Source organism: Agaribacillus sp. DX54 (assembly GCF_056858335.1).
This window is the reverse complement of the sequence record NZ_JBXEQE010000021.1, coordinates 1-115,343: the sequence shown is the minus strand read 5'-3', so window position 1 is coordinate 115,343 and position 115,343 is coordinate 1. Positions and strand designations below refer to the sequence as shown.

Sequence of the window (115,343 nt, the reverse complement as noted above, 5' to 3'; positions counted from 1 at the left end):
ATATACTGGCCATTGATTTTTTAATAGTCATACTATGACTTATATTTATATTATGAACTATGACTTCAAAAATGAAATTAAAGTATCCCTCTGATAAGAAACAAAGCGGCAAAGGCGATGATGGCATAAAGCTCCGGGAAAACAGCCAGGATCAGGGTACGGCCGAAAACGTCATTGCCGGCACCGATGCTGTCAATGCCATTGGCGCACACGCGGCCTTGATAAAGGCCTGAAATAAGGCCTGCCAGCCCAAGCCCAAGTCCACCTCCCAGTATACCTGCACCTTGTAGCAGGGTTATCTCCGGGCTGATCAGGTCCTGAAGGATAAAAAATCCGGCAAATCCGTAAAGTCCCTGTGTACCCGGTAAGGCACTCAATACGATACAAGATCCAAAGGCTTCAGGCTTCTTTTTTAGCACGCCGACGGTCGTCATTGCACCTATGGCGGTACCCATTGCACTGCCACATCCGGGTAACCCGATCAACAGACCCATACCGATAAACGCCAGGGTCAGAGGTAATGTCTCAAATTCCATATTTTATCAATTTTATTTTCATTCAATCGGTTAATTTTCTAAAAGGTTTATATTCAACGCCCCCTCCCTCAAACTGAGCGTTGTTGTAAAACTCAACAAACGTGAGACGCAGCGGGTGTACAAAGGCACCCAATACGGCAAGTACCAGGTTAAGGCCATGTCCAAAGAGAAGAAAAACAATACCCAGCAACACCCCCCACCAGCCATTTTCCATGATCTGCATGCCAATCTGGTTAACCACTGAACCAAGTACTGAAGAAGCCACACCCAATGCAAAAAGGCGGACATAAGACAAGACATCTCCCAATATACCGGTGAAAATGAAAAACAAGGGGAGTATGCCACTGCCTATTCTCTTAAGCAAAGGTAAGGTGACATTATGAGAAACCAGTACCAGCGCCAATCCTGTAAAAAGGGCAATTTTGGCAGCAGGCACGTATGGTTTAAATACTTCCACATTTTGCATATTGGCAAGAAATAACACCAGCACACCGAGTATAATCAACAACTTTCCTAGCTGTGGCATGGCTGCAAGAGCGGATTGGTACATTGCTTTATTGACAATAGAAGATATTACGCCTGTCAGTATTTGAATCACACCGATCATTAACGAAACATTAAAGGCGTTAAACACAAAGCGCTGATCATCAGGTATGTACACAAAACGGGACAAATAACTGAATAGCGGCACATTTTCGCTGCCTTCAAGGGGTATCCCAAATATGCTCCCTGACTTCACTATACCCATTATCATGGTAAAAACACCCAGGATCAAACCCAGCAGGGCAATGTTCCGGGTATGCTTGAAAAATGTAAACCAACCTGCCAAAGAAATCCCTGCCACGATGAGTCCATAACCGGCATCACCCAGGCAATAGGCAAAAAAGATAGGATAAAACACAGCAATCAGCGGTGTCAGATCCAGTTCATAATAATGTGGCAGTTGAAAAATCCGGGTAATGGGCTCAAAGAGGCGTGTATATCCATCATTTTTGAACATAACCGGTACAATATCATAAGGCTTGGGCTCCTCGGTGATATGCACGATTCCATGTTTCTGCAAGGTGCTGGTCACTTTATGCTCAGTTGCCTTGGGGTACCAACCTTTCAGGTGGATGATCTGACCCTTTTCATCCCCGGCATAGCTAAGGAGGGTTGTTTGATATTCAAGGCGGTTGTTGACCTCCTGTTTTTCTTTTTCTAAATTCTCTAAATAATCACCAAATGAGCTGATTTCTTGTAAAAATTCTTCATTCTTTCTTTCCAGCTTATCAAGGGCGGTGTCAATCTCCGATACTGTCCTTTCAGGCCGTGGTACCTGGTTAAATGGTAACGTGGCTGGCTGATCGCCAAGGGTGACGAAGTATACTTTTTTTCCGTCGGTACTGATTAATTGACTGACCGTATCTTTAAAATCAAAATCATAAAAATCATTGGACAGAGCGGTGTAAAAGGCAAAGTGAATTCCTTGTTGCTCGAGCAGTTGCACTTTTGATTTATCAAAATCACCCCAGGGCAGTGTTTTGAGCCTCTCCTTCCGCAGCCCTTCTGTTTTTTGGGAATTCAGCGCTATTTCCCTTTGCAGGGATATTATCCGGGAAGTAGCTTCTCCGGGTGTTTGATCTGAAACTATGTCATTGGGCTTACCGGGGTTTTCTTTCCCATTGGCCTCCTGCACAATTTGCATGGCCTTATTAATCTGTACCAGATATTCCTGATGTTCCTTTATATTGTCATCATAGGCATTTTTGTCTGTCTCCAGGTGAATTACGCCCAGTTGCTGCAACAGTGAGGTTGTCTCTTCCTTGTCTTTGTAGAAGGTAAGTACCGATATTTTCTTCATCTTCTGCTTCATACCGGTATTTGTTTTAGATCATTTTTCTTTTTTACGATTTTCTGGCCTGCCTTGGTAATGTTTTCTTTGTCTTCGAGGAAGCGTTTGATCTTCCTGATGGCTTCCTCGTAGGCAGGGATCTGTACCTTTTCATAGAGGTTTACCTTTTGAGTGGTTTTTTTACGGGCCTCATGGAGTATGTTTATTTGTTTTTCAGCTATGGAGATGAGCAACTGGGTATGGATAACTTCCTGCAAGGCTTCTACCCCGGCCGGCAGCCAGGCGTGTCGGTTGAACCAGTTAATGGAATTTATCCGGAAATTGACTTCCTTCAAATACGGGATTTTTACACCTACAATATTTTTTTTGACAACATCCAATGAATCGACCCGCAAAATATCCGGAAATTCTACCCAGAATCTACCAAAATCCGGTTGCAGGGCCCTGGCAGACTTCAACTTTTCTTTAAGGTTATTCAGCTCTTTTTGAACAATTCTTACCTCGTGGCGCAACGCAGTTTCTTTCCGTTTCAATATAGGCAATGCATTTACACGGATATTCAACTGCCGTTTTATATCCTGCAGGGCGTTTTTGTTATATTGATATTTAAGCGCCATTAGTTTTTTACCTGTTATTGACCGAATATATCCACAATTCCCGGATTACTATACCTCTGAATTAACCATTTCCACCTTACTTGGCTGCTTTTCTTTTGGCCAATATTTATCTATTAACTTATCCTTAATTCCCAGCTCATATTTTTCAAAATACTTTTCCATGAGCTCCCAGCCAATGTCCAGCATTTCATCGATGGAAATATTGACATCTATGGCCAGCAGCCTTTCGGAGTATTCCAATGCAAATGGAAGGCAACGTTTATCATATTCATTCAGGTCAAAACCATTTTCCTGTTTGGTCTTTGCTTCCTTGGCATCGGCATAAAGTCTTACGAGGGTATTCATTACCTGAGGGTGATCTTCCCGGGTTTTGATGCCTATAACATTTTGCTTGAGCCTAGACAGGCTACGGAAAGGATCCACAATCACTTTGCCGATATCTGTATCCTGTTTGAGAAACAACTGACCTTCGGTGATGTAGCCTGTATTGTCAGGTATGGCGTGGGTGATGTCTCCCTCGTTGAGGGTCGTTACCGCAATGATGGTGATTGAGCCACCGTGGGCAAACTGCACCGCTTTCTCATAGATATTGGCGAGGTCACTGTAGAGGGAGCCCGGCATAGCGTCTTTGGAGGGGATTTGATCCATTTTATTGGCCACAATTGCCAGGGCGTCCGCATACAAAGTCATATCCGTCAATAAAACCAGTACTTTTTGCTTCTTTTCAAAGGCGAAATGTTCGGCAGCGGTACAGGCCATGTGTGGGATTAATAACCTTTCCAAGGGCGGGTTTTCGGAGGTATTGATAAAACAAATGATTTTATCCAGCACACCGGCCTGCGTGAATGTATTTTTAAAATAAAGGTAGTCGTCATTAGACAGGCCCATGCCGCCCAGCACTATTTTATCCACTTCGGCACGCATAGCTACTTCTGCCAGCACATTGTTGTAGGGTTGGTCAGGGTCGGCAAAAAATGGGATTTTTTGACCGGTTACCAAAGTATTGTTCAGGTCGATGCCTGCGATGCCGGTAGCTATTAATGATGAAGGTTTTGAACGTTGCACAGGGTTCACGGCCGGGCCGCCAATATCCTGACTTTCCCCATCGGGTTCAGGTCCGCCGTCGATCGGGTGGCCATAGGCGTCGAAGAACCTGCCTGAGAGCAACTCACCCACCTTCAGTTGCGGAGGATGCCCTGAAAAAACCACTTCAGCTTCTGTGGCTATTCCTTCGGTTCCGGGAAATACTTGCAGCGTAACTATATCATCCACCACTTTTATCACCTGCGCTGGCCTGCCATCTACCCAGGCCAACTCTTCATACATCACATTTTCGGCTCTCAACAAGCACGTCGCCTTGGTAATGGCCGAGAGACTGGTATATATTCTTTGAAAAGCCTTTGTTTTCATGCTATAGCATCACTTTTGTTCGTGGAAACATTCTCTTCTAATAACCGGTTTAATTCCTCTTCATATTGCTTGAACTCCCTGGAATCAAAACGGGAGTAATTCATTTGCTTGGCGAGGTTAATAAGTTGTTTGAAATAGTCTGACACCTGCTGAAATTCCTCAAATCCAAATTCCATATCACATATATCAATAATTTTATTGATCATGTATTTCTGACGTTCCATTGGCACGTTCATGTCTATGTCATCGAATGAGTCCTGCTGAATGATAACAAAGTCTATCAACTCACTTCGCCAGAAATCCATATGATAACTCACCGGTACGGCATCGTCACCCAGAATATTAATTTGCTCCCGCGCTTCGAGGCCTTTGCGTACCAGGTTTTTGGTTTTTTTCACCAGATCCACCCAGCCATCCTGGATATGGGCGTTGGTATATTCCTGAAACTCGACATAATCCAGGTATTTGGAATAGGAGTCGAGCGGGTCGATGGCCGGATAGCGTTTGGCGTCAGCCCTTTTCTGTGAGAGGGCGTAAAAGCAACGCGCTACTTTACTGGTGGACTCTGTCACCGGCTCCTTAAAGTTACCCCCGGCGGGTGATATGGTTCCGAGAAATGTGATTGAGCCCGATTTGTCATTGTTAAGTCGCACAAAGCCTGCACGGCTGTAAAAATTGGCTATTGTTGCAGGCAGCTCCACAGGAAACGCATCCTGTCCGGGTAACTCTTCCAGCCGGTTGGACATTTCACGCAGGGCCTGTGCCCATCGTGAGGTAGAGTCAGCCAGCATAAGTACCTTCAGTCCCATGTTTCTGTAATACTCCGCCAGCGTCATTCCTACATATACGGATGCTTCGCGCGCTGCTACGGGCATATTGGATGTATTGCAAATGATGGTAGTTCTTTCCTGCAGCTTTCTTCCCGTACGGGGATCGGTAAGTTCGGGAAACTCGGTAAATATCTCGACTACCTCGTTGGCCCTTTCACCACACGCTACAATAAAAATAATATCTGCTTCGCCGTTTTTGGCGATGGCTTGTTGCAACACTGTTTTTCCTGTGCCAAAAGGCCCCGGAATGTATCCGGTACCGCCCTCGGCAATAGGGTTAAAGGTATCGATTACCCTCATCCCTGTTTGTAAAATGTTATAAGGCCTGATTTTTTGCTTGTAAGCTTTAATGGCTGCTTTTACCGGCCATTTCTGCGTCATGGTAACATGGATTTCCTCCCCCTCACCCGATACCAGTGTTGCTATTTTATCCCTGATTTTATAGTCACCCGCTTCAGCTACCCATTTTATGGTATAGTGCCCTGCGAGGTAAAAAGGAACCATAATTTTATGTTCGATCCAATTTTCTTTCACCTGGCCAAGCCAGTCGCCCGCAGTCACCTCATCCCGCACCCGGCCCAGGGGCGTGAAGCTATAATATACATCGTCGTCCAGCGGATCGGTTATCTCTCCTGTGTTAAGAAAAAGGCCACCCATTTTTTGAAGGTCATTCTGCAGCCCATCATAGTTCTTGGATAAAATACCCGGCCCCAACTCCACCTCCAGCATTCGCCCGGTAAATTCCACCTGCGCTCCGATTTTGATACTCCGTGTCGACTCAAAAACCTGTGCTGAGGCCGTATGGCCATTGACCCTGATTACTTCGGCCCTTAGCCGTATACCCTGGTTAATAATAAAACAAATCTCATTTTGCCCTACCGGGCCATTGGCCTCGATGGTGACCAAATTGGATATGATGCTCGAAATAATGCCTGTTGTCATACCTGAAATCTTTAAATTAGCTCCCTAAACGCCCCTACCTGCTTATTTAACCTTTCAAAATGCGTTTTTGTATCAGCTTGCTCTAATAAATCTCGCCTTTGTAGTATAAAAAGTTTCAATACATAACCATAAACATGCCGGTTGCTAAAAAATTCCTTGTTATAATGGTCAATAAATTCCCATTTTATCTGATCGACGGTTTGCTCTATGAGCCATGGTTTTTTTGAATGAATTGCTTCCCTAAGTGAAACTATAAAGGGGTAGGCTTGGGAAAGAACAGACATCCCCGAACCCTCATTGGCCAGCTTTTCGCTGATTTCCGTCTCTTCCAATACCGACACAGAACCATGGAAGTTATAGAGAGAGCGGTTAAAAGCTGCCACCATGCTTTTTAAGTGTTTTTCAAAAAAATAATAGTCTTTAATAAAGGCCTCCGGTACCTGCGATACTTCCCGAATAAAACTTTCTACCAGGTGGGTTTCTGTTTCGACCATCTCCATCTCTGAAAACCTTTCCTGAAAAGTCATCAAAAAGTCAGCCATGTAATCAGGAAAATTGTATCGCTCCTGTACGTAATCCTCAATAATCACCGGACTAAAAACGGCGGGTCTTTGAAAAGGCAAAGGAACTATTCCATGATGTTTTTTGAAGATAGCATTTAGCAAATTCCGGTTATCATGAGGGTAGATCAGGTATTTGAAGATCTGTTTATCCTCATTGGTGAGGTTTCTTTCTATGGTTTCTACTATTTCATCGAAGTTGATATTTGCGGTTTCAATCTCAAGGGAAAGATCCGGCAAGGTAGCTATGAGGTAATAATACTTCATGGCTTTTCGACAAACAATAATGTCCGGGTCTTTTCTTTCAGGTAGCTGCTAAAAAGCTCGATGAAATCATCTTCGCTAAAGGTAATGACGTAGGAGTCTGATTTTCTTGCTATTCTGAAGCCATCTGAAAACCGGTCACTGAAATTAACAGTCAGGTTGTCGATATGATGGGCAATACCACGCTCAAGTGCTCCGTCCACCTTCTCCTTTATTTTTGCCGGTAAGCGCAGTTCCAGTTCGCCTTCTGATTTCCAGTATCCGGCAATTTCTATGATCAATGACTTTAAGAACTCCTGATCACCAAACGATTCCCTGATGTTATGGTCTATTATTTTCTCTCTTAGCAAATGATTAATTTCATGCTTGAGATCACTTACTAATTGTTTGCCTTTCAGCTTTATCTCGCTTTCAGCACTTCTGGTTTCCCTTTCTATTGTTTTTTTGGCTGTGTTGATAAGTTCGTCAGCCTTAGCCCTGGCCTCGTCGATGATTTGTGCTGCCTGTTTTTCAGCTTCCTTTAGTATCTCTTTTGACTGCTCATCCGCTTTGCTAAGCCCTTCCTGATATATTTTTTCAGTGAGTTTATCCAAATTTGTTAGTTGTTCCATCTTAGATGTATGTTTAGAATTATTTAATCACCAGAAGGGGGATATCGCTATGAAATATCATCTTTTTGGTCAGGCTTTCATGGAATAACTCTTCTATGAAATTGTAGGATTTTGGTAAAATACATATCATATCAATTCCATTATTGTGGCAATACTGCATAATCCCTTCCTCGACATTTGTATGGTGTGTATAGCTAAAAGTATGCGGTATGCTTTCGAGTTGCTTCTTCAGGTCCAATCTGACATTGGCCTTTTCTTCGCTTAAGGAACGCTCATCAAGATTGATACTGATTATATCGACATTGGCCTTCAGGCGTTCGGCGGTGGCCACAATGTTTGCCAGAATATCTGTACTGATTGTAATCCTGTAATCATAAGCCAGGCCAATGCGGTCGATATCCTCCAAACTGGTATTATCAGGTATTACTAACACCGGGATTTTCACATTTTCAACGATTTTCTCTGTCTTGCTCCCCCATAGTTCACCAAATCCCTTGGCGCCTTTAGTAGCCATAATGATCATGTCTGCGTTGGCTTTTCCGGCCATCGCAATGATATTATCAGTGGAAATACCTAATTCTTTTCTGAAGGTGTGATTGACATCCGCCAATTCAGGGTATACCCTTTTCAGGTTATTAAAGGCTTTCTCTACGGATTTTTCTTTTTCTTCCAGCGATGCGGTTTTGTCATCATCGACAGACGGTCTGTGATAGACATGATAGATGATAAGTTCCATAGAAGAGCCCTTTACAAAACAGATGGCTTGTTGTAAAGCTTTCTTGGATCTGTCTGAAAAATCGGTAGGAAACAGGATGGTCTGAATTGCCATTTTTTAGTCCTTATACAATTAAAACTATGGTGATAATAAACCCCTGTAATAGTAATACTATTTTATGTAAAATCAAACAATCTGATTTAACATCAGCGGCCGATTTTTTGCTTTTTTATTTTATCAATGCATAAAGCATATTTTATCTTACCCCGACCCGTTCGTGAATCGAGGCAAAACCTATTCGGGCCGACCGTTTTTTGGAGTTAATCGTTGTTTCAGGTGGCTTTTGTTTTAGGTTCCGGGTTGTGAGGTTACGGATTTCCGGTTTGCGGAGTTTGGGGGTTGCAGACCCGGTTTTAAAGTATGGCACAAGCGTCTCTTGGCTATTGCACAACTCAAACATATGCTTGTTTGTTTATTTTATAAGCGAAAACCTCCGTGTCTCTTTGTGTCTTGGTGCCTCCGTGGTGAAAAATGGTGAACCACAAAGTCACCAAGACACAAAGAGACACAAAGAAATTTGTCGAAAACGTTATGCAACATCCACGTCTCGCTCGTGCCTTTTAACGACATTGGAAAGCACAACCGAGACGCTTGCCCTATCCGATGGCCTTAATGATCAGAGGATGAGACGATTTCATAATCGCCGAATCAAGGGTGAATACCATAAAATAATTGTCAATTTTCAACTGTCAATTGTCCATTGCCAATTACACCTAGTTATCAAAAAAAATATACTTATCTATTTGCATTGGCCTAAGTAAGCTCTTACATTAAGCATCGTGATTATTGGGTCTTTTGATTCTGGATACTAATCCGTCGATATGTTCAAATAAATGAGGTTTTATTGGGTTCCACATTGGATCGAGTAAAAAATCGACTCCTTCACGTCTTGCCAGTTTCGCGGCCGGCACAAAGTCACTATCGCCTGACACCAGGATAATTTGATCTACCTGTTTTTTAATGTCATTGCTGCAATGTCCAGTCCAATTTTAATATCAACTCTTTTTTGATTAAAGTCAAATTGAACATCACCTTCCCTGAGGTCATCAATCATCATTTTTTTTTTAAAAAACGCTTTGGTTTTAGAGGGGGTTATCATCCAACGCTTTTTATCTTCCAGAACTCCTAACCGGAGCGCTATTTTTCTTTTCTTTTTTAATTCCTCAAAGAAATCCAACTGAAATCTATGCTGTTCTGTTCTTGAAAAATCGATGGATTTACCGGTAACAGGATTGTGTTGCTTCTTGTCATAAGGCAGGCAATCATAGTAGTATATTCGATATAAATCAAAGGCTTCGCCCTTAGCCTGAGTTAGATGTCTCAGACACATCCCCCATAAGTCATTAGCTGTCCTTATGGGATCCAAACTTCTTATTTTGTTGATGTATCGATATCTTTTTAAAAAGAATCCCCCATCTACTAAGATTGCTGTTTTTTTCATTTAAAGTCTTTTAAAGATAAAATAACTGCTGTCTGGTCCTAGCTTTGCTACAGGCTTGTTGAAACCAGTCTGTAAATGGGGGAATAAAAAAAGCTCAAGGTTTGGCATCCTCGCTATAAAATATTGTAAAAAAAATGAAGATATGTTGCCAAGAGCATAATGTTAAAACAAATGCACATGTTTGATTTTGTATTTACAAACTTTTTTATACTTTTTTTAATTATTTGTTTTCATTATTGAAAGCTGGTCGAAATTAATCAATTATTATAGAATTAGCTATGAAAGAAAAACACTTTATAATGATTTTAAATGCTTGTTTTATCCCTCTGAAAGGTTTGGTACCTTTTTCAAACCTCAAGCATTACCTTTTTGATCCTACAAAAAAATCTTTATTTTATTTAAATTTTTCTACTCTGAAACTTCCGGGATGTTTTCCTTGCTTAACAGAGTTGTAATGATTTAGTGTAGTCATGATGAAAATGAGAGAAGTAAAGCCATGCTCCGATACGATAAATGATGAGGCCAGTCTCCGGATATCAATTAAAAATGGTAACAAAGAAGCTTTTGCCCGGCTGTATACAGACTACATAGATTTGTTATCAAATGATGGCCTCCGGTTTAGCACTGACCGTGAAATGGTACAGGATGGTATACACGATATGTTCACAGACCTTTGGCGTAACCGGGCTCATCTCAGTGACATTGACAACATTTCCGGATACCTGCTAAAAGCGTTGTACAACGACCAGGGATGCTTACGCCGTTGGTTATCAGGCTTGGGAAGCCAACTCTCTAAACTCAAGAAAAACCCGGATTTCTTTCGCCTTTGCGGATGATTTTTTTACTTTCTTTCCCTTTGATAGCCCCCAGTTGCTTGTCAAGCCATACGATAGCGCCGGTGGGGCATCGTTGAATGGGTACCTGGGTGCGATGGTTTTCGGAATAGTCGATGACCGGTAAATTGTTTTCCATGGTTATAAGATTGCCAGGGGCATCCATGGCACATTTTCCACAAGCGGTACAGGCGACCTGGCACTCTTCCAGAATTTCGTCTCCTGCTTCGAGGTTTTTGCAGGCCACCCAAAGCTGGCGGCTCACGGGTTGCAAGGAAAACAGGTCTTTGGGGCAGGCCTCCACGCAATCGCCACAGGCGGTACATTTATCTTCGTCTACCACCGGAAGTGAAAAGGGATCCATAGTAATGGCATCAAAATCACAGGAAGCTTCACAATCACCATGGCCCAGGCAGCCCCAGAAACACCCTTTGCCTCCACCTGAAACCAGGGACGCTGCCTGACAGGTTCCGAGGCCCTGATATTTGGCGCGGTTGCGGGCTACATTGGTACCACCGGCACAGGCGAGGCGGGCTACCAGCTTTTCTTCGGCCCCAACAGCTACACCCAGATAATCGGCGATAGCCACACACCCCTCCTCAGAACTAACCGTACACTTCCCTGGCAAGGCTTTTCCGGCAACCAAGGCTTCTGCAAACGGACGGCAGCCCGGATAACCGCAGGCACCGCAATTAGCATGGGGCAGCAAATCTTCCACCACATCAATACGCGGGTCTTCGTAGACGTAGAGTTTTTTGTTAGCCAGGATCAGCATAACGGCTAAAACAAAGGTGAGCCCACCCAAAGACGAAACAGCAATGATGATTGACATGTTTAAAGGTTTAATGCTTCATTCACAAATAGTAGTTGTTACCTGAATATACTGTATCTAATGTATTAATAGATGATTTCAGCCCATTTTTTCCCGGCGATCAATTCGGCCTTCCGCGTTTCCCATTTTTCCCTCGATCCTAATATGCCTGAAAATGCCTTATCCAGCATATCTTTGATTTTTCCATATCCGGCCACATAAATGTACGTATTGGCCTGAGATAACATCTTGATGATCTCTTTGGCCCGCCCCTCAATGGCCTCATCGAGTGCAATCGGGTCGGCCCAGTGAGGACGGGGGCTTAATGCGTGAAATGCTTCAAATGTCGCTTCATCGTAATAGTTGGTTAAGTCGCCGTCCTTGTCATTCATATACAATAACTCAAGCCCGCTCCTTGCCCCATAAAATAACCGGATTTGGCCTTTCCAGTCTTTGACATTGTTATAAATATTTTTTACAAATGCACGGAAAGGTGCTATGCCCGTTCCCATTCCGATCAAAATCAGGTTGGAACTTTTATCTTCGGGCACTGTAAATGGCAAATCAAAAGGTCCGGTAATGGTTACCGGATCACCGGCTTTTCGATCGCACAGGTAATTGGAACCTACCCCCTGATAAAGTTCACCGCTGAAATCATCTACGTAAGAACACCTTTTGACCAAAAGGGTGATAAGCGTTTTTCCATTTTCCTTGCCAGGCAGGTCCGCCACGCTATACAGCCGGTGATGAAAAGTGTTGCCAAATTCACTCGTAACCTTTACCAATACACCGAAACTTTGATCAGGTTGGCATTCAAAGTCGGGCTGTTTTACTTCTAGCAATATTTCCCTTATCTCTTCAGTATTTTCAGGAGTGAGGCGTTTTGTTTTTTTAACCGTCGCCTGGTATTGCTTTTCGATCTTAAAATCTGCTAAATGCGTCATAGCTTATGTGATTATGTTTTCATGCATGTTTTTTTGTTGAAATTTACCTGATTCTTTTTTGCAGACATTCGTGCAACCGCAATTCGAGCAACTCGTTCTGTCTGCCAGCACGTCTTCATCGGATAGGTGATCCGAAAATGTTTTTCGCCAGAAAGACTGCACTGCCATCCACATGACCATTAATGTGACGATCACGCCAATACCGATAATGTATGATTCAATCATTTTTCTTGTTTAAAGCTATTAACTACCCAGCCCTGAGAATCCCATAAAGGACAATGACAGGATACCGGCAATCAGAAGTGTGAGCGTTGTACCTTTCACCACACCGGGCACATCAGCAAAATCAAGCTGCTCGCGCAGGCCGGCAATAAGTATCAAAGCCAGGGTAAACCCGGCCCCGGCCCCCAGGGCATAAACAAAACTTTCAATAAATCCATACCCCTTGTTGGTCTGAAACAATGCCAAACCCAATATAGCGCAATTGGTGGTGATCAGGGGTAGAAATATTCCCAGCGTCCGGAACAAGGCAGGGCTCATTTTCCTGATAAACATTTCAACCAACTGAACGGTAGAGGCAATCACCACGATATAACTGATCAATTGCAGAAAAGGGGCATCGATAGCTACCAAAAGGGCATGGATACCATAAGCGCACATGGAACTGATTAACATTACAAATGTCACCGCGCCCCCCATTTTCGAGGCCGTTTCTATTTTGCCTGATACACCCAGAAAAGGACAAATGCCCAAAAAATAGGCCAATACAAAATTGTTAATCAGGCTTGCATTGATGAAAATATACCAAAGTGACTCCGTATTCATGTTTTAGACCCTTTTTTTTGTATTATATTGAAAATGAGCAACCAGGCCGCCAGTGTGAAAAAGCCACCAGCCGGTAATATCATGACAATCCATTCCTGGAATGCCTCCGGGAACAATGAAAATCCGAAAATTGTGCCATTCCCCAGCACTTCCCTTACGGCACCGAGGCAAAAAAGGGCAAAAATGAATCCCACCCCCATGCCCAGTGCATCTAGCATGGATCTGCCGATGTTATTTTTTGAAGCAAAAGACTCAGCCCTGCTTAGAATCAGGCAATTCACGACAATAAGTGAAATAAAAGCGCCCAGACTTTTGTGTAATTCCACGCTGATGGCCTGAATGGCATAGTCCGTAATGGTGACAAAGGTGGCGATGATCAATATGTAAGAGGCTATCCGCACCTGTTTCGGAATAAAATTGCGCAGGGAAGAGACCAGTAGGTTAGACATCAGCAAAACAAAGGCCGTCGCCAGGCCCATCGCCAGGGCATTTTCGGCGGTGTTGGAAACCGCCAGCACGGGGCACATACCGAGCACCTGCACAAATACAGGATTATCACGCCACAAACCTTTGATAAATTCGTCTGTAGAAGGGCTTTCTTTCAACGACGAAAAGAAATCCGTATCTTTTTTGTCCCGAACTAAGTTACTCATTTTTATACCTTTTCATTCTTCACTATTCAACATCAGTTTTTCTTTATTTTTGTAAATAACCGGCGCCCAATAGTCAGTGCTCTCGCCAATGATATTCCCTATGGCCCTGGATGAAATGGTGGCACCGGTAATCCCTTCTACTTCCCAGGCATTTTCTTTAGCCCCTTTTTTGACAGGAATAACCCTGTTTTTAACCGCACTCCGGTCATCGTTCAGAGACAGATCCAGGGCTTCGAAGTTTGCCAGGAAGTTTGGGTCTTTTTCAATTTTATCACCCAGTCCCGGTGTTTCTTTACTTTCCAGCACATAGAATCCAATAATTTTTTGAGATTCCGGATCATAACCATATAATATTCTTAAAATATCTGCGTAACCCTGCCCGCTGGCCTCTACCGCCACTCCTACAAGTCGGTCATTTTCATCATAACCGGCATAAATCATCGGTGTTGTATTTTCTTCGCTGGCCTCCACAAAATTACCGTCGGGGTCAAGCTGAAAGGCGCTCGATTTCACAATCCCGGGGATTACCCTGAAGATGGCCTTTTCCAGGGCTTCTGCTTTCAATTGCTCTATTCTTCCAAAAGTTCCTTCATAAGTCAGTACAATCATCAGGGCACAAAGAATTCCGATGCCTACCATGGCTCTGAGCATGCTGAAACTATTTGCAGAAGTGTTAGCCGGGTTTTGCTGTGTTTTGTTCAAGTTCATTTGCTGCGCTTTGAAGTTCCGTATACCCTGTGTTTTATGATAGTATCAATGTGCGGGGAAATGGCATTGGCCAATAAAATGGCGTACATCACCCCCTCTGGCAATCCTCCCCAAAGGCGAATCACCACGACCAGGATGCCAATAATAGATCCATAAATCACGACACCCAACGGGGTGATAGGAGAAGCCACCATATCTGTTGCCATAAAAACCGCGCCCAGCATGAGGCCCCCTGAAAAAAGCATAAAAGCAGGTGAAGGATAATGGTTGCTATCGATCAAATGAAAAATCGCACTCAACAAAACCACACTGCCTAAAACAGCCACTGGTATCCGCCAGTTCAGCATTTTCCTGGCGGCGAGGTAAATTCCTCCCAGCAATATAAGTATAGCACATGTTTCACCTGTCGAACCGCTGACCTGCCCCAACGCCAAATCCGGGATATTGGTAGTTACCTGGTCAAACTTGAAAGCTGCCAGCGGTGTGGCTCCGGAAGTGCCGTCAACAGCGGGCGCCATCAATGGAAAAGTCAGCACCGAAGCGGCAATCGTGGAAAAGCGGTTGTCGAGAAATGCGGGATACCAGGTCGTAATGGCTACGGGAAATGCGGCTTGCAATACGGCCCGGCCTACTAACGCAGGGTTAAAGACATTGTATCCAAGTCCGCCAAAGATAAATTTTCCCAGGGCTATGGAGATCACGCCTCCGCAAAAGGTCATCCATAAAGGAAAAACAGGCGGAAGGGTAAGCCCGAGCAACAAGCCGGTTATGACCGCCGACCAGTCGGAAACGGTACTTTCTTTTTTAGAGAGTTTACATAAAAAGTGTTCTGTTAACACACATGAACAAACCGACATTACCAACACCAACAGGGCACTGATTCCAAAAGCATAAACTGCAAACAAGGCTACCGGAACCAGGGACCATACGACATGCTGCATAATCACATCCGTGCTCAGACCTTTGGTGATATGGGGTGATGTACTGATATTTAGGATTCTATTTGTCACTTTCGGCAGTTTGTTTAGTTGTTTGGCGTTTTCGTATCACGGATTTTGATAATCTGAAATATTGAACCAGGGGAATGTTGGAAGGACATACATAGGAGCAAGCCCCACACTCAAAACAATCCATCAGGTGATAGTCGGTCATTTGCTCATAAGCTTCAAATTTGGCCAGAATGCCAAGCCTGGAAGGGTTTAATGAGATGGGACAGGCATCCACACAGGCCCCGCATTTGATACAGGGATAAATTTTTTGTGGTCTTTTGACTTCCTTTTCGGTAAAAACGACAATTCCCGAGGTGCCTTTCACGACGGAAATATCCAGGTTTGAGACAGCCACGCCCATCATAGGTCCCCCCATATACACTTCGCTGATTTGTCCGTCTGCTCCTACCTGCTCCAGCACATACCGGAGGGGGGTTCCGACAGGGATCAAATAATTTCCTTTCTTTTTTACACCGGGGCCGGTGATGGTCACCACACGCTCCTGAATACCCCGCCCATGCGGTAAAAGTCGCCCTATTTCAGCGGTAGTGGCAACATTAACGACTACCACATTTACTTCGATGGGCAATCCTCCGGAAGGAACCTCCCGGCCCAGCAAAGCTGTGATCAGCATTTTTTCAGCGCCCTGGGGGTACTTTACAGGAACCACCTCAACGGAAACGGGCGCACCGTCAGGAATCCTGCTTGCCAGATGATCAGCCGCATCCTGTTTATTGGCTTCAATGCCAATAATGGCACGCCCGGCACCCGTAGCCTTCAGCAGGTATCTGATTCCCGTAAAAATATCATCGGCCTGTTCGAGCATGACACGATGATCGGTGGTTAAATAGGGCTCACATTCAATGCCATTGATCATCAAAACATCACAATGCTTCCCTTCCGGAATCTCGAGTTTTACGTGTGTGGGAAATGCCGCTCCACCGAGGCCCACAATTCCCGCATCTTGAATCGCCTGCAATATCTCCTCTTTCGAGGCTGTTTCTTCAATGGGTGTACCTTCGAGCACTTCCTGGCTTGAAAATGGAAATGCTTGCAGGTAAATGCCAGGCACCATTTTGCCTGAAATCGCAGGAACGTTGGCTATTTTTCGAACAGTACCCGAAACAGGCGCATGGACGGGTACGGACATATACCCATTGGCTTTCGCCAGTAGTTGTCCGCGAACCACCTCCTGCCCTTCCCTGACGACAATCTCCGAAGGGTTCCCTATGTGCTGAACCATCGGAAGAATAATCACCGGAGCGAAAGGAAACTGGCGAATGGGTAAACCATTTGTTTCATCTTTATGCTCCGGCGGATGAACGCCATGCCTGAAGGTATTCTTTCGAAAATTCAACACTTTCTTTAATTCATTGGCTTAATTGTACTTTTCTCCCCTTTTAATCCATTTATCGATGTCCTTTTCACTACGGTCTGCCGGTAAACCGGGATGGATCACCCTGGCCGTGCATTTTTCCGCAGCCTTCACCAAATCCTGGTAAGGACCTGCTTTCGGATCCTTGATATACGCTTTTTTATCATTGTTATAGGCAAACATAGCCGGATTGAGTTTGATGCATTCATCACACGAAGTGCATTCCTCGGTTTCCAACCAGGGGGCCATATAGTCACCATTGGATTGAACGGCTTCTTCAGTAGCTGTGGCGATCGCTGTTGCCTGGGCAGCAGGAGCTCCCATGGCCAGATCAACAATGCCTGCCCCATCACCTCCGGCAAGCTTCAACAGTCCCTGCGCAATGTTTCCTACAACTTCTGTCCGAACTTTCTGCTCAATATCTACCGCTTCCACCTTGTCCGTCTCAATACCTGCCAATGCGCGGAGCATAATCCAGAAATCGCGTCTTTCCTCACATGAATGAACCATTTCTTTGGCTACCAGAACCCGGCTGAGGTGCTGCTTTCTGTCTACCGCCCAGATAAAGGGGAATTTACCTTCACGTTCACCCGCATCCATTTCCAGAAACGCAGTCAAAGGAACCATGTTCTCATTCCAGGTATCCCTGGGGGCTCTGCGAAAATGCTTCCGGAATCTTCCTTCGGTAATGGCAAAGTCAGCAAAAGTCATAGCCACTTCCATGGACTTTTCCCGGCCATTTTCCAGGTATTTTAACTGATAATTCGGCCAGATGCGGTCCATCGCAGGGTTGCCGCTCAGATCAAAAGCATCTTCGGCCTTTACACCATGATCAGGGTTGTACTTGAAAACAGGATAAGCCCTGGACTCAACGGCCAGTTTTGCCTGATGCACGCCCAAATCGTCTCCTACCCCATGCTCGGGCTGACAGGTAGTGTAAAGGTTAAACAACGCCGGACGCCTGGTCATTAACCCGTCGATAAAGCCTTCAATCATTTGACTGGTATTGGCCAGGGTTGCCTGTAAAACGTAAGTATTTCTATGAGCCATGGCAATTAAGCCGATTTCTTTACGCGGTTCGGGTTTGCCTTTCCAAACTTTTCCATACTGTGCCATGTCTGAAACCTGGCCCACAAAGCCAGAAGTACAGGCCTGGCCACCGGTGTTGGAGTAAACCTGGGTATCCACCACAATTACTTTGATGGGTTTACCGGAAGCCATCATACGGGATAAATTTTGCAACCCAATATCATACATAGCCCCGTCACCACCCAGGGCCACAACAGGCGGGCAAAGCAACCATTCCTCATCAGTGAACTGGTTCCAGTTAAAATAGGTAAAGAACTCGTCATGCTCGCTGGGATCGTATGATCCGTTCAACTCCAGCACTGCTTTTCTGATAAGTTTGAAACCATCGGCCATTTTTGCCATGTGGCCCTCGAATATACCCATGGCCATAGAGGTGGAATCCTGGAAAAGGTGATTGGCCCAGGGAAATGGATAGGGGTTGAACGGATAGGTACTCCCCCATACCGAAGTACAGCCTGTAGCATTGGTCATTCCCATGGGAGCCCGCCCATTGCCGGTGGTACCGTCAGTATATTTCCACTTCAGTTTCTTCAATCCGGCCAGTAGTTGCGTTACCGCTTTCAGCCATTCCTGGTCTATCGGCTCAATGCCTTTTTCTGACTCGTACCGGCTGGTAATTCCGGACATGGTCAGGTCACTGTCATGCATTTCCGAAATGATTTTCGACATCATATCCGTATCACTGACATTGACGGTATTCATGAGCCTGAGCTGGATGTGTTTTTCCAACTTTTCGGTTAGCTCATCCAGATAAGCCACATGTTTTTCAATACGGGGCTGCATCAGGGATTCCACAGTAGCGACAAATAAATGTATCACCGACTTTTCCGAGCACCCCAGGCAAGCGCCGTCACCACTCGCAAAACTAAGGTAGGTATCCTTGTTCAGCAGGATGGTCTCCAGGGGCCCGATTTTTTCTTCCAGATCATCGATACGATTGAATTTTGGCGGAGTGTTGGGCAAGTCTGTCCACAGATCCCAGTCTTTTCGTAACCGCGCTACTGAGTCCTTCGTCTGAATGATGGGCCTGAGCGCGTCATCATCACAGACTTTCACACATTCCATACAACCTTTGCAGGTGTTGGGATTAACGGTGATGCTAAATAAGCCCCCACTATTCGGCTGGTCTTTTTCATGCAGATCAAAATAGGGCCGTGTAAGTGCAAATTCAAAATCACCCAATTCATCGCGGAACCATTCAAACTCCCTGGAAAAACCAGGTCCTTCATGGCTTTCTTCTACCATCTGATCAATGGCATCGTTGATCAGGTTATTAACGGTGGCTCCATTCCGCGACTCACTGAACAAGGTGCGGATTTTACCTTCCATTTGCCGAACAGCTTTTGGCAGAAATTCCACCTTGCCATGGTTTTTCTTTACCCGTTTTACGACGGTATCCAGCACATCCGACAAATCACTTACCAACCCGGGGATGGCTGTATCGGGACATGCGGTATAACAATCGCCACAAGCCGTACAATTGTTAGGGATCCACTCGGGATGTTCAAAACGAATACCGGTCATATCCCTGAAAAGTGATGTAACGGCGGGCATTACACTTAGTCCGATGAAGGGGTCGGTAAGGTTATCATTACCCATGCCCTGCGCATAGAAATTACCGGTTTGCTCCCAGAATCGATGAATATCACTCAGATTCGACTCGCTTTTGGGAATGCTTTTAAGCATCGTAGGTATAGGCAGGGCTTCACCATTGCTTTTTTCAGCAGATCCGGCACCCGGCACCTTGTCGGTAATTTCGTGAACTTCATCAAAACCGCGCCTCACCACACGCATGTTATCATCCACCACGCGCTGGCCTTTTGAGCCAAATTTGTGTTGCAACTGATCTTCAATAGCTTTCAGCAATTCCACTTCTGAGAGGCCAGTATTTTTCATAATCGGAGAAGCGGCAAAGAATGCCCCCTGAAATGCTATACCCTGCATCCTCAGTTGCAATTCCGGGTCGGTGGCTTCTTCTCTGGCTATTTTAAAACCGTCGATATAGTAAACATGAATATCGTTATCGATGATTAGTTTTCGGTAGTGTTTGGGAATGTCCGCCCATACTTCTTCCGGTTTCGACTTTTCATTCTGGATGATGAAACAGCCCCCTTTTTTCAACCCTGCCAAAGCATTGGTGTGCTTGAATACATTCGGGTCGGGTGAAAGCACCACGTCGACGAAGTAGTACTCGCAGTTTACGCGAATGGGTTCAGGGGCAGCGGCAAGGTAGTAGGTCGTCGGTTGTCCTTTTTTCTCCGAACCGTATTTCGGATTTGCCTTGATGTCATACCCCAGCAATTCAAACAAGGTCATGGCCATGTTTTTACCGGTGGTGATCGCTCCCCAGCCTCCTATGGAATGAAAGCGTACGGTGATGGCATCTTTGGGCATCAGGTTGGGATTTTCCGATCCCCGGATGGCCAGGTCTTTCACATGAGGATACGCTTCCTCGATGGTTTGTTGATAGACTTTCTGCTTCGGTGTAAATGGTGTTTCCCTGATGAAATCAATTGATAAATAGAACTGTTTCTTCTGTTTCCCGTCCGGCACCATGTTTTCAATGGCACCGATGATGCCTTCAGCCTGCAGGTCACGGCTCCCCATGCCAAATGAGCCGGAATATAACGCGGGCATATCTTTTAATTCATAACTGACAAGACCGGAGTATGGCTTGTTTTTCCTGGCAGCTCCGTTTTCCAGGCATTTGGTCAAAACAGCGCGGATTTCTCTTACGATTGGAAGATCGGCGGCTAGTGGCTGGTCGAGTCTTTCCAGCACAGTCACCCCTTTTTTTCCTTTCAGCAATCGCCCTATATAATCCGCAGGGAAAGGCCTGAACATCACCAGATCCACTACACCGACTTTGATTTTGCGTGTATCCCGGATATAGTCTACCACAGCTTCAGCACTTGGCACAACACTTCCCTGTCCCAGGATCAGGTAGTCGGCATCTTCGGCCCGGTAAGACATGACCCTTTCGTATTTGCGTCCCGTGAGTTGATAATATTGCTCAAAGGCAAAGTCTGTCAGTTCCCGGATATGATCAAAAAAGAAAGGCCGTTGCGCTGCTACGCTTTGCATATAGGAATCCTGGTTCTGGACGATTCCGGCCATCACAGGGTTATCCACATCCCATAGTTCCGGTATACGCCGTCGCTTTTCACCGTAGATGATTTTTTGGGCTGCGGTCGGTGTATCAATGATATCATCGGGCCGGCCCAGGTACTCCTTAATGAGCGCGCGTTCGGGGATAAGCAATGATTCAATCAAATGGGTCGTTAAAAACCCATCCTGGGCAACAACACCGGGAGTCAGCGCCAGCTCGGCAATTCTGTGGGCCATCACGTTTAAATCCGCTACGTGCTGGGCGTTCTTGGCAAAGAGTTGAAAAAAACCCGTATCATCTATGGCATGGTAGTCATCATGTCCGGCATGCACGTTTAAGGTGGATTTGGTCATGGCCCTCGCACCTATATTCAGGACATAGGTCAGTCTTTTTCCTACGGCTGCATAAAGGGATTCGTGCATGTAGGCAATACCCTGTCCGGATGAAAAGTTGGCAGCACGCTGGCCTGTCATAGCAAGACCGGCTGTTACAGCGGCTGCGGCATGCTCACCCTCCGGTTCAATAAAGATCAGGGGCTTGTCTGAAATGTTTAAATGCCCCCTTGCAGCTTCTTCGGCCCAATATTCGCCCATCTGCGTCGAAGGGGTTATGGGATAAGCTCCTGCTGCATCTGACGATTCCCGTTCACACATAATGGCAGCAGTGTTTCCATCCAATGCCATACGTATACCCGGATATTTGACGTTAATATTTTTTTTGCTCATATGCGTCGTTTTTATTTCACCACCATTTCCCGGGTCTTTGTAGCCAGCCTTATATATTCTTTCACCGTATCCATATCCATCCAGACATCTTCCTGCTCACTTGTACTGTACAGTGGGGCCAGATTAAGACTGTTAAATTTCGGATCAATCTCCCGGCACCGGTCCAAAAGGAGTTCCAGCGACATAGAAGCATGAATATCCATGCCATGTTTCAAAAGGAAGCCGGTCAAATATTTATTGACAGACTTGAAGGCATTCCTGCACACCATATAAGGAACGACATCCTCTTCGGGTCTGGACAATTCCTCCTGGGCCGTAAGAAAGAGCTGATCAGCCTGGTTTAACGTGGTTTGAGCTTTTTTATCATGCATGATCTGAAATTTTAATGCGTAGAAAAATTGTTGACACAACACTGTCTGTTTCCTTTCACAAACTATCCACATATGCTGACAGATTTTATGAGCATTGTCACTTTTAGAAATGATCTTTATCAATTATTTTAAAGTGCATTGGTAAAAGTCAATAAATCTATCTTTTTTTCGACTTTTTTCTACCTTTATTACAATTGCCTTTTGCTGATGATTTCTCCGGACAGGCACAGATGACGATCACTAATATCACAGGATAAAAGGAGGTGGCTTGTGTCCTTCCGGGGCGTTCACAGGTACAAATGGCATGTGGATATCGCCCCATGCAAAACTGTCCCATAATTTTCAACTGGCCGGGCAAAACCTTAAAAGATGGGTAACCCGATAGAGTTCCTGTATAAGTTGGAAATGGTTTTATCCCGTTATTTGATTCTTACCAACCTGTCAAAAATAGCTTCTTTATGAATTTTACTGAAAGGGATCATCCGTTCCCCGACCCTGAGCCTGTTTCCCTCGATGGCCTTCACATGGCCAAGGTGAACAATAAAGGATTTGTGTATTCTGAAAAAGGTGGTGGCTTTAAGCCATGCTATGACTGATTACTTTTTTTTTGCAGGTTTTAAACCCTGGTTAGCGTGAGTTCGTCGCGGTCATCATCATCGTCGTCATACTCCAGAAGATTCATCACCTGCCCGGTTAGTGAAACGAATATCCATGGATCATCGTCTAATTCTTCCAACTCATCATTGGGATCTATTTGGTTGGCGTCGTCATCGTCAATATTCAATGTAAGTCTTTTACCGTCTGAACTCAGAGACCAACTGGCAGTGATGCTCTGCGAACCGTTGCTGATTACCAGGTCATTGTTATCAAGGAATTCCAAGGTAAAGTCATCCAGATCATCTGTTTCATCATCTCCGTCATCAATAAACCTTGTAACCTCCCATACCCCGATAAAATCATCTGAGTTCACTGCTATTCCATCATCAGGTGCAGGGGAACCGTCATCGTCATCAGAGCAGGAGGCCAGTAGCGCTAAAACAAAAATGTTAAGGATCCATAGTTTTTTCATAGTTTGAAAATTGATAGTTATACAATGGCTTTTGGTAGTATCACTATCGGAACGAAACTAATGGTAAAATGTTGTCATGGATTTGGGAGATGAATACCCAACCCTCAATCAAGGTAGTTATATGCCTTGAGGGTAAGAAAATCCACAAAGTTTTCGGTGCGCACGAGGTAGTCGAATATTTCGGTAGCTTCTTCGAACTTTCCGATGTTATATCTTTCCTCGCCCAACAGGCCTTTAATATTTTCAAGTTCTTCACTTAACAACTGTGTATAAAGACCGGTGTCAACCTCCCGCCCATCATCTAACTTAACACCTTGGTTATGAACCCACTGCCATATTTGCGCACGGGAAATTTCAGCGGTGGCGGCATCCTCCATCAAATTGTACAAAGCTGCTGCCCCCACGCCCATCAACCACGACTCGATATACAATAATCCAACGTTAATGTTTGTTCTCAGGCCTTTTTCCGTAATTTTGCCGTCTTCAATCGTGAAGTTCAATAAATCAGCAGCGGTAACCTGGACATCCTGGCGTAAATTGCTTTTTTGATGCCGGCCATCCCTTATAAAGCTGTCGAACTGTTCCATTGCCACAGAAACGAGGTCCGGATGGGCCACCCAGGTACCGTCATAACCATTGCTGGCCTCCAGTTTCTTATCTGATCTTACTTTTTCAAAAGCATTCCTGTTAATCTCTTCATCTTTACGGCTTGGTATAAATGCAGACATACCGCCGATAGCATGGGCTCCCCGTTTATGGCAGGTTTTGACCAGCAACTGCGCATAGGCACGCATAAAGGGCACGGTCATAGTAACCTGGGCACGGTCCGGCAGCAGGTACTCCGGATGATTGCGAAACTTTTTGACTACGCTAAAGATATAATCCCACCTTCCGGCATTCAGCCCTGCCATGTGTTCTTTCAGCTCGTAAATAATTTCTTCCATTTCAAAGGCTGCCAGAATGGTTTCTATCAACACGGTGACTTTGATAGTACCCTGAGGAATCCCCAGTTGTGTCTGCGATTCTTTGAATACATCATTCCACAGCCTTGCCTCCGGATGGCTTTCGAGCTTAGGCAAATAAAAATAAGGGCCCGAACCATTTTCCAGCAGTTTTTTAGCATTTCTGAAAAAAAACAAACCAAAATCGAAAATCGATGCTGAAAAAGGAACTCCATCGATTAACACATGTTTTTCTTCCAGATGCCAGCCTCTGGCCCTTACCTTCAGCACGGCAATCTCATCCTTAAGTTTGTATTCCTTTCCGTTGGGCGCGGTAAAATCAACCTGTCTTCTGATAGCATCGTAAAGGTTAATCTGACCTTCAATAGTATTCTCCCAGGTTGGCGCATTGGCATCTTCAAAATCAGCCATAAATACCTTTGCACCTGAGTTAAGGGCGTTTATAACCATTTTTCGATCTACCGGTCCTGTGATTTCTGTTCTGCGATCCTGCAGGTCAGCCGGGATAGTATTCACCTGCCAGTCCCCGTTCCGGATGGAAGCGGTATCAGGCAGAAAGCCAGGCATTTCTCCCTGGTCTATGTTTTGCTGCCGCAACTCTCTGTCTTTCAGGAGCTTTAGTCTTGTGTTGTTAAACTTTCTGTGTAAGTGGGCAATGAAGCTTAGTGCGTCATCACTTAGTACTTGTTCATAGCCGGGTTTTATCTCACCCTTAATTTCTATTCCGGGAATGCTCATATGTATTTGGTTTTAAATGCCTTATGAAATTTAAAAGCAATTTCATATTTCATTAAATGTAATAATTAAATCTGATAATTACTCAACATAGCTTACCTCCCAACTGTTGAGTTCAGGCAAAAAAAAAGGCCACCTGGCTTCCTTTTTGGCTAAAATCAAGATTTTTGCCCGCCAGCAGGGCATTCATTTTTTTAATTTTTCCGGAGACATCCCATTCTACAGCCACCTCAGGATCGGTTTCTTTGGTGGTGTATCTGGTAATGATCTCTTTCAGCACTGGCATAGCTACTGCCTCATTGCGATAGGGGCTGTTTCCACATGTCCAGTACAACATATCCCAAAAACAATGAGTAATTGACAGTTGACAATGGACAATTTTTTAATGAGGAAGAAGTAGATGGTGGTGGGGAATTGAAGGTTTCTTTGTCTTGTGTCGCGCGCCTATGCACTCCATACAATTAAAATTCCCAAAAAATCATCCCTAAACCATTTAAATAAGCGATCAACCACAGAATAGCCCCACCAAACCCATTGTCCATTGTCAACTGTCAATTATCAATTACAACCGATTTTGCCAAATAGAATTGAGCTGGAAAAACCTGGCAGAATTCAACCCCACCGATCCATCATTCGCATATAATTTCACCTGATTAAAGGCTTGATCGGGGAAGTAAATGGCGGTCATCGCCACTTGGCCATCATCTGTGAAAAGTTCAACAGAGGATACATCAAACAGTAAATGAAGCTTTATACCATACTGTTTTGATAATCTCGGTGCATATTGTTTATCGGCAAACGTGTCTGAGAAATCAACAGCACCCCCTGATGACCGGTCGATGTAGAACCTGTCACCTGCGGGGTCATACCCCACGCGTAATTGCTGGCCCAGTCTATTTGACAGCATTATACCAAAATCCCTTGCCATGCTTAAGTCTGCGAATTCCAACAAAACCTCAGATCTGGAAATATCAAACGGGAGGTGAACGTCCAAATCACCTTTGATGGCCTTTTCTTTAATTTCAAAAGATCGGTTTCTTAATTCTCTGAGTTCCTCCACGGGTTGGGTTATCAACCTAATCCCAATAGGTAATTGTACCAGGCTAAGTGTTCTGGGGATAGTCATGGCACTGCGCCAGGGTTCAGTAGGCACCACCCCGGCATATTTCCAGTTACTCATCCAACCTATAAATATTCTCCTTCCATCGTCTTCGGGAATATCGGACCAGGTGACCCCGGCATAGTTATCCCTTCCATAATCAAGCCAAAGGACTTCATCCGGGGGTAGGCTGTTGACAAATCTTTTACCATCGAAATCTCCAATAAAATACTGCGTGCCTGATCCTCCGTTGGGAGCGCCGTCGCCCAGGCTTACAATCATGACCCATTTGGTTTCGCCGGTATTTTCAACTTCCAGGGGAAACAGGTCGGGGCATTCCCAGACTCCGCCGTGACTTCCATGGTACCTGCCAAATTCACTCACCAACTGCCATTCTTTGAGATTTTCCGAATTATATATTTTTACATGATCCAATACGGCAAAAACCATTACCCATTTCTGAGACGCTTCATGCCAAATCACTTTCGGATCCCTGAAATCTTTAATACCCGGATTGTCGATTACGGGATTACCTTCATACTTGATCCAGGTTCGTCCTTTATCATTGCTGTAAGCGATTGCCTGAGTTTGGAAATTGAGGGCGCCTTTTTCACGCATAACATCATTGTGGTACGTAAAGATGGCCACCAGTGGGGGGTTTTGATCCGTTCCAAACCCCGAGCTGTTTTTCCAATCCACCACCGCACTGCCCGAAAAAATATACCCCAGGCTATCAGGGTATAATGCGATCGGCAACTGTTGCCAGTGTACCAGGTCCGTGCTAACGGCATGTCCCCAGTGCATAGGGCCCCATACAGCACTGTCCGGATAGTGTTGAAAAAATAAATGATATTCTCCTTCATAATAGACCATACCGTTAGGGTCGTTCATCCACATGCTGTCAGGGGAAAAATGAAACTGTGGCCTGTGCTGCTCCCGGTAAAAGGGCGATGTAGCAACGTCATTGAAGTCGGCGGCCTGTGTTTTGGGCTTTGGATTACTACACCCGTAAATCAGGAATACAAGGATCACAATCAGGATTACAAGTTTCATAGGCTCGCACACTAATTTCCCACGATGGCATCTACTGGTCATTCTCCAGGTCTCCATGGTGGTAATTTACATTGAAGGAACAAATAATCAAAACGGATCATTGCAACTTAGGTTCGATTATTTTGGAGTAGCCCCGGTGAAAACCGCTGTGTCTCTTTGTGTCTTTGCGTCTCCGTGGTGAACAAGGGTTAACCACAAAGGCACTAAGACACAAAGAGACACAAAGAAATTGGGCAGTGGTGTTGTGCAACAGCCACATTCGCTTGTACCCACGGTAGTCTTAAGAGGTATAATCGGGGCGCTTGCGCTGTCAGTGGTTGTGTGAAAGGTTTATAGGCAGAAGCCGGGTCGCGGCTTTATCGATCTTTAAGGTTCTCCCATTGTTTCTTTAGTGTTTCATATCTGGCAAAAGCGTCCCGGCCCAACTTTTGGGGCGACCCGGAAATCATTTCATACAGGTATTTCACATGTTCATGCAACATGGGGCGGTCATATCTTTCAGGGCCTTTTTTTAACATGGCAAGACTAGTAGTAAGCCGCTTTTTCCCAGATGCATTTCCGGTTGCTTTGATATTTTGTTCCAGGCTCCTGATTTTCTTTTTAATAGCAAGTAACAACATGGCGGTCTCCAAGGCTAGTTTTTCCTGTTCTTGAAGATCCTTTACCGAGGTACCGCTGGCTTCCAACTCGGGGTTGATCCGGTACTGAAATAATTGCGCTTGTGATTGATTCCGGTAAGTGATTTTCACAGTGTACGCTGCCGGGGCTACCTTAGGGCCTTGAAAGTCTTTTTCTTCGTCTGCCAGGTAGTAGCGTAAATCCCAATGGGTTTTTCTGATACCCCATAAGCCCGGGGGGCAGTCCGAAGTTTTTTCGGTCTTTGAGTGGATGAGGTTTCCATTTCTGAAAAACTCAAAATGAACAGCGGTGTCTTTTTGTTGCGCAGGTAAAGTAAAATATATAAACTGGACATCTCCAAAAACTTCGCGGGGTTTAAAGAGCCTAAGGCCCTGATCTTTAATGTTGAAAGAATGCAATGGAGAAATGTCATCTAAAATCCAAAAGGACCGTCCCAGGGTGGAAATAGCCAGGCCTTTGCGGTGTACCCGTATATCCGTAACCGGGGTAACCGGCAGGTTTCGTTGAAATGGGTTCCAGGTTTTACCATCATTCAATGAAACATATAGTCCAAACTCTGTTCCGGCATAGAGAAGCCCTTCCCTGTCCGGATCTTCACGCACTACGCGTGTGGGTTGGTCTGCGGGAATGCCGTTTGTACCATCGGTTAGTTTTACCCAGGACTTCCCGTAGTCATCGGTGCTATACAAATAAGGCCGGTCATCCCCGAGGTAATCCCGATATACTGCGTAATAGGCCTTGGCGGGATTATGCGGCGACACTTCAATGGTAGAAACCCTGCCACCCGAAGGCATATCGGGTGTCACATTTTCCCAGTTTTTTCCGCCGTCTTCGGTGACAAAAAAAAGACCATCATTAGAACCGGTCCAGATCAAACCCTGTTGTAATGGGGATTCCCTGATGGCATACAACACGGCATAGTATTCTTCGCCTGAAATATCTTCATCGATAGGGCCACCACTTCTCACACGGTACCTGGGGTCGTTGGCTGTCAGGTCGGGGGAAATCTTCTGCCAGTTAATGCCGCCATCAACTGTTTTGTGCAGGTATTGCGAGCCATAATAAACCGTATTGGGATCATGCGGAGACACTTCCATAGGGGTGACACGCTGAAAACGGTAGGTGATATCATCCGGGTGGTTACCGTATAAGCTTTCCGCCCCTATATAGTAATGCTGCTCAATGCCGGTGATGCGGTTATAAACCGAAAAGCGGCCTTTGCAATTGGCGTAAACGGTGTTGGGATCACCGGGTTTGGGGATGACCGGCCCTGTTTCGCACCCTCCCACACTTTCCCAAAGGGGAATTTGATCAAGCCCATGATGATCGTTACTATTCAACACGTTTGAATAGGGCAACCTGGCAGGTACCCTGATCGTGGTATTGTCCTGCTGGCCCGAGTAAAGGTAAAAAGGATACTGATCATCGACATGGCATGAGTAAAGTTCTGCGGTAGGCTGATTGAAAACCGTTGACCAGTTCCGGCCACCATCCCTTGAGACAGCGGCGCCGCCATCGTTGCCTTCAATCATCAACTGCGTATTTTCAGGATTTATCCACAGGTCGTGATGGTCTGCATGGGTGATAGGTTCACGGGTCCAGTTTTTTCCACCGTCATGGGAAGTCCAAAAATCCTTGGTTCCTGCCCAGAGGTGATCCGCGTTTCCGGGATTGGCAGTCAGATTGGTAAAATAAAAGGGGCGATACATGATGCTTTTGTGTACCTCTTCCGGCAGTTCGACCCTGGTCCAGTTTTCCGCATAATCATCAGAACGGTACAGGCCTTCCTCACCGGCTGAGGCCTGAATTTGGGCCCACACCCGTTCGGGTTTGTCGGCACTGACGGCAAAGTCAATTTTACCAGTCAATCCAACCGGCAGCCCTTTTGTTTTCCTTTCCCATCGATCACCACCGTCTGCAGACTTGAATATACCGTCTTCTGCCCCACCGCTGATAATCGTCCAGGGCTTCCGCTCTGCACGCCACATGGCTGCGTAAACAATATCAGGCCGGCCGGGGGCAAACTCCAGGTCTACCGCACCGACCGAATCAGACAAAAACAGTACTTGCTCCCAGCTTTCACCGCCGTCCTTGGTGCGATACACCCCGCGTTCTTTTGATTTTCCGAATGGCTGACCTACAACCGCGGCAAAAACTATGTCAGGATTTTCGGGATGTATCTCCATAGCCCCGATCTGGCCGGCTTGTTTCAGTCCGATAAAAGACCATGTCTTTCCTGCGTTTTCTGATTTGTATACCCCCTTTCCGACAATAACATTGCTTCTGATACCATCGGATCCGGTGCCGACATATATGATCCTGGGATCTTTTTGATAAACCGCAATTGCACCCACGGAAGGCGTGGCAAAATAGCCGTCTGATATATTCGCCCAATGAAATCCGTAATCGGTGGTTTTCCAAAGCCCGCCTCCTGTAGCCCCCATATAGAAAGTTCCCGGGTCATTGACCACACCACAAACAGCGGTTACCCTGCCGCCACGTGAAGGGCCGACGTTTCTGAATTCAAATGGGCCCGCATTTTGCGCATAGGTATCCAAACATAAAAGGAGCAGACCGGCACGTAATACATTTTTCATCTTCTGTTATTGCATTGTTTTTTATCAAAAAGCGCTCCGGAACTCACGATTCTAAAATCCATTATCATTGTACGAATCATCTGTATACGGAGCCCTGGTTATCCTCTGCATTAAGCCATTCCTTCGCCTTTTTCAGAAGCAGGCTTTTGTAGGCTGCAAAATTTTCCCTGGTGACGGGAATATACACATTCACAGGCGCCGGGTTTCCTTCCAGAATCTGACCATTGGGCCTGATGGTGTGGCCAATGTCCCACATAAAGGTAGTCAGGTACTGATTTGAAGCAGGAAATTTAAGCTTTTCAGTCCATTCCCAAGTATTGCTGTATCCTCCGGTGGGCATGCCTATGGTATGGGCTAAACTATTGTCATGGACAATGGACGAAAACTGGTCGAGGTGCGAGCCCCCCCATGGACCGAATAAACAGACCAATTTACCTTTAAAATGCACTTCAGCAGGGTGTATAACGCCATCTGAATACTTTGGTGCGTGAGCGCATTTGAAGGGTACGTCATTGCTGTAATCCTGTCCGGCGGCCAACGCGTTGAGCACATCGGTATGCAACCAATCCATCACCCAGCGACCATCGTCATCATTTTCACGAGCACCGTGATCGTTGATGTTTTTTTCCAGAAATGAACGGGTCATTTTTGCGATAAAATCATCGGTGATATCGCTCAATTTCAGGTTTCCAAAGGTGGTTTTATAGGGCTTTGAAGAAAGCCTCCGCAGCATCACTGCGCCCCTGCTGCCTCCCCTGCTTTCTGTCAGGTCAACAATTACGTCATGCTCCAAAAGGTTGTGCTCCTGTGCATAAGCCATCAGCGCCTCCATATCCTTCCGGATAGACCCTCGAAACCCGTACCACCAAAGTAAAATGGTTTTATTTTCAGGATCTGTCGGCACATAAAGATGGTAACAAACCTTTTCCAGTGCCTTTTTATAACCGGGATATTTATCCCTTTCGGAAGATTGCCATTGTATTTCTTCCTCTTCCAGATAAGGCAGGGAAACGGTATACACCCTGCCTTTTTTCGGCTGGAGTGTGACTTCAAACTTTTCTTTATAAAATCCGGAAGGCAAAAACCTTTCATCTTTTACTGAAAGGTTATATCCTACCCTTATCCAAAGGTTGTTGACAGTCGAATACCTCTGATAAGGTGCTATCGACGCAAAATACGCGTCAAAAGGTATTCCGTTTATCGCTATCAGCTTATCCCCTATGCCGGGCACATTTTTGCCGGCGTACTGACGGATATCCGTGCCCACATCGGAAACAAACATAAAATAATCCCCTTCTTTTTTATAATCCGGATGAAATCTTATCGGGGCTACCCCGCGATTCCGCTCCAGTTTTAACCCGTTTTCAAGGGGCTGGATGCTTAAATGCCGGTTTTTTCTGATGTTACTAAACTTCACCAAGGCAAAATACAAGGCCTCATCACTGGTGGCATCGATGATTTCATCCTTCATTTTCATTAAATTCTTGCTCAGGTCCAGCCCAAACGAAGCGACCTTATAGGGTGACACCGACTCCCTGTCTATGGTTTTTTCATACAGATAGTTAAAAAGGGCTTCGCGGTCGGCCTTCGTGCCATGATTCTGGGCCCATGAAGTGTGACCGAAGGCCAGCACCATGAGGATTAACAGTGATTTAAGCGGGTTTATCATAAACTTTTTCATCTGATTCGGGTTTCCATGCTTTTTCTAATTTTGAAATGACCGTAGTAGCTACCATATCTCCCATGCAGTTTACAGTAGTATTACCCATGTCGATCAATCGATAAATCCCTCCCACAATGGCTACAATTTCCAGTGGGAGATGAAAGGCCTCGGCAAATAACATAGCTACGACCAGACCTCCGCCAGGTATACCACCTGAGCCCTCTGACAGCAGTAAGCCCACCAGCACCACCTGTATCATTTGGGGTAAGGTAAAATCAATTCCTACTGCCTGGGCAGTGAATATTAAAATGCCTGCCAGCATAATCGAAGTGCCATCTTTGTTAAATTGTGCCCCCAATGGCAGGGTAAATGAGAATATCTTTTTTGGAAGCCGGAGATCTTTTTCTGCGATATCCAGTGACACGGCCAGACTGGCCAGGCTGCTGCAGGTAGCCACTGTAGTAGCATAAAGGGCGGAAGTTTTATTTAAAAACCACAAGGGGGAAACGCGCCCTATGAACCAAAGAATCATCATATAAAAAAGCACCATGATTAACTGGGCCAAATAAACACTGCCAATAAAAACCGTTAGTGCACCCACAATTTCGGAACCGTACTCACCAAAAGTGGCCGCCATCAATGCGCCAAGACCTAACGGGGAAGCCCTTAGAATCAATTCTACCAGGTGACGCATTAACTCCGCAATTCTTTCAAATCCGGACTGGAACCATTCCTTCTTTTGTTCCGGTAAATTCAAAACCACTACCCCCAGCAGTACGGCGAATATGACGATCTGGATCAGTTTTCCTTCGGCAAAGGACCTAAAAATATTCGTTGGTATCATGTCCTGAATAATAGTTGCCAGTTCGGGCATAACACCGATGTTATCAGGCACCTCACCTGTTAAGGTAATTCCTTCGCCGGCTTCGGTCATACTCATCACAAAAATGCCCACCGTGATCGCCATGGCTGTGGAAAAAAGGTAATAAACAACAATTTTCAGTCCTACTTTCCCAAATGCTTTTACCGTACCAATCGATCCCATGCCTGCCAGCAGGTTGAAAAAAACCAATGGAATAGCCCCCATCACGAGCAGTTGCAGGAACATCTCGCCGATAGGCTGGACGATAATGGCTTTTTCTTTGAAAATCAAACCCAATACGGCCCCTATTAGCATCCAAATCAATATTCTTGTGGCAAAGGACAGCTTTTTATAGAATTTAAACATATCTTTTGTACCCGTTCACTAAAGACAGGCAAGTTACAGCCCTTGGACAAAAGCATGAATTCGACGAAGCCCCTCATGAATCTCCTCCCAGGATTTCACACAGGTAATGCGGATGTAATCCGTGGCGGTTTGGCCAAAAGAGGAGCCGTGGATAACGGCCACATTTTCTTTCATCAGAAGCCGGTTAGCGAAGGTTTCCGAGGAGATGCCCAAGGCACTGATATATGTCCAGGCATAAAATGATCCCTCCGGCATGTCGCATTTCAGCCCGTCAATATCATTCAAGGCTCCGGTAAAGTATTCGACCTTTTTCTCCCATTCTGTCCAATAGGTCTTGACTTCCTGCAAAGGTTCCTGCCCGAAGGCAACCGCCCCCCCGGCCTGAACAAATGAATTAACACTGGTAATCAGGTGCTGCTGTAGTTTTTCGAGTTCTTTGATGATGGCCTCGTCGGCATAAATAAAACCGATGCGCCACCCTCCCATAGAAAAACTCTTGGTCAGGCTCATCAGCGTAATGGTCCGCGATTTCATGTCAGGCAGGGTAGCCAGGTTGACATGCCGGCGGCCACCCCAGGTCATTCGTTCATAAACTTCATCGGTAATGACATAGAGATTGTACTTAACAGCAAGGCTGGCCAGTTCCCGGAGGTCTTCCGGGCTGTGTACCACTCCCGTTGGATTATGAGGACTGCATAGGATGACGGCTTTGGTTTTAGGGGAAATGTGGTTTTCCAGTTCTTCTTTGTCCCACCGGAATTTGTTTTCCGGTCTGAGTGGTACGGGTACTGCTTTTCCGCCTAAATATTGGATAGTTTGTTTATAACTCACAAAACACGGGTCTTCAACGATGACCTCATCACCCGGATTAATGAGTGCCAGCAGGGAAATGGTCAACCCCTGCTTGGCCCCCATGGTCGCGACAAGCTCTTTTTCAGGATCGGCGGTGATGTTATTTTCCCTTTGCAATTTGGCGGCGCAGGCTTTCCGGTAAACGGTGGTGCCCTTTGCCATGGTCTGGTGTGTATCACCGGAGCGCATTGCTGCTATAGCCGCCTCTATCACGTATCCCGGGGTGGGTTCAAATGCCCTTCCGGCGGAAAAATCAAACACTTTTTGTCCTTCCTCACGCAGTAGCCTTGCTTTATCAGCGATCATTACTGTGGAAGAAGGTTCTGAATTTTGAACCCTCGTAGATATACTCTTGCTTTCGTACATATTCATTAAATCTATTTATAAGTTTTGGTTTTAAAGCATACGTATCAGAAAAAGCAGCGCCTGACACTGCTTTTTCTGGCTTGTAAATTTAAAATTAATTGAATTTTTCGTTTCATTAAGTCTCAAATGATCAATAACCTTCGTTCTGCACCATATTCGTATTGCCATTCAGTTCATCCTGGGGAATAGGCCAGGCATATAAATCGGAGGGATAGCTTACCGTACAATTTTCCGGCAAATTGCAGTCTACCCTGGTAAACCCACGTTGCAGGCGTTTCAAATCAAAAAGGCGGTTTCCTTCAAAAGCCAATTCTTTTCGCCGTTCGGTTATGATGTCTTCTATCAGGGCATCTCCCGAAGTGCTAACCGTCGAGGCGCCGGCGCGTTGTGTAATTTGATTGACCAGATCCCTTGCCAACCCATCGGCGCCATTGAGGCGAACTTCGCACTCTGCCTTCATCAGGACAAATTCCGTCAGGCGCAAGACCGGGTAAGGTGTGTCATCCTTCGCATCTCCAAAGGCCCCTGGATATTTAAATACATGGGGATCGATGTTTTCTACTTTATACCAGTTGTTTCGCACATCACCGGTTTCATATAATCCCAGCAAGTCATTTGAAATAGCGTGGGCAGCATTGCCGTTATTGGCGGTATAAATATCTATGATAGACCGGTTGGTGGTAATCTGGGTATTATCCTCATTGATGTACAACTGAAAAATGCTTTCGGACTCAACAATAACACTCCCGGCCCAATCATCGATGAACGCCAGTTCTCCGAGACCATCCGATTCATATAGGGAAGTCGTATAGTTTTCAATCAACGTGTAGGGACCTTCATTGACGACGGTGTTGGCATCAGCCAAGGCAGCGGCATAATCCGTAACATAAAAATGCATCGTAGCCCGCATTGCCACCGCGCTAAAATAGTTTAGGTAATACATAGCATCCTGCCTGCTAATGGCTTCTGTGCTTTGCAGCACCGGAATAGACGCATTCATTTCTCCGAAAATGAAATCAAACACCTCTCCAACTGTGTTTCTTGCAGGCCGGTTGGCAGCGCCGGTTACTGTAATTACCGGTACACCCGGATGTGATTGATCAGGTGTGAAATTATAATCCTGTGCGTAGAGCCGAACCAGGCAGAAATGTGCCCAGGCCCTCAGGATTCTGCATTCGGCAATCACCTGGTTTTTGACATTTTCAGTGATGTTATTGTCATTATCTATATTTTCCAGTATTACATTGATATTATTAATAACAACATAAGCATCCTGCCATAACCTGGAGGTGTTTACAGCATTGAGGTTCAGTGTATAGGCAAATGGGATCCTATCCGGGTTGGCACCTGCCGACTCCCTGTCGGAAGGAATTTTACCATTGTCGGTAGCTGCATCGCCGATCACAGCAAATTCAGTGCCGTAAAAACCTTTTAGTTTTAGCCGGGTATAAACACCCGTTAATGCAAACAATACCCCTTCCTGGGTTTGAAAAACTACAGAGGAGCCTATGGCCGTTTCCGGTTCCACATCCAGGTAATCATCACAGGCCGGAACGATAAACAATACAATCAGCAGAAAAGTTATGTTTATGATGAATCTTTTTCTCATGGTAATGCTTTTTAGAATGATAAGTTAATCCCAAGTGTCATGGTTCTGGGCAGCGGGTAGGATTCGGAAGTAGGATCAAAGCCCGGGAAATCTGTGGTTAGCCATAAATTTTGCCCGTTCAGGCTTACTGAGACATTGTTCATGCCCAGTTTTTCTACCAACCCTTTAGGCAGTGTGTAACTAAGACTCACATTCTGTAACCTGACAAAGGAGGCATCGTAGAGGTATCTTGTACTGACCAAATCGCCATTGGGATTATTGACCAGGGCCCTGGGTACATCCGTCATATCACCGGGATTTTGCCATCGGTTCAACACATGAACCCATTGATTGGCAGGAAAACTCGCCCCATCGGTACTTAGATCCTGCCCCAGGTCAAAATATTCGTCAGCACCAAAACTATAATACACCATAAAGGACAAGCTGATACCTTTGTATTCAAGCGTGTTGGTAATACCACCGTAGGTGTCTGGTGTACGCTGACCAGCAATGACCCGGTCTTCGTCACCGTTATAGTCAGTGGTTGTTTCATCATTAGCCGTTAAATAAAGTGCGTCTCCGTTGGCCGGATCAACACCCGCGTAGCGCTGCAGAAACCAGTTATCGGACCTGCCTCCTTCCTGCCAAATGCGGGTGCTAAATACTACGTCATCAGGGATGCTGGTGATTTCCTGGTTGTAGAAGGCAAAGTTGGCGTTGACCTGCCACAAAAAATTATCGTTTCTCACCGGAAACACACCCAAAGACACCTCAATGCCTGTATTGAGTAATTCTGCTCCGGAATTGACAGTGACGTCATCAAAACCAGTGGTTTGTGATAAAGGAGCGTTGAACAACAAATCCTGTGATACCCTTCTGAAGTAATCCAACGAACCGGTAATCTTGTTGTTAAACATGGCAAAATCCACCCCTATATCAAACTGAAGGTTCTTTTCCCACCTTAAATCCGGATTTGCCGGAAAAGAAGTTCCGACGCCATTGTTGGCGTTGTTTGGACCCGGGCCGGTCGTGTAGATAACATCTGCCCGGTAAAGATCCCGCCAGCTAAAATCACCAATTCTGTTGTTTCCGGAAGATCCGTAGCTCATCCTTAGTTTCAGGTTATTCAGAAAGGTCAAATCCTTGAAAAACTGTTCCTCAGACAGCAAATAACTGACCCCGACAGCCCCAAAAGTTCCCCACCTGGTGTCAGATCCGAAATTGGAAGCGCCGTCACGACGTAGAGAACCTTCGACAAACAGCTTATCTCTGAAGCTGTAATTGACCCGGCCAAAAAAACCGGCAAGGGATGACCCCTCAAAGCCGGAAGTTATCCCCTGGGCCACCACAACATTTCCAAAACCCACAGTATTGAGGTTACTGAAGGTAAAGTTATCAGCGGAAACATCCAGCGCGTTTAACCTTTGCCGGGTTGTCTCAAAACCTATCTTTACCCCGAATCCATGATTTTGCAGTTCTTTCCGGTAGGAAAGCGTGCCGATAAAATTAAAGGTATTTCCTGTGATCCTGCCCTCTTCGGTTGTTCCGCCGTCGGTTTCTGCTTTGTACAGCTTGCCGATGGTTTCTTTCGTATTGGTCGAAAAAAAGTAATAATTGGCCAACACTTCACCGCGGATTTCCGGCGTAAAATTATATCCTAAATCAAAGTTACTGTTCATATTCCAGGTCTCGGAGGTATTGCTGTTCATAATCGTAGTTGCCACCGGATTGTGTTGTGCATTGCTGGGTATTTCAAAATTAAAACCTGCGCCGTCAAATGGCCCGCCTGCAAGATCGGGTGTCACAAATATGGGCTCAATGGGAGCGGTCTGGAATGCCCCGGAGAGTTGTCCACTCCTGCCTCCTTCGGAAATCAGGTTATTGGACGTCTCGTAAGCCAACTGTATTTTACCACCGAGGTCAAATTTGTCACTGGCTTGATGGTCGAGATTCAAGGTACCTGTAGCCCGTTCAAAGTCTGTGGCTACCACTGTTCCTTCCTGGTATAAATAACCCAACGCTGCAAAAAATGAGGTTTTCTTATTCCCTCCTGTCGCAGAAAAGTCATACTTGTTAAAACTTCCGGTCTGCAGTGCCTCTTCCACCCAGTCGGTATTGAATGGCTGATCGATAGGCATATAAAAGCCGGTGCCCGGATCATCGGGATCTTCACCGGCATTGAGAATGGCTTCCCGGTAATATTCCACATATTCCGCGGTATTCATGACCCTGAAGTCGTTTGGGTTATTGTTTTCGGTGATACCATATTGGGCATTGATGTTGTAAGTTGTTGCCCGGTTTACGCCTTTTTTAGTGGTGATGAGGATCACGCCATTTCCCGCCCTCGAGCCATACAACGCTGCAGAGCTGGCATCTTTTAAAACATTGATACTTTCGATATCACTGGCATTTAATTGAGAAAGATCCCCATTGAACACCGCCCCATCCACTACAATTAAAGGGCCGGTTCCTGCCTGCAGTGAGCCGATACCCCGAATCAGAAAACCGGCGGAACTGCCCGGTTGTCCGTTTCCTTCCAGTACCTGCAAGCCAGGCGCCAGTCCTTGTATGGAATTTGAAATGTTGGCCTGCTGCTGTCTGACAATGTCTTCAGATTTTATAGACTCCAGGGCGCCTGTGATGGTCGCCTTTTCTGCTTCCCCAAAAGCCACTACTACCACCTCGGCCAATGAGGTGATATCTCTGGCCAATGAGACATTAACAATCGATCTGCCGTTTACCTCAATTTCTTCCGGAACATACCCGATAGAAGAAAAAATCAAGGTCATATCGGGCCGGGCCAGCGTCATACTGTAATTACCGTCTGCATCGGTGGTGGTACCGAGTGTCGTGCCTTTGACAATGATATTTACGCCAGGGAGCCCTGATCCGTCATCCTGCGAGGAGACCCTGCCCGAGACCGTAAGATCCTGCGCCTGCATCTGAGGTATCAATAGGGCAAGTAACATGTAGAATCGTAAAACTTTGCTCATAATGTTAGTTTAGAAGTGATTGGAAATTAAAGGTGGCATACATTGCTACCAGGTTTCATTTGCATTTTTGAAAGTTAATTATTCAGGCAGTCCGGTGAAATAAAAATGGTCTAGAAGAATATTCTTTAAGAAATTTTCAGAAAATTTCGTTTTGACTATCATATTTGATACATAAAGACTATATTCCATAATAAAGCTGCAATGAAAGTGAAATGAACAAGTTAACCGGACGGGTGTTGGCTGATCGTATCTCGAAAGTTTTAAACTATTTAAAAAAGCAAAAAATCACACAATACGAGGTAGAGGAACGCATCAACTACACTTCCCTGAGTAAAGCCAAAAATTATGATCGCTATCCCCAGGTGATCATCGAAAAAATGAGCAGACAGGAATTGCTGCAGGTACTTTTGAGTGAATTCGGGTTATCTTATGACGAAGAAGGCGATCTTGTTTTATCCAGTGGTGAAATAAAAAGTGCTTTACCATCGCAGGAGGCCCTGTTTTATATCATGTATTACTACGCTTTTGCACGCGAAACAGTAGGAAAAGCCGTCATCAGAGTCATGAACAAAAAAAAGGTGCTGATCGACTACCGGCTGGAAGAACATTGGGAAGGCACCTACGAGGTGGTAGAAAACTACACCTTCATCAACGCTGTTAAAGTAGGAGATTCTACCCCTGTCAAAAAGCTCATCTGCCTGTTTTCAGGCACCAAAAAATACGGAAGGCCTATACTACTAGGCACCTATAGTACAGTCAAAAGAGATGGTTTCCCTGCGGCCGGGCGTATTTTGCTGGAAAAGGTTGAACAAGAGCACGAAATACGGGAAAAGCTAAACAGTGAGACAGATCCCAGGGTGGTATCGTATCTGACCAACAAAGTTTTTGTATCAAAAACCTATACCCCTAACTCACTCGACGAACTGTCACCCGACCACCGGATTATTCAAAACTACGCCGGTGATTATGTATTATTCTACCCCAACAGAAATCATGAGTTGACCCGGGCCGAATTGACAATTGGAATAAATTCCAAATCAAATATGGAAATCGGCGGCCTGAATTATGTGGGACGCACAAAACTTCTGGACCCACATACCCTGCAGATTAAATTGCACGAAGGTCATTCCTTCAACGACATCTCACAAAGTAGTTTAACCATTTTTTTCAACACAAGAAAAAATACCACCCCTCCCTTCTACAACTGCGCCGGCATCAGCAACGAACTGGAAGGATACCCGGCCTCATTTGCCTGCTTCATGATCCGGTCACCGGATTTAAATGAATTAGCGCAGGAGCAGGTGGAGGCTTTTTTGGAGGATAAGCGAAATCTGATATTCATCGCCAATTAGGAGTGTGGGTGTGGAGTTTGGGTGGGGCGTGTGAGTTTGAGTGGGGGGGAGATTTAACAATTCGATAAAATCATGAGGTTTGGTATTGTTTATCAAATCATATAATTTCAATGCCTGCAAAACGAAAATAATCAATTTGGCAATTAGACACATCCATAGGCAAGCGGAGACTGCGGGAGAAAGTCCGTTGCAGAGGCACCTTAACAAGGGTGATTCACCGCCAAAAACGGATATTCTCTTGTGGGAGGAGTTTCAGTCCGGCAGTGAAAAGGCGTATGCGGATATTTACAAAACCCACGCAGCGGCGCTCTACAACTATGGCTTGAAGCTTGTCAGCGATCCGTCGTTGGTCAAAGATTGTATCCAGGATCTTTTCATTGAAATTTGGGATGCCAGGCAAAACCTGGGAGTGGTCAGGTCTATCAGATCCTACCTCTATAAGTCCATTCGCCGGAAGATACTGGCCGAAAAAGCCAAAGTGAAGCCCCTGGTTCCTTCATCTGACAATTACCAGCCTTTTGAGATAGCCTATTCCACTGAGCGCATCCTTCACGACCATCAGATCAAAGAAGCACAACTGGACGAACTCCGAAAAGCCTTGAACAAACTCACCACCAGTCAGCGAGAGATCATTTTTCTGAAGTACTACGACCGTTTAAGTTATGAAGAAGTAGCCGATATCATGGGTATTTCCAGAAAAGCCGCCTACAAAAAAATCGGTCGTGCGTTGCACACCTTACGTCAGCATACTGATAAGGTTTATCTTTTACTTTATTTTGTCGGTTTGGGATTACTGTAGGTAGCCGGGCTGTTTGAGGTGGGTGGTGGTTGCGTGGCAACCCACAACAAAAAACCCGCGCTCAAAGCACTGGCAGCGCCTCTCCAAAAAAAGTCAAAAAAATTGCGGGGTAAAATTCCGGTTTTTCTCTCTTAATAGGTGATCCAGGTTTTTGAGCCTGCAGTAAATACATGAAGTACACAAAATACAACAAAGAGGATTTTCTCAAAGATGAATATTTCCAGAAATGGCTATTGGATCCCGATCCGATGGTGACCAGGTTTTGGGAAAGCTGGCTGGAAAAGCATCCGGAAAAAAGGGAGGTGATAGAGCAGGCGAGCAAAATAATGCGGTCTATTGATTTCAGGAGGGATGAGCTGCCGGAAAAAGACTTTGATGAGATGTGGATGAATATCATTGAGAAAAGAAGCAAGCGCCAGGGTCAGTTAAAGACCGTGGAGCCCCGCCTACAGCAGAAAAGGGCGTTTTTACAAACTGTGGCGGCTGCTTTTATCGGATTGCTGATGTTGAGCGGGGCCTGGTACTACCTTACTGATCAGCACCTGAAAGTGAAGTATATGAATCATTTCGGGGAAACCCAATCCATTTTGCTGCCTGACAATTCCACCGTTCAACTCAACGCCAATTCTACGCTGTATTACAAAGATAATTGGGAAGATAAAGGCCGCCGTGAAGTATGGCTGGAGGGTGAAGCCTTTTTCTCTGTGCGTAAGCAAACCGCATCTGGTGATGCCGCGGTACCCCGACAGGTGAAATTTGTCGTCCATTCAGGGGACTTGAATATAGAAGTGCTGGGCACTAAGTTCAATGTAAAAAGACGCCGGGGCACCACACAGGTTATCCTGAAATCGGGCAAAGTGGGCCTGACCAGCCGGGTGAACAACCATCGTATTGAAATGACGCCCGGAGAAAGAGTAGATTACGTCGAAACCGAACAGCAATATATCAAAGAGGTAGTCAACCCCGATCCTTTGACCGCCTGGCGCAACAACAGGTTGATATTCGATGATACCCCATTGACTGAGATCGCTGCCCTTTTGGAAGATAACTATGGCATGAAAGTAAAGATCCTGGACGATGAGCTGAGGAACAGACGGTTTACCGGTACCTCACCGGTAGACAATATCGACATACTCCTCACCAAACTTTCAAAAATATTTTATCTGAAAGTAAGCAAAGACGGAAAAACAGTAATGATCGAAAAAGACTAAAGAAACCTGCCCGCAATATAGCTTGAGACCCTAATGCGGGCAGTAAACAATCCCATCCGAACAACTATAAGGATGGGAATAAATCAATGTTCAAATGCAAAAGTAAAATTATGAAACACATTTTACAAAAGAGGAAACACCTTCATCACAAATTATCCCTGTGGAGGAGGCTCAGCCAAACACCGGTCAGAGGCCTGACGTTGTTCCTCTTCCTGTTCGGGTTGACCGCCGGAGGAAAGCCTTCCGCAGAAAAACCATCCGTTACTAAATCCATAGAAAAGTATTCCGCAACCTTGTCATACAATGACAATGAACAAATGGGTACGGAAGATCGGTCACTCATTGAAGTATTGTCCGAGCTCTCTGAGAAGCACCGGGTTTATTTCGACTTTGAAAAAAAGGTGCTGGAAGGAAAAACCGTTACAAGGGAATATGAAGGGAATGACGAAAAAGCGTTGGAACGCTTCCTGAAAGACATCCTGACCCCGCATAACTTAACCTTCGAGAAGCTGGATGGAAACTACCTGATTTACCCGAAAAGAAAAAAGAAGCAAGCGCCCGAAAAAAATGCCAAAACAAATGCCTCCTCAACCGGAAACACCCTGAGGCGCGAGGAAGATTTTCCTGACAAAATATCCCCCATCCGAAACAAGCAAGAGCGCACAATCACCGGTAAGGTGACCGATGAAAACGGCGACCCGCTACAAGGCGCCACTATCCGGGTGAAAGACCAACGTGGCATCGGAACAGTCACTGACATCAAGGGCAATTACGTCATCACCCTTCCTGATAATGTGACCACACTGATTTTCTCTTTTGTTGGGTTTCTCTCCCAGGAGATTGAGGTAACTACGCGCTCTACCGTCGATGTCATACTCCTGGCTGACCTGACCGCATTAAAAGAAGTAGCAGTCGTTTCTACGGGATACTATGAGGTGGAGCAAAAACTAAATCCTGGCAATATTGCCAGAGTGGATGCTAAAATTATTGAAAAGCAACCGGTGGTTAACCCGCTTCAAACCATTCAGGGTCGCGTGGCGGGCGTGCAAATTCAGCCGGCTTCCGGGATACCGGGTGGGGAGTTAAATATCAATATCCGGGGGGTGAACAGTCTCAATAACGGTCAGGAGCTCGACGACGGTACGGAACTCCCTAATTCGAATCGTCCATTTTTTATTATCGATGGAGTTCCATTTATTAATGAAACCGTAAATGGGACGGACAATAATGGACTCCCTATTTCACGTGCCCTGGGTAACGGCAACCCTTTGGCGTTTATCCAGCCTTCGGACATCGAAAGTATCGAGGTTTTGAAAGATGCGGATGCCACAGCGATTTATGGGTCCAGGGGGGCAAATGGTGTTATCATCATCACCACCAAAAAAGGAGCTGCCGGAAAAACAAGGGTGAATATCAATTATTCACAGGGCTGGGGGGAAGTTCCGAGGAAACTGGCGCTTTTAGGTACAGAAGATTACCTTTTAATCAGGGAGGAGGGGCTTCGCAATGATGGGCGTACTCCCTCTGAACTTCGGGACCCTGACCTGCTTTTATGGGACAGAGACCGGAATACAGATTGGCAGGAGGAGTTATTAAGCGATGTAGCAGACCAAACCAATGCGTCCTTTTCTGTTTCCGGGGGTAAGGGACAAACCCAGTTCAGTTTTAGTGGGGCTTATTTCAGCCAGGGCAATGTGTACAATTATGATGATTCGAAGTTCGAGCGTTTTTCAGGGACGATCACTTTAAATCACAGATCATTAGACCGGAAATTAGGGATCGATCTATCAGTAAATTATGCTAACAGTATCAATAACCAGGGAGGTATTACACCAGCTTCTTTGGTGTTGAGGCTCGCACCCAATGCCCCTGCATTGTTTGACGATTCCGGCAACTTAAATTGGGGAAATGGCACCTGGAATAATCCTCTTGGCATCTTAGAGCGAAGATATGAGAATAACACGAAAAACCTTGTTGTCAATTCCAAATTATCTTACGGGATATTAGATAATCTTGTATTCAGTACGTCCATTGGACTTACAAACACGATCACCGATGAGGTTAACCTTATCCCTATCGCAACATTTAATCCCGAACAAAATAGGATCGGGTCTGCAACGATTGGGAACGGAAACGCCGAAACGTTTATCATCGAACCCCAGTTGAGCTATGACCAGGAAATTGGCCAGGGCAGGATAAGTGTTTTGCTGGGGGCTACCTTGCAGGGGTCTGATGCTAACCGGGAGGCCGTTCTTGCCAGTGGGTACCAAAATGATGCTTTATTAGGAGATTTGTCTGCTGCCGGCTCTATCAGGTCACAGGGCACCTCCGATAATCAATATCGCTATTCTGCCATTTTCACGCGTTTAAATTATACCTGGGCGGGGAAATATATCCTTAATTTAACAGGAAGAAGGGATGGGTCGAGCCGGTTTGGGCCAGGGCAACAATTTGGCAATTTTGGAGCAATTGGTGCTGCCTGGCTTTTTTCAGAAGAAAAGGTTATCGCAAACCTTTTGCCATTATTGAGTTTCGGTAAGTTGAGGGCTTCTTATGGGGTAGTGGGCAATGATCAAATCGGGGATTACCAGTACCTGAGCTCTTACAGCCCCGTTGACCCCTATAATGAAAATCAATCGATTACCCCTACCAGAGCTGCCAATCCTGAATATTCCTGGGAGACAACAAGGAAGCTGGAGTTTGGCCTGGAGCTTGGTTTTTTCGATGACAGGATGCGACTCAATAGCAGTTGGTACCGCAACCGTACCTTTGACCAGCTAATCGGAAGACCGCTATCGGCTACAACAGGGTATAACTCACAGCAATTCAACCTGCCTGCTACTGTTGAGAACAGGGGTTGGGAGTTTGAGCTAACCACGGTCAATGTAGTATCAGGGGAATTTAGGTGGCGTTCTGATTTTAACCTGTCTTTTCCTGAAAATGAGCTCCTTGAATTTGAAAATATCGAAGCGTTCCCTGAGTTTGACGCGTTCTATGAAGTGGGCCGGCCCATTTTAGGGAGAAAGGAATTCCAATCCTTGGGGGTGAATCCCGAGACGGGGACCTATGATTTTGTGGATTTTAACAGGGACGGTGTGATTGATGTTTCAGACCGGCAATTTTTTGTGGCAAACGTCCAGGAGTTCTATGGAGGACTTGAGAATAGTTTTTCTTACAAAGGGTTGCAACTGGACTTTCATTTATTCTTTGTAAAACAGGAGGCCATTGATTTCACGGTGAGTAATTTTAGTTCTTCAGCAAGAGGTGGTGGTTTTGTGCCCACCACCAGGGTCTTAGAACGTTGGCAAAACCCGGGAGATGTCACCGACCTACCAAGGACCAGTGAAAGACTAGGTACTTCCAATAGAAGAAACATCCCGAATGCCCGGGTAGATGCTTCCTTTATCAGGCTTCAAAATGTTTCTTTATCGTGGCAGCTTCCCCCAGCATGGACCGCCGCAGCCAGGATTGAAAACGCCCGAATTTACCTGCAGGGGCAGAACCTGCTGACGATCACGGATTATGACGGATGGGACCCCGAGACCCAAAACATGAATCTTCCTCAACTAAGAATGATCACCACTGGTATTCAGCTCACTTTTTAAAAACTTTTAACATGAAAACACAAAAAAATCATCTATACCCTCTTTCAGGCAAGCACCTCAGCCAGGTGTGTAAAACATGTATTGTGAAAGGGAGTATCTGTGCTTTCGGTGCGGCACTCTTGTTCTTTACAACGTTTTCCTGTGAAGATTTTGTTGAGATCGATCCGCCCACCACAGAAATAACAACAGAGGCCCTGTTTGAAGACCGCACAGCAATTGTTGCCGCCCTGAATGGATTGTACAGTGAAATATTGGCAACCCCCAACAACATGTTCAACGCCGGGCTGGAGATTTTCACAGGTACTGCCAGCGGTGAATTCATCAATTATTCTTCAGACAGGAGTAATACAGAATTTGCCCTCAACGACCTTCAACCTGACAACATAATTGTTAACAACAATTTCTGGACTTTTGCTTATCAGATCATTAACCAGGCAAACCTTTTAATCGAAGGTATATCAGGCGCTTCCTTCATTGATCCGCGTATTGACCAGGCGCTTGGGGAAGCCCTTTTTATGCGGGCTTTTACGCATTTTTACCTGGTAAACCTTTTTGGTGAAGTGCCTTATGTTTCCACCACGGGTATTGCCACCAACAATTCTATCGGAAAAACCAGCGTGGCCTTGATTTATGAAAATATCACGGCTGATTTAACAAGGGCACAATTTTTAATGATGGCGGATTATTCTTTTGTGAGTAACGAAGAAAGGGTACGCCCAAACCGGGGAGCAGCCACCGCTTTACTTGCCAGGGTTTACCTGTACCTGGAAGATTGGGCTAATGCGGAAGTACAAGCTACCCAGGTGATTGATAATGACTTGTATGCCCTTGATACAGTGCTTAATGATGTTTTTAAACCCGCAAGCCCCGAAGCCATATGGCAGTTAATACCTAATACCCCAGGTATCAATACCAATCATGGTTTTCGTTTTCTTTTAGATTTTATTTTACCCGGTGACGGGTTAGTGACTACCTCGATGTCAAATGATCTTGTAAACACTTTTGATCCTTCGGATAACCGTTTATCCAGTTGGGTCGGAACTCGGGATTCGGGTGAAGAAACATTTTATTACCCGTTTAAATATAAAGAGTTTTTTCGTACAGGAGACCTTCCGGATGAGTATACGGTGGTTTTCAGGCTTGCTGAGCAATACCTGATCAGGTCGGAGGCGCGGACCAGGCAAAACAACATATCGGGCGCCCGGGAAGATTTGAATATCATCAGAAACAGAGCAGGCCTGGGTGACACGCCTGCCAGCGACCAGCCATCGCTACTGGATGCTATCATGCAGGAGCGTAAGGTAGAGCTTTTTGCAGAATGGGGCCACCGTTGGCTGGACCTGAAACGGAACGGCCGGATAGACCGGGAATTATCCAACCTGCCAGAGAAAGGTGGAAGAAGTGATAAAACTACACCAGCAGAAGTACCGGGTAAAAGTGACCAGCGGTGAGGCTGCGGCACAAAAAGTCATGAAGGTGTGCATTGAAAATGGCTGGGGCTTAAAAGAAGCTTACCTCGAAAGGTACAGCCTGGAAGAAGTGTTTGCACAATTATCACAAAAAGAAGGAGTGGCAGGATGACACACAGGATCGCAAAACAGGAGTTCACCAGGTTATTTTTATCCCCACTGGCCTGGCTGGTGATCGTAATTTTTATTGTTCAGATTGCCTACAATTATCTTTACCAGTTGGATTACGTGCAGGCTAACCTTATGAGAGGACGGGACCTCAATGACGTAACAGACAGGCTTTTTAATGTTTTAAGGGCAAGGGGTGTCTTTAAAGCGATTACCACCAACCTGTATATCTACGTGCCTTTGGTCACGATGGGCATTTTTAGCAGGGAGTATAGCTCGGGCTCCTTCAAGCTGCTCATGAGCGCCCCGGTAAAGGACTGGCAAACCGTGCTGGGTAAGTTTCTGGCCTTACTACTGTTCGGGTTGCTGCTGGTAGCCGTGCTGGGTGCATTTATTGTGCTGGGCAGTGCTTTGATTACCCACTTCGATGTGTCCTACACCCTGGCGGGGGCCATTGGATTTTATTTGCTTTTTATGGCTTATGCCTCCATTGGCCTATTTATTTCATCACTGGTTTCCAATGAAGTGGTCGCAGGCATCGCCACCTTTGCTGTCATTGCCCTGCTGGGCAATGCGGGAAAGATCGGCCAGGACATTGCCTACTTAAATGATGTGCTTTACTGGATATCGATATCGGGCAGGGCAGAACAGATGATGGCAGGGCTGATCAGCACCAAAAGCATGGCTTATTTTCTGATTGTTTCCATTTTTTTTATTGTGCTGACCATATTAAGGTTACAGGATCAACGATTAAAATACGGTTTCACAAACAGGCTCCTTTTGTATTTCACACTGGCAGGTTTTGTAGTGCTTGCTGCTTTTATTAGCTCTAAACCAGGGTTCATCGCCTATTGGGACCTTACCCGGACTAAAGAAAATACGATCACTGAGGCGAGTCAGCGTTTGGTCTCAAAATTCAGGGATAAGCCCCTGGTGCTAAAAACTTACATCAACCTGTTAAGCGACATGACGCCAAAAAGTGGGTTGCCAAAATTCCACAACAATGACTTTAGAAGGTTCGAGGAGTATGTGAGGTTTTTGCCCAACCTGAAGATAGCGTACATCTATTTTTATGATACTATCCCGGGTAACCCAGACATTTATGAAAGGTTTCCCGCGCTGGAAGAAAAAGAGATTGCAAGAAAGCTGGCAGGTCTTTACAACATTGATTTTAACAAAGTGCTCCCTCCTGCTGAGATAAGGGCGCAGGTGGATTTATCAAACCAGGGCAATGAATACATCCGCCAGTTTATCAGCGGCCAGGATACTTCCTCTTTTGTTAGAATGTTCCGTGATATAACCCATTACCCACGTGAAGAGGAGATTTCATCGGCTTTGAATACTATGGCGGCAGGGCAGCCGGTCATAGGATTTCTGGCAGCCAATGGAGAAAGGACCTTTCATGGAAAAAAAGGCAGGGATTATTACCAGATGCTGTATGGTAAAGAAGATGACAGGTTCTCCTTATTAAATGACGGATTTGCCTTCAGGGAAATCAACCTATTAAGTCGTAAATCTTTGAAAGAGGTAGACATCTTAGTCATTGCTGATCCGGTTACACCCTATAGTAATGCACAAATAAAGACCATACAAGAATACATCGATGAGGGTAGAAACCTGTTGGTATTGGGGGATGTAAACAGTTGTAAATTTCTGAACCCCTTACTGGCACCATTGGGTTTATCTTTCCTTCCCGGCAAACTGGCGGGTCAGGCTTCAAGGTTTAATACAGACCTTGTAAACGCGTATCCCACTGAGGCCATGTCAGTATTCACCGGTGATCCGGAATTCCAGGCCACTTGGATCAGTGAGTTTACTGTGCCGGTGCTGCTATCAGGTGCTGTAGCCATTAAAAAGGATACTACCATCCCAGCAAGTTTCAAGGCGTTTGCGTTCCTTAAGGCAGAGATAGAGGGAGAAGGAAAGCCTGTTGGTATGGGACTTACCCGCGCTGTGGGTGAAAGGCAGCAACGTATTGCGATCATAGGTGATGCAGATATTATTGGTAACAAGGTAGATTCCAGGAGGGAGATCAAGTCGAATAGCTATCTGTTCTTACCCCCTCTCTTTAAATGGTTTACCTATGATGAGTTTCCGGTCACCTCCAATACACAAGTCCCTCCCAACAATAGCATTCGGATCAATGGCAGGCAAATTGCCGGCTTATGGCCCATTTTCCTGTTGCTAATTCCATCTTCCATTGGTTTTGGAGCATTCCTATTACTCAAAATTAGACATCGAAAATAAATGAGACTCATTACAAACATCGCCAAACACGAAATCCGCCGGTTGTTTTGTTCGCCCATCATATGGCTCGTACTGATCGCCTTTGTGCTTCAGATACTGTACGGCTTTTTTGACAGGCTTGAATATATAAGTATTTCGGTCGCTAAAGGCTGGCGCATTCATCATACGTCTGATGCAATTTTTGGATCGAACTTCCCCGCCAAGATCGGGTATATCCTGGTTCATAACATCTATATTTATATCCCTCTGATTACCATGGGGCTTTTCAGCAAAGAGTACAACACGGGTTCTTTCAGGCTCCTTATTTCATCTCCGGCATATTTCTGGCAACTGGTAATGGGTAAATACCTGGCGTTGATTGTGTACAGCCTGCTTTTATGCCTGGTGCTGGCAGCATTACTCATTTATTGTCTTATCATCATCGATGGTTTTTACCCGCATTTTGTAATTTCAGCAATTTTTGGCTATTTCCTGTTGCTTACCACCTATTCGGCAATAGGCCTGTTCATTTCCAGCCTCACTTCAAAACAGGTGATTGCTGCCATTACAACATTTGCGGTGATCGGCTTATTCAGCGCCATTGGAGCAATCGGCCAGGACATCCCTTTCCTCAACAGTATTTTATACTGGGTGTCGATCTCCGGTCGGGTATCAGGGATTATGGCTGGGCTGATCGGCTCAAAGGACATCATGTATTTTCTTTTGATTACTTGTTGTTTTGTGGCTGCCACCATTTTCAAATTAAGCTTAAAAGCACGCACACAAACATGGTCTCAAACTTTGGTACGTTTCACAGCTTTTGCCGTAGTGATAATCGCTGTGGCAATGTTAAGTAACAACCCCTATTATAGATATTACTGGGATGTGACTGAGCGAAAAAGAGCAACTATCTCTGCACAATCTCAGGCAGTCACAGCTCAACTGCGGGACTCCTCCCTGGTGATGAATTCTTACGTTAACATCTTCAGTGAGATTACCAGAGTTACCCGCCTGTCTGGTGCTGTTAATAATGACATAAGGTATTTTGAAGATTTTGTAAGGTTTTTACCCCAACTGCAATTCAACCACGTGTTTTTTTATGACACCATTCCTTCCAACCCAAAAATCTACCAACAGAACCGGGGATTGGATGAGCGGCAATTAGCAGCCAATGTAGCCAGCTCCTACCGGTTGCGTTTGGATCGTATTGCTGCTCCTGCAGAAATAAGAACATTAGTAGATCTTTCAGCAGAAGGAAATGAGTTCACCCGGGTGATTTCCACTAATAGCCAAAGTTCCTTCCTTCGAATGTTCCTTGATTCAAAAAAATATCCTGGTCAGAAACACATAGCTTCTTCGCTGAAGTCCCTGATCATGAAGCCTCCTTTGGTAGGTTATGTCAAGGGCCACGGTGAGCGCTCATGCCTGGAAAGAAAAGATGGTGATTACACTTTGATGACCGACCGTTCCATTCGTAGTTCGCTGATTAATCATGCTTTCCAATTTAAGGAGGTTGATCTGGGTTCAATCAGTCAGTTACAAGAGGCCGATATACTGGTCATCGCTGATCCTAAGGTGGAATATACGGCCGACGAGCTAAAGGTTTTAGCCCAATACATTCGCTCAGGCAAAAACTTGCTGATACTTCTTGAAGCTGAAAGAAGCGATAAAACAACCTCACTGCTCGCCATGCTCGGCTTAACTTCCGGAGGTAACCTGACATCGGTCAACACAGTCTATGAACCATCCATTGTTTTCACAGACATCACCGATGCCGTTGCAGGCTTTTCTGAAGATGGATATTTTACTAGTTCCTTAAGCATCGAGAAACGCTACCCCGTTGTCCTTCCCGGAGCTACGGCACTTACTGTGAAAGACTCCGCGCTGTTTGAATTTGATCGTTTCCCGATACTTACGACAAGGAAGCACACCGTGCTTACCACCGACTCAGCCAGCGTAATGGCTGACAGCATATTTACTGCGGGCTATGGCCTCACACGAATGGTGAATGGCAAAGAGCAGAGAATGGCTGTGATTGGTGACGCTGACTTTTTAAGCGAGATCTTTCTTTCCTCACGGATTCAAAAAGGGAATGTCTTCCTGTTTGCCCAGCCACTTTTCAGTTGGCTTAATTATGACCGGTTCCCGGCAGTGATAACGTATCCCAGCCACAGACCAAAAACGTTGCACCTGTCAACAGATCAGGTCCGCTCTACCCGGTTACGTACTATGATCGCCCTGCCGCTGTTAATTCTAATGAGTGGCGCCTTTGTATTAATCAGGAGAAAAAGGAAGTAGATGAAGGCACAAGCGCAACGTGGCTGTTGCACAACGTCTTCGACAAACTTCTTTGTGTCTCTTTGTGCCTTGGTGCCTTGGTGGTTAACCATTCTTCACCACAAAGGCACAAAGAGACACAGAGGCTTTCACCCCAAAAAACAGGCACCTACTTAAGTTACACAACATCCACGTCCCACTTCCCCACCAAATTGCCCCCCAAAATTCAAACCCTACCCCCTACCAAACCCTACTCCCGCACCCCAAAACCATTGTCAACTGTCAATTGTAAATTGTCAATTCCTAATACCCCACATTCTGCTCCAACACCCCACCAGACCTATCGATCTCCGACTGCGGAAACGGAAAAACCTCAAACTTATCATCCCACGCCGCACCAAATACCTGCGATCCGATTCCCCACCGAACAATATCAAACCACCGGTGTGGCTCAAAAGCCATTTCCAGACGCTTTTCCCGACGCAGATCGTCCTCGGCGGCAACACCGGTAAGTGGGTCCAGCCCGGCCCGGATCCGGATATCGTTGATCTGATTGGTAGCATCACCGGCAGCGCCGGTTTCCAGCAGGGACTCGGCGTAAAGCAGTTTTAGCTCTGCAAACCGGAACCAACGTTCGTTATTAAAATCTGCCTGTTCATTCGGCGCATGATTGGCCGGGTCAATATTGCGCTCCCCACGGTATTTTTTGAGGGTAAAACCTGTTGTCGACCAAACAGGATCGTAGGGTAAAGAAGTGAAGGTGGTATAATACATATCCCCTTCCTGGTAAATGTTAATACTAAAACGCTCATCTCCGGGCTCATAAGCGTCAACCAAATCCTGTGTAGGCACCCACCACCCAAGCTTGTTGCCAGGCGCTCCGTTGTCTGAACTTGCGTCCCAATAATAACCACGACCTATACCCTGGGTGGCTTTGAAGTTTTCAGAATGTGTATCATCAAAAACCCACAGGTTGTCATCAGAGAACGGGCCACCATATTGAATCTCAAAAATCGATTCGGCATTATTCTCATTGTCGAACGCAAATACATCCTCGTAATTAGGCTCCAACGAATAAGGCCCGAGATCCACGACTTCCCGAAAGGCCGTAACCGCGGCTGTCCAGTCTTCTTGCCAGACATATACCTTACCCATAAATGATTTGGCTGCCCAGTTTGTGGCGCGGCCTGTGTTACTCTCATCCCAGCTTTCGGGCAAATTGACAGCAGCCACTCCAAAGTCATCAAGGATTTGTGTAAATAATGCTTCCCGGGTGGCATTGGGCAAGGCCAGGTCGTTGAGGTCGGTGCTCACCGTGGTGGCCAATGGGGGCGTACCAAACAATTTCATAGCCTGAAAATGAAAAAACGCCCTTAAAAATTTGGATTCTCCTTCTAAGACACGCTTCTCTTCCGCCGTAAGTTGATTCTCGCCATCCAGGTTTTCAATCACCAGATTGGCCCTCAGAATACCTTCATAAATTTGTGTATAGATGGCGGCAAAAGGCACTTCACCGGCCCTGATAAACAGGTTATCGATATCCCTGGAGATTTGGTCCGATACATTCTGATCCGCAGCCACATCGTCGGTAATGGTCATGGTAATTTTCCAGAATTCACCCCGTTCGGACAGGGTCTCTGTACTGGTTCCCCAAAAATCCTGTATCGATGAGTATGCCGCAAAAATGGCGCCGTCAAAGTCATCTTTTGTTTGATAAAATGTCGATGTTGTAACACGGTCTAACGGCAGCAAATCAAGGTCATTGCAAGAATTATGTATAAGGAAGATCATCAAAAGGCTTGCTATCTTTTTCATCATCCTGACTATTTTATTTTTAGTAGAAGTCATAATCGTATCGTTTGTGGCCGTTAAAAATTAACCTGCCAGCCGAATTGAAATATTCTGGGCTGGGGGGAGGCACCTCCGTCCTGGCCTGTGGCCAATGGAAATTCCCCCTTCTGGAAACTTTGTGCACGTGTTACCTCAGGGTCAAATCCGCTGTAATCGGTAATTGTCAACAGGTTTTGTGCGCCAAAAAAGATCCTGACGTTGGAAACAAAGTTATTGGTTACCCTTTCAAGCACCTCCGGGGGTACCGTGTATCCAAACTGCAGGTTTCTTAACCTCATAAAGCCGGCATCTTCTACCCACCGGTCTGAAAAACGTCGGTTGCCATTGGGATCAGCTTCAGTTGCCCTTGGCATGCTGTTACTGGTGCCTGGACCAGTCCATCGTCCCAGGACGCTGGTGGAAGAATTGGTATTACCACTTAAAGCTTCCAGTTGCTCACGGCCCTGATTATATATCTGACGGTCTCCGATTCCCTGCAGTTGAATGGCCAGGTCAAAACCTTTATAAGCGCCCTGAAGGTTGAATCCATAGAAAAATCCGGGAATGGGACTTCCCAAAATCGTACGGTCATCGGCATTTACTTCGCCATCGCCATTTACATCGACAAACCGGATATCACCGGGCGCTGCACCTGCCGAAAATGCATCGGGAAGGGCTGCGTTGGCTTCCTCCTGGGTTTGATAAATTCCATCAGTTTTAAACCCGTAAAAGTGCCCCAGGGATTCCCCTTCTACAGTTCTGTGTGTCTGCTCACCCCCGATACCCGTAATGATACCGGCCACACCTCCCAGATCTTCCACTTCATTGTTAACAGTGGTGATGTTGCCTCCGATGCTGTAGGTAAAATCCCCAATGCTATTTCTGTAACTGACGGCCAATTCTATACCATTATTCCTGATCTCGCCGAGGTTGGCATCCGCTGGCAGGAAATATCCCGATACAAAAGGCAAAGGCAGGCCAATTAATACATCCCTCGATACTTTATTGTAATAATCAAAGGTAAGCTCTACCCGCCCTTCCAACAAGCTGGCATCAATTCCGACGTTTGACTGTGTACTGGTTTCCCATATCAAATCTTCATTGGCAAAATTGACTGGCGCCGGACCCCTGACCACATTCTGGGCATCACCCAACACATAAAAGATATTGGTCTGCAACGCGCTGAGAAAGGCAAAATTGACTCCTGTAAACTGGTTGCCCGACTCCCCCCAACTGGCCCGGATTTTTAAATCATCTATGACATTGGTTTGTGGAAAAAAACTTTCCTCACTCAATCTCCAGCCTGCCGAAGCAGACAGAAATATGTCGTCACGGTTGTCTTTTGCAAAACGCGAGGTGGCGTCTCTTCTTACGTTGACCGTAGCCAGGTATTTGCTATCATGGGAGAAGTTAATCCTTCCCAAAAGACCTCTCAGTGCCCATTGATCAGCTTCATTGCCGGCAGCGACTGCGTTTCCGGATGAAGCAAATCTCAGGTTATCCGGATCAAACAGGTCCCTGCCCTGTATCCTTACTTTGTCAAATCTAAAATTGGTTTCCTCATATCCCAGCAAAACAGTCAAATCATTTCGGCCGAAACTTTTATTATAAGTAAGTGTATTGGCCCAGTTGGTGGTACGCTCAATAGGTCTCGACTGTACCAAAAGAGACTGCTGAAAAGTGGTGCCGTAGTTGGCATTATTCTGGAAAAAGCTGGCATCTCCGACATTATAATCTATACCTCCGGACATGTTAAAAGTCAATCCTTCTATAATCTCAAATTCACCATAAACATTGCCGAGAATTTTGGTGGCATTAATAATAGTTTCGTTGACCCTTGTATCGGTTCTGAAAACTGTGTTCAGGGCTCTTCCGGCTACCCCACGGTTTTCAGGTGTTTCCAGGTTGTAGCCAAATTCTGTGGTGGGGTCAAATATCTCAAACCACGGCACATTATTGAGTGCACCATTAAATGCCGCCTGACAGCAGTCGCCGACACCTTCTGATTGCACAAGCCTTTCCGTAAAACTGATGAGGATAGACTCTCCGAACTTAAAACGTTCCCCTACTTTTACATCGGAGTTGGCTTTTACCGAATATCTTTCGAAATTCTGCGCCCTTTCAATACCTTCCTGGGCCAGGTAACCCCCGGATATCAGGTAGTTGGCCCTTTCATTGCCACCGGAAACCGAAAGGTTGTGACTTTGGGTAAATCCATTTCTGAATACCGCATCCTGCCAGTCCACAAAAGGCCTGCCCCGGAACTCACTGAAATCCCGGCCCAGTTCGGCTTGTAAATCGATGTACTGATCCACATTAAGCACATCGAGCCTTTCCCTTACCCTGGCAGAACCAACATAGCCATTGTAGGAAAACGAGGCACTGCCCTCCGCTCCACGCTTGGTGGTAACTATAATTACACCATTGGCAGCCCTTGCCCCATAAATAGCCGCAGCAGAAGCGTCTTTCAACACATCGATGGATTCAATATCGTTCGGGTTGATACCAGCCAGAGGATTGGAATCGGTCGTTGAGGAGGTGTTAACGGTGATATTAGTGGTTTGTACAATCGGCACACCATCTATGACCCACAGTGGCTGATTATTACCGACAGTACCCACTCCCCTTATCCTTACATTGATGGGCGCTGCCGCGTCACCGCTGCGGTTAATGATACTGACCCCTGCCACCGTTCCGGCCAGGGCCTGGTCCGGGCTGACGATAGGCTTATTGACAATATTTTCCGCACCAATTGAACCTACAGCACCGGTGAGGTCGGCCTTTTTCTGAGTACCATATCCTACCACCACTATTTCATCCAGGGCCTGAACGTCTTCAGACATGGTGACATTTATTGTCGTCCTCCCATCAATGGCCACCTCCTCAATGCTGTATCCGATAGATGAAAAAACCAAAATGGTTGCATTGTCAGGAACGTTTAAGGTATAATCACCATTCACATCCGTCACTGTGCCGATTTGGGTTCCCTTCACCAGCACATTTACCCCCGGTATGGGTTCATTGTCCGCAGTTGTTACCTTACCGCTGATCTGCACTTCGAAAAGCTCTTCCAGAACAGGGTTAGACTTTTTGTCGGATGTCCGCTTTTTAACAAATATATCATTGTTTACCCGTTTAAAACCTAAACCGGATTTAACTGCCAACTCCCTTAACAAGCCTGCCAGGGTTCCTTCATAGCCTTGGAATCTAACCTTTTTTCCAAGGTTAATATCTTCGTTATGAAAAGCAAATATAAAATCTGTCTTATGGCTGATTTCATCGAACAGATCTCCCAACGTTTGGGCCTCACCACTCAATACAATGGATAAATCTTCCAGACTTATCTTCTGTGCCTCTACATTCTTAGCATTTAAAAAGGAAAAAGCTACACATTGTATAATTGTTCCATAGATGCAATATTTTGAAATCATAATAATTTGCCGAAGTATGCATAATTTCATAGTTTAGCTTGTTTTTAATTGAACATTGTTTGATTAAAACTTGAGTTTCGGAAAAGCCAGCCGCCGCCAAGTTGCTGGCTTTCCTTCCTTTAACTGGAGTTGAATGGTATAATTCCTGTCATATTATTTATTTTTTTGTTTGAGCTCAACGGATTTTCCGTTGATACTGTAAGTCAATGAAAATGAATAGGCAAGCCCTTCCAGGACTGCTTTTAATGTTTGATTCTGAAAGCGTCCCGTAAAATTCCCTTTTATCTCCGGGGACATATGAATTTGTACATCATACCACCTTTCCAATTCCCTGATGACCTGAGCAACCGGCTCTTCGTTGAAATGCAGTATGCCATTTTTCCAGGCAATGGTTTGTTCGGAATCAATGGCTATTTTGGTCAGGCCCCCTCCTGCTTTCAGATATTCAACCCCCTCTCCGGGTTCCAGGAAAAAAAACTGTTTACCACTTCCCTCCGCCCCCCGGACTTCCACCTTTCCGGTCACCAGCGCAATGCACGATTTTTCCTCACCTTTAAATGACCGGATGTTAAAGGAGGTACCGAGTGCTGTAACCCGTGTGTGATCCACCATTACGCTGAATGGTCTCAAAGAGTCTTTAGCCACTTTAAAAAATGCCTCGCCCTCCAGGTAAATGAGCCGGTCTTCCGTAGCAAATCTGGGGGGATATTTTATTGTACTGGCCGAATTGAGTACCACCTGAGAGCCGTCTCCGAGGTATATGGTGGACTTTTGACCGGCAGGATTGGATTTAATGATGTACTCGGGAAGGCTGGTTTCCTTTTCTTCAGGATAGGTGGTTGGCCAGAAACGGGCAATGACCAGGGGGGTGATCAGCATTACCAGACAAGCCGCGGCATACCAACGGTATCTCATCGCTTTTTTTTTCTTGAGGTATCTGATTCGCTCCTCTTTGATCACTGTTTCAGCTTTATGGGAAACAAACAACTTGTTTTGTTTTTTGGCGTTTTGAATCCTTTCAAAAAGGGATTTTTCATCCCATTCCGCATACGCTGCCATCTCCAACCATCGATCCTCAATCTCTTTTTTCAGTTTTTTTTCTGCATTTTCTGAAAAATACCAGGCCAGAAAAGCTTTGGCTTCGCTCTCAGAGCACAGCCCCTTAAAAAATTTATCTGCAAGTTGGCTAGGATTAGTCATAAATTACCTTACTGTGATATATTATATAGCCACTTGTGTAGCGGTTTACTCAGCCACAGAAAAAAAATTTAAATTCAATAAGAAAAGCGACAGGTGAAAGAGAAGAAAAGTTATTTGACCAACTGGGTACGCAGGTTTTTACAAGCCCGGTAAAAATGATTCTCCACGGTTCTTTTGGAAACTTTCAATGTTTTGGCAATTTCTTCCATCGTCAGGTTATCGTGCATTTTCATCATATAAATCTGCTTTTGTTGATTGGGCAGTTTTTCTACGTAAGACCTGGACAAGGCTTCCAGATCTGAAAAGATCACGTAGTCTTCGGTTTGATGGCTAATGTCTGAAAAGTTTGTGATTGCATACTTTTCATAGGCGGCCTGATAGACCTTTTGTCTGCTTTTTTTGATGATGAGTGACTTAGTAATGGTCAAAAGGTAGGCATTAAAGGAGCGGTTTTCATCGAGGTTGGTACGTTTTTGCCAAATCTTTAAAAACAATTCCTGCACGACCTCCTCTGCCTCCTCGTGAGAAAGTTTCAATTTACGTGAAGTATTGTAGATTTTTTTAGCGTATTTCCTGAACAACTTACCAAAGGCCTTTTCGCTGCCTTTCTTAAGTTTTGCAACCTGTTTGGCATCCCGGTTTATAAAAAGGTTAGTCATTCAATGCGCATCTAGGTTATACAAATTATGCATTTCTAAACTTAACAACAAAATTAATTGCCAAAAATTCGATTTATTTATCTTATACCCCTCCTAATTGAAAAATTCATAAAATAAATAGCCGTATTTTTTATGTTTTATCTAGTGTGTTGAGGTAAGGTATCCTGTAGAAGCCATAAGATGATCCCAGGCATTTTTATAACTGCCATGAAGCCATGGACTTTGACCAATTTTATTATTTTTGGGGCAGCTTAAGGCCTGTGAGGGTAACAATTGTGGAACCAACAGATACATACTTTGAAACACGACATTATCATTATTGGAGGTGGAATTGTGGGGTTAGCCACCGCTTTTCAACTAAAAAATAAAAAAAACCGGTTGCGACTCGCAATCATTGAAAAGGAAAATGACCTGGCAACCCATCAAACCGGTCATAACAGTGGGGTCATTCATTCGGGACTATATTATAAGCCTGGTAGCCTGAAGGCCCAAAACTGCATTAAAGGTTACCACATGCTGCTGGACTTCTGCAACAGAGAAGAAATCCCTTATGAACGGTGCGGTAAAATTGTGGTGGCAACCAACGAACGCGAAATTCCCCTTTTGAAAAAACTGGAAGAAAGGGGCCGGAAAAACGGGCTTATTAATCTGAAAAACCTCGGGCCAGAGGAACTGAAAGCATATGAACCCCATGTAAATGGTATGGGTGGCCTGTTTGTTCCTCAAACCGGCATTGTAGACTACAGGCAGGTGGCCCGGAAATATGCTGAAAAGGTAAAAGCCAAAGACGGAGAAATAATAACCGGGGAAAGGGTAGTTAATATAAAAACAACCGCTAACGGATCAGAGGTCGTCACAGATAAAGGCAATCACGAGGCAACATTGGTGGTCAATTGCGCCGGGTTATATTCGGACAAAATAGCCCGTTTAGTAAAAGATAAGCTGGATTTAAAAATTATCCCTTTTCGTGGTGAATACTACAGGCTAAAAAAAGAGAAAGAGTACCTGGTAAAAAACCTCATTTACCCGGTGCCTGACCCGGCCTTTCCGTTTTTGGGTGTACATTTTACAAGAATGATCTCCGGAGGCATTGAAGCTGGTCCGAACGCAGTGCTGGCTTTTCGACGTGAGGGTTATAAAAAGAGTGACATAAAGCTCAGTGAGCTCACCGAAACCCTGGCATGGCCGGGATTCCAAAAGGTGGCTTTTAAATATTGGCAAACAGGCATGGGGGAATTGTACCGGTCTTTTTCCAAGGCGGCATTTACCAAAGCCCTGCAAAAACTGTTGCCTGAAATACGGAAAGATGACCTGGAGCCCGGAGGAGCTGGCGTGAGGGCACAGGCCTGTGACCGGAATGGTGGCCTCCTGGATGACTTCCTGATCCTGGAAGATCGCAAAGCCATCTCCGTTTGCAATGCCCCATCTCCTGCAGCCACTTCCTCTTTGGCCATTGGCGATACGGTCTCTGATTTGGTTTTAAAGCGGTTTTAATGAAAATCATGCCGGCAAACTCCGGCACAGCGCTACGGCAGATAGCCCCTGGCGCAACAGTTGCTCAAATAAACTAATTACTTCAAAAGTCTTTGAAGGGTTTTGAGAGTTTTGTAATATTGATCATCAAATAAATTTTAAATATATGGTTAAGGAAGTTACAGTTAATGAATTGGCGCAAATGAAAGAAACCGGGGAAGATTTTCAGTTGATCGACGTAAGGGAGCCTCATGAGCGTGAAATTGCCAGCATTGATGGGGAGTTAATCCCATTAGCCACAATTGCCGAAGCCAAAGATAAAATTTCCAAGGAGAAAAAAGTGATTATGTATTGCAGAAGTGGCGGCAGGAGCGCCAAGGCTGTACATTTTTTGCAGAGTCAGTTTGGATTTGATAATTTGTATAACCTCAAAGGAGGGATCCTTGCCTATGCAGATGAGATCGATCCGAGCCTTACAAAATATTGACTGGGTCTTTGTATTTATTTTCATTTTATAGGAAAAAACCGCTGTGTCTCTTTGTGTCTTGGTACCTCCGTGGTGAAAAATGATCAACCACAAAGACACCAAGGCACTAAGATACACAAAGAATTTTATTAGAAATGTTGTGTAACTACCACGAGATGTCGGCGCCAGGTTTTAAGTGCGTTGGTGGCAATTTCAGGAAATAGTGTTCTGGCGGATAACATCATTCACAAAAGCCAAAGACCTTTTTTCCGCCCAGTTAAATTCCTCACCCCGCAGGCTGAAGCCGACATGCCCGCCATGAAGCGGCATTTCCAGGAAGACATTGTCATGGTTATCAGCTATTTTGATTGGATAGCACTCCATAGGCAAAAAAGGGTCATTTTTTGCATTGACAATCAAAGTCGGAAGGTTTATTTCCCTCATATAGTTTTCGGCGCTGGCTTTTTCATAAAAATCTTCAGCATCCCTGAACCCATGCAGTGGCGCTGTGTATTTATTGTCAAAATCATTAAACCGCTTAATACCCTGAAAACCATCGGTACCGATTACATCAGGCATGATTTCGGCTTTGGCCTTTATCTTCTTTTTCAACTTTTTCAAAAACCTCCGTTTGTAAAAAAGGTTTCCGCGTTTCTCAAGTGCCATGACACTTGATTTGAGATTACAGGGCACAGAAAAAACCGTTGCACAAAGCAGTACCTTTGGAATGGTCTGATTTTCACCTAAATATTTCAGCGTAAGACTCCCTCCCATACTGATACCAATTAATACAATTATTCGATACTTTTTCAGCGAAACCGCATAGTCGATCACTGTTTTTAAATCATCAGTGGCCCCATGGTGATAAAACCTGGCAGTCCGGTTTATAACGCCACTACAGGTGCGGCAGTTCCAGGCCAGAATGTCCCATTGATTCTGATGAAACAATTTAGCCATGCCCTTCACATAATGCCGGTCCGAACTGCCTTCCAATCCATGACTTACAATCACCAGCCGTTCATGGTTATTCTTTAGCCAATCCAAGTCCAGGAAATCGCCATCTTCCAAATCAATCCTTTCACGTTGGTAGGCAATTCCCCTGACTTTTCTGAACATACTGGGAAGGATGGTTTCCAGGTGTTGGTTGAACAAATAAAAAGGGCGTTTATAACCGGTATCGTTGATAATAGGCATGAATCTTGTGGTTTCAATAATTTACCTAAAACAAAATCATATTGATAATATTGCGAACTAATTTAATATTTTTGCTACTCTTTGAGTAATGGATGCAAATGTATGGTGAGAAAGTTGAAATACTTTTTATTACAAGTTATTTTATCAGGCTTTTTATGGATGGGGGGCACGCATTTCAGCCTGGCCCAAAAGGTCAGAGTGGTGGATAAGGATCTCCGTACACCCATAGAAAATGTAACTGTATATACGGAAGATGGTTCATCAACATTAACCAATGCCAATGGCATAGCCGATATTTCGGGGTTCAAACACTATACTTTACTGCATTTTCAGCATCCTGCCTATGTTAATAAAAGCATTCCGTTTATCGATCGCCAAAATAAGGGAGATACGGTCGAAGTTGATCTGACAGAAAGTATTATCAGCATTGATGAAGTAGTAATTTCGGCCAATCGCTGGGAGCAGCCAAAGGAAGATATCCCCCACAAAATTGTGTCCATCTCTCCTAAAACCACCGCCTTCAACAACCCCCAAACCAGCGCTGACCTGCTCGAAAGTACCGGCCAGGTTTTTGTTCAAAAAAGCCAGCTAGGTGGAGGAAGCCCGATGATCAGGGGGTTTGCAGCTAATTCGGTGCTCATTGTGGTCGATGGTGTAAGGATGAATAACGCCATTTTCAGAAGTGGCAATTTGCAAAATGTGATTAGTATCGATCCTAACATTTTAGAGAAAGCTGAGGTGGTTTTTGGTCCGGGTTCGGTGATTTATGGCAGCGATGCGCTGGGTGGCGTCATGAATTTTCAGACCAAAAAGTTGATTTTCTCAGAGAATCAGCAACTGGCCACCACGGGCAATGCATTGATAAGGACATCCGGTGCCAACAATGAAAAGACTATTCATGCCCATGTAAATGTTGCGGGCAACAGATTAAGTGCATTGACCAGCATTACTTTTAGCGATTTTGATGATTTGAGAACAGGGCAAAACAGAACCAGCGAATTTCCCGATTATGGTAAAAGGGAGTATTACGTAACCAGGGTCGGTACTGAAGACCGGATAGTCACCAATGACGACGAAAACCTGCAGGTACCCTCAGGCTACTCGCAGTTTAACCTTTTGCAAAAATTTCATTATAAAATCGATCCCAAAAAGGATATGGTGTACGCTTTGAACTACAGCACCACTTCGGATATTCCCAGATATGACCGGCTAATTGAGGAAGAGGACGGTTTGCCGGTGTCTGCCGAGTGGTTTTACGGCCCCCAAAGATGGATGATGCATTCATTACAATTTAATGTCAAGCAAACCGGCGGTTTATTTAACCGGTTGAAAGTTACACTGGGTTATCAGAATATGGAGGAAAGCAGAAACAACAGGAATTATCAGGATCCGTGGTTAAGGGCAAGAACTGAACAGGTGGATATGTTTTCTGCAAATATAGATTTTGACAAGGCCCTTGATGAAAACAAACATGTTTACTACGGATTTGAAGGATTATACAACGACGTGAAATCAACGGCTTTCAGAAGAAACATCGATGATGGCACTCGCTCCACGTTAAGCACCCGATATCCCAGCGGGGGTAGTGACTATACGGGCCTTGCCAGTTATATGAGTTATTTCTGGAAAATAAATCCGAAAGTAAATATCAACGCCGGGCTCAGGTTCAATTATGTTAAATTGACCGCCAGGATAGCTGAAGAAGATGACCTTGGTTTCGATTTTGACCGGCTCGATATTGAAAACGGTTCAGTGAACGGTAGTTTGGGTCTGGTTTTCAAACCACAGGCATCCTGGAAATTTGATTTCTTAGCTTCCACCGGCTTCAGAGCACCGAATATTGACGATGTGGGTAAAGTATTCGATGGGGCCAACGGCATAGTGGTTGTCCCCAACCCTTCTTTAGCACCCGAATATGCTTACAACCTGGAAAGTTCCGTTTCCAAAACCATTTCCGGACGGCTCAGATTGACTGCCACTTTTTTTGTTACTTTTCTTGACAATGCCATGGTACGGGATGAATTCACCTTTAATGGCCAGGATTCCATAATCTTTGATGGCATACCCAGTAAAGTAGAGGCCCTGGTAAATACCGGAAACGCTTTTATCTTAGGAGGTAGTTTTAACTTTTTGTGGGATATCAGCAGAGACTTTTCCCTGGCCAGCTCACTGACCTACAATAACGGGGAAGACCGGACCAACGATGAACCACTACGCCATACCACTCCCCTTTTTACGAGAACGAGCCTGATTTACAATCATAATAAAATCAAGGCCGAACTCTCTCTCAGAACATCGGCAAAAAGGGATTTTGAAGATTTGTCCCCTTCCGAGCGCAGCAAAACACACCTGTATACCGAAGACGGTGCGCTGGCATGGCAGGTTCTGGATTTAAAAGCGGCTTATCAATTTAATAATACCTGGAATATGACCGGCGGTGTGGAAAACATTTTTGACAAGCACTACAGGCCATATTCTTCAGGGATTAGTGCCCCGGGAAGGAATTTTTATTTAGCTTTAAGGCTTAATTTCTAGGAAATCGATCATATGCACATAGCAATCGCAGGCAACATAGGATCCGGTAAAACGACGTTGGCTGAGAAGCTTGCCAAACATTTTAATTGGGATTCTGAACTGGAGTCGGTAGAGAATAACCCCTATTTAAAGGACTTTTATGAGGACATGGAAAAATGGGCCTTTCATTTGCAGATTTTCTTTCTTAACAGCCGTTTTAACCAGATACAAAAAATAAGAAGCAATAACCGCACCGTTATTCAGGATAGAACCATTTACGAGGATGCTTACATTTTTGCAAGAAACCTGTTTAAAATAGGAAAGCTGAATGAAAGGGACTATCACAATTACCTGGGCGTGTTTGAGTCGATGATTAAAGTGGTGGAAGCCCCGGATCTTTTAATTTACCTGAAAGCTGATATTCCTAAACTTGTGGAAAGAATTCAAAAAAGGGGCAGGGATTATGAAAATGCCATCAGACTGGATTATTTGCAAACATTAAATGAACACTATAAAGACTGGATCTCAGGATATGACCTGGGTAAATTATTGATCATCGATGTAAATAATATGGATTTTATTAACAAAATCAACGATTTTGCAGAAATTGTTAACAAAGTGGATGTGGAGATCAACGGGTTATTCAGCCAGCCATTTAGATAACGGGGAAGTCAAACGGTTATGTTAAAATTACATAATAACTTCATAATCCCGTAAAACTTCACTATCTTTATAGTGATCTGGAAGCCAGCCCCGCAAATAGGAAGATTTGTTACCATACTTTTAGTTAATACTGGTATCCGGAACGTTAGTTAGTCGATTCCAACTGTTGGGGCCAATGCCAGACAAAAGTTCCGTATTGATTATTCAAACAGGAATAATCATTACGGATGGGGAGATTTGCACTTTGTGCTGTTTTAAAAAAAGGAACCTTTTAAGCGGTAATTTTCAAAATAAAATTGCCGCTTTTTTGGCTTTCAGACACTTGCGGTAAAAATTAAACATTTCTGATAATGCATTGTTGCCTTGGAAAAGTATTCATTTTCAAGGCATTATAGTTTAATAATTATCGAGATTTTAATTATATTATTGTTCAATCCGGCTCGCAAACAGATGTTTAACCTTTAACTATCTCCTATGAAAGTAAAACGCTTACTAATTATTACCTTATGTATACTATTCCACTTTACCCAGGCAATGGGCCAGGTTACAACCGCTTCCATCACCGGTCGGGTAGTTGACAAAACAGGAGAAGCCCTGCCGGGAGCGACCGTTCAGGCAATTCATGAGCCCTCAGGCACTCAGTATGGCATAGCAGTTTTGCCCGATGGCAGGTTTAATATACCAAACATGCGTGTTGGGGGGCCATACACGATAGAAGGCCGGTTTTTAGGTTATAAACCCCAAAAATACACCAATGTGTATCTTTCTCTCGGGCAAAAACTAACCATTGATTTCGACCTGGAAAGTGAGGCCACAGCCCTGGAAGATGTAGTGATAACAGCCAGTCCGGATGATATCCTTGACAGCGACCGGACCGGAGCAGGTACCAACATTAACAATGAGCAACTGAAGATTCTTCCCACTATCAGCCGGTCGGCCAGTGATATTTATCGTCTTAACCCGGCTTCAGACGGGAATTCATTCGGGGGAAGAAACGACCAGTTCAACAACTTTTCCCTCGATGGTTCAATTTTCAACAATCCTTTCGGACTGGATGCTGCCACTCCGGGTGGGCAAACAGACGCCCAGCCGATCTCTCTGGATGCCATTGATCAAATCCAGGTCGCCATAGCGCCTTATGATGTCACACAGTCCGGATTCACCGGCGCCTCTGTCAATGCGGTAACCAAAAGTGGCACCAATACATTTCATGGAACGGTTTTCGGTTTTTTCAGAAATGAAAACCTGACAGGTTCGAGGGTCAATGAGAATGATATATTTGTTCCGGATTTAACGCAGTTTCAAACCGGTTTTAGCCTTGGAGGGCCTATCATCAAAAACAAACTGTTTTTCTTTGTCAATTTTGAAATGGAAAGAAGGGAAGATCTGGGATCCAACTTTTTTGCCTCAGGCACCAATGTGACAGATGAAAATGTATCCCGGGTAGAGGCCGCAGATCTTAATCTCGTGAGTCAGTTACTGGCTGATCGCGTTGGTTATGAGACCGGGCCATACGAGGGTTATACACACGATACTGATAATGAAAAAGGTATTCTGAAACTAGACTGGAACATCAGCCGGAATCATACCTTAACCGCTATTTATAATTTCCTGGATGCCTCCAAGCAAAAGCCTGCCCACCCATCGGCGCTCGGAAGAAGGGGTCCGGACGCTACCACCCTGCAATTCTTTAATTCAGGTTACCAGATCGACAACCGGATTAACTCCAGCCTGATCGAGTTGAAATCAATTTTCGGCAACAAGTTTTCAAACAAACTGCAAGTAGGTTACACCGCATTCCGTGACTCCAGGGATCCGTTTAGTGAACCCTTTCCCGTGGTTAATATTAATCGCGACGGCATCCGGTACATTGTAGCCGGACATGAACCTTTTTCGATCAATAACAGATTAGACCAGGATGTTTTTCAGATTACCAATAACTTTGAAGTCTACGCTGGTGACCATAATTTTACTTTTGGGGGATCCCTCGAACGGTTTAATTTCGATAATTCCTTTAATCTGGGCGTTTACGAGCCTTTTAATTATCCTTACAACGGAGGCACTTTTGGACCGGGCTTTGAAAGTGTACAGGCTTTTGCTGACTATGTCAATAGTGACTCCCTGAACTTTATCGCGGACTTTGCCCAGCGTGTCTTTGACAATAACAATGCCAATGATAGTTGGGCACTGGCCGAAACCAACGTAGGCCAATTGGCCTTGTACGCGCAGGACCGGTGGCATGTAAATCAAAACCTGACCCTGACCCTGGGCATCAGAATGGACCTGCCTCTATATTTCGATACCAAAGACAAAATCCTGGAAAACATCGAACGCAAAGGAGGATTGATTTCGGAAGGAGGTTCCTATGACCCCAGCGTGGTATATTTTGATGAAAACGGCACCCCTGTCTCCTTTGACCACACGGTATTACCCGATCAGAAACCCTTGTTCTCACCCAGATTGGGCTTCAATTGGAAGGTTAATGGCCTGGAAGACCTGCAACTGAGAGGAGGGACAGGTTTATTTACCGGGCGTTTTCCTTTTGTATGGGTAGGCAATCAGGTGGCAAACCCCGATTGGTTTTTTTATAATATCACCGAACCCGATTTTAAATTTCCACAAGTATGGAGAACTAATTTAGGTATTGACAAAAGGCTGGAAAAAGGGTTAACTATTTCCGCCGACTTCATCTACACCAGGGATAGAAATGCCATGATTGTCAGAAACTACGGGTTAAAACCACCCACGGGTACACTGCCAGGTGTCGATAACCGGCCGGTTTACACATTTGCCGACAGAGCCATATTTTCAGGCCTGGGATTTGATTTGCCTACTAATGCGTATGTATTCACCAATTCGGACGAAGGCAAAAGTTTCAACTTTACCCTTGAGCTTAAGAAAAACTGGAACAACGGGATATATACCTCGCTGGCCTATAATTTCCTGGATGCCAAAGATATAAGCTCCATAGAAGCGGAGATATCAAGTGATGCCTACGACCGCAACCCTGCCCTGGGCCATGTCAATACACCACAATTGGCCCCTTCACTTTACGGGAACCAACACCGCATTGTCGGTACGGCCAATAAAAAATTCACTTATAACAATGGCAAAATGGCCACTACCCTTTCTATGTTTTTTGAGTACGCCAAGGGAGGCAGATTTAGTTACACCTATTCCGGTGATATCAATGGAGATGCCTCAGCACTTAATGATTTACTCTATATCCCCACAGACAGTGAACTTGATCAGATGAGCTTTGCTCCTCCGGTTTTTCCTGGCAATCCTACTGAAAATGCACAAAGAGAGGCACTGCGGGAATTCATTGCCCAGGATGAATACCTAAGCGAAAACCGGGGCAATTATGTAGAAAAATACGCCTTGTTAAGCCCCTGGTTCTCTCGTTGGGATCTGAGGATTTTACAGGATCTTGTGTTGAATAACAACAACACTTTGCAACTCAGCCTCGATCTTCTCAACCTCGGTAACTTCATTAATTCTAACTGGGGCGTAAGACAATTACCGCAAAATACCCAACCCATAGGAGTGGCCATCGATGATAATGGTAATCCGGTTTATAGTTTTGATACTAACCAGACATCCACCTTTGTCGATGATTTCAGCCTGGCCTCAAGATGGCAAATGCAACTGGGGTTGCGGTACTCATTCTGAACATTAATGAGGCTGGTGGGTATGATGCCGGAAATCCATGTCCACCCGCCTCATTTGCCTTGCCCTCGTTGATGGCTGCTGTTTAATGACTTTACCATGCCTTCGGCAAATGATGGCCGCCAAGAAAACTTATCGCTGATAATACTTTGCCCCATTAACGCATGAAAAAACCATATTTATATGCAAACCTAAACCCAAACCCACACGCCATTTGAATTTTTTTATTAATTTAGTGTTTAATAACTTCTAAAGTTGATTCTTAAGCTTGAGGTTGAAATGAATGCAGGAACCGACAATGTTAACCGACTAAGCCAATCCCTGGAAAAGCTAATGCTTAAACTGCAGGAAGTGGATGATGCCTGTATTGAGTTGTGTAAAGACATCTCACATCAGGAACTTTCGCTTATTGGTTACATTGGATTGATGGGTGAGGTGATTATGCGGGAGATTGCCGGGCACCTGGAAACCCCACTTAGCACGGCAACCTGGATTGTGGATAAACTCGTCGCCAAAAAATATCTGAAAAGATACAATTCCATTGAAGACAGAAGAATAGTTAAAGTAGGCCTGACCAGTAAAGGCCAGAAAACTTACGAACTTTTTCGAAGATTGAAAATATCAATGGGCGAAAGGATGTTGCAGGATCTTTCTTTAAAGGATCAGTCAAATCTTATTTCGTTGCTGGAAAAAGTTACAAAGAATCTCAACAACCACGTAAAAATCTAGGGGTCGGTGGTTGTTTTTTTATGGTCGATCATTGCCTTAGCGTGATTGTCACTATCGGTTGATGATCTCTGTCTTTTAAGCTTATAAAATTCCAGGATTATTTCTGTCCCCACCCCTACCTGGCTCTTTACCTTGATCTTTCCATTCAGTTTCTGCACCAGGCTGTCGACAATCGATAAGCCAAGGCCAGTAGAATGTTCGCCACCTGTGGGTAAGGCCGATAATTTCTGGAATTTTTTAAACATCAGCTTTTGTTCATCCTCACCGATACCTTGTCCTTCATCCCTGATAGATACCTGGAAGGAGCGCGAAGACTCTTCCACTGTCAAATAAATATTTTTACCGGGATAGGTGAATTTTATGGCATTCGAAAACAAGTTATCGACTATTCTTGTGAGGTATTTAGGGTCTGTGACAATACTTATATTTCTTTTCAACGGTTGATAGTGTAGCTTCAGGTCCTTCTTTTTGAGCCGGTCGTGATAGCCTTGCAAAAACTGATCGAAGAAAGCGTTAACATTAATTTCATCATTATCGGGCTCAGCTTCGGATTGGACGATGGAGTGTAAACACAAAAGATCTTCGGTCAGGCTGATCCCTTCATCACAAACACTCACCATCATTTTCAGATATTTGCGCTGGGAACTGTTCAGCTCGCCATCCATTTTCATCAGCTCGGCCAATCCCTTACTTCTATTTAGTGGTGCTCTTAAATCATGGGCAACAATACTAAGCAGACTGTCCTTTTCGCGATTCAGGTTTTCAAGTTCCCTGTTTTTGTTAAAAAGGATTTCATTCTGCACACTTATCCTTTCCTTTTGATGGGCTATTTCATTGTTTAAAATAGATAGCCGGTCTTTCTGGCTGAGCAGTTCCTTTTTCTGAATGATAATCTCATAATTCTTTTTTCGGAGCAACAGATTGGCTTTGGATTTTCGCTTGTAGTTACCGTAAATAAAAACAGACATGGTCAATGCAAAAAGAAAACCAACAATGAAAGCATTTCTGATCACTTTCTGTCTTGAAAGTGTGGCCCTGGCCTTATAGTCTTTTTCTTTCTGTACAAGGGCCAGTTGCTGTTTTTCTTTTTCGGCCTCATACTGAGCCTGTAATTTGCCTATTTCCAAAGCCTTGTTTTCTGCATGGATAGAATCCCTGTAAGCCATCAACATTTCAAGGTAAGATAAGGCCTTGTGGTGATTATTCTGTTCCCTGAATATTTTGTACAAAGCCTCTGTAGCCTCATAAATCCGTTCTCTCACATCGATCTTTTTAGCCACCTCCAGCGACCTTTCGGCATAATTCAGGGCCCTTTTGTAATTTTTGGTCATTTTATAGGTAAGTGCCATATCCCGGTAAAGTCCAAACTTCACCTCATAATTGTCCAGATCCGAAATGATCTTTTCAGCCTCTTTGAAGTATTGTATGCTTAACCTGTACTTTCCACCCCCCTTATAGGTAGCTGCTAATTGCATGTATACCTCGGCCAGTTTACTGGGATTGTTAAATTCCTTAGCCAAATTGAGAGATTCCTGCGCATAATAAAGTCCGCTTTCATAATTTTTCAGCTTGATGTAGGCATCGTTTATTCTTAAAAGCGTTCTCAATACCTTTCCTTTATCTTTAATTTTTTGACTGATTACCAGGGCTTTAAATAGTGGTTCGGTCGTTTCACCCTCTTTACCCATGGAAAGGTATACCGATGAGAGATCATACAATTTCTCTATCAGCAGAAACTCCTCTCCAAGTTCCGTGAGTTGGGAAATTGATTTTTGGAAATAGGCTAGAGCATTTTCCAGGTCACCCTGTCCTTTATAAATAATGCCAATGTTGTTATCCACCAATGCAGACTGAATTTTATTCCCGGCCTGTTCATAATGCTGTGCGGCGTTGATATAATTCTTAAGTGCCTCGGCATGATCCCCTTTATAGTATGCCAGTTCGCCCAATGCGTTATATCCATCAGCGATGTACTGCATATCATTTTGCTGCATGGCATATTCCAAAGCGTAGGTATAATAATTGGCGGCATTTTCCAACTGGCTTTTGTCCCGGTACACGTTACCAATATAAACGAGGGAGTTAAAAATACCTTTGAAATTGTCAAGCGACCTGTATATTTCCAGTGCATTGTTATGGGCAAGCAGTGCAGAATGATGATCTACTTTCTCAGAGTAGCTCCTTCCCAGTTGATTGAGGGATCTGGCTTGATGAAGTCCGGAAAATATTTGTTTTGATACTTCTGCTGCCTCAGACGACCAGTAAATAGCGGAATCCGGATTTGAACCAAGATGATGTTCGGAAAGATTGATCATGACATCGATCCTTGACGTATCATTGGCTACACGCAAAGATTTGTGCAGACTATCGCCGGTTTGCAGTTGACTAAAACCGACGATCGACGACATGCTAAAAACAATATATATCACCAGCTCTTTCACACCAGCAAGTTAGCTCAGTAATAAATTTATTTAAAAAAGCTAACCCCTGGTATGGCACCCATGTAATTTTCATTTCTAAAATAAATCTTCAAAAATTTACATAAATGCCCAAAAAGAAGCCTTAAATTATTAGATTATATTAAAAACTAAAAAATACTGATAATCAGATATATATAAATATAGTTACATTCGAAAAGGTATTTTTGGCAATTGCCTGATCAATATTCAGGAGGGGCAAAACGTTGAAAAAACCACATTTTAGCAACGTTTCAAGGTCAATTTGATTTAATATTTTGGTTTTCAACCGCTTATTACAATTTAGCTCCATTCCATACTTCTAAAAACGATGATGATCGAGATTTTTAAATGACAAAGAAAAAATTATACTTTGTGTATTAAAACTTGTATTATACCAATAGAAATAAAATTTATTGAATGTAATAAACCTGGTAAATAATCAATTTTGAAAGGAATTTCTTGAAAAACCCGGCAAATACAAGATCATTAATTATCGATAAATATTAGAAAAACACAACATAACCGGAGTTTTAGCCTCCTAATCTTATAATATTACAAAAGCTGTAAGTTCCTCTTTTCGAAAATTAATTTGGTTTTTCCAGGTAATAGGCATTTTCGAGATTCATGATAAGGTCAATTAAATTTTCTTCCCTCAAAAGCGCCAGCTTTTTTCTCAGCCTGTATCTGGCGGTTTTAACACTTTCTGCCGAAATACCCAGGATGGTAGCCGTTTCTTTCATATTAAGGTTTAACCGGATTAAAGCACATAACTTTAGTTCATAGTTGCTAAGGTCTGGTTTGTAGTCTTTTAAAATCTTAAAAAAATCACTGTGAACGTTTTCAAAATACAGTTTAAAATCCTCCCAATTCCTGTCGACATGCAACGAATTATCGACAAGCCTGCTCAAACTGTTGAGCTTGCCTGATACTTTGTCGTCTGATATTTTTTTTATCTCACTGATATTCTCCTTCAACGCTTCCATCAGCTCACTTTTCTGAATAAAGTTAATGGTAAAGGAAGTGAGTTCCCTGTTTTTAAATTCCAACTCTTTCAGCAGCTCTTTTTCTTTAAGCTTTGAATTTTCCAGCTCTGCTTCGGTCAAAGCCTGTTTTGAGGTATACAGTTCCTGATTTTTGACTAATAACTCCTTATTCCTTTTTATCCGCAAGTGCTGCTTACTGATAATCAAATAGGCAATTAGCCCCAATATCAGAATACCGGCTATTAATCCAATGCGCATGATTTTGTCAAATCGGGCCTGCTGTTCCAGAATGGCAATTTCCTTCTTTCCCAATTCCAGCATCCGGTCTTTGTCAGCTAATTCATATTTCGTTTGAAGATTTGCTACCTGTATGGCCTTTTCCTCATTAAATAGGCTATCTTTCATCTGGGAATACAGGTCGAAATAGACCATGGCATTTTGGTATTGTCCAAGCTCCCCATACAGCTCCTTCAAATTAAAATAGATATCTCTCAGGATCATCGTAGCCTTAACCGTTTTGGCATATATTTTTCCTTCCTCCAGATACTTTCTGGCCATTTCGTAGGCTTTTTTCTCTAAATATATACATCCAATCCGGTTTAAATTAGAAGCCGTGCCATGCTTATCATCATTTTCCTTGGTGATACCCAGCGATTCAAAGAAAAAGCCGAGGCCTTTGTCCAGTTCACCTTTTTTGTAATAAAGCACTCCAAGCCGGTTGTTACTTTCCGATATTCCGTACATGAATCCGGAAGTTTTATGTATTTCCAGGGCTTTTAGAAGATAATCCAAAGCCTCGCCGTATTTTTCCTGTTCTATAAATATGGTGCCGATCTTGTTATAATTTGTGGCAATTCTATCGATTTCGCCCAACTCCTGAAATGCTTTCTCAGCATCGAAATAATATTCCAGGGCCCTTTCATCATCCCTGCGATCTGCATAAACCAACCCTATATTCAACAAGCAATTCGCCTGCCCCAAAAGATTAGAAACAGCCTTGTATTTCTCCAAACCGTCATATAATGAGTATAGGGCAAGTTCATAATTACCTCTTGACCAGTGAGATACACCAATCACCCTGCGGGCATAGGCAATACCTTCGATATAACCCAGTTCCTCAGCCAATTCAAAGGCCTTTGAACCAAAATTTTCCGATTGGGCTGGATCGACAATCCAATACTCGAATCCTAGCTCATTTAATATATCCACCCGGATGGAATCAAATTGCCGATGGTTTTCAAGGACCACCAGCAAACTATCGATTTTTTCTTTTGACAATGAATTAAAAAACGGACAGAGAAATAGAATAAATGCTATGGGTTTTTTAAAAACCGTGCGGTGAAAATAATTTACATACTTGACTTACGGATTATGTCCGGTTTAGTATACAATTTCCACAAATAATTTCAGAAGCTCAAAAAAGCAACGCCATTCATCTCCTTGCAAAGCGAACTGCCGGGCACTATCAATCAATGGCGGTTGTCAATTTCCTTACAATCATATCCCATTCCTCATCTTGAGATATTCCAGGATTTTTTATTCCGGCTCGCCTGTACCAATATTCGGCATTCCATTGATCCCCTTCCATCTTATGAAGCAGGGCGTGAATCCATGAGGCATACTGGCCGGGGTCTTCCTGAACAATATTATGTGCTTCATCCCAGTGACCTTTTCTCAAATGCCACAGGGCCTGCATCAGGGTATTCAGCCCTTCCTGAGGGCTGGACAGTGCAGTAATATCAATGAACTCAGAATAGTTCAAATTGATTGATTTTGAAGTCATATATAAAGTTACAAATCAAGTTGAAATATACCGGTAATTTACTCAGCTTTTGCTACTTATCATGCTATTTATAAGCTAACGGTAATTCAGCATTCTGAAAATTGTTTTTCCCGGAATCGTAAAGGAATAATATTTTTAAACTATTTCGCTTTTTTTTTGAATTATTTTTATATTTTTAGATTCACATGTTCTACTTAACCACGTTTTACACTGATTAGCTCTGATTTAAGGGTTCCATTTTTTAAAAAAAGCTTTCTATGGGTCAAACGCAACAATTAAGCCCAAAGGCCAAAATAGATCAAAAAACCAAGGAAAAAATCCGGGGCCTGGTAAAAACTGCCTATGAGACAAGAATCAAAGATGTCAATGAATCGGTGCTACTGATTGAAAAAGTCAAAGCGCTTAGCTTGAAATATCAATATGATTATGGTATTTATATAGCAGATGCCTACATGGGATTTTTCCAGATGATACTGGGCAACTATCAGAAATCCCTGAAGCTTTCCAAAGACGTGCTGGAAAAATTTGAAGATAAACAGTTTAAAGCGGAAAGATCGCTGGTTCTATACACAATTGGCAGCATCTACTATAAATCCGATAACTACCATCTGGGCTTGAAGCATTTACTCGAGTGCCTTGCTTTGCGCCGGGAAATTGGAGATAAGCTGGGTGAATCACAGGTACTGAAAGCTATTGGAACCATTTATGAATTCTTTAATGATTATGAAAGCGCTGAAGAAGTATATGAAAAGTGCTTTGAAGTCAGCCGGTCGATTAATGATAAACTCGGTGAGTCAAATGCCTGCAACCCATTATCAGGCATTTATTTAAAGCATGGAAAACATAAGAAGGCGTTGAAAATGGCTGAGAGAAGCATCTCCCTGAAAGAAGCGGCAGGTGATCAGAGGGGGCTGGCTTTTGCCTATCATGCCAAGGCCAAGGTATTTTTTCGCTTGGGTGAGTACAGAGAATCAGAGCAATGGTTCCTGCGGAGTCTCCGTTTGCAGAAAGAAATGGGAGAGAAGCTTGGAGTCTCTATGTGTGAGATCAAGCTGGGAGCACTTTATTATACCCTTGGTTATCACGACAAAGCAAAATCCTATTTACAGAAAGCCATAAACATAGGTAAAAGCACCAACAGTAAACTGATTCTGTTTAAGGGATTTGACTTGCTCTATAAGATTGCTAAAAAAGAAAACAACACACATCTGGCCCTGGAATATCTGGAAAAACACCTCGAAAACAAAGAAAGCGTTATCAATACCGGCACTGGTTCAATTATCAAAAGCCTGAAAGCCATGTCCAAAATTGAAATGCTGCAAAGAGAGGCCAGAATCATCGGGGAAAAGAACAAGGATATTGAAAAGAAAAATACCGAACTAGACACATTTGTTTACCGGGTATCCCATGACCTGAGAGGGCCCATCGCCTCCCTCCTGGGTTTGTACAACATTGCCAAGTATGACATTAAAGACCCTTTGTCAAAAAAATACCTGGATATGTACCATGAACAGATAATGAGGTTAAACAACATTATTCTGGATTTAATCAACCTCACCAGAATAAAGGGGTGGCAGGCAAGAAAAATAAAAATTGAATTCCCGGAAATCATTAAAAGCATTATAGAGTCATTTAAATACCTGCCTAATTTTTCAAAAATAAAGTTTGAAATCGACATTGATGAAGCAATCGTTTATCACGGTGATAAAAGCATTGTAACTACGATATTTCAAAATCTTATAGAAAATTCAATAAAATATTCCAGGGCTGATGTATTACCTGTGATCCAGGTAGCAGTGGCAAAAGATGATCATAACAACTTCTTAATCTTAGAGGTAAGCGATAACGGTATAGGGATTGGTATTGACTATCATGAGCGCATTTTTGAAATGTTTTTCAGGGCCAATGATGAAAAGGAGGGGTCCGGTTTGGGGCTTTACATATTAAAATATGCGGTTGATAAATTAAAAGGAAAAATCACCCTTAGCAGTGAGCACGCTAAAGGGAGCACTTTCTCGGTCATTTTGCCCTTTGAAGACTAAAAAACCGCCGCTAAGCAGGTTAAATACTACTTTTAGCAGACGAAAACCCACCCGTAAAGGTTTTATTTATCCGCTTAGTCTTTAATACATTTTAGTTTTTCCAAATATTCTTACAAAATCTATTCTTACAAACTGGCTTTACAGAGATTTGATACCCATCGAATTTTGAATATTCAATAGGAATAATACTGTTAATTTTCACCCCGGTAAATTTTTTCAATTTTAATACGGTCTTCTTCCGGTATCTCCGGATTATTCATCAACTCAAAAGCATCACCCGGCGACTTGATACCATACTTTTCGATGACATCTTCTTTTTTCATTCTTTTGTTTCTGGCCCTGATAACAAAGAACAAGATTATTTGAAATAACAAAACAACAACCACAAAAGTGATGATCAGATTCATTGTTTTCTACCTTGAAGTGTTTAATCAGGTATAAAATTAACATTTTAAATAATAAGAATCGGTAATAACAAAATCAGCACCACTCCCGGGTGCTGAAATTGTAGAACCAAATCTAAAAAGAGACATATCAAAATATAACTGCTGTGGTCAGTAGTCATTACAAAACTTTTGGTTGTAACATGTCGGTAAATATTATTTGTTTGGCTTTCACCAATATCGATCCATTCACCTGACCAATACCAAATCCCTGACTGTCAGTTGATTGTTATCCATGAACAAATCCATCGTATATCCTACGCCTTTGAACACAAGCTCTTCCAATACTTCCCAATGTGAATAATTGTGTTTCATTAAATACATCGAGGAGGCCATGAAATCCGCTTCAAACTTTCCGGATTTATATTCATTGAAAATCTTTCTGAATTTGGATTTAATATCTTTTGTTGCCATGGTGATATGAGGCCTGAAAACATTATGACCAATCATATCGTCAGAAAAATTCAACTCCATCTTCAAAAACTTTCCTAATTGCCGGTGTAGCAGCTTTAGTGAAGCTGAAGGTCGTGCTTTAATAAAGACGGTATGTTCAGGAAATGCCCCATAGCCATTGAGTTTAACCATCATAGGATACTGAAGCTGTGCAAACCCTTTCAGTTTTTCAATCATAATTTCTTCTCTGAAAGGAAGTTGCTGAAATGGGATCTGTAATGAAATGCCAGGCACCAATTTTAAAGCCTCCCTGCATTTAAACTGCTTTGCTAAACGCAACCTCGCCATTTCTATTTGATGGATTAAATCTTCAGGCGGTAACAGGGCGATAAAATAAAGATTAGTTTTTGGTTTCATAGCTCACTGTGATTTAGAAATTTTCTATTTGCTAATTACATTAACAAATATACTAATTTTAGTAGTATTTAAAAATTTTAAACTAATTTTTTTAGTATTTTTATTTTTCTCCTCTTCACTCCTGAAAACAAGCACATTAGACGTAAATGATGGAAAAGCTTTCTTGCCACCGGTAGGTCTTGTGGCAAGGGTATGTGATGGTGTTTTTAACCTCCGGAACCATTCAAAATAGGTCGATGGCTTTCTAAATCTCCATTTTATCCCATTTAACCTTGTAAATTTTTAAAGTTTTGGGATTTTTTTTATGTTGTATCTATGATCTCAAAAAACTGTTCATTTAATTTGTAATCTATTGACTTAACTAAATCAAACAACCAAATATGCGATTATTATACATTTTACGTAATGCATTGCTATATACAAATTTGTTTGTACTGTTGGCGGGCATAACGCTTAGTGCCCAAACTATTGAAAAAACCCCATTGGATACTGGTTCCTTAAACCAGCAGTTTGAATACGTAAAAAGGAAATCCAGTACTTACAATGACTTTAAGGTAGTTAAAATATCGAGGCTCAATAAAATGTGGGGCAATGCACTTGACTCACTTTCAGCCGTCAGATCTTCTCTTTCCGCCTCTCAGGAGAAAGTCAACGGACAACAAACCACCATTGATGAACTCAACAAAGGTCTTGAAGAAACAAAGCAGCAGTTGACCGCTGTAACAGAAGAAAAAGACAGTATTTCTTTACTGGGAATAGGTATGGCGAAGAAAAATTATCATGGTTTGATGTGGTCCATTGTATTTGCATTGCTGGTAATGTTGGGAATTGCCATTTATAAGTTTAAAGAAAGCAATAAGATCACTGTAAATGCTGAAAAAGAATTCAGGGATGTCTCGGAAGAGTATGAAATGTTCAAAAAGAAAACCCTGGAAAAGGAAAGAAAACTCAAAAGGGAATTGCAAACAGAAATAAACCGGGTGGAAGATCTTAAGCGAAGAATCAATTCCTGACCCCCTCTCTTTTTCGCCTGGTTTTAAACAGGTAACCAGGTAGTTTTTTCAAACTTTCTATATTGTGCACAGGTGCGAGGATGTCAATATATGGCAAAGCGCATTTCATTCCGGCCACGTCCGGTTTAAAATCAGGGGCACCAGCCAGTGGGTTGAGCCATATAACTTTGCCGGATGTGCTGTATATCTCTTCCATACTTTGTTTAAGCAGCGAAATATCCCCGGTATCCCAGCCGTCACTAACTATCACTACCACGGCTTTTTTGCTTAGGTAGTGCTGGCTATGGTTTTGGATGAAGTCATTGAGAGATTGCCCGATTTTGGTACCACCAGCCCAGTGATTAACACTTTTTGTTAAACCCTTCAGAGCCAGTCCGAAGTTTTTATTGCCGAGTTGTGGGCTCACGTGATATAAAGAAGTGCTGAACACAAAGGTTTCAATACGGCTGTAAACGTGTTGAAAAGCATAAAGAAACTGAATGAGAAAACGGCTGTATAACGCCATGGATTTGCTCACATCACACAGAATTACAAGATTCAGGTCTGTTTCCTTGTTTTTTTTGTAATACAAATCTACGATCTCGCCACCTCTTTTCAGGTTGTTTCTTATTATTCTTCTTAAATCGATATTTTTATGTTCAGGTGTCACTACAAATCTTCGCATTTTACGATTGACAATGGATTTGGCAATTTTTCTGATGATGTTTTTAAGTTCCCAAAGCTCATCATCTGTAAAAGTTGCAAAATCTTTTTGCGACAGACTAACCTGGTCACTGTAAAGGGCCATCTCCTGTTGCTCTTCGACGGTATTTCCATACAACCAGTTTTTAAGGGCATCGAACGATGGCTTTTTCCCAGGTGATGATTTAGGTGCTTCTGCCGTTTCATCAGATGGTTTAACTTTTGAGTCTACGGCTTTGTTCAACTCACGCCAATAGGTATCGAACAATTTATCAAATTCGGCAGCCTGTTTTTTGGTTTTTGTCAGGGTCAGTTTTAATACGGTACACAGATCATTCCATGAATTGATACGAACCAAAGTCATCGCCCGCAGCGCATCCGACTGGGTATCTGGCCCAATACTGTAGCCATGACCTCTCAGATAGCGACAAAAGGAGATAATATGCTCAGTCAATGAAGTTCTTCTCGATACAAAATCTTCCACAATATTGCTTTTAGTTCAGGCATTCAATTTGGAAGATACCCCTACTTTTTCAAATAATTCAGATAAAGAGTCCTGCGTATTTCTGATATCCTGCCAGTCTTTCAGGATAATACCGAGTGTATCTTCTACGATGGATTGATCGAGGCTTGATAAATGTAAGGCTGCAAGTGCCATGGCCCAATCCATGGTTTCTGCAACCCCGGGAATCTTTTCCAGTTTCATCTTTCTGATTTCCTGCATAAACAGGGTGATTTGCTTGGCGAGTTTTTCGTCGATATCGGGTACTTTTCTTTTGATTATGGCTATTTCTTTTTCAAAATCCGGAAAGTCAATCCATAAATAAAGGCAGCGCCTCCGCAGTGCCTCTGACAGCTCCCTGATACTGTTACTGGTAATCACTACTCTTGGAATACTACCAGCTTTTATCGTACCGATTTCAGGGATTGAAATCTGCCAATCTGATAAAAGCTCAAGTAAAAAACTTTCAAATGCCTCATCCGCCCGGTCCACTTCATCAATGAGCAAAACCGTTGGCCCTTCCTGGGAAATCGCTTCCAGAAGTGGTCTTTTCAGTAAAAAACGGTCACTAAAAATGCTGTTTTCTTTTTCCTCAATACTTTTGTCACTGCCTTCTTCCATTTTCAGGTGCAGCAGTTGCCGCTGATAATTCCATTCATAAATAGCGTGATTGGCATCGAGTCCTTCGTAGCATTGTAACCTGATTAACTTGGCTTTTAATGCCTGGCTCACTACCTTGGCAATTTCTGTTTTTCCTACACCGGCAGGTCCTTCTACGAGTAGTGGTTTATTTAATTGCATTGATAAAAAGACCGACATGGCGATTTTCCGATCAGTGATGTATCCCTGACTGTTAAGCAATGACTCAACATGACTTAATTTTTCTAACTGCATACAATCATTCGGTATTTAAAAAAAGCGGAAACCATATTCCGCTTTTACAACTTGGATATTATGTTTTAATTTAATTAAAGATTGTCTGCTGCTTCCATCAAGGCCCTTTTGGCATAAACTTTAGCCAAATGCCTCCTGTAATCTTCAGACGCAAAGTGATCACTTAAGACATCTGCATCCAATGCGGCTTTTTCGGCGGCAATGGTGATGTTATCGACATCCGGGGCATGTCCTGTCAATGCCTCCTCTACGGCAGCATCGCGAAAAGCATTGGCCGAAACACCGGTAAAAGCCAGTTTTACGTTATCACACAAGCCATTATTTTTACTGATAATGGCGGCACAACCAACCAGGGCAAATCGTGAGGCAGGTTGCATGCATTTTGTATAGGCCGTGCCTATATTACCATGAGGAATCGGAATCCTTATCTCAGTAATGATCTCATTTTCTGCCAAAGAAGTGGTATACAATCCCAGGAAAAAATCATGGGCATCGATGGTTCTTAGCCCGTCCGGACCTTTCAATACAAGCACAGCGTCTGTGGCAAGCATCCCGGCTGGCCAGTCGGCTGCCGGATCGGCATGGGCCAGACTCCCTCCTATTGTACCCATGTTTCTCACCTGCACATCCCCGATACTTCCCGCAATCTGTGACAACATGGAGATTTTACCTTTGATTAGTTCGGAAGACTCAATTTCATAGTGCGTCGTAGCTGCCCCGATACATATTGTATCATCTTCCTCTTTTATATATTTTAACTCGGGTATACGATTGATATCCACCAGTTTAACCGGGCTATTTAAACGCAGCTTCATGGCCGGAAGCAAACTATGACCTCCAGCCAACAACTTGGCTTCATCACCATACTCTACAAGGTATTTTATAGCCTCATCGATCGTGTTAGCCCTTTCATAATCAAATTTACTAGGTATCATAATATGCTGCTTTATGGGTTATTGTGTATAGCTTTCCAAACTTTTTCGGGGGTCACCGGCATTTCCAGATCTTTTATGCCAAAAGGGGCCAATGCATCTATAACCGCATTGACTACTGCAGGTGTAGCGCCAATGGTTCCCGCCTCGCCGGCACCTTTAACCCCCAACGGATTATGTGGACACGGAGTCACGGTTCTGTCGGTTTCAAATGAGGGTAAGTCATCTGCCCTTGGCATGGTATAATCCATGTAACTCCCATTGATTAACTGTCCGGATTCATCATAGATCGCTCCCTCAAACAATGCCTGGCCAATGCCTTGCACCAAACCTCCATGAATCTGTCCATCTACGATCATCGGGTTAATGACATTCCCAACATCATCACAGGCTACAAACTTTTTCAAATCTACTTTACCGGTTTCCGTATCTACTTCCACTACAGCAATGTGTGCGCCGAAGGGATAAGTAAAATTAGCAGGGTCATAAAAACTTGCGAAGTCCATCCCGGGCTCGAGTCCTTCAGGATAGTTATGTGGTACATAGGCAGTCAGGGCCACATCACCAAAAGAAATGGATTTATCTGTTCCTTTTACTGTCCATTTCCCATCTTCAAATTGCAGGTCATCTTCCGATGCTTCCAATTTATGAGCAGCAATTTTCGCGCCTTTTTCAATTACTTTTTCAATGCCTTTCATTATGGCACTACCACCGACAGCCAGGCTTCTTGAGCCGTATGTTCCCATGCCGAAAGCTACTGACTCAGAATCTCCATGGATGATCTCTACATCTTCCATAGCAATACCGAACTTGTCGGCCACTATTTGGGCGAAAGTAGTTTCATGACCTTGGCCATGGGAGTGCGAACCGACATATACACTTACCTTTCCGGTAGGTTGTACGCGTACCTGGGCAGACTCGTATAATCCTGCCCTGGCTCCAAGAGCGCCCACCACAGCCGAAGGTGCGATTCCACAAGCTTCAATGTAAGTCGAAATGCCTATACCGAGTAATTTACCATTTTCCCTACCCTGCGCCTGCTCTTGCCTCAACTCTTGATAACCAACCATATCCATTGCCCTTCTTAATACAGGTTCATAATTACCACTGTCATATTGCAGGGCAACCTGGGTTTGATAGCCAGGTTGGTTGACTCCGTCAAAAGGTGGAATAAAGTTTTTGAACCGGAGCGCTGCCGGATCTACGTCCATCTCCAGGGCTGCTTTATCGATCAGCCTTTCCAAAAGATAGGTAGCTTCGGGGCGACCGGCCCCACGATAGGCATCTACCGGGGTAGTATGGGTAAACACGCCGGTAACATCAACATAGATAGCAGGGGTGGTGTATAAACCCTGCAATAATGTGCCATGCAGATAAGTAGGAACACATGGACCGAAAGTACTTAGATAAGCTCCGAGGTTGGCAAAGGTTTTTACCCTTAACCCTACCATATTTCCTTCTTTATCAAATCCCATCTGAGCTTTGGTTACATGGTCGCGGCCATGACAGTCCGTCATAAAGCTCTCACTTCTTTCCGCCGTCCATTTCACCGGCTTACCTATTTGCCTCGAACACCACGTCATCAGGGCTTCTTCGGTATAGTGAAATATTTTGCTACCAAATCCCCCCCCGACATCAGGTGATACCACCCTTACTTTATGTTCGGGTATACCCAGTACAAATGCGCACATCAGCAGCCGGATCAAATGCGGATTCTGGGAGCTGGTATATAAGGTGTATTTATCATTGGCGCTGTCGTAATCACCTATAGCACTCCGTGGTTCAATGGCATTGGGTATTAATCTTTGGTTCACAAATTCAAGCGTAGTAATATGGTCGGCTTGGGCCATTGCCTGATTAGTTTTTTCCCGGTCACCCAATTCCCAATCAAAAGAAATGTTATTAGGAACGTCTTCATGAACCAATGGAGCGCCCTCCTCTACAGCCTCCTCTGCATGAACCACTGCTTCCAACGGTTCATAGTCAATTTTCACCATTTCAGCCGCATCTTTGGCAAGCGCTTTTGATTGGGCGATCACTACGGCCACTGAATCGCCCATATACCGCGTTTTATCAGCCACCAACAACGGGTGTGGCGGTTCCTTCATGGTATCACCATTTTTGAAATCCACCTGCCAGCCACATGGAACACCGTTGATTCCGGCTTCCGCAATATCCTTGCCAGTGAATATGGCTATGACACCTTCCATAACTTCGGCCTCACTGGTATCGATATTCAGGATTTTTGCATGGGCATAATGACTCCTGATGATTTGTGCATGCAGCATGCCAGGTAAAACAATATCATCGGTATACCTTCCTTTTCCCGTTATAAACCGCTTATCTTCTACCCTTTTAACCGATTTTCCTATTATATTAGTCATGGAAAACCTCCTTTTTCACTTTTTCGGAAGCATACTGAATCGCTTTCACAATGTTATGATAACCGGTGCATCGACAATAGTTACCATCTAAGGCCTCCCGAATCTGATCTTCGGTAGGATCAGGATTGCGGGCTAACAGTTGGGCGGCAGTCATAATCATGCCGGGCGTACAAAACCCGCATTGAAGACCATGCTGTTCTTTAAATCCCTCCTGGATAGGATGTAACTCGTTGTCATTTGCCAGTCCTTCGATGGTGGTAATTTCCAAGCCATCTGCCTGAACTGCTAACATTGTACATGACTTTACTGCCTTGCCGTTTACCAGAACAACACAGGCTCCACAATTGCTGGTATCACATCCTATATGGGTACCGGTAAGGTTTAACACTTCCCTTAAATAATAGGCAAGCAGTAACCTCGGTTCCACCTCGTGGGATTGTGACTGACCATTTACTTTTAAATGAATAAGGCTTCCCATTGGTATAGTTAATTTAGTGTAAATTGTATGAGGGGTATTCTTCAGTGATTTTTCAACTGAAAAAACAACCCTTTAATTAATAAACTGGTATTGTCATATTTAATCGAAAATCCTGTGAAGGATTGTCTATGCAACCCTGATTCACGGCTTTCCGATTCTATACAGGCCTGATACGGGGGGTCGAAATTTGCATCGCTGCCAGAATGCAAATCAACAAATGCTGAAAATCAGGGTTTACATTACTATCATAAAATACTAAGATTAATCTTAATTCGCAAATGGCAAAAGGAATATCCCCAATTAAATTGGTGATGATATAATGCTATGATAATCAGACCAACAGTTCCTGTAAAGATTCGATGGTCCAGTCCGGCTCCAAATCCAGGTTTTCTATAAGGGAGTTATTCCTGTTTAACCAAATGGTTTTGAAACCAAAGGACTTGGCACCGGCCACGTCCCACGTATTAGTTGAAACGAAGGCAATATATTCTTTGTCGATTTCCAGGCCACTAATGGCCAGTTGGTAAACACTTGGCATAGGCTTAAACTGGCTGATCACATCGACACTGATGATACGGTCGAATATATGGTCGAGGCTGTTATGATCAACTGCAGATTTGAGCATTTTGTAATCGGCATTTGAGAGCACCGCCAGCCGATGTTTTCTCCTCAACTGATCCAAGGCTTCCTGCACTTCAGGATAGGCGGCCACCACCTGATACCTCAACATCATATCATCCAGAATATCCCTGGTAAATTCCACAGCATACCGGCGGCAGGCGTGTTGCAAGGCATCTCCGGTCACTTTTGAAAATGGCTCATACCTGCCCATTAACGATCTCAGCCAGGTATATTCCAATTGCTTATGGCGCCATAACCTGGCAATGTCCTTTGACTTTTTTCCGTAGTAATGGTCTAAGCGGTCATCTAAAGAGCTTATATTAAATAAGGTGCCATAAGCATCAAATACGATGGCTTTTAGCTGTCTTAAATTCAACATTGAATAAAAATTTTTGGCGTTAGTTTCTTATATTTAATCACTTTGGATATTTGGGACCAATACTTTTCTTCACTCAAGTGCATAAAAATATTTATTAATCACTTTACTTTCAAAATTGTGTACAGTGTTTTAAGCTTTTCCAAAATACAATAATTTTAAATTTTTTAAACCACCATAAGTCATTCAATGAATCTAAAAAGCGCAATATTAAAGGATTACTCAAAAAAACATGCCTCTCAACTGGCTGACTATATAGGAGAAGATACCGAACGTTTCGATGAGTTAATGCAACTTTTTCTTGGAAATACCTACATCATCACACAACGGTCTGCCTGGGTAGTTGGTATCTGTTGTGAAAGATACCCTTCTTTAATAACACCGTACCTGGAAAAAATGATATTGAACCTGCGAAATGATGTACATGACGCCGTAAAAAGGAACTCTGTCAGAATATTACAAAACGTTGACCTGCCGGATGAGTTATTGGGAGAAGCCGCAGATGTCTGTTTTCAGTTGCTTTCATGTCGTAGTGAACCTGTGGCGGTTAAAGTCTTCAGCATGTCGGTCTTATTAAATATAGTAAACAAAGTTCCCGAACTTAAAAATGAATTAAAAATTATCATTGAAGACCAACTCCCCCATGCCTCTCCGGGTTTTCTGTCAAGAGGAAAAAAAATTTTGAAGGCGCTCGAAAAAATTCAAAGCACTTCCACATAGCGGCGCCGAAACCGCGACCATGAATATGGAATGATTTGGTAAAAAAGGAAAGTCTTTAATAAATACGGAATATGATGTATCCTGCCAGGATGATATCGTCTCTCTTGATTTTTCTAATTTGTTTTCAGCCGCTATTTATGAAGCCTATGGAGAAATGGCATTCAAAAATTCATACCCGGTCTCCCCTACTACTAATTTTGTAATGGTTGAAGGGGATAAATTAACCCTATAATTGGGGGTTACAGGAAGAATTGGGGCAAACGGTCTTGGCGGTATCACCATTGAAGGAAATATCAGTAGCTATGATATTACCGACATGCCTGAAACACGAGATTGAACCGCTAAGCATACCCATAAAAACCAATCTGTTGTATTGGTAAAACAGCTTTAAATGCATTTTTATTAATTACTTTTTTGTTAAAAATTTCCCGGAACAATGCCAAGCGGACCGTAATCCGCGTTGGCATTTTACACCCAAACCAAAAAAAACTATGAAAAAGCAACCTGCGCTGCTATCTACTTTGTTACCGTATCAAAATAATAACCGGTTACCGGAACATCTTCTTTAGCCAGATAGCTCGTGTTGTCTGTGGTTGCTGTTTGTTGTCGTATATTTGCATGCCTGGCAAAACTGTGCCTGGTCTGAACCTGGCATTTGAGTTCATTGTAAAACATCAGCACCTCCCCGCTTGCGGATTTCATTGCTTTTAACGCTCCCAACCAACCTGTGAGCAAAATCAACAGTGCAATAATGATCCCCAACATGTCAATCAATTTCTTTTTCATAACGCATCCGATACCATTCGTTCGGGATTTTCTTTTTCCGCTTTTGTGGTTGTTTGTGATGGCGCTTTTATTTTGTTTCGATGCAAAACTATTTCATGATATGGTAGGTAGAAATTTTTGTAAGTAGACACCAGGTGTACACGTTTTATTAAAGTGGTATACAGCAGGTCAAAATGTGCCTAATTTGGCTAAAAACGAAAATTTTAAAGCATCAGTTTTTATAAAAAAATGATTATCCAAGGAAAAAAATGGAGACAAAGTCAAGAATCTATGAAAAACTCTATGGGTTTAAGAAAAAATCACCTGTCCTGATGACCACGATTTTTTATCAGGACAAAGATTAATTAATTCCGGAGATATAAGCTTCAGAGTTTGTATTAATTCTTCTGTGGAAACTATGAAGTCTCCGGAAACAACAGGGACATCTCACACCTTAGATTATTGATTGATCATGTAATTTCTATTCATCCCATAAGTCTGCAACTGTGTAGGGAGAACCCGGCATTGTCCAGAACACCCCCCTTACGTATCGGGCACGTTTGTCGAGTTTTGAGATTTTCTCCATATCTTCGGTATTCAGTTGCACATTTGATGCTTCAAAGTTTTGTTTAAGACGTTCCGGATTTACAGACTTGGGGATCACCGCCGTACCTCGCGCCAGGGCCCATTGAATGAGCGCCTGCGCGGGTGAACATCCTTTAGCATCAGCAATGTTTTTGATAATTTCGTTATCCAGAAGGCTGGTTTCGTCTTCTGACTTTAAAAAATCAGGCCGGTCTTTCGAACCCAATGGTGAATAGGCCGTGAGGAAAATATTGTTTTCATGACAATAGCTTACCAGCTCAGGCTGTTGCAAAAAGGGATGCATTTCGACCTGGTTCATTTCCGGGCGAATATCACAGGCTTTTAACAGCTCAGATAGTTTTTTTACACTGAAATTTGAAACGCCAATATGTCTTGCCAATCCTGCTTTGCACAGGGCTTCCATACCTTTCCAGGTTTCGGGTATAGGCCTTTCCTCCAGGCTCACAAAGTCCTCCCCTTTCTCAGGAAAAAGTATACCGGCTTTAAGCGCAACCGGCCAATGTACCAGATACAAATCCAGGTAACTTAACCTTAGATCTGACAGTGTCTGCTGCAATGCTGCCTCGACATTTTCCTGGCCATGAGCGTCATTCCATAGCTTCGAAGTTATCCACAATTCCTCCCTTTTCACATCACCTGCCCGGAAAGCATCATCCAACGCTTGTCCAACTTCCACCTCATTCCGGTAAATGGCAGCGCAGTCGAAGTGCCTGTAGCCAATTCTGATTGCTTCCCTTACTGCATTGTATACATCGCCGGGCGCTGATTTCCAGGTACCTAAACCCAACATTGGCATTTGGTCGCCATTTTCAAATTCTAAAAATTTCATAAGTACGGTTGTTACTTTTACAAATAATTTGACTCTGTATTAAATTCTTAGCAGGATCTTACTTGTACGCTGCATTTAATCAAAAATAAATCAATTAATTAAAAATTTTACAAGGTATTGTCTAAAAATGCCACACTAAGTCGCTGCATTATGTATATTTATGCACCTTAAATATAAATGTTTCAACTACAATCTTTGATCAGTGAATCACTCTCTTTCCCAAAGCCCTTTCCTGAAGTATCTGTTTACAGAAGTTGACAACAGCGGCCTTATTGTATTACGGATTGCTTTTGGATTTTTAATCATCATGGAAAGTGCCGGGGCCATTGCCACCGGCTGGGTGAAAGAAACCTTTGTGGATCCCGAGTTCACTTTTTCTTTTATTGCGTTTGAATGGCTGCAACCACTGACAGGTAACGGCATGTATTTTTATTACGCAATCATGGCTGTATTTGGCCTGGCGGTGATGCTTGGGTGGCATTACCGGATCGCTATCAGTGGTTTCGCAGTGATGTGGACCTTTACTTACCTGATGCAAAAATCTCATTACAATAACCATTATTACTTATTGGTTCTTTTGTGCTTTCTCATGATGTTGATGCCCGCACACCGGTATCATTCTCTGGATGTTAAAAGAAAGCCCGCACTAAAAAAGCTCACATGCCCCAGATGGTGTTATAGTATTTTTATTTTGCAGTTATGGATTGTTTTTACCTATGCTTCTATTGCCAAAATGTATCCCGACTGGATCGATGGATCGATTATTAGTATGTGGTTTACTGCCAAAAGTAAACTGCCGGTCATCGGTCCCTTGCTGGAGAAGGCCTGGATGGTGCCCCTGGTAGCCTATGGTGGCATCTTTTATGACCTGCTGATCATTCCAATGCTGCTTTGGAAAAAAACCAGGATTCCGGGAGTAATTATCTCGCTCTTTTTTCATGGGTTTAACTCCGCCGTGTTTCATATTGGTATATTTCCTTATCTGATGATCGGCATGATGGTTTTGTTTTTTCCTCCGGAAAAAGTCAGGAGCCTGTTTTTTAAAAAGAAACCGGCGATACCGGCGGCGGCCGATGAGACAGTCACCATACCAAAAAATTTTGGTTTATGGGCTGGGGTAATGGTGGTTTACTTCGCTTTCCAGGTTCTCCTACCGCTGCGCCATCATCTTTTCGAAGGCAATGTATTATGGACTGAGGAGGGACATCGGATGTCGTGGCGAATGATGTTGCGTTCAAAAGGGGGCAATGTGCATTTTGAATTAAAAGACCCGGTTAGTCACGAAACCCGCAAAATATATCCAACCGAGTTTGTTTCCGCCAATCAGGCCCGTAAAATGGGGTCACGCCCTGACATGATCTGGCAGGCTGCGCAGTATCTTAAAGAAAAAAATAAACGGGACGGATTGTACCCCGAAATCTATGTTCACGCCAAAGTATCCCTCAACGGCAGGCCTATGCAAAAATACATCGACTCATCGGTAAACATGGCTGAAGTACCCTGGGAGCCCTTTCAACACTCCGCTTGGATTTTACCATTCAACTCTGAGAACAATGATTAAATGGAGTGTGAGTGTGGAGTTTGGGTGTGAGGGTGAGGGTGAGGGGGTGTGATTCTTTGTGGCTGGGGGGGGCAAAATATTGGTGGAAATTTCTTTGTTTATATATTTGCGGATTATAGAAATCCATTTAAAATAAATAACATAAATGAAAAATATTGCTGTAATCGGCTCGGGAACCATGGGCAATGGCATTGCCCATGTGTTTGCCCAAAATAATCACCACGTTTCACTGATCGACATTTCAACCGCTGCTTTGGAGAAAGCGCTGGCAACCATCGAAAAAAACCTGGATCGCCAGCTTGTTAAAGGAAAAATTGATGAACAAACCAAAACAAAAACACTTGAAAACATCACGGCCTTTTCCAGCCTCGAAGAAGGATTAAAGGATGTGGGCTTGGTAGTGGAAGCAGCTACGGAAAATGTGGAACTAAAGTTGAAAATCTTCGGACAAATCGACGAGGCTTGCGATGAGAGCACCGTGCTGGCCACCAACACCTCCTCTATTTCTATCACCAAAATTGCTGCTGCCACCAAAAGACCCGATAAGGTAATTGGTATGCATTTTATGAATCCGGTTCCTGTTATGAAACTCGTTGAGGTGATAAGAGGATATGCCACGAGCGACGAAGTGACCGGTCAGATCATGAGGCTTTCTGAAAAACTCGGTAAGATACCCGTGGAAGTTAACGATTATCCCGGATTTGTAGCCAATAGAATTTTGATGCCTATGATTAATGAGGCCGTATATACATTGTTTGAAGGAGTGGCAGGCGTGGAGCAAATCGATACGGTTATGAAACTGGGCATGGCGCATCCTATGGGTCCCCTGCAATTAGCTGATTTTATAGGCCTCGATGTTTGTTTATCAATTTTAAAGGTGTTGCATAAAGGTTTTGGTGATCAAAAGTATGCCCCTTGCCCGCTGCTGGTAAACATGGTTGTGGCAGGCAAGCTTGGTATCAAGTCGGGTGAAGGGTTTTATGATTACAGTCACGGTACCAAAGATTTGGTTATAGCAGATAATTTCAGGAAGTAAGTCGGTAAGTTTTTATGGCAAATACACCATAAAAAAATTATCGCTATTTTTAGGTATAAATACACCTGGCACATAAATTGTTCCTCCGAAAATATCAGGGAACCTTTTTTGTCATACAAGCATTTCAACTATATGTTTATAAAATTTACCATATCAGGCCTCTTTTTATGGATACTGGCATGCCATACCACCGTCGCACAGGAATCAGGAGTATCTCAGGAGATAAAAACATTGATGAGTCGGGCTATAGAAGAAATGAATTCAGGGCAATATGCTGAGGCTAATGTTACTTTTCGTAAGATGCTGGCCAGCAAAAAAGTGTTGCCTACCAATATGAGTTACTTTTTTGCAGAAACATTGTATATGATTAAACAGTTTCACAACAGTGAAAACTTTGTTAACAAATACCTCAAACTGGCAGGAAAAGGTGGCGATTACTATGATCAGGCTGTTGGGTTGCAAAAATTGCTGGAAGATAAAAAAACAGAAATCAGGGATTGTAACTATTGCAATGTATTTGGTTATCGCCTCCACAATTGTCAGTTGTGCGATGGAAAGGGTACCCTGACATCAACCTGTTATTATTGTAAAGGAAATGGAAGAACCAACTGCCTGACCTGCCAGGGAGATGGAGTGATCATTACCAAAAACATATTCGATGTAGAAGAGTATAAAACCTGTCACGTTTGCGAAACCAAAGGATTTAATATATGCAAGGTTTGCCATGGCCATAAAGTGATTGAAAATCAGTGCCCTGACTGCCTGGGCAGCAAACTTACCCAAACTGATGAAATTTGCGACCATCAGGCCCATGACCGACTCGATTTGGAAAACCCTGAAAACCGAATTGAAAATTAATTACCTGCAATACCTTCTGATGGCCTCATCGGCATCTTCCACATTCAGCGACTTGGCCAGTCTGAAGTCATTACAAGCGCTGGAACGCTTCTTCAATTTTACATTAACTGCCCCCCGGTACAAATAGGCTTCACCATAATCCGGATTAATATTGAGGGCTAAATTGTAAGCATTGAGGGCCTCTTTAATCAGTCCGGACTTATGCAAAGATCTCCCCTTAAAAAAATGGGCAATGGCATTTTCTCCATCAACTTTAATTACTTTATCAAAGTAGAATGCCGCGTTATCGAACACATTTTTTCTGTAAAAATCCTTGCCAATACTCAGATTAGCATGGATATTGTCAGGATTAATGTCAAGAATACGGTTGTAATCCTCAAGGGCCCGGTCGTAATCACCGAGTTCTTCATAAGATCTCCCCCTGTTATAAAGGGTTTTTATATTATTAGGTTTTAATGACAAATACTCATCATAGGCAGCGATAGCCAGTTCGTATTCCTGATTTCTGAAATGTATATCCCCCTGGGAAGAACTGTTGTCTTTACAACCACTTCCAAGCAGGATTACCGGCAATACGATATAGAATAGGTGCTTCATTTAAACTTCTGTTTTGGAATGCGTAAAGGTAATACAATTATTTAATGGTGATAACATATTGTTAAGTATCTGGCAGATTTTTATCCTTTTTTTGGGAATACCAAAAATGACAAAATCATGCTGTAAACAATTTGAATTAGTAAAAATCGGGCAGGCTCAACTTTGTTTTTTGGTTACGATATTTAAGGGATGAAGTAAGCCATGGGTTTTCTCGATTTCCACCCCTGCTTTGCCGACAAACATACTGGCTTCTATTCTTACCGGAATTTTATTCCTGTCAGCAGAGAACCATACGGCAATGGAGTTTTCGCCGTCGAACAATTTATTGTCAGGCATTATGGGAACCAGTTTATGGCAGTTTATCTTACCTATTTTGGTCTTTACAATCTCCGTACCCTTATACATAATTTGAAAATCATAAAAAGTATCCTCGAAAAAAGCATCCACCCGGATAGTATCACCTATTTTAAAACTATTAAAATCCAAGGTTCTCAAATACATATAGCCACCAACCATGTCGCGCACATTGTCAGGTGCCTTGAAGTACAAGGGTTCTTTGAACTTACCGGTTTTCTTATCCACCACTTTGTATTCAATCATATTGGTATTATGATCAAACTTGACAAGTTCATCTTTTTTGTAGTTGTTCTCCCTGATTTTTCTGTAAGAGATATGGGGAATCAGCGCAGCCGTATCTACGTAAGCGCCCCACACATCATTTACCTTGGCCACCCAACTCACCAAACCTGTAGTTTTTCCGTGCACATCTACCCTGTAACACTTCCGGCCGTTGACCCTGAAGGTTTTATCTTTTATCTCCATTTTGGCTTCTCCTACACTAAAAATACCAAAAGTGACATGGTAATTTAATAATTCACCCGTGGTAAAGTTATTATGAACCACCGACTTATAGGCAGGTTTCTCATGGAAAATAAATGAAGATAAAAGCAAAAATCCGGCAATGTAAAAACCTAATTTCTTCATTAGATTAAAAAATTCTGTTATTGCATCATATAAACCAGATGCCAAACCCGGTTTATAAAGTTCATTTTAGCTTTTTTTGGTAATAATAACGTATCAAACTCATAATTGATACAAAATTGCCCCTAAATCCTTTACTATGTAAAGAAAATTAATATTGGCGTCACACAAAACAGCAAAACGCAGTCAATAATTACATCTGCAATAAACCTTGTTCTTTATGGCGTTCGGGTACCGCATTAAAATTTTTAATATATTTCTGAAAAAAAGATATGACTAACCCACAACAGCCTCATCGATTGTATCATCTGTCTTACTGCTGACGCTTTTGCCCCTGAAAAAGGCCGGACAGTATAACCTGTCCTTGTATTGTGGTGAATGGGGTCGTTACGTGTTCACACCGGAGGGTTCAAGGCTGAAATGGTATGAGGATGTCAAAGCATGCCTTGAAAAAAACAATATAGCCTGGGCCAATTGGGACTACAAAGGCAAGGGGTTTGGGATTGTAAACAAAAACCGGAATCCCCGGGAAAAATTGATCAAAGCACTGCTGGATTAACTTTCCGGCTATTTGATAGCAAATACCGCATTAATCGTAAATCTTAGTTTTATCGTTTTAAAGTCAATATTTAAAGGAGCCTGTTCCTCCCCGGCATCATATTCCAACGCCAGGTTCGAGTAGGCCCTTGCCGCTTTGTAGGTAACCGGTGGCCCTAACGCTACCTCTGAAACCTCCAACACACCACCTAGCTCCTCGCCAATGCCGCTTAAAAGATAGCCGGCTTTCTCCTTGGCAGCCACCAGGGCTTTGAGTTTTAGCTCCTTTCTGTGAGTCTCGATCTTCGTATGGCTGTAATGCGTCACATTAACACGCTGAATACCTTTTTCATCCAATTGCTCCAGCAGTTCATTCATTTTATCGAGGTTCTCCAGTTTTAGCCGGTAACTTTTGGAAGCTAAAAAATTCTCGCTTCTTTTTTTTCTGTAATTCCAGTTATAACCAAATATGTTTTCAACCTGAAAGTTTTCTTCAGGAATTTTCAGTTTCTTTACCGCCCTGGCCAATTGCAGCTCCAGTTGGCTAATGTCTATCTTTTTACGGTCTTTTTCATATTCCTTCAGGGTAACCGAGAAATAGATTTCATCGGGAATAATCTCCATTTCGGCACTTCCCTGCACAGCAATCTTTTTTTGAAAAGCAGTCTTCTCCTGAGCCTGCAGCGACGCATTGCCAATGATTATCAAACAGATCGCTGATAATAACACTTCCCTTAATTTCTTCATGACATATAGGTTTAAAATAAAACAAAATTATACTGCAACATCATTTTCCCTTAATGCTTCGTTTAACGAAGTTTTAAGATCGGTACTCGCCTTGCGTTTTCCTATAATCAAGGCAGCCGGAACCTGGTAAGAACCTGCGGGAAACGCCTTGGTGTAGGAGCCTGGGATTACCACCGACCTGGCGGGAACCTCTCCTTTATAAATAACCGGTTCATTGCCTGTTACATCAATGACCTTCGAACTTGCCGTTAATGTAACATTGGCGCCGAGCACAGCTTCCTTACCAACCCTGACACCTTCGACCAGTATGCACCGCGAACCGATAAAAGCACCGTCCTCAATGATCACAGGAGCGGCCTGAATGGGCTCCAGCACACCGCCAACTCCTACGCCTCCGCTCAAATGCACATCTTTGCCAACCTGCGCACAACTTCCTACGGTAGCCCATGTATCAACCATCGTGCCACTATCAACATATGCGCCAATATTAACATACGAAGGCATCATCACCACCCCCTTACTGATATAGGCCCCATAGCGGGCAATGGCATGAGGTACAACCCTTACCCCCAACTCACGATATCCGGATTTTAACTTCATTTTATCATGAAACTCAAAAGGGCCTACTTCTACCAATTCCATCTGCCGGATTGGAAAATAAAGAATAACTGCTTTTTTTATCCATTCATTTACCCGCCAGCCCTGACCGGCCGGTTCGGCTACCCGCGAACTACCCTTGTCCAGTGCTTCGATCACAGACTCAATGGCCTGCTGTGTTTGCAGCTCCTTTAATAAATTTCTATCTTCCCAGGCTGCTTCGATGATGTTTTTAAGTTCCATTTCAATTAAGGAATTATGTGAAAAAAAATTAATTTTGATTTAATGCGTAAAATCAAAATCGCCTTTGCCTCCATTCTGAAACCGGTTGATGAAACCCGGATGTATGAAAAGATGGGCCTTTCGCTCGACCAAACAAATAAATATGAAATTAATATCATAGGGTTTTCAACAAAAAATGTTTCAACTCCTGAAACCGTCAACTGGCACCCCATTTACAACCACGCCCGTTTGAGCATCAAAAGGCTGGCAGCCCCCTTTAAATGTTTTAAAGTATTAGTTAAAGTAAAGCCTCAAGTAATTATATTTAATACTCCTGAATTACTGATAGTTATAATTACATACAAAATATTATTTGGTGGCAAAATCGTCTATGATATCCTGGAAAACTACCTTCATAACATCCTGTACACCAACACCTATCCGCACTTGATTCGACCGCTGCTGGCCCGCCTCGTACGTGGCCTGGAATGGATTTGCAGGCCGGCAATCGATCATTATTTTTTAGCTGAAAAGCGTTATGCAACTGAACTCGGATTTACAAAAAACAAAAGCACGATTATTGAAAATAAGTTTAAAGGCAAAGGGCGGCCGTCGCCAAAAACCAAAGTGAGTAATGATGACAACATCGCCTTGTTGTACAGTGGCACCATTGCAGAAAACTATGGCATTTTAGAGGCTATCCATTTTGCGGAAAAACTGTACGAACTCCGTAAAACCACCAGTCTGACAATCATGGGATACTGCGCCAAACCGGCGCTATTGAGGAGAATAAAGCAGCGCATCAAAGACAAAACCTATATCAGGCTTGTGGGTGGGGACAAGCCTGTCCCTCACACCCGAATCCTGGAGGCCATTGAGAAAGCTGATTTAGGCCTTGTGCCTTACAGAGCCAACAAAAGCACTGATAACTGCATGCCAACAAAGATATATGAATACATGGCCTGCAGACTTCCTATGATCATGCAAAATAACCCTTATTGGATTGATTTCTGTCAACCTCATCATGCCTGCATTCCGGTTAACTTTTTATCTTTTGATGCCAGTACAGTCATGGACCGTTATTATGCTACCACTTTTTACAATAGTGATAAACCCATGGATATTTATTGGGAAAAAGAGGAGATGAAGCTTTTCAAGGTACTTGATCGTTTAGTGGGCAGCTACTGAACAGGGTTATGTTTTTAGTATTGAATGAAAAGCACAAATCATCTGATGTGTAGTGCTGGCAGCGTCCTCAACTATAGATATAGCGCTAGCAACCGTAACTCTTTGTGTCTTGGTGCCTCCGTGGTTAACCATTTTTCACCACAGAGGCACCAAGACACAAAGAGACACAAAGAATTTTGGTGTAAATGTTGTGCAGCGGCCACGAGACGCTTGCCCCATTCGAAATCAGGATGTCATTGGATGGCACTCCCGGCCATAGTTTTATGAGCTGTCATAAACAAAACAAAGGCTGAAATTACCTGGTTTTGTTTTTTAGACAAAGCTAAATTTTAATTTAGACAAAACATTAAACATCGATTTTCGTTAAAATAGGGAGATTCTTCTGCTTTTTAGAGGTACATAATGAATTTATTTAGATTAAGCTAAAAAATTTGTTATTTTGCAATAAAAAATAAAGTCATGTTAAGCTTTGCAGAAGAGAATTACTTAAAAACGATCTACCATCTGTCGGAGACTTGCCATGAGGACGTATCTACCAACGCCATCGCCGACACGTTGAACACCAAGCCGGCCTCCGTAACAGATATGATTCGCAAACTTTCCAACAAGGGAATGCTTAACTATCGTAAATACCGTGGAGTGTCCATTTCTGACAAGGGAAAAAAGGCTGCCCTGAATGTAGTGAGAAAGCACCGGCTTTGGGAGGTTTTTCTGGTAGACAAATTAAAGTTCAACTGGGATGAAGTTCATGAAGTGGCTGAACAACTGGAGCATATCAGGTCTCCCCTGCTCATCAAGAGGCTGGATGAATTCCTCAACTATCCAAAATACGATCCCCACGGAGACCCTATTCCGGACGAAAACGGGGAATTTCTAGTCAAATCCAAAATTCCATTGGCAGAGTTAGGTCTCAACGCAACAGGTATCATTGTCGCTGTCAATGATTCAAATTCACTTTTCCTTCAATACCTGGACAAAATTGGTGTCTACCTGGGGGCCAAGATTAAAGTATTGGATAAAATTGAATTTGATAACTCCCTGGAAATCATGATAGACAACAAAAAAACCGTCTTCGTTTCCAAAGAGGTTTCCGAAAATATATTAATAACTGAATAAATGATTTTGTACAAATCCGCATTGAAACTTTTTCTGGCAATTCTCCTTCCGGGGGTTCTTCTATTTCAAATGTCCTGCAGCAATAACCAGGAGCAAAACCTTGTCAAAGACCGCCTGAATATTGTCACCACCACCGGTATGATCGAGGATATCGTTAAAAACATCGTACAGGATTCTGCTGATGTTACTGCATTGATGGGCCCGGGCGTAGACCCTCATTTATACAAGGCAACCCAAGGTGATTTACAGCGGCTAAAAAGTGCTTCGCTGATTTTTTATAATGGTCTCCATCTGGAAGGGAAACTGGGCGACATTTTTAAAAATCTAAGCAGAATAAAACCTGTTGTAGCCGTTTCGGACAATATTTCACCCGAGCAATTGATTGATAATACTTCTATGGGAGGACAATATGACCCTCATATCTGGTTTGATGTTTCACTATGGCAACAGGCAGCCACGTATGTTAGCCAAACCCTGATGCAGCATGATTCGCTTAATGCAGCTTTTTATCAGCAAAACACAGCGGTATACCTGGAGCAATTGGATGTTTTACATGAAGAGGTAAAGACTAAGATGGCCGAAATTCCGGAAGATCAGCGCATAATGGTTACAGCCCATGATGCCTTTGAATACTTCGGCAGGGCTTATGATATCGAGGTCAGGGGGCTGCAAGGCATTTCCACAATGTCGGAGTTCGGCTTAAAGGATGTCGCCGATTTGGTGAATTTCATCACTGAAAAAAAAATTAAGGCCGTCTTTGTAGAGTCTTCCGTACCCGAAAAATACCTCAGGTCGGTGGTGGAAGGTTGTAGAAAAAAAGGGCACGACGTATCCATCGGTGGGATACTGTACTCAGACGCCATGGGCAACCCCGGAACAGTGGCTGGAAACTATCAGGGTATGGTGAGGGAAAATGTCAATACGATTGTGAATGCATTAAAATGATAGGGAGTTGAAGTGTTCAATAATAAATAGACTATGATTCAGCAAGTTGAAGACCCGGCGGTAGAGGTACATGATTTAACGGTAACTTATCATAAAAAGCCGGTGCTGTGGGATATTGACCTGACCCTTCCAAAGGGAGCAATCATTGGAATTATAGGTCCTAATGGCGCAGGTAAGTCCACACTCATCAAGGCGATAATGAACCTCATTCCCCATGGCAGCGGTTATGTCAGGATATTTAATCGCGACATCGACGAGGTGCGCGACAAGGTAAGCTATGTTCCTCAGAAGGAGTCGGTAGATTGGGATTTTCCTGCTTCGGTCATGGATGTGGTATTGATGGGGCGTTATGCCAGGCTCGGTCTCTTTAAGCGCCCAAGAAAGGCCGATAAAGAAGTGGCGTTGGACTGCCTGAAAAAGGTGGGGATGGATGCCTACAAGTCCCGGCAGATCGCTCAGCTCTCCGGCGGCCAGCAGCAGCGGGTTTTTTTAGCTCGCGCCTTGGCACAGGAGGCAGATATATACTTTATGGATGAGCCTTTTGCCGGTGTAGACGCGGCGACTGAAACGGCTATCATCGAGTTATTAAGGGAAATGTCGGAAAATGGTAAAACGGTGGTAGTCATTCATCATGATATCCAATCGGCTATGGAGTACTTTAACTGGGTTGTTTTACTGAATATGCGGCTGGTCGCTTCAGGCCCCACCGCGCAAACCCTGATTCCCTCATTGTTGGAGGAGACTTATGGAGGCAAGCTTACTTTGCTGGCAGAAGTGGGTAACCTGATGCAAAAGACCGAATTCACAGGAAGGGATAAGCGATAAGATATGGAGCAGTTTTGGGAGTTTTTATCGTTTTCAGAGCCAAATATCCGTTATGTCACCTTTGGCTCTATCCTGCTGTGCGGCAGCGCCGCGGTGGTGGGTTCTTTTATCTTTTTGAAGAAAAAGGCTTTGGTAGGTGATGCTGTGGCTCATGCTGTGCTACCAGGGGTGTGCCTTGGTTTCTTACTTGCCGGTAACAAAAATCCGGTATTGCTTGTTACCGGAGCCTTTGTAACCGGGTGGCTTTCGCTGGTGGCCATCGACTACATATCAGTCAAATCCAAAATTAAAGAGGACACAGCTATTGGGTTAATATTGTCGGTATTTTTTGGAATAGGTATTTTGTTGCTTACCTATATTCAGCATAGCGGCAATGCGGCACAGTCAGGATTGGACCATTTTCTGTTTGGCAAAGCGGCAGCTATGGTTAGCAGCGATCTCAATGTTTTCAGTGGCATAGCTTTTATGTTGATTATTGCCGTGGTACTTTTTTTCAAAGAGTTTACGTTAATCTCCTTTGACATCGATTTTGCCAAAACTATTGGATTCCCTGTGAGGCGATTGGAGCTGGTTTTAACCACGCTGACAGTGCTGGCAATTGTGGCCGGTATCCAGGCTATTGGTGTGGTACTAATGGCAGCTATTCTGATTACTCCCGCGGCAGCAGCCAGATTCTGGACCGATAATCTGAAAAAGATGGTTTTTCTGTCAGCGGCCTTTGGTGGCGTTTCAGGGTTTGCCGGAGCATTTATATCCTATGCGGCACCAGCAATGCCTACTGGCCCATGGATTGTAATGGTCATATCGGTCATTGCATTATTTTCATTTTTTTTCGCCCCGCAAAAAGGTATCGTTATGAAGCTTATCAGCCGCAAAAAAATGGAAAATCAAATCCGGGAAGAGAACATACTGAAACTACTGTTTCAGCTAGGTCAAAAAGACGGCAACTATTTCCAGCAAAGGAGTGTCAATGAAATCCTGGCCAAAAGGCCATTTAAGCCAAAACAGTTGATCTCCGGATTGGCACGGCTCAAAAAGCAAGGTTTTTTGGAAAATGGCGACGGACGCTGGAAGTTTACCAGGGCCGGTCAAAAGAAAGGCGCCAGAATGGTGAAACTGCACCGCTTGTGGGAAGTCTATCTGACGCGCTACCTCCGGATTGCTTCAGACCATGTGCACGAAGATGCGGAAACCATAGAGCATATCATAACCCCCGACCTGGAAGCTAAACTGGAAAAGCTATTGGAATACCCTGTAAAGGACCCCCACCAATCGGATATTCCTTATTTATAACAATGAAGTTTGAAGGCATAACAAAAATTACATAATTGTGGACGCTTTTTGGATCATATTAACCGGGTCATTTGTTTCTATTTCCTGTGGATTACTGGGGAGTTACCTGATTCTGAGAAAAATGGCCATGGTTGGCGACGCCATTTCTCATGCAGTGCTGCCCGGCATTGTCATCGCATTCCTGATTTCAGGACAAAGGGATAGTCTTACCATGCTAGTCGGTGCGGGCATACTCGGTGTCATAACGACCTTCCTGATTGAATTTTTTCACCAAAAAGGTAATTTACAGACTGATGCCTCCATCGGGGTAACCTTTACGTGGTTGTTTGCCCTCGGGATTATTCTGATCTCTGTGTATGCCGGCCAGGTGGATCTGGACCAGGATTGTGTTTTACATGGAGAAATTGCTTACGTCCCCATAGACCTGTGGATTACTGCCAGTGGTAAAATAATCGGTCCAAGGGCAGTTTTTATCACCGGAAGTGTGATGATCATTGTTATCAGCTTCATCGCCATTGGTTACAAAGAACTCTTTTTGACGACATTTGATCCTGCCTTTGCCACAGTCATCGGTATTTCTACGGTCCTATGGCACTATTTATTGATGGGTGCAGTTTCTCTGGCCACAGTGGCTTCTTTTGAGTCGGTTGGCGCTATTTTGGTAGTGGCTTTATTAATAGCTCCCCCGGCGACAGCTTATCTACTAACCGAAAAATTCCTGCCCATGCTAATCATTACTGTATTGCTGGGTATTTTAATTTCAATCAGTGGATATTACCTCGCCGTGAGCATCGATGGTTCGATTGCCGGGGCCATGTCCACAGTTGCCGGGTTGTTATTTGCCCTGGCCTTTCTTTTTTCACCAAAAGAGGGAATAATTATTACATGGCTGAAAAACCAGGCAAGAAAAAAAGAATTAAGTTAATCTTTTTAAGAAAATTTGCGTTGGATATTGCAAGGTAAAACTTATTATTTTATGATGTTTAAAAGTAAGATATTATTAGGAATACTAGCGGTATTGGTGTTGATGGTTTTTGTGAATGCAGGATGGTCAGGTCAGGACAATGCCGAAAGTGCTTCGATTAACTGGGTAAATATTGAGGAAGCTCAGAAGCTCGGAAAGGATGCACCGAGAAAGGTATTTGTAGACGTTTATACCGATTGGTGTGGCTGGTGCAAAAAGATGGACCGTTCTACTTTTGCCGATGAGTCAGTGGTAAATTATGTTAATGAAAACTATTACGCTGTTAAACTGAACGCTGAAAGCTCAAAAAAAATCATTTTCAATGGAAAGGAAATGACCGAAGCCTATCTCGCCAGATCAATGAGAGTGAGTGGTTATCCTACGATCGTTTTTATCGATGAAAAATTTACAAGCATTCAGCCTGTACCCGGTTACAGGACAGCGGCACAGTTTAAGAAAATTTTAAAGGAGTTTAACGGCAATTTATAAAAGCCATACTACTGCTTTACTTGGTAAATATGAAATCCGTTGATTGAATCGATTGCTTCATAGCCAGGAAAATTCGCTCCTGCGAATTTGAATGATTCTTTGGTTTGTGTCGAGATGATATATTTAACCTCCTTATTGGCCACTCTTTTGTAATAATCAGATAAATCATATACCCGGAGTGGATAAGATGAGTAGATGACAATACTTTTGCTTGGTTGAATGGTGTATTCATAAAGAAAGTTATCGATAAAATGTTTTGAAATATTCCCGTAAAAATATACAAACCCTTCATCTTCAGTAGATAGCCTTTCTTTAACAAACTCAGAAACCTCTTTCTCGGCCCGGTAGCCTGAAAAGTCCAGTTTACCACGGTTTTGCCATATATTAACCACGTGCGGGGAGACGGCAATTTTCAGGTAGATAACAGGAATTATAAAAAGTGGAATCAGATTGGGAAGGATAACCTTTTTATCCATCACAAAAAAACCAATCATCGCCAGCGCCCAAAACTCTATGAAGTATACCTTCGTTGAACCGTACTTCAGGGCTGTGAATAAGGCAAATAAAAAGGAGGCAATAATACCGTATCCTAATACTTTCTTATTAATGTCATCGTCTGTGAGTAATTGAAAGGAAGCATATAAGCCCACGCTATTAATCAACAATCCCCATGGGGTAAAGAAATAGTCAAACAATATAACTTCGTGGAACCAGCCCATGCTTATCCCATTATTCAGCCCCTGTATCACATTGAGATAAAATGAATGCCAGTCATGGTTGGAAAAAATCCAGGAAAACAAAAATATAAGTACAGAGAGATAACCAAAACTTATGGCCGCCCTCTTGAAGTCATTTAGCACAAATAGCAGCAAAAAGAGTAAGATGGCTATGATCAGTATCCCGGATTGCTTGGCAAAAACCGTGGCAACAATTAAAAAACAAAGAATCGGTAACAGGTAATTCGATTTTTTTTCAGTTCTGTGTTTCACAAACAAAAATGATACATAAAATGCCAGCAAAAACAAACAATTGTATAGACTGTCAGGGCGAGCATTCACAGGATACAAGGTGGCCAGTGATATAATGGCTATGGACAGTGAAAGCCGGGCTTTGAGGTTAAACGCATGTCGTGCGGTAATGTAAACAATGGCTGCATAAATCAGGTTAAAGAAAAATGAGCAGGTTCTGTTTAACAGGTAAACCCGATAAACATGGTCCGGGTCGACCTGGAATAATTTCCCAAAGGCAAAAGTAACATAGTAATACAAAGGGCTGTATTGAGTGATTGCATAAGGGGGGGATTCCGGATCGGCGTATAGCGGAAATCCGGCTAAAAAACGCTGTAACGCAAAGGCTACATTGTTTTCAACACCAAACAAATCAGGGACTGGTATAAAAATTGAATAAATTTTAACAGCCAGCACGAACAAAAGGAGTGCGTAGGTAAAAACAGATAATATCCTGTAAGATCTTTTATCGATGAAATTACGCAGCGCATTAATCATGTTATCCGGGAAGGTGTTAATCTGCATTTTTATAGGATATAAAATAGGTCAATCCAAAGTCTTATTGCCGTTTATTATTTTCTTGGATATTAAATACAGCGGGCGGTTTTTTACCTGAAAGAAAATCCGTTGCACATACTCGCCGATAATACCAATAGACAAAAGCTGAACACCTCCAAAAAGGAGGATCATAAATAACAATGCCGTAAATCCACTGGGAACGCTGTCATAAAACAGTCTTTTCACCAATGTCAGTATAAAGTAGATGATCGATACAGAAATACAAAGTACCCCCAGATAGGTGAGCACTTTAATAGGGAAAACGCTGAAGTTGAAAATACCGTCATAAGCTAGTTTAAACAGCATTTTGAATGAATATTTTGGCACTCCTGCAGCCCGTTCCTTCCTTTCATAGGGCACGCCAATCTGCCTGTACCCTACCCAACTTCTGATTCCCCTTAAAAACCTGCTTTCTTCTCGCATTTTATTCATGTTATCCACTACCCTGCGTGTGATCATGCCAAAATCCCCTGAGTCTTTGGGGATGGGGTAATTAGATATTTTGTTTAATATCCGGTAAAACGCATTGTATGAGGCCCTTTTGATGGCAGATTCTTTTCTCTCTTTCCGTACCCCGTATGCTACATCGTACCCTTTTTTAATATGCTCGTAAAACTCAAAGAATAATTCGGGTGGATCTTGTAAATCCCCGTCTAAAATCATAATAACCTCACCCCTGGCATGCTCCAACCCCGCACTTAAAGCCCTTTGATGCCCAAAATTCCTGGTTAAAAAAATGGCCTGGTAGTTATGGTGCTTAGTGGCAATATTTTCCATCAACACTGGCGTATTATCGATACTTCCATCGTCGATTAAAACCACTTCGCACGGACTTTCAATTTTTGACATTAGCGCATCCAGCCTTTTAATTAACAGATCAAATACTTCTTCCTCATTATAAACCGGTATAACAAAAGAAATCTTCGGGGAAAAAATCATCATGGAGGTTAGTTCAAAAATCCAGTTTTCAACAGAACATTTTCCGAAATATATAAAATAATCTTAAAATGTTACTATTTATTATTATAAAATAAATATTTTTTACTAGTGTCCCGGACATAAGTAGTTAAATGCGCTGGAAAACGGCCAAATTGTTGAGGTTCAATCCCTTACCCCTACCCCAGTCATACTATGACTTTGAGTCATAGTATGACTAAGTATAATTTTAACAAAAAATGTTGAATACGGGCCTGGTATAAAATCATCACACCGTTAACATATACCTATCAAAAAAGGCCGGGCTCCTGTAGCCCGGCCCTGATTTTTTCAGATTTCCTAAACAGTCATGTTAAGCACACGGTAAGCATACTGTTTCGGATTTTACTTATCCAGAGAATTAATCCATGCTGCAATTTTTAATACATCCTCTTTAGGTACCTGTGGCATTGGTGCCATAGGCGTTGCGTAGTCCGGCCAGTTTTGAGGCTGGGGGTTATAAACCAATGATAATATTTTTTCATTGGAATACTTTCTTTTGGCAATTGCCTTGAAAGGTGGCCCCACCTGTCTTGCGTCGGTCTGATGGCAGGCAGAGCAGGTGTATTTGGTAAGTAAAGGCTTTATTTCGGTATCAGAGGGCGCTGCTGTTTTGGTGTTTTTTCCAGAGCTTTTAGCCGCTACCGGCCGGTTTTTTTTGTATGAAATCTGACTTTTCCCCTTACCACCTACCCTGGATGAACGATAAGTGCTGAATTCACCAACCTGTAGTTTTTTCCCATCTGCTATTTGGTTAAGTGTATAATAGGCCGTGGGATGTAACAGGGCCATGCTTCCGTCTTTGGAGCGTATACCTGCCAATGTCAGTTCATGCAAATGATAAGGCCTTAAATTGTCAATAATCAGGCGTACTTTCATGCCATCTTCAGCCACCTGCACGCCTTTGATTGCCAACTTTTCCTCATTGATTGTCGGACTTCCATAAACAGGATGATATTTGTAAATATAACTCCTACCGGCATAGGTGTCTAAATTCTCAGCAGATTTCCTGTCAACAGGCAAAGTAAATTCAATCTCAAACCCGTCGGGTTGGGATGTAACCGTCTTCATTTCCAAAGGTACATTTCCGGTCCAGACGAGCCGCTGAAGTCCGGAATTCCTGGTACCTGCCGATCCCCATCCCCGGTTGGTTTCACCGACAAACATCGATCCGTCATGTCCCCAGGTCATCCGCAGCACACCCGACTGGAAACCGCTTCTGAAATCAAAAGCTACACCCTGATACGCTCCTTTCACTTTTTCCAGCACCACTCTCATGATTTTACTTTGGCCCTGATCACCTACAAATATTTGTCCTTCAAAGGGTCCGAAAGCTCCGCTTGTTTCGTCCACTATAATATCGGAATTGGATATCCCCAGTACCCCATGTGGCAGCCATACGGCCGGTAACCTCAGTGTGGGTAATTCCTCCTTCATCTTATATAAAAAGTCCGGATTTTCTTCATCGGTAATATTCTCCGGTTTGACAAATCTGCCATTTTTTTTGACCTGCCTTATGTCTATTTTCTCATAAAACTGTTTTTCAGTAATTTTTACAGGAGACTCAGGCCTGTCAGCCCATCGTAGTCCTGCCGGGTGTCCCGTAAAGGATCCCTCAGTAACATGCCATATTCCCCCTGAACCGACCCAGTCACCCTGGTTCTCGGTATAAAAGAATTCCCCGTCTACTATACCGAGACCTGCAGGAGACCGCATGCCTGTTGCCCAGGGTTTCATTTGTCCATCAGGTGTAATATTCATCGTCCAGCCTCTCCAGGGCACCCTGCTTTCGCCCCTCCACCATTCCTCATTGCCAAAAGCCACGTTTCCGGTTACAAACATGCTGCCATCCGGGGCAAATTTGGGACCGAACGAATATTCGTGATAATGCCCGGAAAGTGGCCAGGCATAGACAGTTTCATAAATATCAGCTTTATCATCGCCATCTTTATCAATCAGCCTTGTAAGTTCGCCCCTTTGTGCTGTGTAAAGAGAGTTGTCGCGATAGGCCAGGCCGAGAGCCTCATGTAAACCGGAGGCAAACAACTTGAATTTAGGCTGTCTTTCATTATTCATATAGGGATTTTCAATCAACCATACATCGCCCCGGCGCGTACACAAAGCAACCCTTCCATCGGGCAGGGTAGCCAGCCCACCGACTTCCAGCAATATATCTTCGGGAACCGGCAAGGTAATTATTTGGTAATAGGTGGCTTCTTTTGAAGATTTGGGCATCACAGGCTCTGGTTCAGGTGGCTCCTGTGCTGTCAGTTTCAAAGGCAGGAACAAAACTACAATCAAAGACAATAAACCAAAGCTTTTGAATACTTTGCTTAAGGACAGTGATACCTCCCGGCCCGGAAGATTATTTAAAAAATAGCTCATCAACGTTTTCATTAACATGTACAGATTAAATTCTTTTCTTAGTTTTGCCACTTCGTGTTACCAAATAATGCCGTAGGCCAGTTCCTTGGAATTCATGGGCACAATGAGTTCCTTTTTACCCCCCACTTCCCTGATAACAGGTGACAAAGCTGTTGCTAACTTCACATAATACTTTTTGTCATCAATGGCATAAGAACCATCCGGCATTAAGGCTACATCTTGTCCTTCAGCAATCTTAAAGTAAAGGTTAGGCGCAGTTTGCGATAATTTCACCGACCTGTTCAGCATGCTTCCATTATTGCCTGGCTCGATTTTATCTTCCACCTCTATACCCTGGTACAGGTATTTAAAAACCGGTCTCCCGGAAGATTTTTCCAACTCATAACCTTTTGGTCTAAAATCGCTTTCTTTGTATTCGTCCGGGAATTGCCTATTCATATCATCCAAAACAGCCAATGGCTGGTCTGTAAAAAAGAATTGCACATCACCTAAAGGCCTGAAGGAGCCATCTCCCCTGCTATGCCACATCGGCGTAGCGTTGACGAAATCCCCTCTCCAGCCACAAACCACGTTGCCAGCTTTCATATTGTATACATAATGAACGCCGGAGGGATGTCCTATACCGATAGTATGTGTCAAACGCCGACTCTTATCCCCTTCAAAATCCAAAAACGCCCTCAATAACCTGGGCTCACCGTCAACGTTTACCATGATCGGATTCACTGTGTTGCCAGTGTTCAGCATCGAACCGGCAGTGTGTAAGGGTTGCCTGCGAAGATGAGCGCTTTGGACAAATAAACCGAGCGCCGGTGACATCCAGTTAGCATTTTTGAAATAATAAAGTTTGAAAGCATGGCTTCCGGCATTCAGTGTTTTACTGCCTAATCCTCTTTCATTAACCCTGTGGCCAAAGTCGTGGTTCACCACCGTCTCATCGTTAATCACCAGCCTGGCCCCTCCATTACACCGGATACTAAAATGGTAGGTGCCATCCTCCGGCACTTCCAGGTTTCCTTTGACCACAAGGCCAAATAAATCCTCCTTTTGTGAATACTCCCATGATATTTTACTTCCCGGCCCAGACGCCACTGGTTTGCCGTCGACAAAGTCGCTGATTTGACCAAATTGACCTTCAAAATAATCGTAGGTAATATTGCTGGCCTGTATGGGAGCGGAGTCAAAGGTCAGGTAACGCATATTTCTGAAGGCCACCGGGCCATGATCTCCCTGGATCATCAATGGGCCCCTGGGTTTTTCATTTTTTTCAACCGGTCCGCCGGTATAGGTAGGTACCTCTACATGATCGTGGATTAACACGCCGTTAAGTGTTACCTTCAGAAAGGTGGCATTGGCGATCTTTTCCCCGTTTTTGTTAAATCTGGGAGCCCTGAAGCTGATAAACAGCTTTTGCCAGAGGCCCGGTGCCCTGGCTGCATTGGTAAAGGGTGCCTTGCCCATATAGCTTTTTTCAGGATCTTTTTCCCAGTTCCTGTAAATGCCTCCAATGTCGGTAAATGAAGGGTTTTTCTTGCCCCAACTGTCCAGGAGTTGTACCTCATACCTTCCTTGCAGATAAATGCCTGAATTAGAGCCTTTGGGTAACATTACCTCCAGTTCCAGGTCTATGTCACCGTGTTCCCAAGCCGTAAATAGTTGGTCTTTTTTTACCTTATCATTCATATTCAGTAAGATACCTGTACCAGCGGTGAATTGTACAGGTCCGCCGGGTTTAGGTTGCTCACTTTTTCCCTTCTTTTTCTTTTTTTGAACTTCTTCCTCTTTTTTATGAATATCTATGGTTCGATCCATGGTTACGCTCCCCACTATTTGCCAGTTGCCGGCCTGATCCCTGAATTGGGACAAATCATTTAAAGGCAACGTTTTCATGGCTATCTCTTGCCCAAATAGGGTTGCCGGACAGATTATAAAGGTCAGTAACAGAATGGCAGTTTTCATCAACAGTAATTTCAAATCAGTCATTGTTTAAAAGTTAATATAATTAATTTTAATCGTCGCCTTTTTTCAGGATCCTCAGCAATATCCAGCCCTGCCAGGGCATTTTCTAATCTTACGTTTTTCAGTTTCACTCAGTACCTCTGATGACGTATCCGAACCCTGCTTTGTTGCTTGGCTATAAAATAAATGAGATGCGTTGAGGAGAAGAAACAGTGCAATAAAATAACGGATCACAATTTTCATAGTCGCAGTCAATTGAACTGCTGAAATTAAAAAATTAATGCTTAGGAATTAAATTATTTTTTGTCAATGTATTTATTTTTTACTTAAAATCCCTGAATTGTGATTAGGGAAAATGTCCCCTGGATTGTATTATAGTTAGTATTCAATTTCTGGCTACAGCTATTTTCAAACTCAAACGTTGACATTTTATAAAAATGAAAAATTACTTCTGCAGGTTGTTATTGATTTTTTTGCTTTGTTATGGTTTTGAAGGTTTAGCATCACACATGCGGGGCGGTGAAATAAAAGTGGACAGGATACAGGGTTCCGGGCTTAGATACAAAATCACTATTTCTAATTACCTCAACGCCGGAGCTGTCAGCGATAGTGCCGGGGAGTTGAATCTGGGAGACGGAGTCGTAATTGATTTATCAAACGACAACTTTTTAGTCTCCAGCGAACCTTTGAATGAAAACATCCTACTTGAAGTTTATGAGGTTTTTCATACTTTCCCAGGGCCTGGCTTGTACCTTGTTAGTTTTAAAGAGTTTAACAGAAATGCCGGTATCCTGAATATTCCCAACTCTGCTGAGGTACAATTTTATACGGAAAGTCTGGTAGTAATCGATCCATTTTTAGGAAGTAATACACAATCTGTATTTTCCTTCCCTCCTATTGACATTGTTGCCCCTGGCAAGGCTTTCTTTTACAATCCCGGTGTATATGACCCTGATGGTGATAGCCTTTCTTATGAACTGGTGACACCCAAGCAAAGTATTGATGAGAACATAGCCGGGTATGTATTACCTAACGACATTCAATTTTATGATGGGCTGAATTACAATAGTGCCAACGAAGCCAACAACGGGCCTCCCACGTTCGTCATCGATGCTGTTACCGGAGACCTCACATGGGACGCTCCCGGATCAGTGGGAGAATATAACTTCGCCATCAAAGTAGAGGAATGGAGGAAAGTAACAGGCAGATGGATCAGCATGGGATTTCGTGTGCTTGATATACAGATAACCGTCCGGGAAACGAATAACGAAAGGCCCGGTTTTGAAGTGCCCAAGGACACGTGCGTCATTGCCGGCAGTTTGCTACAAACATCCCTGCTCACTACTGACCCGGACGGGCATGAGGTAATTTTTAAAACGGCCGGCGAAGCTTACAGCCTTGCAGGAAATTCAGCCACGTTTGTTACTGGCAGTGGCAACACAGCCGGAACAGGCTTTTTAGATTTTAGCTGGAACCCTTCCTGCGAAAATGCCCGTAACAGTCCTTACGCTTTTTACTTCAAATCCATAGATGTTCCTCCCTCCTCGGCAGGAGCTGGACTGGCCGTTTTCGGAACCTGGAATGTAACCGTGGCCGGGGCGCCTGAAGGGTTGCATGGACAAGTCAAAAAAGTTGGAGAAATCACTTTAAGCTGGAGCGACTATTTTTGTTCGGCAGCCAAAAATCTGGCTATCTACAGAATTGAAAACAGCTTTACTTTTCCCCGGGACAACTGTCAGCCAGGCGTGCCTGAGGATAGTGGCTTTGAGCTGATTGCCACTGTCAATACAGATGATAATACATTGACCGATAACGATGGCGGCGCCGGCCTGGATCCCAATACGACCTATTGCTACCGGCTGGTGGCTGTGTTCGATGACAATATTGGCGGTGAAAGTGTGGCTTCTGCCGAGTTTTGTGCGCGGCCTGATGAGGAGTCGCTCGTCACCGGTATTGGGGACAGGGAACCATCAGACGATCTTGCAGATAAAGTGATCATCTACCCTAACCCTGCGCAGGAAAAAGTAAATATCAACCTCGACCTGGCAGATTTCAGACCCCTTGTGGTAGGCATCAGCGATTTACGGGGCAGGGTTTACGAGGAGCGACAGTTTTCATCTCAAAATTCCCATTACCAAATATCACTGGCGGGTGTTGCCCCGGGAATGTATCTGGTATGGGTTAAAACAGCCACCCAACTGGTAACCCGGAAAATCGTGGTCAACTAAAGGTTATTCCTTTTCCCATTTTTCCTGTAATTTTGCCGTCAGTCAAACTACAGACGGATGAAAAGTGCCATAGCTTCCCACGAAGATACTATTGTTGCCCTGGCTACTCCCCAGGGAACAGGTGCCATTGGTGTGATCAGGCTTTCGGGCAAAGAAGCTATCAGCATCTGCAATCAGGTATTTAGGGGAAAAGATCTGTCCAGCCAGCCCAGCCACACCATACATTTTGGCACTATCAGGGATGGAGATAAGGTACTGGACGAGGTTTTGGTGTCTATTTTCATAGCGCCGAAGTCATTTACCCGCGAGAATGTGGTGGAAATAAGCTGTCATGGGTCAAACTACATCATCCGGCAGGTTATACAGTTGTTAGTCAGAAAAGGTGCCCGTTTGGCCCGGCCGGGTGAGTTTACACAGCGGGCATTTTTGCATGGGCAATTTGACCTTGCACAGGCAGAGGCCATAGCCGACCTGATCGCTGCCGATTCCGAAGCCGCCCACAAAGCCGCCCTGGATCAGATGCGTGGTGGATTCTCACAGGAAATCAGCAGGCTGAGGGACAAGCTCATCCACTTTGCCTCCATGATCGAATTAGAGCTGGATTTTGGTGAAGAAGACGTCGAATTTGCCAGCCGCGATGAGTTAAAAACCCTGGTAACCGAATTAAAGACCGTGGTTTCGGCCCTGATCGCCAGCTTTGACTTAGGCAATGTCATCAAAAACGGGGTACCTACAGTGATAGCCGGAAAACCCAACGCTGGTAAATCCACCCTGCTCAATGCTTTACTCAATGAGGAAAAAGCCATTGTCTCAGACATACCAGGCACGACACGCGATTTCATTGAAGATGAAATCAACATTGAGGGCATCACCTTTCGCTTCATCGACACCGCAGGACTACGCGACACCACCGACAAAATAGAAGCCATCGGCGTAGAGCGCACCCAGGAAAAAATGAAACAAGCCTCGTTGATCATTTACATGATCGACCTTTCTACCGCTCATGTCACCGAAGTGGGGCAGGAAATCAACCGGCTTGAAAACCTGGGTATTCCTTTTATCGCTGTGGGCAACAAGCTGGACAGGGTGACAGAAGATCAGTTAGCGCAATTCAAAGATTTTAAACTGTGCTATCTGTCAGCCCTCAACAAGGAAAACCTGGAAAACCTCCGCCAGAAGATCCTTGCCATCGTACAACTGGACACTTTCAAAACCGGCCACACCGTAGTTACCAACCTCCGTCATTACGAAAGCCTGCTCAAAACCAAACAAGCCCTGGATGATGTCCTCAACGGTATCAGCAGAGAGGTCACCAACGACTTCCTGGCCCTGGATATACGCGGTGCTTTACATCATTTGGGAGAGATCACCGGCGATATTACAACGGATGACTTGCTGGCGAATATTTTTAGTAGGTTTTGTATTGGGAAGTAGATTGATGCTAAAATCAATAATTACTAATAAAAATTCATAAAAATAGCATTCTATTACTCTTACAGGCACATTTTGAATTCCTCAATTTTAAGCACATTCTATCGATTTTAGTTGGATTTTTGTACCTCGCGGTATCTTCAATTATGAGGTACAACCAGGCATTGTTTGGAAGAAATTATGAAACGTTTTGAAACATAATGAAACAATTGGAAATGTTGGTAAACTGATCGAAACAATTTTAAGAAGGTACAAATTACCAATCGAAAATAAATGACCGATTATGAGCTCGAACATCTTTGTACAACGCATTTGTGAAGAATGTGGCAATGAATTTACCGCCCGTACTACGGTGACCCGGTTTTGCGGGGATCGTTGCGCCAAACGCGCCTATAAAAAGCGGATACGGAATGCAAAAATTGAACAAAGCAATAAAGAAACCGTGATGAAAGTCGCTACCAAAGTAAGTGCGGTGCAAAACAAAGATTACCTGGGTGTACAGGATGTTTGTTCGCTGATCGGCATAAGCCGAACTACGCTGTGGCGACTATTGAAGGACAACCGGATTTATAGTAAAAAAATAGGAAGGAAACACATTTTTACCAGGGAACAAATCGACCAATTCATTCACCGTTTATGAGAAAGCTTACCAGAAAAGTAACCTTAAGGGAAAAGAAATTAAAATACAGTCGGCGAAGTCTTTACCTCGACATATACCCACCCTACTTCAATGCCCATACCGGAAAACACAGCCAAGTGGGAGTTTTTGAATATCCATATTTATGACAATCCGAAATGTGTATTGGAAAAGGAATTTAACAAAGTGGCAAGAGCGAAAGCCAATGTCATCAGGGCAGAAAGGGCTTTGCAATTCCTTAATGATCATTTTGAACTCACAGACCGGTCAGCAGCGAAAAAAGACTTTTTAGCATATTTCGACTTGAAAGCCAAAGAACGACAACAATCGTCAGGGAATTATGGCAACTGGATCAGTGCTTATAATCACCTAAAGTTATTTACACGTGGGCGCTGTACTTTTGGGCAGGTGGATGAAAATTTCTGTAAAGCGTTTAAAGAATATCTGTCTATAGCTTCGTCCATAAAAAGCCCAACACCTTTATCCATCAACTCCCAAATCTCCTATTTTAATAAATTTAAAGCCGCCTGTAAGGAGGCGGCCCAAGAAAAACTTTTTGCATCTGACCCTAGCGAATACGTAAAAGCTATTCAACCCGAAGAAAGCAAACGGGAATTCCTGACAATGGAAGAATTGAAGAAATTGTACGAAACTCCTTGCTACCCACCTATGCTTAAAAGAGCTGCTATCTTCTCCGCCCTTACTGGCCTACGCTGGTCAGACATTGAAAAACTCACCTGGCAAGAAGTTCAACATTCAGAATTAGAAGGCTACTTCATCTGCTTCCGTCAACAAAAAACCAAAGGTGATGAAACACTACCCATTTCCGAGCAAGCATACCAACAAATGGGAGAAAGACAAGCGCCAGATCTGCAGATCTTTCAAGGCCTTAAATATTCTGCTCAGAACAATTTGAAA

The 115,343-nt window shown here is 43.7% G+C and carries 90 protein-coding genes; 33 read left to right on the top strand and 57 right to left on the bottom strand.

What is annotated here, in order from left to right:
• Positions 1-77: 77 nt before the first annotated feature.
• From AC04NP_RS20340 to AC04NP_RS20295, 10 genes are all read right to left on the bottom strand, one after another.
• Positions 78-536, bottom strand: coding sequence for an ATPase (locus tag AC04NP_RS20340; RefSeq protein ID WP_482861776.1), 459 nt, complete (start codon positions 534-536; stop codon positions 78-80).
• A 22-nt stretch (positions 537-558) separates the two neighbouring features.
• A complete protein-coding gene (locus AC04NP_RS20335; protein WP_482861775.1) occupies positions 559-2,391 on the bottom strand; it encodes a V-type ATP synthase subunit I in 1,833 nt (610 codons plus the stop codon).
• Positions 2,388-2,987 (bottom strand): V-type ATP synthase subunit D, encoded by a 600-nt coding sequence (locus AC04NP_RS20330; protein WP_482861774.1) that lies wholly within the window; start codon positions 2,985-2,987, stop codon positions 2,388-2,390. Before AC04NP_RS20330 ends, AC04NP_RS20335 begins: the two co-directional genes overlap by 4 nt.
• A gap of 48 nt (positions 2,988-3,035) precedes the next feature.
• Complete coding sequence (locus AC04NP_RS20325; RefSeq protein ID WP_482861773.1) at positions 3,036-4,397, bottom strand: V-type ATP synthase subunit B; 1,362 nt, start codon at positions 4,395-4,397, stop codon at positions 3,036-3,038.
• Positions 4,394-6,169, bottom strand: a complete 1,776-nt coding sequence (locus AC04NP_RS20320) for a V-type ATP synthase subunit A (protein ID WP_482861772.1) — start codon at positions 6,167-6,169, stop codon at positions 4,394-4,396. The genes AC04NP_RS20325 and AC04NP_RS20320 overlap by 4 nt, the downstream gene beginning before the upstream one ends.
• An 11-nt stretch (positions 6,170-6,180) precedes the next feature.
• Entirely contained in the window at positions 6,181-6,996 is an 816-nt protein-coding gene (locus tag AC04NP_RS20315; RefSeq protein WP_482861771.1) for a DUF2764 family protein, read from the bottom strand.
• Positions 6,993-7,604 (bottom strand): HrpE/YscL family type III secretion apparatus protein, encoded by a 612-nt coding sequence (locus AC04NP_RS20310; RefSeq protein ID WP_482861770.1) that lies wholly within the window; start codon positions 7,602-7,604, stop codon positions 6,993-6,995. The genes AC04NP_RS20315 and AC04NP_RS20310 overlap by 4 nt, the downstream gene beginning before the upstream one ends.
• Before the next feature lie 19 nt (positions 7,605-7,623).
• The gene (locus AC04NP_RS20305) at positions 7,624-8,433 is read right to left on the bottom strand and encodes a universal stress protein (protein ID WP_482861769.1); all 810 of its coding nucleotides are present in this window, start codon (positions 8,431-8,433) and stop codon (positions 7,624-7,626) included.
• Positions 8,434-9,149: 716 nt separating this feature from the next.
• Positions 9,150-9,311, bottom strand: coding sequence for a hypothetical protein (locus tag AC04NP_RS20300; RefSeq protein WP_482861768.1), 162 nt, complete (start codon positions 9,309-9,311; stop codon positions 9,150-9,152).
• 14 nt (positions 9,312-9,325) lie between these two features.
• Positions 9,326-9,820: a PIN domain-containing protein gene (locus AC04NP_RS20295; protein WP_482861767.1), complete on the bottom strand. Its 495-nt coding sequence runs from the start codon at positions 9,818-9,820 to the stop codon at positions 9,326-9,328.
• A 479-nt stretch (positions 9,821-10,299) separates the two neighbouring features.
• Here AC04NP_RS20295 and AC04NP_RS20290 point away from each other — a divergent pair, with 479 nt between their 5' ends.
• On the top strand, positions 10,300-10,656 hold the full coding sequence (locus tag AC04NP_RS20290; protein WP_482861766.1) for a sigma-70 family RNA polymerase sigma factor: 357 nt from the start codon (positions 10,300-10,302) through the stop codon (positions 10,654-10,656).
• Here AC04NP_RS20290 and AC04NP_RS20285 read toward each other — a convergent pair.
• The 21 genes from AC04NP_RS20285 to AC04NP_RS20185 form a co-directional block, all read right to left on the bottom strand.
• The gene (locus tag AC04NP_RS20285; RefSeq protein WP_482861765.1) at positions 10,619-11,485 is read right to left on the bottom strand and encodes an RnfABCDGE type electron transport complex subunit B; all 867 of its coding nucleotides are present in this window, start codon (positions 11,483-11,485) and stop codon (positions 10,619-10,621) included. The two genes, AC04NP_RS20290 and AC04NP_RS20285, sit on opposite strands and share 38 nt — an antisense overlap.
• 65 nt (positions 11,486-11,550) lie before the next feature.
• Entirely contained in the window at positions 11,551-12,408 is an 858-nt protein-coding gene (locus AC04NP_RS20280; RefSeq protein WP_482861764.1) for a ferredoxin reductase domain-containing protein, read from the bottom strand.
• 3 nt (positions 12,409-12,411) lie between these two features.
• Positions 12,412-12,633: a hypothetical protein gene (locus AC04NP_RS20275; RefSeq protein ID WP_482861763.1), complete on the bottom strand. Its 222-nt coding sequence runs from the start codon at positions 12,631-12,633 to the stop codon at positions 12,412-12,414.
• Between the two features lie 18 nt (positions 12,634-12,651).
• Positions 12,652-13,233 carry an electron transport complex protein RnfA gene (locus AC04NP_RS20270; RefSeq protein WP_482861762.1) on the bottom strand — a complete coding sequence of 194 codons (582 nt, stop codon included), beginning with the start codon at positions 13,231-13,233 and terminating at the stop codon, positions 12,652-12,654.
• Positions 13,230-13,886 (bottom strand): electron transport complex subunit RsxE, encoded by a 657-nt coding sequence (rsxE, locus tag AC04NP_RS20265; RefSeq protein WP_482861761.1) that lies wholly within the window; start codon positions 13,884-13,886, stop codon positions 13,230-13,232. The genes AC04NP_RS20270 and rsxE overlap by 4 nt, the downstream gene beginning before the upstream one ends.
• 12 nt (positions 13,887-13,898) lie before the next feature.
• Entirely contained in the window at positions 13,899-14,594 is a 696-nt protein-coding gene (locus AC04NP_RS20260; protein ID WP_482861760.1) for an RnfABCDGE type electron transport complex subunit G, read from the bottom strand.
• Complete coding sequence (locus tag AC04NP_RS20255; protein WP_482861759.1) at positions 14,591-15,604, bottom strand: RnfABCDGE type electron transport complex subunit D; 1,014 nt, start codon at positions 15,602-15,604, stop codon at positions 14,591-14,593. The genes AC04NP_RS20260 and AC04NP_RS20255 overlap by 4 nt, the downstream gene beginning before the upstream one ends.
• Positions 15,594-16,943: an electron transport complex subunit RsxC gene (rsxC, locus tag AC04NP_RS20250; protein ID WP_482861758.1), complete on the bottom strand. Its 1,350-nt coding sequence runs from the start codon at positions 16,941-16,943 to the stop codon at positions 15,594-15,596. Before rsxC ends, AC04NP_RS20255 begins: the two co-directional genes overlap by 11 nt.
• 18 nt (positions 16,944-16,961) lie before the next feature.
• The gene (locus AC04NP_RS20245; protein WP_482861757.1) at positions 16,962-21,881 is read right to left on the bottom strand and encodes a 2-oxoacid:acceptor oxidoreductase family protein; all 4,920 of its coding nucleotides are present in this window, start codon (positions 21,879-21,881) and stop codon (positions 16,962-16,964) included.
• A gap of 11 nt (positions 21,882-21,892) precedes the next feature.
• Positions 21,893-22,252, bottom strand: a complete 360-nt coding sequence (locus AC04NP_RS20240) for a hypothetical protein (RefSeq protein ID WP_482861756.1) — start codon at positions 22,250-22,252, stop codon at positions 21,893-21,895.
• Between the two features lie 419 nt (positions 22,253-22,671).
• On the bottom strand, positions 22,672-22,794 hold the full coding sequence (locus AC04NP_RS20235) for a hypothetical protein (RefSeq protein WP_482861785.1): 123 nt from the start codon (positions 22,792-22,794) through the stop codon (positions 22,672-22,674).
• 74 nt (positions 22,795-22,868) lie between these two features.
• Positions 22,869-23,321, bottom strand: a complete 453-nt coding sequence (locus tag AC04NP_RS20230; RefSeq protein ID WP_482861755.1) for a hypothetical protein — start codon at positions 23,319-23,321, stop codon at positions 22,869-22,871.
• A 104-nt stretch (positions 23,322-23,425) separates the two neighbouring features.
• Entirely contained in the window at positions 23,426-25,021 is a 1,596-nt protein-coding gene (gene aceB, locus AC04NP_RS20225; RefSeq protein WP_482861754.1) for a malate synthase A, read from the bottom strand.
• 112 nt (positions 25,022-25,133) lie between these two features.
• Positions 25,134-25,355: a hypothetical protein gene (locus tag AC04NP_RS20220; protein ID WP_482861753.1), complete on the bottom strand. Its 222-nt coding sequence runs from the start codon at positions 25,353-25,355 to the stop codon at positions 25,134-25,136.
• Between the two features lie 225 nt (positions 25,356-25,580).
• Entirely contained in the window at positions 25,581-27,170 is a 1,590-nt protein-coding gene (locus tag AC04NP_RS20215; RefSeq protein WP_482861752.1) for a glycoside hydrolase family 32 protein, read from the bottom strand.
• A gap of 356 nt (positions 27,171-27,526) precedes the next feature.
• Entirely contained in the window at positions 27,527-30,406 is a 2,880-nt protein-coding gene (locus tag AC04NP_RS20210; RefSeq protein WP_482861751.1) for a WD40/YVTN/BNR-like repeat-containing protein, read from the bottom strand.
• A gap of 76 nt (positions 30,407-30,482) precedes the next feature.
• Positions 30,483-32,087: a hypothetical protein gene (locus AC04NP_RS20205; protein WP_482861750.1), complete on the bottom strand. Its 1,605-nt coding sequence runs from the start codon at positions 32,085-32,087 to the stop codon at positions 30,483-30,485.
• The gene (locus AC04NP_RS20200; RefSeq protein ID WP_482861749.1) at positions 32,059-33,297 is read right to left on the bottom strand and encodes a dicarboxylate/amino acid:cation symporter; all 1,239 of its coding nucleotides are present in this window, start codon (positions 33,295-33,297) and stop codon (positions 32,059-32,061) included. Before AC04NP_RS20200 ends, AC04NP_RS20205 begins: the two co-directional genes overlap by 29 nt.
• Positions 33,298-33,330: 33 nt before the next feature.
• Positions 33,331-34,521, bottom strand: a complete 1,191-nt coding sequence (locus AC04NP_RS20195) for a pyridoxal phosphate-dependent aminotransferase (protein WP_482861748.1) — start codon at positions 34,519-34,521, stop codon at positions 33,331-33,333.
• 124 nt (positions 34,522-34,645) lie between these two features.
• Entirely contained in the window at positions 34,646-36,124 is a 1,479-nt protein-coding gene (locus AC04NP_RS20190) for a RagB/SusD family nutrient uptake outer membrane protein (RefSeq protein ID WP_482861747.1), read from the bottom strand.
• An 11-nt stretch (positions 36,125-36,135) separates the two neighbouring features.
• On the bottom strand, positions 36,136-39,096 hold the full coding sequence (locus AC04NP_RS20185) for a SusC/RagA family TonB-linked outer membrane protein (protein WP_482861746.1): 2,961 nt from the start codon (positions 39,094-39,096) through the stop codon (positions 36,136-36,138).
• Between the two features lie 212 nt (positions 39,097-39,308).
• Between AC04NP_RS20185 and AC04NP_RS20180 the strand changes: the two genes are divergently transcribed.
• The 8 genes from AC04NP_RS20180 (at position 39,309) to AC04NP_RS20145 (ending at position 52,164) form a co-directional block, all read left to right on the top strand.
• Entirely contained in the window at positions 39,309-40,448 is a 1,140-nt protein-coding gene (locus AC04NP_RS20180) for a hypothetical protein (protein ID WP_482861745.1), read from the top strand.
• Positions 40,449-40,584: 136 nt separating this feature from the next.
• Positions 40,585-41,247 carry an RNA polymerase sigma factor gene (locus AC04NP_RS20175; protein ID WP_482861744.1) on the top strand — a complete coding sequence of 221 codons (663 nt, stop codon included), beginning with the start codon at positions 40,585-40,587 and terminating at the stop codon, positions 41,245-41,247.
• A 170-nt stretch (positions 41,248-41,417) separates the two neighbouring features.
• Positions 41,418-42,458 carry a FecR family protein gene (locus AC04NP_RS20170; protein WP_482861743.1) on the top strand — a complete coding sequence of 347 codons (1,041 nt, stop codon included), beginning with the start codon at positions 41,418-41,420 and terminating at the stop codon, positions 42,456-42,458.
• Between the two features lie 110 nt (positions 42,459-42,568).
• Entirely contained in the window at positions 42,569-46,063 is a 3,495-nt protein-coding gene (locus AC04NP_RS20165) for a SusC/RagA family TonB-linked outer membrane protein (RefSeq protein ID WP_482861742.1), read from the top strand.
• 11 nt (positions 46,064-46,074) lie between these two features.
• A complete protein-coding gene (locus AC04NP_RS20160) occupies positions 46,075-47,514 on the top strand; it encodes a RagB/SusD family nutrient uptake outer membrane protein (RefSeq protein WP_482861741.1) in 1,440 nt (479 codons plus the stop codon).
• Positions 47,501-47,644, top strand: a complete 144-nt coding sequence (locus AC04NP_RS20155) for a hypothetical protein (protein WP_482861740.1) — start codon at positions 47,501-47,503, stop codon at positions 47,642-47,644. Before AC04NP_RS20160 ends, AC04NP_RS20155 begins: the two co-directional genes overlap by 14 nt.
• Positions 47,641-49,887: an ABC transporter permease subunit gene (locus AC04NP_RS20150; RefSeq protein WP_482861739.1), complete on the top strand. Its 2,247-nt coding sequence runs from the start codon at positions 47,641-47,643 to the stop codon at positions 49,885-49,887. The genes AC04NP_RS20155 and AC04NP_RS20150 overlap by 4 nt, the downstream gene beginning before the upstream one ends.
• A complete protein-coding gene (locus AC04NP_RS20145; RefSeq protein ID WP_482861738.1) occupies positions 49,888-52,164 on the top strand; it encodes a Gldg family protein in 2,277 nt (758 codons plus the stop codon).
• A gap of 282 nt (positions 52,165-52,446) precedes the next feature.
• On the opposite strand, the gene AC04NP_RS20140 is transcribed toward AC04NP_RS20145, so the two are convergent.
• From AC04NP_RS20140 to AC04NP_RS20125, 4 genes are all read right to left on the bottom strand, one after another.
• On the bottom strand, positions 52,447-53,991 hold the full coding sequence (locus tag AC04NP_RS20140) for a RagB/SusD family nutrient uptake outer membrane protein (RefSeq protein WP_482861737.1): 1,545 nt from the start codon (positions 53,989-53,991) through the stop codon (positions 52,447-52,449).
• Positions 53,992-54,011: 20 nt separating this feature from the next.
• Positions 54,012-57,434 carry a SusC/RagA family TonB-linked outer membrane protein gene (locus AC04NP_RS20135; protein ID WP_482861736.1) on the bottom strand — a complete coding sequence of 1,141 codons (3,423 nt, stop codon included), beginning with the start codon at positions 57,432-57,434 and terminating at the stop codon, positions 54,012-54,014.
• Between the two features lie 123 nt (positions 57,435-57,557).
• The gene (locus tag AC04NP_RS20130; RefSeq protein ID WP_482861735.1) at positions 57,558-58,604 is read right to left on the bottom strand and encodes a FecR family protein; all 1,047 of its coding nucleotides are present in this window, start codon (positions 58,602-58,604) and stop codon (positions 57,558-57,560) included.
• 110 nt (positions 58,605-58,714) lie between these two features.
• The gene (locus tag AC04NP_RS20125) at positions 58,715-59,263 is read right to left on the bottom strand and encodes an RNA polymerase sigma factor (protein ID WP_482861734.1); all 549 of its coding nucleotides are present in this window, start codon (positions 59,261-59,263) and stop codon (positions 58,715-58,717) included.
• A gap of 297 nt (positions 59,264-59,560) precedes the next feature.
• On the opposite strand from AC04NP_RS20125, the gene lhgO reads away from it, so the two are divergent.
• Together lhgO and AC04NP_RS20115 are read left to right on the top strand one after the other, a co-directional pair.
• A complete protein-coding gene (gene lhgO, locus AC04NP_RS20120; RefSeq protein ID WP_482861733.1) occupies positions 59,561-60,757 on the top strand; it encodes an L-2-hydroxyglutarate oxidase in 1,197 nt (398 codons plus the stop codon).
• Between the two features lie 145 nt (positions 60,758-60,902).
• Positions 60,903-61,223 carry a rhodanese-like domain-containing protein gene (locus tag AC04NP_RS20115; protein ID WP_482861732.1) on the top strand — a complete coding sequence of 107 codons (321 nt, stop codon included), beginning with the start codon at positions 60,903-60,905 and terminating at the stop codon, positions 61,221-61,223.
• 192 nt (positions 61,224-61,415) lie between these two features.
• On the opposite strand, the gene AC04NP_RS20110 is transcribed toward AC04NP_RS20115, so the two are convergent.
• Positions 61,416-62,396 (bottom strand): YheT family hydrolase, encoded by a 981-nt coding sequence (locus AC04NP_RS20110; RefSeq protein WP_482861731.1) that lies wholly within the window; start codon positions 62,394-62,396, stop codon positions 61,416-61,418.
• Positions 62,397-62,510: 114 nt separating this feature from the next.
• Between AC04NP_RS20110 and AC04NP_RS20105 the strand changes: the two genes are divergently transcribed.
• From AC04NP_RS20105 to AC04NP_RS20090, 4 genes are all read left to right on the top strand, one after another.
• On the top strand, positions 62,511-64,931 hold the full coding sequence (locus AC04NP_RS20105) for a TonB-dependent receptor (protein ID WP_482861730.1): 2,421 nt from the start codon (positions 62,511-62,513) through the stop codon (positions 64,929-64,931).
• A 12-nt stretch (positions 64,932-64,943) separates the two neighbouring features.
• Complete coding sequence (locus AC04NP_RS20100; protein ID WP_482861729.1) at positions 64,944-65,573, top strand: deoxynucleoside kinase; 630 nt, start codon at positions 64,944-64,946, stop codon at positions 65,571-65,573.
• A gap of 474 nt (positions 65,574-66,047) precedes the next feature.
• A complete protein-coding gene (locus tag AC04NP_RS20095; RefSeq protein WP_482861728.1) occupies positions 66,048-69,245 on the top strand; it encodes a TonB-dependent receptor in 3,198 nt (1,065 codons plus the stop codon).
• A 276-nt stretch (positions 69,246-69,521) separates the two neighbouring features.
• Positions 69,522-69,971: a MarR family winged helix-turn-helix transcriptional regulator gene (locus tag AC04NP_RS20090; RefSeq protein WP_482861727.1), complete on the top strand. Its 450-nt coding sequence runs from the start codon at positions 69,522-69,524 to the stop codon at positions 69,969-69,971.
• Here AC04NP_RS20090 and AC04NP_RS20085 read toward each other — a convergent pair.
• From AC04NP_RS20085 to AC04NP_RS20075, 3 genes are all read right to left on the bottom strand, one after another.
• The gene (locus AC04NP_RS20085) at positions 69,968-72,379 is read right to left on the bottom strand and encodes a tetratricopeptide repeat-containing sensor histidine kinase (protein ID WP_482861726.1); all 2,412 of its coding nucleotides are present in this window, start codon (positions 72,377-72,379) and stop codon (positions 69,968-69,970) included. The genes AC04NP_RS20090 and AC04NP_RS20085 overlap by 4 nt on opposite strands.
• Before the next feature lie 635 nt (positions 72,380-73,014).
• Complete coding sequence (locus AC04NP_RS20080; RefSeq protein ID WP_482861725.1) at positions 73,015-74,691, bottom strand: tetratricopeptide repeat protein; 1,677 nt, start codon at positions 74,689-74,691, stop codon at positions 73,015-73,017.
• Positions 74,692-74,878: 187 nt separating this feature from the next.
• Positions 74,879-75,196, bottom strand: a complete 318-nt coding sequence (locus AC04NP_RS20075) for a hypothetical protein (RefSeq protein ID WP_482861724.1) — start codon at positions 75,194-75,196, stop codon at positions 74,879-74,881.
• A gap of 257 nt (positions 75,197-75,453) precedes the next feature.
• On the opposite strand from AC04NP_RS20075, the gene AC04NP_RS20070 reads away from it, so the two are divergent.
• Positions 75,454-77,238 carry a tetratricopeptide repeat protein gene (locus tag AC04NP_RS20070; RefSeq protein ID WP_482861723.1) on the top strand — a complete coding sequence of 595 codons (1,785 nt, stop codon included), beginning with the start codon at positions 75,454-75,456 and terminating at the stop codon, positions 77,236-77,238.
• Positions 77,239-77,429: 191 nt separating this feature from the next.
• On the opposite strand, the gene AC04NP_RS20065 is transcribed toward AC04NP_RS20070, so the two are convergent.
• Together AC04NP_RS20065 and AC04NP_RS20060 are read right to left on the bottom strand one after the other, a co-directional pair.
• Entirely contained in the window at positions 77,430-77,645 is a 216-nt protein-coding gene (locus AC04NP_RS20065; protein WP_482861722.1) for a hypothetical protein, read from the bottom strand.
• A gap of 225 nt (positions 77,646-77,870) precedes the next feature.
• Positions 77,871-78,491, bottom strand: coding sequence for a 2'-5' RNA ligase family protein (locus tag AC04NP_RS20060; protein ID WP_482861721.1), 621 nt, complete (start codon positions 78,489-78,491; stop codon positions 77,871-77,873).
• Between the two features lie 380 nt (positions 78,492-78,871).
• Between AC04NP_RS20060 and AC04NP_RS20055 the strand changes: the two genes are divergently transcribed.
• Positions 78,872-79,504, top strand: coding sequence for a hypothetical protein (locus AC04NP_RS20055; RefSeq protein WP_482861720.1), 633 nt, complete (start codon positions 78,872-78,874; stop codon positions 79,502-79,504).
• Here the strand turns inward: AC04NP_RS20055 and AC04NP_RS20050 are convergent.
• The 6 genes from AC04NP_RS20050 to AC04NP_RS20025 all read right to left on the bottom strand — a co-directional run bounded on the left by AC04NP_RS20050 (position 79,494) and on the right by AC04NP_RS20025 (position 86,375).
• Entirely contained in the window at positions 79,494-80,669 is a 1,176-nt protein-coding gene (locus AC04NP_RS20050) for a vWA domain-containing protein (protein ID WP_482861719.1), read from the bottom strand. The genes AC04NP_RS20055 and AC04NP_RS20050 overlap by 11 nt on opposite strands.
• A gap of 15 nt (positions 80,670-80,684) precedes the next feature.
• Positions 80,685-81,581, bottom strand: a complete 897-nt coding sequence (locus AC04NP_RS20045; RefSeq protein ID WP_482861718.1) for an AAA family ATPase — start codon at positions 81,579-81,581, stop codon at positions 80,685-80,687.
• Between the two features lie 74 nt (positions 81,582-81,655).
• The gene (locus AC04NP_RS20040; RefSeq protein WP_482861717.1) at positions 81,656-82,516 is read right to left on the bottom strand and encodes an FAD binding domain-containing protein; all 861 of its coding nucleotides are present in this window, start codon (positions 82,514-82,516) and stop codon (positions 81,656-81,658) included.
• 11 nt (positions 82,517-82,527) lie between these two features.
• Positions 82,528-84,897 (bottom strand): xanthine dehydrogenase family protein molybdopterin-binding subunit, encoded by a 2,370-nt coding sequence (locus AC04NP_RS20035; RefSeq protein WP_482861716.1) that lies wholly within the window; start codon positions 84,895-84,897, stop codon positions 82,528-82,530.
• Positions 84,890-85,375 carry a (2Fe-2S)-binding protein gene (locus tag AC04NP_RS20030; RefSeq protein ID WP_482861715.1) on the bottom strand — a complete coding sequence of 162 codons (486 nt, stop codon included), beginning with the start codon at positions 85,373-85,375 and terminating at the stop codon, positions 84,890-84,892. The genes AC04NP_RS20035 and AC04NP_RS20030 overlap by 8 nt, the downstream gene beginning before the upstream one ends.
• Before the next feature lie 331 nt (positions 85,376-85,706).
• Complete coding sequence (locus tag AC04NP_RS20025; protein ID WP_482861714.1) at positions 85,707-86,375, bottom strand: haloacid dehalogenase type II; 669 nt, start codon at positions 86,373-86,375, stop codon at positions 85,707-85,709.
• A gap of 186 nt (positions 86,376-86,561) precedes the next feature.
• Between AC04NP_RS20025 and AC04NP_RS20020 the strand changes: the two genes are divergently transcribed.
• Positions 86,562-87,092: a hypothetical protein gene (locus AC04NP_RS20020; protein ID WP_482861713.1), complete on the top strand. Its 531-nt coding sequence runs from the start codon at positions 86,562-86,564 to the stop codon at positions 87,090-87,092.
• A gap of 516 nt (positions 87,093-87,608) precedes the next feature.
• Here the strand turns inward: AC04NP_RS20020 and AC04NP_RS20015 are convergent.
• Positions 87,609-87,878 carry a hypothetical protein gene (locus tag AC04NP_RS20015; protein WP_482861712.1) on the bottom strand — a complete coding sequence of 90 codons (270 nt, stop codon included), beginning with the start codon at positions 87,876-87,878 and terminating at the stop codon, positions 87,609-87,611.
• 460 nt (positions 87,879-88,338) lie between these two features.
• Positions 88,339-89,292 (bottom strand): aldo/keto reductase, encoded by a 954-nt coding sequence (locus tag AC04NP_RS20010; protein WP_482861711.1) that lies wholly within the window; start codon positions 89,290-89,292, stop codon positions 88,339-88,341.
• 202 nt (positions 89,293-89,494) lie between these two features.
• On the opposite strand from AC04NP_RS20010, the gene AC04NP_RS20005 reads away from it, so the two are divergent.
• The 3 genes from AC04NP_RS20005 (at position 89,495) to AC04NP_RS19995 (ending at position 92,747) form a co-directional block, all read left to right on the top strand.
• Positions 89,495-90,853 carry an HTTM domain-containing protein gene (locus AC04NP_RS20005; RefSeq protein ID WP_482861710.1) on the top strand — a complete coding sequence of 453 codons (1,359 nt, stop codon included), beginning with the start codon at positions 89,495-89,497 and terminating at the stop codon, positions 90,851-90,853.
• 145 nt (positions 90,854-90,998) lie between these two features.
• A complete protein-coding gene (locus AC04NP_RS20000) occupies positions 90,999-91,889 on the top strand; it encodes a 3-hydroxyacyl-CoA dehydrogenase family protein (RefSeq protein WP_482861709.1) in 891 nt (296 codons plus the stop codon).
• Positions 91,890-92,021: 132 nt separating this feature from the next.
• Positions 92,022-92,747, top strand: coding sequence for a molecular chaperone DnaJ (locus tag AC04NP_RS19995; RefSeq protein WP_482861708.1), 726 nt, complete (start codon positions 92,022-92,024; stop codon positions 92,745-92,747).
• Here AC04NP_RS19995 and AC04NP_RS19990 read toward each other — a convergent pair whose 3' ends face one another.
• Positions 92,748-93,344 carry a tetratricopeptide repeat protein gene (locus AC04NP_RS19990; protein WP_482861707.1) on the bottom strand — a complete coding sequence of 199 codons (597 nt, stop codon included), beginning with the start codon at positions 93,342-93,344 and terminating at the stop codon, positions 92,748-92,750. It abuts the gene before it with no gap.
• 156 nt (positions 93,345-93,500) lie between these two features.
• A complete protein-coding gene (locus AC04NP_RS19985; protein ID WP_482861706.1) occupies positions 93,501-94,328 on the bottom strand; it encodes a DUF3108 domain-containing protein in 828 nt (275 codons plus the stop codon).
• Positions 94,329-94,653: 325 nt separating this feature from the next.
• Here AC04NP_RS19985 and AC04NP_RS19980 point away from each other — a divergent pair, with 325 nt between their 5' ends.
• Positions 94,654-94,884, top strand: coding sequence for a hypothetical protein (locus tag AC04NP_RS19980; protein WP_482861705.1), 231 nt, complete (start codon positions 94,654-94,656; stop codon positions 94,882-94,884).
• 8 nt (positions 94,885-94,892) lie between these two features.
• On the opposite strand, the gene AC04NP_RS19975 is transcribed toward AC04NP_RS19980, so the two are convergent.
• Together AC04NP_RS19975 and AC04NP_RS19970 are read right to left on the bottom strand one after the other, a co-directional pair.
• Complete coding sequence (locus tag AC04NP_RS19975) at positions 94,893-95,609, bottom strand: SIMPL domain-containing protein (protein ID WP_482861704.1); 717 nt, start codon at positions 95,607-95,609, stop codon at positions 94,893-94,895.
• A gap of 27 nt (positions 95,610-95,636) precedes the next feature.
• Complete coding sequence (locus AC04NP_RS19970) at positions 95,637-96,449, bottom strand: 2,3,4,5-tetrahydropyridine-2,6-dicarboxylate N-succinyltransferase (protein WP_482861703.1); 813 nt, start codon at positions 96,447-96,449, stop codon at positions 95,637-95,639.
• Between the two features lie 42 nt (positions 96,450-96,491).
• Here AC04NP_RS19970 and AC04NP_RS19965 point away from each other — a divergent pair, with 42 nt between their 5' ends.
• The 7 genes from AC04NP_RS19965 (at position 96,492) to AC04NP_RS19935 (ending at position 103,248) form a co-directional block, all read left to right on the top strand.
• Positions 96,492-97,616, top strand: coding sequence for a glycosyltransferase (locus AC04NP_RS19965; RefSeq protein WP_482861702.1), 1,125 nt, complete (start codon positions 96,492-96,494; stop codon positions 97,614-97,616).
• Positions 97,617-98,075: 459 nt separating this feature from the next.
• Complete coding sequence (locus AC04NP_RS19960; protein ID WP_482861701.1) at positions 98,076-98,732, top strand: metal-dependent transcriptional regulator; 657 nt, start codon at positions 98,076-98,078, stop codon at positions 98,730-98,732.
• Positions 98,733-99,677 (top strand): metal ABC transporter solute-binding protein, Zn/Mn family, encoded by a 945-nt coding sequence (locus tag AC04NP_RS19955; RefSeq protein WP_482861700.1) that lies wholly within the window; start codon positions 98,733-98,735, stop codon positions 99,675-99,677. It abuts the gene before it with no gap.
• A 33-nt stretch (positions 99,678-99,710) separates the two neighbouring features.
• Complete coding sequence (locus AC04NP_RS19950; protein ID WP_482861699.1) at positions 99,711-100,502, top strand: metal ABC transporter ATP-binding protein; 792 nt, start codon at positions 99,711-99,713, stop codon at positions 100,500-100,502.
• Positions 100,503-100,505: 3 nt separating this feature from the next.
• Positions 100,506-101,795, top strand: coding sequence for a metal ABC transporter permease (locus tag AC04NP_RS19945; RefSeq protein WP_482861698.1), 1,290 nt, complete (start codon positions 100,506-100,508; stop codon positions 101,793-101,795).
• 37 nt (positions 101,796-101,832) lie between these two features.
• Positions 101,833-102,720 carry a metal ABC transporter permease gene (locus AC04NP_RS19940; RefSeq protein WP_482861697.1) on the top strand — a complete coding sequence of 296 codons (888 nt, stop codon included), beginning with the start codon at positions 101,833-101,835 and terminating at the stop codon, positions 102,718-102,720.
• 51 nt (positions 102,721-102,771) lie between these two features.
• Positions 102,772-103,248 (top strand): thioredoxin family protein, encoded by a 477-nt coding sequence (locus AC04NP_RS19935; protein ID WP_482861696.1) that lies wholly within the window; start codon positions 102,772-102,774, stop codon positions 103,246-103,248.
• A gap of 8 nt (positions 103,249-103,256) precedes the next feature.
• Here the strand turns inward: AC04NP_RS19935 and AC04NP_RS19930 are convergent, their stop codons facing one another.
• The 4 genes from AC04NP_RS19930 to AC04NP_RS19915 all read right to left on the bottom strand — a co-directional run bounded on the left by AC04NP_RS19930 (position 103,257) and on the right by AC04NP_RS19915 (position 110,153).
• Positions 103,257-104,780 (bottom strand): hypothetical protein, encoded by a 1,524-nt coding sequence (locus AC04NP_RS19930; RefSeq protein ID WP_482861695.1) that lies wholly within the window; start codon positions 104,778-104,780, stop codon positions 103,257-103,259.
• Between the two features lie 21 nt (positions 104,781-104,801).
• Complete coding sequence (locus AC04NP_RS19925; RefSeq protein WP_482861694.1) at positions 104,802-105,755, bottom strand: glycosyltransferase family 2 protein; 954 nt, start codon at positions 105,753-105,755, stop codon at positions 104,802-104,804.
• Positions 105,756-106,133: 378 nt separating this feature from the next.
• Positions 106,134-108,023, bottom strand: coding sequence for a c-type cytochrome (locus AC04NP_RS19920; RefSeq protein WP_482861784.1), 1,890 nt, complete (start codon positions 108,021-108,023; stop codon positions 106,134-106,136).
• Positions 108,024-108,230: 207 nt separating this feature from the next.
• On the bottom strand, positions 108,231-110,153 hold the full coding sequence (locus AC04NP_RS19915) for a 3-keto-alpha-glucoside-1,2-lyase-like domain-containing protein (RefSeq protein WP_482861693.1): 1,923 nt from the start codon (positions 110,151-110,153) through the stop codon (positions 108,231-108,233).
• A gap of 413 nt (positions 110,154-110,566) precedes the next feature.
• Here AC04NP_RS19915 and AC04NP_RS19910 point away from each other — a divergent pair, with 413 nt between their 5' ends.
• The 4 genes from AC04NP_RS19910 to AC04NP_RS19895 all read left to right on the top strand — a co-directional run.
• Positions 110,567-112,357: a T9SS type A sorting domain-containing protein gene (locus tag AC04NP_RS19910; protein WP_482861692.1), complete on the top strand. Its 1,791-nt coding sequence runs from the start codon at positions 110,567-110,569 to the stop codon at positions 112,355-112,357.
• Between the two features lie 57 nt (positions 112,358-112,414).
• Positions 112,415-113,791, top strand: coding sequence for a tRNA uridine-5-carboxymethylaminomethyl(34) synthesis GTPase MnmE (mnmE, locus tag AC04NP_RS19905; RefSeq protein WP_482861691.1), 1,377 nt, complete (start codon positions 112,415-112,417; stop codon positions 113,789-113,791).
• A 280-nt stretch (positions 113,792-114,071) separates the two neighbouring features.
• The gene (locus AC04NP_RS19900) at positions 114,072-114,428 is read left to right on the top strand and encodes a helix-turn-helix domain-containing protein (protein WP_482861690.1); all 357 of its coding nucleotides are present in this window, start codon (positions 114,072-114,074) and stop codon (positions 114,426-114,428) included.
• Positions 114,429-114,590: 162 nt separating this feature from the next.
• Positions 114,591-115,343 (top strand): tyrosine-type recombinase/integrase (locus tag AC04NP_RS19895; RefSeq protein ID WP_482861689.1); only part of this gene is annotated, 753 nt, incomplete at its 3' end.

Coding starts and splice junctions, on each gene's coding strand:
- AC04NP_RS20310 (WP_482861770.1), bottom strand. CDS start 7,604: ATGGAACAACTAACAAATTTGGATAAACTCACTGAAAAAATATATCAG.
- AC04NP_RS20020 (WP_482861713.1), top strand. CDS start 86,562: ATGAATCTAAAAAGCGCAATATTAAAGGATTACTCAAAAAAACATGCC.
- AC04NP_RS20130 (WP_482861735.1), bottom strand. CDS start 58,604: ATGACTAATCCTAGCCAACTTGCAGATAAATTTTTTAAGGGGCTGTGC.
- AC04NP_RS20100 (WP_482861729.1), top strand. CDS start 64,944: ATGCACATAGCAATCGCAGGCAACATAGGATCCGGTAAAACGACGTTG.
- AC04NP_RS20245 (WP_482861757.1), bottom strand. CDS start 21,881: ATGAGCAAAAAAAATATTAACGTCAAATATCCGGGTATACGTATGGCA.
- AC04NP_RS19950 (WP_482861699.1), top strand. CDS start 99,711: ATGATTCAGCAAGTTGAAGACCCGGCGGTAGAGGTACATGATTTAACG.
- AC04NP_RS20135 (WP_482861736.1), bottom strand. CDS start 57,434: ATGAAATTATGCATACTTCGGCAAATTATTATGATTTCAAAATATTGC.
- AC04NP_RS20280 (WP_482861764.1), bottom strand. CDS start 12,408: ATGACGCATTTAGCAGATTTTAAGATCGAAAAGCAATACCAGGCGACG.
- AC04NP_RS20095 (WP_482861728.1), top strand. CDS start 66,048: ATGAAAGTAAAACGCTTACTAATTATTACCTTATGTATACTATTCCAC.
- aceB (WP_482861754.1), bottom strand. CDS start 25,021: ATGAGCATTCCCGGAATAGAAATTAAGGGTGAGATAAAACCCGGCTAT.
- AC04NP_RS20230 (WP_482861755.1), bottom strand. CDS start 23,321: ATGAAAAAACTATGGATCCTTAACATTTTTGTTTTAGCGCTACTGGCC.
- AC04NP_RS20170 (WP_482861743.1), top strand. CDS start 41,418: ATGAAGTACACAAAATACAACAAAGAGGATTTTCTCAAAGATGAATAT.
- AC04NP_RS20090 (WP_482861727.1), top strand. CDS start 69,522: ATGAATGCAGGAACCGACAATGTTAACCGACTAAGCCAATCCCTGGAA.
- AC04NP_RS19910 (WP_482861692.1), top strand. CDS start 110,567: ATGAAAAATTACTTCTGCAGGTTGTTATTGATTTTTTTGCTTTGTTAT.
- AC04NP_RS19960 (WP_482861701.1), top strand. CDS start 98,076: ATGTTAAGCTTTGCAGAAGAGAATTACTTAAAAACGATCTACCATCTG.
- rsxE (WP_482861761.1), bottom strand. CDS start 13,886: ATGAGTAACTTAGTTCGGGACAAAAAAGATACGGATTTCTTTTCGTCG.
- AC04NP_RS20195 (WP_482861748.1), bottom strand. CDS start 34,521: ATGAATATGTACGAAAGCAAGAGTATATCTACGAGGGTTCAAAATTCA.
- AC04NP_RS20060 (WP_482861721.1), bottom strand. CDS start 78,491: ATGAAACCAAAAACTAATCTTTATTTTATCGCCCTGTTACCGCCTGAA.
- AC04NP_RS20205 (WP_482861750.1), bottom strand. CDS start 32,087: ATGAAAAAGTTTATGATAAACCCGCTTAAATCACTGTTAATCCTCATG.
- AC04NP_RS20035 (WP_482861716.1), bottom strand. CDS start 84,897: ATGACTAATATAATAGGAAAATCGGTTAAAAGGGTAGAAGATAAGCGG.
- AC04NP_RS19975 (WP_482861704.1), bottom strand. CDS start 95,609: ATGAAGAAATTAAGGGAAGTGTTATTATCAGCGATCTGTTTGATAATC.
- AC04NP_RS20190 (WP_482861747.1), bottom strand. CDS start 36,124: ATGAGAAAAAGATTCATCATAAACATAACTTTTCTGCTGATTGTATTG.
- AC04NP_RS20220 (WP_482861753.1), bottom strand. CDS start 25,355: ATGTTGTACTGGACATGTGGAAACAGCCCCTATCGCAATGAGGCAGTA.
- AC04NP_RS20340 (WP_482861776.1), bottom strand. CDS start 536: ATGGAATTTGAGACATTACCTCTGACCCTGGCGTTTATCGGTATGGGT.
- AC04NP_RS20145 (WP_482861738.1), top strand. CDS start 49,888: ATGAGACTCATTACAAACATCGCCAAACACGAAATCCGCCGGTTGTTT.
- AC04NP_RS20030 (WP_482861715.1), bottom strand. CDS start 85,375: ATGGGAAGCCTTATTCATTTAAAAGTAAATGGTCAGTCACAATCCCAC.
- AC04NP_RS20320 (WP_482861772.1), bottom strand. CDS start 6,169: ATGACAACAGGCATTATTTCGAGCATCATATCCAATTTGGTCACCATC.
- AC04NP_RS20015 (WP_482861712.1), bottom strand. CDS start 87,878: ATGAAAAAGAAATTGATTGACATGTTGGGGATCATTATTGCACTGTTG.
- AC04NP_RS20330 (WP_482861774.1), bottom strand. CDS start 2,987: ATGGCGCTTAAATATCAATATAACAAAAACGCCCTGCAGGATATAAAA.
- AC04NP_RS19990 (WP_482861707.1), bottom strand. CDS start 93,344: ATGAAGCACCTATTCTATATCGTATTGCCGGTAATCCTGCTTGGAAGT.
- AC04NP_RS19965 (WP_482861702.1), top strand. CDS start 96,492: ATGCGTAAAATCAAAATCGCCTTTGCCTCCATTCTGAAACCGGTTGAT.
- AC04NP_RS20010 (WP_482861711.1), bottom strand. CDS start 89,292: ATGAAATTTTTAGAATTTGAAAATGGCGACCAAATGCCAATGTTGGGT.
- AC04NP_RS20240 (WP_482861756.1), bottom strand. CDS start 22,252: ATGCATGATAAAAAAGCTCAAACCACGTTAAACCAGGCTGATCAGCTC.
- AC04NP_RS20140 (WP_482861737.1), bottom strand. CDS start 53,991: ATGACTTCTACTAAAAATAAAATAGTCAGGATGATGAAAAAGATAGCA.
- AC04NP_RS20150 (WP_482861739.1), top strand. CDS start 47,641: ATGACACACAGGATCGCAAAACAGGAGTTCACCAGGTTATTTTTATCC.
- AC04NP_RS20285 (WP_482861765.1), bottom strand. CDS start 11,485: ATGTCAATCATCATTGCTGTTTCGTCTTTGGGTGGGCTCACCTTTGTT.
- AC04NP_RS20210 (WP_482861751.1), bottom strand. CDS start 30,406: ATGAAAAATGTATTACGTGCCGGTCTGCTCCTTTTATGTTTGGATACC.
- AC04NP_RS19970 (WP_482861703.1), bottom strand. CDS start 96,449: ATGGAACTTAAAAACATCATCGAAGCAGCCTGGGAAGATAGAAATTTA.
- AC04NP_RS20110 (WP_482861731.1), bottom strand. CDS start 62,396: ATGCCTATTATCAACGATACCGGTTATAAACGCCCTTTTTATTTGTTC.
- mnmE (WP_482861691.1), top strand. CDS start 112,415: ATGAAAAGTGCCATAGCTTCCCACGAAGATACTATTGTTGCCCTGGCT.
- AC04NP_RS20160 (WP_482861741.1), top strand. CDS start 46,075: ATGAAAACACAAAAAAATCATCTATACCCTCTTTCAGGCAAGCACCTC.
- AC04NP_RS20290 (WP_482861766.1), top strand. CDS start 10,300: ATGAGAGAAGTAAAGCCATGCTCCGATACGATAAATGATGAGGCCAGT.
- AC04NP_RS19920 (WP_482861784.1), bottom strand. CDS start 108,023: ATGCCCAAATCTTCAAAAGAAGCCACCTATTACCAAATAATTACCTTG.
- AC04NP_RS20115 (WP_482861732.1), top strand. CDS start 60,903: ATGGTTAAGGAAGTTACAGTTAATGAATTGGCGCAAATGAAAGAAACC.
- AC04NP_RS19995 (WP_482861708.1), top strand. CDS start 92,022: ATGTTTATAAAATTTACCATATCAGGCCTCTTTTTATGGATACTGGCA.
- AC04NP_RS20055 (WP_482861720.1), top strand. CDS start 78,872: ATGCGATTATTATACATTTTACGTAATGCATTGCTATATACAAATTTG.
- AC04NP_RS19930 (WP_482861695.1), bottom strand. CDS start 104,780: ATGCAGATTAACACCTTCCCGGATAACATGATTAATGCGCTGCGTAAT.
- AC04NP_RS20065 (WP_482861722.1), bottom strand. CDS start 77,645: ATGAATCTGATCATCACTTTTGTGGTTGTTGTTTTGTTATTTCAAATA.
- AC04NP_RS20200 (WP_482861749.1), bottom strand. CDS start 33,297: ATGTTTAAATTCTATAAAAAGCTGTCCTTTGCCACAAGAATATTGATT.
- AC04NP_RS20305 (WP_482861769.1), bottom strand. CDS start 8,433: ATGGCAATTCAGACCATCCTGTTTCCTACCGATTTTTCAGACAGATCC.
- AC04NP_RS20295 (WP_482861767.1), bottom strand. CDS start 9,820: ATGAAAAAAACAGCAATCTTAGTAGATGGGGGATTCTTTTTAAAAAGA.
- AC04NP_RS20215 (WP_482861752.1), bottom strand. CDS start 27,170: ATGAAACTTGTAATCCTGATTGTGATCCTTGTATTCCTGATTTACGGG.
- AC04NP_RS19935 (WP_482861696.1), top strand. CDS start 102,772: ATGATGTTTAAAAGTAAGATATTATTAGGAATACTAGCGGTATTGGTG.
- AC04NP_RS20040 (WP_482861717.1), bottom strand. CDS start 82,516: ATGATACCTAGTAAATTTGATTATGAAAGGGCTAACACGATCGATGAG.
- AC04NP_RS20185 (WP_482861746.1), bottom strand. CDS start 39,096: ATGAGCAAAGTTTTACGATTCTACATGTTACTTGCCCTATTGATACCT.
- AC04NP_RS19955 (WP_482861700.1), top strand. CDS start 98,733: ATGATTTTGTACAAATCCGCATTGAAACTTTTTCTGGCAATTCTCCTT.
- AC04NP_RS20025 (WP_482861714.1), bottom strand. CDS start 86,375: ATGTTGAATTTAAGACAGCTAAAAGCCATCGTATTTGATGCTTATGGC.
- AC04NP_RS20075 (WP_482861724.1), bottom strand. CDS start 75,196: ATGACTTCAAAATCAATCAATTTGAACTATTCTGAGTTCATTGATATT.
- AC04NP_RS20270 (WP_482861762.1), bottom strand. CDS start 13,233: ATGAATACGGAGTCACTTTGGTATATTTTCATCAATGCAAGCCTGATT.
- AC04NP_RS20335 (WP_482861775.1), bottom strand. CDS start 2,391: ATGAAGCAGAAGATGAAGAAAATATCGGTACTTACCTTCTACAAAGAC.
- AC04NP_RS20325 (WP_482861773.1), bottom strand. CDS start 4,397: ATGAAAACAAAGGCTTTTCAAAGAATATATACCAGTCTCTCGGCCATT.
- AC04NP_RS20180 (WP_482861745.1), top strand. CDS start 39,309: ATGAACAAGTTAACCGGACGGGTGTTGGCTGATCGTATCTCGAAAGTT.
- AC04NP_RS20260 (WP_482861760.1), bottom strand. CDS start 14,594: ATGAACTTGAACAAAACACAGCAAAACCCGGCTAACACTTCTGCAAAT.
- AC04NP_RS20315 (WP_482861771.1), bottom strand. CDS start 6,996: ATGAAGTATTATTACCTCATAGCTACCTTGCCGGATCTTTCCCTTGAG.
- AC04NP_RS20045 (WP_482861718.1), bottom strand. CDS start 81,581: ATGCAGTTAGAAAAATTAAGTCATGTTGAGTCATTGCTTAACAGTCAG.
- AC04NP_RS20125 (WP_482861734.1), bottom strand. CDS start 59,263: ATGACTAACCTTTTTATAAACCGGGATGCCAAACAGGTTGCAAAACTT.
- AC04NP_RS20165 (WP_482861742.1), top strand. CDS start 42,569: ATGAAACACATTTTACAAAAGAGGAAACACCTTCATCACAAATTATCC.
- AC04NP_RS20085 (WP_482861726.1), bottom strand. CDS start 72,379: ATGTCGTCGATCGTCGGTTTTAGTCAACTGCAAACCGGCGATAGTCTG.
- AC04NP_RS19925 (WP_482861694.1), bottom strand. CDS start 105,755: ATGATGATTTTTTCCCCGAAGATTTCTTTTGTTATACCGGTTTATAAT.
- AC04NP_RS20070 (WP_482861723.1), top strand. CDS start 75,454: ATGGGTCAAACGCAACAATTAAGCCCAAAGGCCAAAATAGATCAAAAA.
- AC04NP_RS19915 (WP_482861693.1), bottom strand. CDS start 110,153: ATGACTGATTTGAAATTACTGTTGATGAAAACTGCCATTCTGTTACTG.
- AC04NP_RS19900 (WP_482861690.1), top strand. CDS start 114,072: ATGAGCTCGAACATCTTTGTACAACGCATTTGTGAAGAATGTGGCAAT.
- AC04NP_RS20000 (WP_482861709.1), top strand. CDS start 90,999: ATGAAAAATATTGCTGTAATCGGCTCGGGAACCATGGGCAATGGCATT.
- AC04NP_RS20275 (WP_482861763.1), bottom strand. CDS start 12,633: ATGATTGAATCATACATTATCGGTATTGGCGTGATCGTCACATTAATG.
- AC04NP_RS19945 (WP_482861698.1), top strand. CDS start 100,506: ATGGAGCAGTTTTGGGAGTTTTTATCGTTTTCAGAGCCAAATATCCGT.
- AC04NP_RS19985 (WP_482861706.1), bottom strand. CDS start 94,328: ATGAAGAAATTAGGTTTTTACATTGCCGGATTTTTGCTTTTATCTTCA.